A 114,112-nucleotide genomic window follows, 5' to 3' on the forward strand; every position below is an offset into this window, starting at 1 on the left:
GGCCAACGGCGCCCGGCCGATGCCGAGGCGGGCAATCGTGACCATCCTGGCGACGTTCTTCAATTTCGCCCCACCAGCGATCATGGCAAGGACCTTGGGGTCGTTCAAATTGAACGTGCGAGTCTTGCCAGCGAATTTGATCTGACGGGCGGAGGGATTCGTCGTCGAGGACATCTTAAACTGCCTTTCCAATACTACGCGACAAGTTGTGGTCTCTCCGCTCTCGGGCAATTCTGAATTTCGACGCCAGCCATCTGCAGGTGGCTGGCGACATAGCCCTTTGATTTCGTGGATATATGGTGCGCTCGGAGGGACTCGAACCCCCACCCTGTTACGGACTGCCACCTCAAGGCAGCGCGTCTACCAATTCCGCCACGAGCGCTAAAAATCGGATCGGAGCTCGCGCCCCGGCCGGATGGACGGCGCCGATGTAACAAAACAACGGTAGGGCGACAAGGCCCAGCGGGATGCTCTTCCCCGCCTGAAGAGATTCGGAAGAGCGTCGCCTTTCAAGCAGAACTATACTGGAATCATAGGCTTGGGGCGTCTTTTTGATCCAGGCCCCCATTTCGGCCGGACTTCCTGACGTCATGTCCGGCCCAAAAGGCTTATCTGCGGTCCGGCGTTCTTGGCAGCATCTGTTTGACTTCGACCGCGATGCGGTTGCGGTTGACCATCACCACCCCGCTAGCGACCGGCAGGTTGTTGGCGAGAATCTTGACCTCGTCCTGCTCGGTGGCGTCCAGCTCGATGATCGCGCCGCGGCTGAGCCGCATGACCTGATGAACGGGCATCGACGTGGTCCCCAGGACCACCATGAGATCGACTGATACTTTATCGAGCGTCGCCACGAATACGGACTCACGAACCATGCAAAATTGATACGGTCCAAGACCACCACGTTATGGTTAGACAATGGTTAATGACCGCCAGCTTCTTGATTTGACGCCGTTTGACGCCTCGTCCGGCGAGCCTGTCGACTGGGTCCTGTCCGATGCGCCGGTGCCCTATCCGGAGGCCGTTGCCGTCATGGAAACGCGGGCGGCCGCGATCGCCTCGGGCGAAGCGCCGGAACTTGTCTGGCTGCTGGAGCATCCCCCGCTCTACACCTCCGGCACCAGCGGGCGCGACGGCGATCTGCTGCAGACTCGCTTTCCGCTGTTTTCGACCGGGCGCGGCGGCCAGGTGACCTATCACGGCCCCGGCCAGCGCGTGGCCTATGTCATGCTCGACTTGAAGCGTCGTCGTCCCGATGTGCGGGCGTTCGTCGCCGGACTTGAGGAATGGATCATCCGCACGCTCGGCGCTTTCGACGTCAAGGGTGAACGGCGCCAGGACCGGGTCGGTGTCTGGGTAGCGCGCCCGGACAAGGGACCGGGCCACGAGGACAAGATCGCGGCGATCGGCGTGCGGCTGCGCCGCTGGGTATCGTTCCACGGCGTCTCGCTCAACGTCGAACCAGACCTCAGCCATTTCGACGCCATCGTGCCCTGCGGCGTCACCGATCCGCGCTACGGCGTTACCAGCCTCGCCGATCTCGGCCTTCGCGTCGGACTGGCGGATGTCGACATCGCGCTCCGGCGCGCATTCGCAGAGGTGTTCGGGCCTTCGGACCTGCGTATGCCGGGAAAGGATACCTGACCTCTCCGCTGCTCGTACGAAACCGCGCAGTTCACGGACCGCAAGCGCAGGCAAGCCTGAGGCCGGGTCGCCTACACCGTCGCAAGTTGTGAGAATCGCTCGCCGGGCCGGATCAACTTCAAGGCGTCCGCCATTACGGGCTGATCTTCGACCGCATCGACGCGCGCGAATTCCGGTCCGTTCCGGCAGCGCGCCACCATGTCGGCGACGGCTTCGGCCCGCCCCGTGAACAGGGCCTCGACGCTGCCGTCACGACGGTTGCGCACCCAGCCGGCAACGCCGAGACGAATGGCTTCGATCATCGTCCAGTAGCGGAAGCCGACGCCCTGGACGCGGCCGCGGATCACGATCTGACGAACCACATCGTCCATTAGCGTTTCATGTCCGACAACCTCACACCGCGGGCAGGCAAGGCTTCAAGGCGCTAGAGTCTATTTCAACTGCGTTGAATCAGACTCGTCGCTTATCTTTTTGTTTGAGCATGATCTTTTCCGAAAACCGGTTTCCACTTTTCGGGATCATGCTCTAGCGAACACCACCATCTCACGCAAATTCGAGAACCAGCGCATCGACCGCCAGTGTCGCTCCGGGGACCGCCGCGATCTTCTTGATGACTCCGTCCTGCTCGGCCCGCAGCACGTTCTGCATCTTCATGGCTTCGATCACCGCCAGCGTCTCGCCGGCCTTGACTTCCTGTCCCTCTGTCACGGCGATCGAGATGACGAGGCCCGGCATCGGACACAGCAGCTTCTTGCCGTTATCGGCCGCCGTCGCCGCCGGCATCAGCCGCGCCGCCGCCGCCTCGGTTTCGGTGAACACGTTGATCGCGATCTCGAAGCCCTGATGCGCGAGCCGGAATCCGTTTGCGACAGGCCTGACCTGCATCGCGACCGGACTGTCGTCGATTGTGCCTTGCCAGACCGGCTGGCCTGGCACCCAGCGCGAGAGCAGCCGATGGGCGATATCGCCGACACTGCCATCCTTGCCGACGAAGCGGATCGCGATGGCATCGCCCTCGCGGGCGACGTCGAGCAGAATTTCATCGCGGCCGAGCCAGACCGCGCGGCGGCCTTCGCGTCTGACGACGCGGCCGGGCATCTGGCCGGAAATCCGCCGCTTGCGTTCGCCGAGCACGTGATCGATGGCGGCCGCCACCGCGGCCAGCCTGAACGCTGTCTCTCCTTGCGGTGTCCGCGCCGTAAATCCGTTTGGGAATTCCTCGGCTATGAAGCCGGTCGAGAGATGGCCGGCGCGCCAGCGCGGATGGTGCATCAGGGCCGACAGAAAGGGAACGTTGTGCCGGATGCCGTCGATGTAAAATGCGTCGAGCGCATGAGCCTGCGCCTCGATGGCGGCGCGGCGCGAGGGCCCGTGGGTCACGAGCTTGGCGATCATCGGATCGTAATGGATGGAAATTTCGCCGCCCTCATACACGCCGGTATCGTTGCGCACGATGATGCCGTCATGGTTGGTTTCCGCCGGCGGCCGATATTTGACGAGGCGTCCGACCGAGGGCAGGAAACCGCGGAACGGATCTTCCGCATAGACGCGCGATTCAACCGCCCATCCCGTCAGCGTCACATCCTGCTGCGCGATCGGGAGCTTTTCTCCGGCGGCGATGCGGATCATCTGCTCGACCAGATCGATGCCGGTGATCAACTCCGTGACGGGATGCTCGACCTGCAGCCGCGTATTCATCTCGAGGAAGTAGAAGCTCTTGTCCTGGCCGGCGACGAATTCGACGGTGCCCGCCGAGTCGTAGTTCACGGCCCGAGCCAACGCGACGGCCTGTTCGCCCATCCTGCGCCGCGTGGCCTCGTCGAGCAGCGGCGACGGCGCCTCCTCGATGACCTTCTGATTTCGCCGCTGGATCGAGCACTCGCGCTCGCCGAGGTAGATCGTGCTGCCATGCTTGTCGCCGAGCACCTGGATTTCGATATGGCGGGGATCGACGATGAATTTCTCGATAAAGACCCGGTCGTCGCCGAATGACGACTTCGCCTCCGCCTTCGCGAGATTGAACCCTTCGGCGACCTCGGCGCTCGCATGCGCAATGCGCATGCCCTTCCCGCCGCCTCCCGCCGACGCCTTGATCATCACGGGATAGCCGATCTCGTCCGCGATCCTGACGGCGTGCCTGTCGTCCTCGATCACGCCGAGGAAGCCTGGAACGGTCGACACCCCGGCCTTTGCGGCGGTCTTTTTGGATTCGATCTTGTCGCCCATCGCGGCGATCGCGGCGGGATTGGGCCCGATGAAAACCAGGCCGGCATCCGCGAGCGCGCGCGCAAACGCCTCGCGCTCCGACAGGAAGCCGTAACCGGGATGCACGGCCTGCGCGCCGGTGCTGCGGCAGGCGTCCACGATCTTCTCGATGTCGAGATAGCTCTCGGCCGCCGGCGGCGGTCCGATCAGGACGGCCTCGTCGGCCATCTCGACGTGAAGCGCGTCGCGATCGGCTTCCGAATACACGGCTACGGTTTCGATGCCCATCCGGCGGGCCGACCTGATGATCCGGCAGGCGATCTCGCCGCGATTGGCGATCAGTATCCGTTTGAACATCTGCCTGTTGACCTGCAACCTTGAGGCGCGGTCCAATCTTCCGGACGGTGTGCGCGATCGGCGAACCGTTCCGTCGTACAGAAAAAAGAAAACAGGAGCAAAGGCTTTTCAGCCGGAACGGCCACGCAAAGTCTCTTCGCGCGGCCTACATGCCGAGATCGAAAATGTTTGGAAAATGCACCAGCGGCAGGGTCGCCGCCCCGATCAGGCTCACGACCAGCGCCATCAGATGCCGGTTGCTGCGGCGTTTGCCGCGCATCTGGGTTGCGATCCATTCCAGCACTTCGATATTGACGCCCACTGCCTTGGTCGGCGCCCAGCTCTCGATGGCGGTCGCCGGCGACAGCGCGATGCTGCGCGGCGGCACCGGCAGACCCGAGGCGGACGCGGCGTGGTGGACGATCGCCTTGGCAAAAAGATCGTCGAACCGCCCGTCGTCGCTGCGCTCAGTAGCGGCATCGTTGATTTCAAACAGGGCTTCGGCCTCCTCCCGGCTCACCGGCTGGTTATTCACGGCGGCCGTGGTCAAAAGGCGCTCACACCAGGATGCATCCGTGGCGTCGAGCACGCGAGAAAAGTGAATGCGGCCGAGCGCGGTCGGCCCCTCCCCCGTGATGACGCCGTCCCGGACCATGGCGAGTGCAGCGGCTATTGCCGCGCGGCTGGAAATCGTTGAAATGTCGAGCGGGCTGACGGCGGGAGACGTGTCGGAAAGCATAGCGAGAACTCTCTTCTTGTTAGATCAGCAGTTTCACGCCGGCGTGAATCGTTCGTTAAAAAACGACAATCCGTCGCCGTATCCGGGATAAATCGGACCCACGGTTTGCCGCCGCTCATGTCGATCGGAGTTCCGTTTGATCCCACGGCGTTCCGGCATGCGTGGGACGCGGACACGGCATTATCGCGGCATCTTCGATCACGTTGCCGTAGGTGTTAATTCGCCGGCGCGGCGGGGGACCGGCAGGAAGATGCTGCGCCAAGCCCGCGACAAGAAAGAAATTATCCTTTTTGATTATGCGGTTCCGTTTGGCGTAGCTGCGGCCTATATTCTCCGCATCCCGCCGTTAATTGACACGAGGACGTGACGATGACTTTATCGATTGGTTCGCCTGCGCCGGACTTCGAAGCCGAAAGCACCGAAGGCCACATCAGCTTTCACAAATGGCTCGGCAACGGCTGGGCGCTTTTCTTCTCTCATCCGAAGGATTTCACGCCGGTCTGCACCACCGAGCTCGGCGCCGTCGCACGGCTCAAGCCGGAGTTCGACAAGCGCGGCGTCAAGCTGATCGGCATCAGCGTCGACCCGACCGACAAGCATCATCTGTGGTCCAAGGACATCGAGGAGACGCAAGGCGTCGCGCCGAACTATCCGTTGATCGCCGATGTCGATTTCAACGTCGCCAAGCTCTACGGCATGCTCCCGGCCAGCACCTCCGGCGACGTCAACAAGCGGACGCCGGTGGACAACCAGACCGTGCGCAATATCTTCGTGATCGGCCCCGACAAGCAGATCAAGCTGGTCTTCGTCTATCCGATGAGCACCGGCCGCAACTGGCAGGAAGTGCTGCGCGCGATCGACTCCCTGCAACTCACCGCCAAGCACGGCGTCTCCACGCCGTCTGACTGGAAGCCGGGCGACGACGTGTTCTTCTCCGCCGCGGTGCCGGAGGAAGAGGCGCGCAAGAAATTCCCCAAGGGCTGGAAGTCGCCGAAGCCGTATTTCCGCATCGTCGAGCAGCCGAAGGACTAGGCGTTCGTCAGGTTCGGAAGTGTGCCTGAAGGGACGCTGCGGCGTCCCTTTCTTTTTGTGGATGCTCGCGGTTGCCGCCATGCGTGCGCGAACCTATGCTGGGCGGTGACAACGAGTTCGCGCGGCGACGCGCGCAACCTCTCCCACCGACAGAGAATTGGAAATCACCATGCAGGTTCGCGCCGCAGTCGCCCTTGCCGCCGGCAAGCCGCTGGACATCACGACCGTGGAACTCGATGGGCCGCGCGACGGCGAAGTCATGGTCGAGATCAAGGCCACCGGCGTGTGCCACACCGACGAGTTCACGCTATCCGGCGCCGATCCGGAAGGGTTGTTTCCGGCGATCCTGGGTCATGAAGGCGCCGGCGTGGTCGTGGATGTCGGCAAGGGCGTGACGTCGGTGAAGAAAGGCGATCACGTCATTCCGCTCTACACGCCGGAATGCCGGCAATGCCCGTCATGCCTGTCGCGCAAGACCAATCTCTGCACGGCGATCCGCGCGACCCAGGGCCAGGGGCTGATGCCCGACGGCACGTCGCGCTTCTCGCTCGATGGCAAAAAGATCCACCACTACATGGGCACGTCGACCTTCGCCAATTACACCGTGCTGCCCGAAATCGCTGTCGCGAAGATCCGCGACGACGCGCCGTTCGACAAGGTCTGCTACGTCGGCTGCGGCGTCACCACCGGTATCGGCGCGGTTATCAATACCGCCAAGGTCGAGCCCGGCGCCAAGGCGATCGTGTTCGGCCTCGGCGGCATCGGATTGAACGTGTTGCAAGGGTTGCGGCTCGCGGGCGCCGACATGATCATCGGCGTCGACATCAACGACGACCGCAAGGCGTGGGGCGAACGCTTCGGCATGACGCACTTCGTCAACCCCACGGACATGGGCAAGGATCTCGTCCCTCACCTCGTCGACATGACCAAGTCCGGCGCCGATCAGATCGGCGGCGCGGATTACACCTTCGATTGCACGGGCAACGTCAAGGTGATGCGCCAGGCGCTGGAAGCCTGTCACCGCGGCTGGGGACAGTCGATCGTGATCGGCGTAGCGGCCGCCGGCGCGGAGATCACGACGCGCCCGTTCCAGCTCGTCACCGGGCGGGTCTGGAAAGGCACCGCGTTCGGCGGCGCGCGCGGTCGTACCGATGTGCCGAAGATCGTCGACTGGTACATGCAGGGCAAGATCCAGATCGATCCAATGATCACCCACGTCATGCCGCTCGACGACATCAACCGGGCATTCGATCTGATGCACAACGGCGAGTCGATCCGCAGCGTCGTCACGTTCTGACGCGGATCGGATAAGCATGACCCCTTGATATTGCCTTGGCGATTTTTAACCATCGCACTCCGGTTGAAGAACGTCGGTCAACCAAGCTGGACCTCGCCGATCGATCCGTCAGCTTCCTGTCGAAGCAGGATGTTGCAGCGGCGCGGTGTCGCGCGGGGCAATCCGTTCGGCGAATTGACGGTAAAAACCGTGCATGTCCACGCTGGCGAGTTCGCGGCATCGCGCCAGCGCGGCGCTGGCGTCGTGAACGTGGCCGGCTTTGATCGCGGTCAGCAGCGCGCCGTGCAGACGCTTCCATTCGGCGAACTCCGGCGATGCCGCCACCGCCTCGTCTCCTGCAATCGCGTAAATTTTGGTTGGCCGCGACTTGCCTTTCAAAAGAATTTCGCCCGCCTCCAGCAATGCGATCCCCTTTGCCCGCTGCGCCACGTCCTCCGAGACCAGAAGGTCCACATTGAGCGCCTTGCTCGCCGACTCGATCCGGGCCGCCACATTCACAACGTCGCCCATGGCCGAGTAATTGAATCGCCTTTGCGATCCCATATTGCCGACGCAGGCCAGCCCGGCGTTGATGCCGATCCCGATCCTGACGCGAGGGTCCTCGAAACCGCGCGCGGAAAATCCGAAGACGTCGGCATCGTTGAGCGCATCGAGCGCCGCTCGCATCTTGAGCGCGGCGCGACACGCCCGGGTCGCGTGATCAGGGACATCCACCGGTGCGTTCCAGAACGCCATGATCGAATCGCCGATGTATTTGTCGATCGTTCCCATCTCGTCCTGGATCGCGTCCGACAGCGGCGCCAGCAGCGTATTGATGAAATCGACAAGCTCCGTCGCCGTCAGAGCTTCTGAGATCGGCGTGAAGCCACGGACGTCCATGAACATCACGGAAATATCGCGGGACTCGCCGCCGAGGCGCATCGCCTGCGGCGAATTTTCGAGCCGCGCGAGCAACTCCGGCGCGAGATACTGACCGAAGGCCTGGCGCACGAACTTCTTCTCGTGGTCGGAGGCGACGTGGAGCACACGCTCCACCGCGATATAAACCGCCAGCGCCGCAAGCGACGGGAAGATGGGATCTATCAGCAGCCGGAAATGCGAAAACGCGATCCATGATCCGGCGAGCCCGGCAAGGAACACCACGACGCCGGCATAGAATGAAAACCGGGCGCCGAACGCCAGGACCAGGCCCGCGACGAGAGCGCCGAACAAAACGGTCAGGACGATTTCGAGCCCGTTGGTCCAGTCCGGGCGCTCGATGAAGTCCTGTGCGAGGATTTGTTCGATCAGTTGCGCCTGGATGGTCACGCTTGGGACCAGTCCGCCGAGCGGCGTCGCGCGCGCATCCATGAGGCCCGCGGCCGATGCACCGACGAGGACGATCGCGCCGTCGATCAGGGGTTTGACAACCGCCTCTTTGGCGGGGTCGAGGACGTCTTTCACCGACACGTAACGTTGCGGCCGGTCGCGGCTGAAATAGACCCACGACTCTCCGTTGCTGGTCAGCGGCAGCTTGAAGGCACCGACGCGCATGTCGATCAGCGCAGCGTGACCGGTGTCGCTGTCGCCGCTCGATCCGGTCCCGCGAACGATAATGCTTTTCTGGTTCTGGGCGACACGCAGCGCTTCGACCGCGAGTCCGGGATAGATGTTTTTGCCATCGGAAAACAGCATAGGAACCCGGCGGACGATGCCGGCGCGATCGTGCGAACTCAGATTGATGCCGCCAATACCCGCTGCCGCTTCGTTGAAGATCGGCAGGTTCGACACCGTGCCGTGAAACGGCGCAAGCACCTTTGTCGGATTGACGCCGACAAAAGCCAGTCCGGCCCGGACCGGCGGGCGCTTGTCGTTGGCGGCGTTGCCAGCGGCAAAACCGAGCACGACCCCTGTCTTGCCGATGGCATCCGCGAACGCCCGATCATGATCCGGCAACTTCGCGAGCAACTTCATGGTCTGGTCCAGATCCTGGGCGCCGGAATCCTTCAAGTCATCGGCAAGCCGGCTCGGAGTGGTGCGATCCGGCTCGGAGAAAATGACATCGTAAGCGATCACGCCGGCGCCAAGCTCGGCAAGCCGGCGTGTCAACGCGGCAAGACGCGTTCGCGGCCAAGGCCATTGGCCGTATTCGGCGATCGAGGCCTCGTCGATATCGACGATGCGCACCGGCTGGTCGGTATAGGTCCGCGGCTTAAGCCGCTGATAGGTATCGAACGTTCGCTCCTTCAGCTCGGTGACGATCCGCGGATCGTAAGCGCGCAACGAAGTGAGCAACACAAGCGTCAAGACCGCCGCGCCGACGGCCCGAAGATTTTTGTTGCGCACCAACCGCCGCAGACGCGCCCACGCCAGCATGGTTCGTACGCGCAAGGTGCCACGGAGGTGCGCCGCAGCTTTCATCGTCCAAACTCGACGCAACCAGCGGACCACATCAAGGATTCAATCCGATCTTTCCGATCCGTCTCCCGACAGCCCGCCGAACGACGAAAGTCGAGAACGTTACCGGTACACTAACGACATCCGCTCAATTTGGCGCGACGAAAATGGGTGATTTTTCAGCATTGTCGGAGGTTTTGCGAGGCCCACGGGGCCAGCTTAACGACAAATCCGCTACCTGTCTCTCATGCTCGCTGCCAAAGCCGATCAGCAAAGCAGAGGCAACCCACCATGGCCCGGATGTTTTTCAACAAGCGGAGCTTCGCCGTGATGGCGGCGATGGCCCTTCCCTTTGTGGCGGCGACCTGTTTCGCGTTGTTCATCCGCGCGGGAGCGAACACGCCCTTGCAGGCCATTGCCGACGACGCCGCGCTCGCAGGCGTCAACTCGCTGGCATCGAACACTGATCAGCCTGCGGATGTGCGCTCGGCCGAAGCAATTGCAGCAGCCAGAACCATCATCGCGTCGCGATCGGGCATCGTCCAAAGACTTCAGCCTTCTATCGAAGGCCTCACGATGTCGGTTGTCATGGAGGATGCCGACAAGGGGACGCGGGTCTCCGCAATCGCGAAATACATTCCAGCAAAAGATGGCCGGCCGGTTCGGCGGATCAACCATCCGCAAGGATACACCGCCGCCGCGCTTTGACGGACGATCGCCGCAGGCATCAGGCGCAACTCAAAACCGTGCGGTCGGTCCGATCGAGACCGAAAGGTTGTCAGTCGTGTAGTTCGGCAGCGAGGAGTCGATCTTCGTATACTGGACCTGCGTCCGCACGGCGATGTTCTTGTACACCTGCGCATCGAAGATCGCGCCGTAACGTTGCTCCCTGTCGTTCCGCACAACGAAAGGGTCGACGATCGAATTGGGCGCATAGTAGTTGGCCCAACTGAAACCGATTGTCGGCGCGATCACGAACTGATGCGCGGCGCCGAACAGCGGCAGGGCAAATTCGTATGGGAAAGCCATATCGATCGAGTAACGTTTGTAGCTGTTGTAATCGAAGATCGCGCGATTCTGGTCGTACCCGGCCCGCGCCGTCCAGTGCAACGGTCCGAAACGCAAATCCGACGTCAGCGCCGCCGACAGCAGATCGCCCGTCTGCTGGCTGGCGGTCGGGAAGTTGGTTGAATCAGAGAAATCGCGGTGCCGTTGCTCGACATACGCCTCCAGAAGTCCGCGATCCCCCATCGTCGTGCGGGCGGACACGCCGCCACCGCCGGCCGAGAAGAAATTGGCATCCCCGAGCCAGACCTGATCGCCGATTCCGTAAAGCTTGAACGATGCGTTCTGGCCGATAGCGATGCGCGGCCCGACGACGAGTTCGACCAGGCCGAGATCGAACTGGCCGAGCTTGAATTGGTGCGAATTCAAGCCAAGGAAGCTCGCCTCGATGGCGTCCCCGCGCGTGCCGATCTTGTAGGCATAGTTGGCCGTGAGTGTTTGAAAGAAATTCCAGTCGGGACGCTTGCCGAATGCGCTGTCGAGAAGCGCATCCTGGCCTAAAGCGCGCACCATCAGGCTTGAGGGACCGAGGTTTGCATTGGTTTGATAACGGAACCCGGCGGTCGTGAACACGCTGAATTCGTAGCGCGCCAGGCGGCGGTCGATCTCGGTGAGATAGGCAAGGACCTGCGTCCTGATGTCATCAGGAGCGTCAGCAGCCTTGATCGCCTCCTGAAAATAACTCCGCGCGAGTTCGTACGAACCGAGTTTGAAGTACAGAACGCCCAGTTCGAGCTTCACCCTCGGCAGATTCGGATTGAAGAAAAGCATGCGTTCGAGCGCGCCGATAGCGGCTTCATAGTCGCCGCGCTTCACCGCCTGCTCGGCGAACCTGAAGCTCGCTTCGAGATTGGAGGGATTTTTATACATTTCCTGAAACAGCGCGTCGTAATCCTGCTGGACTACAGTCGCCGCCGTAACGGGCGGCGCCGGCGATTGCGCCGCAGCCGCCGAGCAGCAGGCAATCGTCGCCAGCAAAACGAATACGGCCTTCGCCGTCCGAGCACGTTTCACGCCGCCACCCAAAACTATCTTTGATGCGAAGCTCCCGTTCCATCTCCGCGGAATATCGGGGAAAACCGCAACGTAATGAGCGCCAGATTAGCGTCGGCCGACTCAATTGGAACGACAATGGCCGCCTGGCCGAGCGATTTCTGCGCGCCGTCACCTTTTTACCACACATTGAGCTAGTAAAATCAATGGCTTGGTAATGCCCTTCCAAACTGAAGCAAAAGGATGGAGCGCGTGCCCCGAGCCATCATACTGGCCGGCTCCTCTATCGCCTGCTCCGGAGCGGAGCGGCCTCGGTCTTCCAAGAGCGAGGCGGCCGGGTTCGGCAAAGCGCGTGACATCGGGACATCGCTCTTCCTATAAGGGGATGGGCGCTCGTAGCTCAGCTGGATAGAGCATCGGATTTCGATTCCGAGGGCCGGGAGTTCGAATCTCTCCGAGCGCGCCAAATATGTCAGATGCTTAGCGTCATTTCGCCGCTTGAACCTTTTTGCGCTCGGAAACTGTGGAGAGGACCTCCCGGACACCCGCGAATCTTGGTGCCGCGTTTTCTGGGCAGCGGTGCTTAGAGCCTTTCAGCTTCTGATGGAATCAGAAGCGGGGCTCTATGATTTTGATTTGACGCGTTTTCTTTACGCGAACCGGTAGCCTCTAGCAGGGATCGAGGCTGCCTCACATGATCGTGACGCGCCGAAGGATCGACAGCAAGGGAGACTGCGCTAATTTGTCACGGCAAGATCAACCCTGCCTTGGGAGGCTTGACATGTCAGATCATAGCGAAATGGTTTATTCGACGGCAGAAGGAATGGATTATCCGGCGCACGAGCAGCAGTTCAAGACTTTCATCAAGATTGGGATGACCGCCACAGCGGTCATAGCCACCATTGTCGTGTTGATGGCGATTTTCCTCGGCTAATCATCCGGTCGTCGTTCCTGATTTCAGTTCCAGTTCGCGCGCAATGTGGCCGGTGCTTCAGACGTGCGTGGTCATCAGCTTGGCCCAGCCGCCCTGAAGCGCCCCCACTGCCCGCTATGATTTGATCGTGGGCAGCACGCCTTGGCAGCCAGCGGGCCCGCAACGCTGGCGATCGTGTTCGCCCCTACCGCTGCGATGGGCCTGAGGCACAAAATAAAGACGTGGCTGTCCGCGTCCTCTTTATCTGACCGCCTCGACCTCTTCATCGACAACTTTCTTAAGCTGATATAGCGCCGTTTCCTTGTAGGATGTATCCGGACATTTCTTGATCGCCGGTACGGCAGCCGTGAAGTTCGTTGGGAAAAGCCAGACCAAATCCTCACGCGTGTCGGCTTCAAAATCTGCAGTGTATATCCGTTTTTTACCACGGTATTCGACCATGCCGGTGATCTTGCTCTCGTTACTCATGGTTGCACCTTCCGTTTCAGGCTTGTCCCGGCAATGATAACCTCCCGCGCTTGGTGATCTCAAGGGCAAGCCTGTCCCAAGGAAACAGCACATAGTCTCGCTAGCGAGCGGATACCTTTTTGCGATAAGGCGGATCGATCTTGCTCGATCGCAGGCGCGGTAAATACTGCACTGGCAGTTCAAGTGCCGTCAGGGATAGAAGCCTTGAGCCACCCCGCCCTTCATGCTACAGGCCGTCTCACGGTTCCTTAGACCGCAGTGACCGTGTCCCGGGTTACACGTTTCGCTCATCGCAGCGCCTCGCAACGTAATTTGCCTGTCCCGCAGGCGTTCCAACTTCGTTGAAGGGCTACTCCCATGAATATCGTTACCGTTCGCGCGGCTTGTCTCCGCTTTGCCCGCACGCATCATCACGACCGCCGAATCGCGCGGTTGACGCCGCGCGAAAGCGCCAATTTTCACGGAGCAAGCTTCGCTATCGTCGAGCGTAACATCGTTCGAGACACTGGTGACATAGAGGCCGTCGAGCGTTGGTGCCGGGATGCTGGCGTGCTAGCCGCCACTGAGCGTCTCGCCCCGTAGCAACCACGAAGGGCGGCACGACGATTAACCGTGCGGCCTCCCGACGTGCTTGATTCGTCGATACCATGCAAACGAGTCCGACTTCATCCAACGTCAGATGATTGTGACGACTCGGAGTCGTGGATTCGCTCGGCAAGTTCGTGCAGGCACTCTACCGCGTGGCAACGCTCTACACCTTGCAAAGCGGTCAACCAGTTTTCGACAGCACACATCACGCCAAACGAAACCTCGTCGTTCGAAAACCCCTCGAAAATTTGCAACTTGTTAAGAAACAATTTCGTTCGATCCTCGACGATCTCCGAGTTCCACATAGCATCATTCCTTCGGATCAATTCGCCAGTCGTTTCAGAACGCAAACGTGGCAGAACAATAGCGACAGGGTCGATGAATGACTCACGAAATATTACGCCGGCATTCAATTATGTACCTGAGCAATGCAACGATTCAATGACTGCACATTCGATCGGATCACCGGGAATTGCCGGTGTTCGGACGCGCAAGAAAGCTGCGTTGTACACCTTATGAATAAGCCGCGTGCATATCGCACCGTCGGCCTGGACCTTTCCGTTTTTGATGGAATCGAAAACGCGTTCGAGTTTTTGTTTCGATGCGCATTCTTCCCGCGAACCGACATCCATTCTCGGGTCAAGCCCAAGGAAACGCTTCACCCGAAAACGCTCAATGCGTCCCCTTGAGCGCTTTGCGGACGGCATCGAACGCTCTTCGTTCGTCCGGTTCTTCCTGTTCGAACCAATGGCCAGGAAGGTATTTGGCGATACGGCGGGCGAAAAACGAGGCGGGTTGCCATGTGTCGTTGTTCTTCTTTGTGAAAATAATAACGCCGTTACGAGTAAAATATGACGGGCCTGCGATCTCACAATCCACCGATAACTGTAACCGCCACAGATCGTCCTTTGATTCTTTGGGCAGGACTACGTAGTCGAGAGATACAGGATTGCCGATAGTGCAGCGCCCTTTGTTCAAAAGATCACCCAGTCGCCCCTGTGCAGTAACGACAAAGTTGTAGTTGGACGCATCGTGTAGAAAGGAAACGTTAGGCTGCGGGTATTCGTCCGCCACTTCACTGGCAATTAGAGATAGCGCAAAGGGTCGCCAGCCGAGACGCATGGTCTTCGCATAGGATGGCCCCAGTGACATGGCGCCGCTGGCCGATATAATCCAGGAGATCTTGTATTCATCGTCGGGCTTGTCGCCCTGGCTTCGGGTCCACGAGAGGAACACGGGGCCAGCGTCATGCTTTGCGCCGACCTCCCAACCTCTCGGGACAAAATGTGCGACCCTGGCCACATGGGTCAGTATATCGTCTATCGTTGCTCCATCCTGTGCTCGCCACGCTGTTTTGACCCTTTCGATCAGCGGGTCTTCTTCGGCGCGCGCGCCACCGAAAAATATGTTCGTCATGACATATGCGACAAACAGCACTTGCCAACGGCGGGTCATGGATTGGCTTCTCTACCGCAGGGAATCAGAAAGGCGATACTTACGAAACACAGGATATTCACGCGACGTATCCGTCCCAAGGTCCCGAGTTTGTCCCAAGTCCAGAGCGTCGGCTGCGGAACCGGACGGAACCTTATAGGCAGTCAGACATTGTTTTTCGAGAATTCGCAGTTTTCCGAGAATTCGCACCGGAGGTTTGAATGAGAAGGATCGCACTTGCAACGTCGCTGCTCCTGGGGATCGGGCTTCTGTCCTCCCCGACCATCGCGATGCCGGCTGGCGGACCAGCCTCGATGCCGTTGCACAATGCCATACAGCCGGTCCAATTCTTCTACGGCGGACGCAACTATTGTTGGTATGACGACGGCTGGCGCGGTCCTGGCTTCTATTGGTGCGGCTATGCGTTCCGGCGCGGCTTGGGCTGGGGCGGCGGCGCGGGCTGGCATGGTTGGCATCGAGGCGATCATCATATCGGCGGACATCACCACCATCGTGGTTCCGGTGTTTATCCCGGCGGTCCCGGCCGCTCCGGAATGCACCATGGCGGGGGTGGGCACGGAGGAGGTCGTCACGGCGGCGGCCATGGCGGTCGTCCCTAGAGCGTTTTCAAGCGGTGGCTACCGGTTCGCGTGAAGAAAACGCGTCAAATCAAAAATATAGAGCCCGCTTCTGATTCTATCAGAAGCGGAAAGGCTTCAGTGCATGATCCGGAAAGTGGGAACCGATCTTCGGATGAGATTATGCTCGATCAAAAGGATAAGGCGGGAATTTGATTCAACGAAGTTGAGTTAGATTCGAACGGTCCGCTTCAGATTCCCGGCGAGCTTTTCTGCGAACGATGGAATTGAATAAGTCGCGAAGGGAGTTTTTTGAAGTGGGCACGTTCGGCAAGGTGAGATCGCGCATGTCAAACCCTCGCTACGGGGACCGATCATCCGCGGTTGGCCTGGCACACCCTGCAATTCGGGAAAACCTGCATCACGCGAGAGCGCGGGCCGGTCCATGACGGTCGCCATGCTTCGTGCATCTTTCGTCGACCGTTCGTTCCTGCTGCGTTGTCGCATTGACGCGCTTACGCCACCTTTGACATAATGGCGCCGGGGTAAGTCAAACATGCCGGTTGCGAGCGAATCACCGTGAAAAATGGGCTGTATTCGGTTCATGTCGCCTTGCTCGACGGGCTTGTTGGAAAGGGCAGCGGCGTCGTGGTGTTCCGCGACGGCAAGATCCTCGGCGGCGACGCCTATCTGTTCTATACGGGCAGCTACTTCACAAAGAACGACGGTACGTTCAGAGGCGAGGTTCTGGTCCAACGCCACACACCAAGCCCTGACGGCAACCTTCTGTTCAGCAGTACAGAGCCCGTCGGTATCGGCGTTACCGGAACATTCACAGACACGACGGGCACGATGAACGGCACGGCGCTGGTCGGAAAGGCCAGTCAGATTTTTCAGGCGACCCTGCGCAAGCTGGCCGATACCGACTGACCGTTACGGTGCGCTTCGGCTTTGTCGAATCCATGTCCGCATGCATGCGTTTGATACGTGCTTTATCTGCTACTCCGCAGCCAGTTCCATCGGCGCAACACGCGGCAAAACAATGCGAATCCGTGTACCCTCCCCCGTTCGGGAATCGAGGTCGAGTCGCCCGCCGAGCCGGTTCGTCACGATGTTGTAGACGATGTGCAGGCCAAGGCCGGTACCGCCCTGATCGCGACGTGTCGTGAAGAAAGGATCGAACGCCTTGCGCCGCACATCCGAACTCATGCCGCAACCGTTGTCGGAAAACAGGATTTCGACATTATCCAGGTCGACCCCCCGCACATTGATGGCGACATTGCCGCCGTTGCCTTGCGGAAAGGCGTGCGCCAGCGAGTTGAGAAAAAGATTGGTAAGCACCTGGCCGTAAGGTCCGGGATAGCTGTTCATCGTGAGGTTGGGCTCGCAGTCGACCGTCAGCGTCACATTGTGCTTGCGCAAACCAGGGCGCAGACTCATGACCACCTGCTCAGTGAGTTCGCCGAGATCGAAAGTCCGTTTGTCCGAATAGTTGCGGTCGACGGCGACCTGCTTGAATGACCGGATCAATTCGGCGGCACGATTGAGATTGGCGACAAGCTGCGACGCCGCGTCGCGATTGGTCGCGACGAATTCGTTCAGGCTCGAGCGCCGCAAATTCCCCTTCGCGACCTCCTCGGCGAACACGGCGATCTTGCGCTCCAACGACGAGGCCACCGTCAAGCTGATGCCGACGGGGTTGTTGACCTCGTGAGCGACGCCCGCCACGAGGCGGCCGAGCGCCGCGAGTTTCTCTGCCTCGATCAGTGAGTTCTGGGTTTCCCGCAGGTTGCGCAACGCCGCCTCGGCCGCATCCTTGGCCTGCCGCATTCCCTGCTCGCTGCGCTTGCGGTCGCCGATGTCGAGCGCGACCGTGACGATGTTTTCGATCCGGCCATCGACGCCGCGGATCGGCAGCTTGTTGACCAGCCACTGTCGCATCACGCCGGCCGAATCTTCATACTCTTCTTCGTAGAAGCCGAGTTCCTTGCCGCTCTCGAGAACCCGCCTGTCGTTCTCGTCGGTTTTTGCGGCACCGTGGCGCGACATCAGATCGCCTGTCGTCCGACCGATCGCGGCCCCGGGTTCGATCCCCAAGATACCAGCCATGTAGCGATTCATCAGAACGTAACGCAGGTCCGCGTTCTTGACGTCGATCACCGCCGGCACGGTGTCGACTACGAGCTGCAGCACACGTCGCCCTTCCGCGATCGCCTCTTCGGCCCGCCGCTGGTCGGTGATATCGCGAACCACGCCTTCATAGCGGACGACGCGGCCATTCTCGTCGCGGACCGCTGTCGCGCTGTCGGAGACCCAGAGAAGGCCGTCGTCGCGATGGCGGACCTGATACTCGAACCCGCGGACGGTCCCGTCGCGCTCCATCCGCGACTGGTATTCGGCACGCGCATCCGGATCAACGTAGATCGTTTGCTCGATATTGCCGATGTTGCGGATCAGATCGTCGGAGGTCTCATAGCCCATTATCCGCGCCAACGCCGGGTTGGCATCGAGCAGTTGACCAGCCGGTGTCGTGACATAGATGCCATCGACCGAGCCTTCGAACAGCTTGCGGTAGCTTTCCTCGGCAAGACGCTGCTCGGTGAGCGCGCGGACAGCGGCTTCCCGCGCGGCATCAGCGTCAGCGAGCGTCCGACGAAATACTTCGGCGGCGCGTGCGATATCGCCGATCTCGTTATTGACGTCGGTTGCAGGAATCGACGTGTCCTTGTCGCCGCCAGCCAGCTTCCGGATAGCCCTCGCGATCAACTTCAAGGGCCGGACGGTCCGCCGCACCACGAACGCGGCCGCAAGGAGACCGATTACGATGCCCGCGCTGCCGAGCACGATGCTCTGCCATTTGGTTTCGGCCAACGTCCGCGCGAAATCGCGTGATAGCACTTTCTCGCGCTGCGCGCTGAGTTCTCGCAGCAATTCCGTTACCCGCCCGATCAGCCGGCCCTCTTTGACCAGCACATCCCTGTCGAGATTGGCGATCTCACGCTCCCGCAGCGATATCGCGATCACGGCATCGGCGTAGACCTCAACGGCGGCGCGTACCGCGGGCTCGCCGATAGGAACTGCGCGCATCGTTTTCGCCGCCCGCTCCGCGGTGGTAGGGTCACGACCGAGGAGCGCGGCTGCGACGTCGCTCTGAGCTCGGAATAGTATTTTTGAAGCCGACCGGTCGGCGGCCTGCTCGATCACGGTTTCGAGCTTCTCGCGCAACGGCGGCAGACTCGCGATCAGCTTCTCGCGGCTCGCGATCAGGGTCGTCACCCTCTCCATGCCGCTGCGGTATGCCTCCAGCCGGGTCGTGACGCCGTCGATCATCTCCTGCTGCTCCGGGGCCAGCTCGATACGCGTCTTCTTGAGCAGTTCGTTCAGCGACGACGCGGCTCCCCAAATCTGGCCGGACTGCGCTCCCGGATCGGTCACATAATCTCGCGCCGCAAGTCTCAATTCGTTCATGCGACGGTCGATCTCCTCGGCCAGTTCACCCACGCTGTCCAGCCGCTGCAATTCGGCGAAAGTATTGTCGAGATGACGTGTCGCGACGACGCTGGCCGCGCTGGTGATCACCATGATCGCCAGCACCAGAGAAAATCCCCCGAAGGTAATCTGGCCGATCGACAGCGAGGACGTCCGCATCCGCTGAAAATGTGCTCCGAACCCAGATGGCATGGTGTTTAAGACCGGCTCCCGACGATCCAATATAGGCCGGATCGCGGTCTCGGGAAACAAGGGTCGACGTTAACGGGAGGGTCAGGCGGCCGACGGGGCAAACGTCTTTCAGCCCCGGGAAGCTATCCGGCTATTCCGCTGCGATCTGCCGTGGCGTGGGCGGCGGGTCCGCGAGATTGCGCACCAACTCCCTGGAACGAAGTTTCGCGTCGGCCACAGCCTTCTCCTTGATTGGACCGTAGCCGCGAATGCGATCCGGCAGCGACAAGAGTTCGATCGCGCTATCGACGTTAGCCGGCGACAGTTTGTCGAGCACCAAAGCCACATCCTTTTCATAGCCTGCGATCAGGTCGCGCTCCAGCTTGCGCTCGGCGCTATAGCCGAACACGTCGAAGGCGGTGCCGCGCAAACCCTTCATCTTCGCCAGCAGGCGAAATACCGGCATCATCCGGGTCCCATCATAGGACGTCTTGGCAGGCCGACCAAGTGCATCCTTTTTGCCCGAAACCATCGGCGGCGCGAGATGGAAGCTGATCTTGTAGTCGCCCTCGAACTGTTCGCCGAGCTGTTTCTCAAACCGGCCGTCGGTGAAAAGCCGAGCCACCTCATACTCGTCTTTGTAAGCAAGCAGCTTCGCGTAATTGACAGCGACTGCCCGCGGCAACGCGTCGCCGTAGCCGTCCGCGGCCACCTTCCTGACTCGATCGACCACCGCGCGATATTTTTCGGCAAGTCTCTTATTTTGGTAGTCGGCAAGGTAGGCCGAGCGGTGCGCGACAATTTCGTCGAGCGACATTTGTTCGAGCGTCTTCACCGCTTGTGATTCAACCGTTCCCTTCATCATCATGGCGAAACGCGCCGGGTCGACCACCGCAAGCCGTCCGAGCCGGAACGCTTCGATGTTCATCCTGACGGCAACGCCGTTCACCTCGATCGCCTGCTCGATCGCCCCCGCCGCCAACGGCAGCAAGCCTTTCTGATAGGCATATCCCATCATCATCATGTTGGTGGCGATGGAGTCGCCGAGCAGCGACTCCGCCGGCGTCGTGAAGTCGAAGAAGGTCGCGTCGCCGCACAGCGCCGTTTCAAGAACGCGGCCGACCTTGCCGCTTTGAAAATTGAAATCACGGTTGAGAACGAAACCGGCCGTAGGAATGAGATGGGTGTTGATGACGCCGTGGGTGCGGCTCGGCTCGCACAGCATCCTGGTGTCCGCGGCGGCCGCCACCACCTCATCCGAGGCAATGACGAGATCGGCCGTTCCGGTGACGATCCGCGAGCAGGTCACATCGGCGGGATTTCGTGACAGCCGGACATGGCTAAGGACCGCGCCGCCCTTCTGGGCCAGACCTGACATATCGAGGATCATGCTGGCTTTGCCCTCGATATGCGCACTCATTCCGAGCAGCGCGCCGATCGTCAGCACGCCGGTGCCGCCGACGCCGCCGACCGCGATGTTGTAGGGCTGCTCCAGCGACGGCCGCGACGGCGGTTCGGGCAGTTCGCCGATCGCGCCAAGGTCCGCTGGCGCGCGCTGGCGCAGACGGCCGCCATCGACCGTGACGAACGAGGGGCAGAAGCCCTTGATGCAGGAATAATCCTTGTTGCAGGACGACTGGTTGATGGTGCGCTTGCGCCCCATCTCGGTTTCCAGCGGCTCCACCGAAATGCAGTTCGACTGCACCGAGCAATCGCCGCAGCCTTCGCAGACTGCGGGATTGATGAGCACGCGACGTTGCGGATCTTCCATCGTGCCGCGCTTGCGGCGGCGTCGCTTCTCCGCGGCGCAGGTCTGCACGAATACGATCGCCGAGACGCCCTTGGTTTCACGGCAGGTTCTCATGACCGCATCGAGGTCGTCGCGATGCGCGGTTCTGGTTCCCGGCGCGATATCGGCGGCTGGATAGGCGTCCGGATTTTCTGACACCAGATAGATGAGGGGTACGCCTTCGGCGTGAAGCTGAAAGGTGATCCGCTGCGGCGACAGTTCGCCGTCGAGATGCTGGCCGCCGGTCATGGCGACGGCATCGTTGTAGAGGATCTTGTAGGTGATGTTGGTCTTGGAGGCGACCGCCTGACGGATCGCGAGACTCCCGGAATGAAAATAGGTGCCGTCGCCGAGGTTGGCAAAGATGTGCTTCTCATCGGTGAACGGCGCGATACCCACCCATGGTGCGCCTTCGCCGCCCATGTGGGTAAAGGTTTCGGTGTTGCGATCCATCCAGATCGCCATGTAGTGGCAGCCGATGCCGGCCGTGGCGCGGCTGCCTTCCGGCACCTTGGTCGAGGTGTTGTGCGGGCAACCCGAGCAGAAATACGGCACGCGCGCGATCGGCGCTGACGCCTGCATCTGCGTCGCCTGTCGGCCGTTGAACCAGTCGGCCTTGGCGCGCAGCATCTCGGCGATTTCCGGATTGAGGTTCAGGCGCAACAACCGCTCGGTCAACGATGTCGCCAGCGATGCGACACTCAATTCCTGCGCGAACGGCAGGAACCGCTCGTCGTGATCGTCCATCTTGCCGACGATGCGCGGTCGCACGTCATCGCGCCAGTTGAAAAGCTCCTGCTTGACCTGGTTCTCCACGATCTCGCGGCGTTCCTCGATGATGAAAATCTCCTCGAGTCCGACGGCGAATTCACGGACGCCCTGCGGCTCCAGCGGCCATGGCATGCCGATCTTGTAAAGCCGCAATCCGATTTTAGCCGCCACCTGTTCGGTGATGCCAAGTTCGCGCAACGCCTGACGAATGTCTTCGTAGCTTTTGCCGGACGCCATGATGCCGTAGCGCGCGTTCGGCGAGTCCATGGTGATGCGGTTGATTTTGTTGGCGCGCGCGAACGCGACCGCGGCAAAGCCCTTGTGATCCTGCAGGCGCCGGTCCTGATCGTAGCGGTCGTCGGGCCAGCGCAGATTCAGCCCGCCGGGCGGCATCTCGAAATCTGCTGGAATAACGAACTGCTTCATCTCGTCGGTCAGATCGATCTCGGCCGTGGTTTCCACGGTTTCGGTGATGACCTTCATCCCGACCCAGCAGCCGGAATAGCGCGACATCGCGATGCCGAGCAGCCCCATTTCGATCATTTCATGGATGCTGGACGGGTAGAGATAGGGCATCAGCGCCGAGATGAAGGCGTGGTCCGACTGATGCGGCACGGTTGACGATTTGGCGCCGTGGTCATCGCCGGCCAGGCACAGCACGCCGCCGTTCCTGGCTGAGCCCGCAGCGTTGCCGTGACGAAACACGTCGCCGCAGCGATCGACACCGGGTCCCTTGCCATACCAGATTCCGACGACGCCATCGTAGCGCGCACCCGGCGAGAGATGGAGTTGTTGCGATCCCCAGGTCGCGGTCGCCGCAAGGTCCTCGTTCACGCCAGGCTGGAATTTGATGTCGTATCGCTCGAGGTGGTCGCGCGCGGCGAAAAGCTGCTGATCGTAGCCGCCGAGCGGCGAGCCGCGATAGCCGGAAATGAAGCCCGCGGTCTTGAGGCCCGCGGCGCGGTCGCGGCGGATTTGCGCCATCGGCAACCGAACAAGCGCCTGAAGGCCCGTTATGAAGACGTGGCCGGTGCCTTGGGTATACTTCTGATCGAGAGTGATCGGACCTTGGTTGATTCCCATTGCGCCCCTCTCGGCTCGTGGTGCGACGGCTTCCTCACAGGACGGCTTTTTCACAGGTAGTTATGCGTAGCGGTTAGAACCAGTCTTTGCCACGGTCCGAACCGAACGCTTCACAAAATTCCGGCGAATGGAAACGGCGCCCCGACCGCGCAATTTCGTTACGGTAAAATTGTCGAGGACAGCAGCTTGTGTCGTAGCAGGGTCTCGTCGCGCAAGGACGTGACCGCGAGTTTCCCGTCGGGACGGTGAACGCAACGCGACAAACGAGGCCCGCCTGCTCCCCATTCACGACCAATTGCGATGCGGGCCGGAACCGTGACAACCTCAATAAATTTGCCTTCTCGGACACTGAGGACAAGGCATGTCTCACGAACGTCATTCACCCGATCCGGATGAGCACGACCCTGCCCGCAATCGCTACCTCGCCGACCATGACGTGCAGCGGGACGAACGTCTCGATGACGAGAGGCAACCCGGTCCGGCGCTTGACGAACGTCCGGCGCGCGGCACCCGCATGACCGTACATGCGGCCGCTATCGTCGTCATACTCGGTACGGTGTTTTATGGTCTCAACACCTCGGCGGGCCCCACCGTGACGGCGGCGACCACCCACCGACCCGCGGTGACGAGTGCGACCACGCCCCAACCGACCGTGACCGGTGCGACCACACCCCAATCGACAGGTCCGAACCCGAACACGGCACAAAACAACGCCTCGAAGCCGGCGGTGACGCCGGGCGTTCGCGACGTGACACCCTCCAACACGCAACCGGGCGTCACGACCGGCGCCGCTTCGGCCAACTCGACGGCGCCGCCGAATCCGCAGAGCACCAATCCGTCAACTCCGGCGCCGCCAAGTCAACGCGAGTCCAGCACCGGAACAGCGAGCACCCCTAATGCCGCTCGCCCTTCCCTGGAGCACAAAAGCTTCAGACGGCGAACATCCCATTCAGTTCACCGCCGGGGTGGCCGGCGCCGAGCCCATCGAACGTACCATTCTCGGCGATTTCATTCGCCGCACGCAAAAAGCCACTCCAGGCGACACGAGCCAAGGCACCACCGACACTGATGCGGCGAACGCCGAGCTCAGCCGCCTCGGCGACGCTAAGACCGGGCCAACCGATCAGCAGGTTGAGCGGCTTTGGATGAACGGCTTTAACCGCTGCGGCAATGTCGTCCTTTGATTTCAAGCCGGGCGCATAAAGGCAGTCGGCGCCCGCCTCCGCATAGGCCTGCAACCGGTCGATAGTGAACTTGAGATCGGGCATTCCCCACAGGAAAGCCTCGCAACGGCCGACCAGCAGCACGCCGCTGCGACCGGCATCGATGGCTTCGCGGGCGGCGCGGATGCGCTCGACCGCCAGCGCTTCCTCGTAGATCGGTTTGCTCTTGTCGCCGGTGGAATCCTCGATAGACAGACCGGCAATGCCCGTTTTCGTCACGCGGGTGACGTTCGCCGCGACCCCTTCGGGCTGATCGGAAAAACCGTTTTCGAAGTCGGCATTCACAGGAACTCCAACGGACCCGCATAGCGCTGTCAAATGAGCGCAGAGTTCGTCCAGCGCAATGTGATTGTCCGGTTTGCCGATCGACCATGCAAAGCCGGCACTGGTGGAAGCGAGGGCCTTGAAGCCCATTTTCTGCAGCGCTATGGCGCTGCCCAGGTCCCACGGATTGGGAATCACAAAACAGCCGCTATCGTGCAGCTTGCGAAATGCGGCGCGTTTTTCTGCGGTCGAGGGCATGCCGGTCTCCTTCCCGTCTCGGTCATACGACTGGCATGGCGATGGAAGTGGCTCTTGGCCGAATCAAAGCGCCTTCATTGCCAGCCGACAGGAGCAATTATTCAGGTGTCCTGTACACTTATGAAAGCGTGATCAAATTGCTTCACAGTCCGAACACGTTACAGCGCGAACACGTTTGCCAGATTTTCGACAGAGTTATGGCCGAGCCTCCAGGCGTGAGTCACTGAAGATAGCCGCGCTGTCGCGGTCGAACGAGAGGACGATTTATGAAATCAATTTTCGCAGCAGCACTTTTAGCTGGATCCGTTGCGACCTTCGGTATTGCCGACGCCATGCCGTTGACGCCACCAGCGTCTGGCGCAAATGCTGACGTCATTCAGGTCGCCCAAGGCTGCGGTCGTGGCTTCCATCGCGGCCCGCGAGGCCACTGCATTGCGAACCGTGGCCCGGGGATCGTGGTTCGCCCGGAGCATCGCCGGTGCCGTTACTGGGGTCACGGTCGTCGCGTCTGCCGCACCTGGTGGTAAGGCTAAACCCGACAGAATCGTGTGTTGAATTGCGAAGAAGGGCGGGATCAATCCCGCCCTTCTTTTTTGATTTTGTCGTTTAGCTAAATCGCTCGCGCCGCAGCAGCAAACGTCTCTCCGAGCGCTGCGCGATGTCTCAATGCGCCAGAACCGCCAGCAGCAGCAACGCCACGATGTTGGTGATCTTGATCATCGGGTTGACGGCCGGACCGGCCGTGTCCTTGTAGGGATCGCCGACAGTGTCGCCCGTGACCGCCGATTTGTGCGCCTCGGACCCCTTCCCGCCATGATGGCCGTCCTCGATGTACTTCTTGGCGTTGTCCCATGCACCGCCGCCCGAGGTCATCGAGATCGCGACGAACAGGCCGGTCACGATCACGCCGAGCAGCATGGCGCCCACCGCCGAGAACGCCGCGGACTTGCCGGCGGCGCCGCCTCCGGCGATGAAGTAAATCAGGAAATAGACCACGATCGGCGACAGCACCGGCAGCAGCGAGGGGATAATCATCTCCTTGATCGCCGCCTTGGTCAGCAGGTCCACCGCCTTGCCGTAATCCGGCTTGTCGGTGCCCTGCATGATGCCCGGCTTCTCGCGGAACTGGCGACGCACTTCCTCGACGATCGCGCTGGCCGCGCGTCCGACGGCGGTCATTCCCATCGCGCCGAACAGATATGGCAGCAGGCCGCCGAACAGCAAGCCGACGACGACATAGGGATTGTTCAGTGAGAAATCGGGATTGACGCCCTGGAAATAGGCGTGATTCGCGGCGTCACCGATGAAGAACTTGAGGTCCTGGTTGTAGGCTGCGAACAGCACCAGCGCGCCAAGTCCGGCGGAACCGATCGCGTAGCCTTTGGTGACGGCCTTCGTGGTGTTGCCGACAGCGTCGAGGGCATCCGTCGACTTGCGAACCTCCTTCGGCAACCCGGCCATTTCGGCGATGCCGCCGGCATTGTCGGTCACCGGACCGAACGCGTCGAGAGCGACGACCATACCGGCCAGCGCCAGCATGGTGGTGGTCGCGATGGCGATGCCGAACAGACCGGCAAGGCTATAGGTGACCAGAATGCCGGCAATGATGACGATCGCCGGAAGCGCCGTGGCTTCCATCGAAATCGCCAGTCCCTGAATGACGTTGGTGCCGTGCCCGGTCACCGAGGCCTGGGCGATCGACTTCACCGGACGATAGTCGGTGCCGGTGTAGTATTCGGTGATCCAGATGATCAGTCCCGTGACGACGAGGCCGGCTACGCCGCACGAAAACAGTTCAAGGCCCGTATAGCTGACGCCCACCAACGGACCGAACCCGGCCAGCCAATAAATGGCACCGGCGACACCAAACAGCGACAGGATGCCGGTAGCGATCAGGCCCTTGTAGAGCGCGCCCATGATCGACTGGCTGTTGCCGAGCTTGACGAAGAACGTTCCGATGATCGAGGTGATGATGCAGATGCCGCCGATAGCGAGCGGCAGCGTCATCATCTTCATGAGCACGGCTGGCGGCGCGGAAGCGAAGAAGATCGCGGCCAGCACCATGGTAGCGACCGCGGTCACTGCGTAGGTTTCGAACAGGTCCGCGGCCATGCCGGCGCAGTCGCCGACGTTGTCTCCGACATTATCGGCAATCGTCGCCGGGTTGCGTGGATCGTCTTCGGGTATGCCGGCTTCCACCTTGCCGACGAGGTCGCCGCCGACGTCGGCGCCCTTCGTGAAGATGCCGCCGCCGAGACGAGCGAAAATCGAGATCAGCGAAGCGCCGAATCCAAGCGCGACCATCGCGTCGACAACCGTGCGACTGTTCGGAGCGTAGCCGGCGCCGTGGGTAAGATAGGTGAAATAGATGGTCACGCCGAGCAGGGCCAGACCGGCGACCAGCATGCCCGTGATCGCGCCAGCCTTGAAAGCAAGCTCAAGTCCGCCGGCCAGCGACTTTGTCGCGGCCTGGGCGGTGCGCACATTGGCGCGTACCGAAACGTTCATGCCGATGAAGCCGGCGGCGCCCGAAAGAATCGCACCGATGGCGAAACCGACCGCCACCAGCACTCCAAGAAAATAAGCGAGCAGCGCGAAGATCACGATGCCGACGATTCCGATCGTCGTGTACTGCCGCCGCAGATAGGCTTGCGCGCCCTCGCGCACCGCAGCGGCGATTTCCTGCATCCGCGGATTTCCCGCGTCGGCCCTCAATACGGACGAGGTCGCCCAGATGGCATAAACGATCGAAAGCGCTCCGCAGAGCACGATCACCAATAGTGCTGTCATTGAATTTGCCTCAGAATCCCTGAAGTTGCCCGAAAGCCGCGAACGGACGTACCGGAAAACGAAGTCCGCCTCGTTGCAAGGCGACCTCAAATCGGGCGGGACCATGCCAAAATCGAACCTCCGGCGCAACGTCGCCTTGCGGCTAAAGCGTCGAATTCCGTAAGGAATTGCAATAAAATGCCAGCACTTGCGGCAGAATTCCAAACTGGCTGGGGACCGGCCAGGTTGGCGGTTCGATCAACACCCAGCCGCTAGGTCAGCCATCGCGCAATTCGCGCCACCGCATCGCGCATCTCTGCTTCCGAGCGGGCGTAGGAAAAGCGCACGAACGAGCGGCCGCGCACCGGATCGAAGTCGACGCCGGGAGTCGCGGCGACATGCGCTTCCTCCAGCATCTTTCGGGCGAACTCGTAACTGTCGGAGGTGAATTTCGAGACATCGGCATAGAGGTAGAACGCGCCGTCCGCCGGCAGGAAGTCACTCAATCCGGCTTGCGGCAAACCCGCGATCAGAATGTGGCGGTTCGCCTCATAACCGCGCTTCACGATTTCCATCTCGTCGCGGCCCGAAAACGCCGCCTCGGCTGCGACCTGCGACAGCGTCGGCACTGAAATCGACAGGTTTTGCTGCAACCGCTCGATCGGGCGGACCAGTTGCTCCGGCACGACCATCCAGCCGACCCGCCAGCCGGTCATGCAAAAATACTTCGAGAACGAGTTGATCACCACCGCGTGACTTGACAGTTCCGCGGCGGTCACCGCGGGAAACGCATAGTCGAGACCGTGGTAGATTTCATCGGATATGAAGCGGATGCCCTCGCTTTCCGCGGCCGCTATCAGATGGGTCAGCGCGTCCCGGGACATCATCGTGCCGGTGGGATTGGCCGGACTTGCGACCAGCACGCCTTTCAACGGCGTCCTGCGGTGCGTTTCCAGCAGCGCCTCGCCGGTCAAGGCGTGACGCGTCTCCCTCGAAGTCTCGATCGGCACCGGCTCGCAGCCGAGCGCGGCCAGGATATGCCGGTACGGCGGATAGCCTGGGACCGTCACCGCGACCCGGTCGCCGGGCTCGAACATCGAAAGAAACGCGAGGATGAAGCCGCCCGACGATCCCGTGGTCACGACGATGCGTTCGGGATCGACGACGCAGCCATAGGCGTCGCGGTAGTGTCGCGCGATCCGAGCCCGCAGCGAGGGAATGCCGAGCGCGGGCGTATAGTCGATCCGGCCGCGCTCGAGCGCGGTGCGGGCCGCATCCAGCGCGGCGCGGGGCGCCGGCGCGGAGGGCTGCCCGACCTCCATGTGAATGACGTTGCCGCCGGCGGCCTCGATCCGCGCCGCCGCCGCCATCACGTCCATGACCATGAACGGCGGAACCCGGCTGCGGCCAGATGCCGCCAGCACGCCGTTGACCCGATCTCTCAATGTCGCATCGAGCATGGAAATCTGTTAACTCGCTTCAGGCGCAACAAACGCCTCAAGCCGCGCTGCCGCCGTATTCAGCGGGTTGTTAGGGCATATCTCGAATTCGAACCATGGCCAATGATTAAAGACATGCCTCAGCGGCCCGTTTCCAGCGCACGCCGTCCGTCGTCGAAGCTGATAACGCTGGTCACCGCCTGCGCCCTGGCGAGCGCCTCGCTGCCCGTCCACGCCCAACAGGCCAAGGGACCGCCGGTGCTGCGCGATACCGAGACCGAGCAACTGCTGCGCGATTATGCGCGCCCGATCCTGCGCGCGGCGGGCCTGGAGAAGCAGAATATCCAGATGGTCATCATCAACGACAAGTCGTTCAACGCCTTCGTCGCCGATGGCCGCCGCATCTTCGTGAACTACGGCGCGATCATGCAATCGACCACGCCGAACCAGTTGATCGGCGTACTCGCGCACGAAACCGGACATCTCGCCGGCGGACATTTGTCCAAATTTCGCGAGCAGCTCGCCCGAACGCAAACCCAGTTGATCATCGCCATGCTGCTCGGCGCGGGCGCGCTGGCCGCGGGAGCCGCCGGCGGCGGCGGCAGCAACGGCGCCGCCAGCAATATCGGCGCGGCCGCCATCAGCGCGCCGCAGGAGATCGCCCGCCGGAGCCTGTTGTCCTACCAGCGCCAGCAGGAGGAGAACGCCGACCGCGCGGGCGTGAAATTCCTGACCGCCACCGGACAATCCGCCAAAGGGATGTACGAAACCTTCAAGCGCTTCACCAACGAAAGCCTGTTCGCCGCGCACGGCGCCGATCCCTATGTCCAGTCGCATCCGATGCCGGCGGACCGCGTCGCCGCGCTTGCAGAGCTTGCGAAGACCAGCCCCTATTGGAACAAGAAGGACGACCCGGCGCTGCAAATGCGCCACGACATGGTGCGCGCCAAGATATCGGCGTTCATGGAACCCGAGGACACCGTATACAGGCGCTATCCGATATCCGACACCAGCCTGCCCGCGCGCTATGCGCACGCCATCAGCACGTACCTGCACGGCGATCTTCGCTCCGCGCTCGATCAAATCGACGCTCTGATCAAGATTCAACCGCAAAATCCTTATTTTTACGAGGTGCGCGGACAGGCCCTGCTCGAGGGCGGGCGACCCCAGGAGGCGATCGCGCCGCTGCAGCGGGCGGTACAGTTGTCCCATAAGGCGCCGCTCATCGAGATGCTGCTCGGGCAGGCGCTCGTCGCCTCGAATAACAAGGCTTACACGGAAGAAGCCATTGCGATGCTGCGCGCGGCGCTGGCGAAGGAGCCGGAGGCCCCTCTCGGTTATATGCAGCTTGCGATAGCCTACGGCAGCAAAGGCGATTATGCGCAGGCCGATCTGGCATCGGCGCAGGCCGCGTCTCTGCGGGGAGATAACAAAACGGCGCGCGAACTCGCGGCACGCGCAAAAACCCGTTTCGCCATCGGCACACCCGGATGGATCAAGGCGGACGATATCGTCTCGGCCAAGATGCCCGACAAGAAAGACTAAAGAGACCGGAGAGCACCCCGGTCGCGCCTCCGAACAACGAGACCCCGCTCCAAAGGATTTTGACAATGCCCTCGCATCGTTTTCTCGCCCCTGCTCTTTTTGCTCTCGCACTCGGAATAGCGCCCGTTACCGCCTCGGCGCAAAGTTTCTCCGATAGCCAGCGCGGCGAGATCGAGCAGATCGTCAAAAGCTATCTGCTCGCCCACCCCGAAATCCTCGAGGAGGTCTCCACCGAACTGAGCAAGCGCCAGGCGGCGGCCGAGGCGCTCAAGCATGAGGCCACGATTACCGAGAACGCCAACGCCATCTTCAATTCGCCGCATGGCGTCACGCTCGGCAACAAGAACGGCGACGTCACCTTCGTCGAGTTCTTCGATTACAATTGCGGCTACTGCAAGCATGCGATGAACGACATGCTCACTCTGCTGAAAACCGATCCCAAGCTCAAGGTCGTGCTGAAGGAATTTCCGGTGCTCGGGCCCGGCTCGGTGGAAGCCGCGCGGGTGGCGGTCGCCGCGCGGATGCAGGATCCCACCGGCAAGAAATACCTCGACTTCCATCAGAAACTCCTCGGCGGACGAGGTCAGGCCGACAAGGCGCGAGCCTTGGCCGTCGCCAAGGAGGTTGGCTTCGACATGGACCGGATCGAGAAGGATATGAACAGCCCGGAGGTGCGCGCCACTCTTGAAGAGAATTTCAAACTCGCCGAAGGCATGGGAATGAACGGAACCCCGAGCTACGTAATCGGCAAGCAAGTCATCGTCGGCGCCGTCGGCCTTGAAAACCTCAAGGAAAAAATCAACACCGCACGCTGCGGAAAGGCATCCTGCTGATCGCCCTGCTGTTGAACGAAAGGCCCCGCTCGCAGCGGGGCTTTTTTCGTTGGACTCCTTTGTTGGACTGCCATCGGTTCGCGTAACAACCATTAATCCCGCGTTCAGAAAACAAACTCCGGGGAACCCGGGTTGCATCGGAACATAGCTCCTCACCGGCCCGTTGTCAGGCGGGCACGGCAACAGGTGAGGAGACATCATGACCAAACACTTTCTTTTATCGACGGCGATTGCGGCGCTGATCGCCGGAACGGGTTTCGCCCATGCACAAGGAACTGGCATGGGGCGAGAGGGCGGCGGCAGCGGCGGATCGACCATGCAGCAAGGCTCGCCCTCGACGGAGCAAGGCCGCGGCTCCGCGACCGACAGCGGCATGTCGAATGAGGGTACGGGCCGCGGAAGCGCGTCCAGGCATCACGCGCAGGATGCCAGTCACGGCAAGAAGAACGAAAGATCCGCCGAAGACTACGGAAAAAGCGGCGCGGGCAACGACCACTCCAAGGGCATGCGCTCGGAACGCAACGAGTCGGGCAAATCCGAAAAGAACATGCGGGCCGAGGATCGCAACGGAAAGACCGAGGAGCGGAACCAGCGAACCGAAGAGCACAATGGAAGGACCATGGATCACAACCGGAACGCTGAAGAGCGCAACGGAATGAAGTCCGATTCCTCAAAGAGCGCGGTCGACACCAACAGGTCACCGAGGACGACCACAGGCCAGGCCGGCGCCGGCGCCAAGCTTTCGACGGAACAGCGCACCAGGATCACGACCGTGATCAGGGACCAGCATGTGCAACCGACGACGAACGTCAATTTCTCGATCGCCGTCGGCACGCGGGTGCCGCGCACGGTGAGATTCCATCCGTTGCCGACCGAGATCGTTGACATCTACCCGAGCTGGCGCGGCTATGAATTCTTCCTGGTTCGTGACGAGATTGTTGTCGTCGATCCGCGGACCCTGGAGATCGTCGCGGTTCTGGAAGCCTGATCCCGACTTTTAACGGCAGACCGCGGGGTCGATTGCGGCCCCGCGGGTGCGGCCCGCCCGGCTCGTTATCGCTTGAACGGGTTTGTCTCCCGGCCTTGGTTAACGAACAATTTCCGTATGTTCAGCATAGCTTTTCGTGAAGAAAATGAGATCCCTTGAAGCCGAATGCCGGAGCGTTCGGGCTTCCCCTTGGCTCGCTTGTTACATATAACGGCCCGAAATGCCGGCGCTTCGCGCCGAGTGCCTGTTTTCGGGATCTCAGATGGCCAGGACAATTTACGTGCTCAACGGCCCGAACCTCAACATGCTCGGGACCCGGGAGCCGGAAATCTATGGTCGCGCCACCCTTGCGGACGTCGAAAAGCTCTGCGCCGACACGGCTGCGGGCTTCGGACTGATCGCGGATTGCCGCCAGTCCAATCGCGAGGGCGAGCTGATCGACTTCATCCACGACGCCCATGCGAAGCGGGCGGCCGGCATCGTCATCAACGCCGGCGGCTACTCGCACACCTCGGTCGCGCTTCACGATGCGCTGATCGCCGCGGATATCCCCGCCGTCGAGGTTCACATCAGCAACATCCATGCGCGCGAGACCTTCCGTCACCATTCCTTCACGGCAAGCGCCGCCTTTGCGAGCCTTTGCGGCTTCGGAATCGACGGCTACCGGCTCGCAATCGACGGCCTTGCCGCCAGGATCGGCGCGGTGAAGTCCGGCGAAAAAGTCAAATCCTGACGTAGCAGCGTCATCCCACAGAGAAAGTTTCGGATCGAGAACATGGCCCCGCAGCCTGGAGACGCAGCAAAGACCAGAACCGGTGACGAACGACGCGAGGAAAGCGAGGTGATCCGCGAACTCGCCGCACTGCTGGATGAGACCAAGCTCACCGAAATCGAGATCGAACGCGACGGACTCCGGGTACGGGTCGCCCGCAATGTCAGCGTGGGCGCTGCGATGACCGCCGTCTACCAGACCCCTGTTCAGGCACCAGCGGCTACGCCGGCGTCCGGCGTCGCCGATGTCAGCAAGCATCCGGGCATGGTCCCCTCGCCCATGGTCGGCACGGCGTACTGGGCGTCGGAGCCCGGCGCCAAACCCTTCATCGAGGTCGGCTCCAAGGTCACCGCGGGCCAGACGCTGCTGATCATCGAGGCCATGAAGACCATGAACCAGATTCCGTCGCCACGGGACGGCACGGTCACGCAGGTTCTCGTCGAGGATGGCCAGCCCGTCGAGTTCGGCGAGCCGCTGGTCATTATCGAATGATGTCCGCCGTGCGCCCAGATCGATTCGCGTGCCCCGGGCGCAACGCGGCACGACGTGATGCGCCGCGGACCCGGAACCGCCACAGTTTGCGACGATCCCGGCCTGGCGTTGCCCCGCTCCGCTCCGCTGCGCGCTGCACCGCATCCGGGACACGGGTCAGAGATGTTCGATAAAATCCTGATAGCCAACCGGGGCGAGATCGCCCTGCGTATCCTGCGCGCCTGCAAGGAACTCGGTATCGCGACCGTCGCGGTGCATTCCACCGCCGACGCCGACGCCATGCATGTGCGGCTCGCGGACGAGAGCGTCTGCATCGGTCCGCCGCCGACCAAGGACAGCTATCTCAACGTTCCGGCGCTGCTGGCGGCTTGCGAGATCACGGGCGCCGATGCCGTGCACCCCGGCTACGGCTTTCTATCGGAGAACGCCCGTTTCGCCGAAATCCTCGCCGACCACCGCGTGCATTTCATCGGCCCCAAGGCCGAACACATCCGCCTGATGGGCGACAAGATCGAAGCCAAGAAAACGGCGAAGCGGCTCGGCATTCCGGTGGTCCCGGGCTCCGACGGCGGCATCGGCCCGGACGACGACGCCATGGCGATCGCCAGGACGATCGGTTTTCCCGTGCTGGTGAAGGCGGCCGCCGGCGGCGGCGGGCGCGGCATGAAAATCGCCAGGACCCCCGACGATCTCGCCATGGCGATCTCGACCGCCGGCAACGAGGCAAGGGCGGCATTCGGCGATGCGTCCGTCTATCTGGAGAAATACTTACAAAAGCCGCGCCACATCGAGATCCAGGTGCTCGGCGACGGGCGCGGCGGCGCCATCCATCTCGGAGAACGCGACTGCTCGTTGCAGCGGCGTCACCAGAAGGTCTGGGAGGAAGGCCCCTCGCCCATCCTGACGGCGGCCGCTCGCAACAAGATCGGCGAAACGGTCGCCAAGGCGATGCGCGAGATCAAGTATCTCGGCGTCGGCACGGTCGAATTCCTCTACGAGGACGGCAAATTCTATTTCATCGAAATGAACACCCGCATCCAGGTCGAGCATCCGGTCACCGAGATGATCACCGACATCGACCTGGTGCTGGAGCAGATCCGCATCGCCGCAGGCGGCGACCTTCCCGCAACCCAGAAGGAAGTCGTCGTGAGCGGCCATGCGATCGAATGCCGGATCAATGCCGAGAATCCCGTCACCTTCCGTCCCTCGCCGGGCAGGATCGTGCGGTTTCATCCGCCCGGCGGGCTCGGCGTCCGGATCGATTCCGCCGTTTATCAGGGTTACGTCATCCCGCCCTACTACGACTCCCTGGTGGGCAAGCTGATCGTCCACGGCAAGACCCGCGCTGAATGCCTGATGAGGCTTCGGCGGGCGCTCGACGAGATGGTGGTGGACGGCATCGAGACCACGCTGCCGCTGTTCCGGGCGCTGGTCCGCGAGGCCGGAATTATCGACGGCGACTACCACATCCATTGGCTGGAGCAGTACCTCGCCAGCGGCGATCTGACCGGAGCTTGAATGGCCCTTCGCTCCCCGAAGCGACAATCAGCGACGGTTCGGGAACCAAACGCCGACTAAAGCGTTAGATATCACGGTCAGGCACGGAAACCGTGCGGGGAGCAATCAGGGCCGTGCCAATCCAAACATGATCCGATGGCGTTGACCTCCGTAAAATCGTCGCGCCATGCGCTCGGCCAGATCATCCTGCTGGCCGCAGGCCTTGCGGTCCTGACGCTGATCAGCGCGCTTTCCGTCTACCTCGTCAACAAGGCGCGTGAAGACGCGAGCTGGACCTTGCACAGCATGGAGGTCGAGAATGAAATCTCGCTCGCCCAGTTGCAGATGCGTCGCGCCGAAAGCGCGCAGCGCGGTTTCCTGCTGACGCAGCGTCCCGAATTCCGGAGCGCGTTCGAGGAAGCCGCGAGCCAGATTCCGCCCAGTTTCGAACGGCTGAAGGCGCTGACGATCGACAACCCCTACCAACAACGGCGGCTCGAGCAGATGATCCCGCAGACCGACGCGCGGATCGCGCAGTTGCGGCATGGCATCGCACTCGTTCAGGCGAACCGGCTTAGCGAAGCGACCGAAACCGCCCGGCAGGAAGCCGGCCGCGACGCCATGGGTCAGATCCGCGACCTCGCCAGTGAAATGCGGGCCGAGGAAGACCGCCTGTTTGCCGCGCGAACGGCATCCGCCGACGCCAGCCAGTCGCTCTCGGCCCTCATCACCAGCATCGGCTCGGGACTGATCGTGGTGTTTGCGGGACTGTCGATCTTCCTGGTGCGGCGATCGAGCCGGGCGCGCGACGAAGCCGAAGCCCAGTTGCGCGACAACAATCTCAACCTCGAATCCACCGTGGAAGAACGCACCAGCGATCTCCGCGAAGCCAACGACGAAATCCAGCGTTTCGCCTACATCGTCAGCCACGACCTGCGGTCGCCGCTGGTCAACATCATGGGCTTCACCAGCGAACTCGAAGAATTGCGCGGCGACATCTTCAGGCGCATCGCGACCCTGAGCCGGCCGGATGACATTCCGCCTCCGGCCACGGAGGACCCGGCCGCGGTCGCCGAACCTGTTCTCGACGAAGCGGACGAACAATTGTCGCAGGACTTCACCGAAGCGCTGGGCTTCATCAAGTCGTCGATCGCCAAGATGGATCGGCTGATCAGCGCGATTCTCAACCTCACCCGCGAGGGCCGTCGCGAATTCTATCCGGCCGCGATCGCCATGCGCGACATGATGGAAAACATCGCCTCGACCATGGCTCATCAAGCCGCCGAGGCCGGCGCTGAAATCCGGATCGAGCCGCTGCCGGATATCGTCAGCGACCGCCTTGCGATCGAGCAGATTTTCTCCAATCTGATCGATAATGCGTTGAAGTATCTCAAACCCGGGGTTCCCGGCGCCATCGCCATTCGCGGCCGGCGAAAGCTCGGCTTTGCGATCTTCGAGGTTACGGATAATGGCCGGGGCATCGATCCCAAGGATTATCAGCGCATCTTCGACCTGTTCCGCCGGGCGGGCCCGCAGGATCGGCCGGGTCAGGGTATCGGACTCGCGCACGCCCGCACGCTGGTCCGGCGGCTCGGAGGGACCATGTCGGTCTCTTCAGAAATCAACCAGGGAAGCACATTTACTGTTACTCTTCCCACCTCGTGGACAGACACCAACCGGGACAAGCCATCATGAGCAAGCCAGTCACCATCATCATGATCGAGGACGATGAAGGTCACGCCCGGCTGATTGAGCGCAACATACGGCGTTCGGGTGTCAACAATGAGATCAAGCCGTTCAGCAACGGTACAGACGCCCTCGATTACCTGTTCGGCGCGGACGGCAAAGGCCCGCCGCACAAGGGAGAGACGTTGCTCATTCTGCTTGATCTTAATCTGCCCGACATGACGGGGATCGATATCCTGCGGCAGGTGAAGGAAAACAAGCACCTGAAATGCGCACCGGTGGTCGTGCTGACCACGACAGACGATTCCCAGGAGATCAAGCGGTGCTACGAACTCGGATGCAACGTCTACATCACGAAGCCGGTGAACTACGAGAGCTTCGCCAACGCGATCCGGCAACTCGGTTTGTTCTTCTCCATCATCCAGGTTCCCCAGGCCGCCTCATGATCGCCAAGCCGACCCTTCTCTACGTGGATGACGACAAGGCGCTGGCCCGGCTGGTTCAGCGCGGTCTGACGCGCAACGGATTTTGCGTGGAGCACGCTCCAGACGGCGAAACCGGACTCGCGCGCATCGCGCAGGGCGGCATAGATGTGATCGCGCTCGATCAGTACATGGCCGGCCTCGACGGTCTGGAGACGCTGGAGCGGATTCAGGCCATTCCCGGCGCTCCGCCGGTGGTGTTCGTCACCGCGTCGCAGGATTCCAAGATTGCCGTGACCGCGCTCAAAGCCGGCGCCGCCGACTATCTCGTCAAGGACGCGCTCGGCGAGTTCGTTCCCCTGTTGCAGGTCGCGGCAGAGGTCGCGATACGGCAGGCGCACATCCAGAAGGCGCGCGACGAGGCCGAGGCCGAAGTGCGCGCCTCGCGCGACCGCTATGCGGCGCTGGCTGCCGAGCGCGAGGTGCTGCTGCGCGAGGTCAATCATCGCATCGGCAACAGCTTGCAGATCATAGCATCGCTGCTGCATTTGCAGGCCAATTCCAACTCCGACGAAAACATCAAGGCTGCGCTCACCAGCGCCATGGGACGCGTGGCGGCCGTGGCGCAGGTGCATCGACGCCTCTACACCTCGCATGACGTGAAAAGCGTGCTGCTGAACCAGTATCTTGAAGCCCTGCTCGAGGATCTCCGGCGTTCCGCCGAGGGCAACCGAATGTCGCGCCTCGACCTGAAGGCCGAACCTGTCGAGATCGATCCGGATCGCGCCGTCGCGATTGGAATCATCGTCAACGAACTGGTGATGAACGCAGTCAAATACGCCTACCCTGACGGCCCCGGTCCGATCCACGTCGAACTCGCGGTCAACGGCGGCGACATCGAGCTGTCGATCGCCGACGACGGCGTCGGCCTCCATGCAAAAACCGATCCGCGTTCGACGGGAATGGGCCAGCGGATCGTTTCGGCAATGGCCCTGAAACTCGACGCTCACACCGAGCGCGATCCCGCCCATGCCGGAACGCGCATCGTGCTGCGGTTCCCCCGCGAAATTCCACCGGCCGAGAAATCCAGGCCGGCGACGGCGGCCTGAGCAAATCCGTGGCAAACGCGCCTCTCGCCGGTCCCCCTCACCTCTCCCCGCAGGAGAGAGACAAGCGGAACGCGCGGCAAGGCTATGGTTCAATCCGAAATAATTACCGACCCGACAACGCTTTAGAGCGTTTTCAAGCGAAGTGGATACCGGTTCGCGTGAAGAAAACGCGTCAAAACAAAAAGCTGGAGCCTGGCTTTGATTCCATCAAAGCCGGAATAGCTCTAACTCTGCTATAAGACCACGATGTCCCGCGAGACCGCCGCCTCCGAGATCACGCCCGAGCTGCTGCTGCGCGCCTATGCGTGCGGCATTTTTCCGATGGCGGAAAGTGTCGACGATCCGACGCTGTTCTGGGTCGAGCCGAAGTTGCGCGGCGTGATACCGCTCGACAGTTTTCGGGTTCCGTCGCGGCTCGCACGCACGGTGCGATCCGACAGTTTTACCGTCACGGTCGACACCGCCTTCCACGCGGTGATCGACGGATGCGCCGCGCCGCAGCCTGGACGTGAAAATACCTGGATCAATCGCCGGATCCGCGATCTTTATATCGCCCTGCACGAACTCGGCCATTGTCACAGTGTCGAGGTATGGCAGGAAGACAAGCTCGCGGGCGGTCTCTATGGCGTCCGGCTCGGACGGGCGTTTTTTGGCGAGAGCATGTTTCACCTCGTGCGGGACGCCTCGAAGGTCGCGCTGGTGCATCTGGTCGCTCGACTGATCGCTGGCGGCTTCGCGCTGCTCGATACGCAATTCGTGACCGACCATCTGCGGGGATTCGGCGCTATCGAAATCCCGCGCAGGCGCTACCGGACGCTTCTGGACGCTGCTCTGGAAGGCCGCGCCGATTTCGCGGCCCTGCCGCTTGACCGGCCGGTCCCCGGCGCAGACGCGCTCGGGATCATCGCCAGCCACGCGTAAGCTTCTCGAACGCGTAGAGTCTTTCCGCTTCTGATGGAATCAGAAGCGGGGCTCTATGATTTTGATTTGACGCGTTTTCTTGACGCGAACCGGTAGTGGCATTTTGACGGAAACAAGCTGATCTGTCATGGCCGGGCTTGTCCCGGCCATCCACGTCTTTCTTCGCTTAAACTTCAAAGGCGTGGATGCCCGGCATAAGCCGGGGCATGACGATTCAATCACCCTTATTCCGCTTTATCGCCCGAACGGCGGGAAAAACGGATTACCGCGTTGCTGCGACGGCGGCGGGGGCGGCGCCGGTTGCGGCGGCGCTGGCTGACGCGGCTGCCGCGTCGAGGATTGTCGAGGCGGTCGCTTGGCGGGCGGCGGCGCCGGTTTCGGCTGATCCGGCTGTGCGGTGACGACGGTCGTTTCGGGGTTCTTGCAGTCGGTGAGCCAGACATCATAGATCGGATGCTCGACGCCGTGGAGACCAGGGCTTGCCGCGAACATCCAGCCGGAGAAAATCCGCTTCACTTCGCCCTGGAGAGTGATCTCATCGACCTCCACGAAAGCATCGGTGTTCGCGGCTTCGGTCGCTGGGCGTGTGTAGCAGGCGTCGGTCTTCACCCGCAGCGCGCCGAACTGCACGGTTTCTCCGACCTCCTCGTCGAAATGGATGATACGGCCGGTGATCTTGTCGAGGCCCGAGAAGACCGCCCTCTTGTTGATGATCTTCTGGGCCGGTGGCTCGGTGACGACCTCATCGCCCGGCTGCAGCGTCGCCGGCGCCGGGGGAGCCGTCCGCGGCGGGTGCTGGAGAGGCGTCTGACGCGATGAAGGCGGCGCGGCAGCGACGCCACCGGGAGCGTTCTGCGGAGCCACCGCGGTTTCGGGAGGCGGCAACGGCTGTGTCTGAACCGGTCCCGGCGGCGCAACGCCCTGCCCCGGCGGCAGGTTCATCGGGGCCGGCAGCACACGTCCTTGCCGCGGCAGGTCCGGGACATCTTCCTCGTCGTCATCCGGCTGAGCCGCCTGCCCACGCGGAATGGCGGCCGGCGGGCGCGGCGCGGGATCCGAAAAAATATTTCCGATTTGCGCGCGCGCAGGCAAAGCCGCCACGATCAGCGCGGCAACCGCAAATGCCGCGTAACCGGCTATGGCAATGGTTCGGAACATTTTGCGCGGCTTTGTCTGGCTCGAATCAGGGCCGGAACATTGTACAGAAATTTAAAGGCTCCAAGCCGCTCGCAGGCGCTCGGTTAACACGGTGATTGCGGCGGGGAAAGGGCGACCTGCCCGCGGCGGAAGTCGTTCGCTACGGCGTTTTCGAGCGAAGCGGAATCCGGCTCGCGTGAAGAAAACGCGTCAAATAAAACTACGGAGACCCGCTTCTGATTCCATCAGAAGCGGAAAGACTCCGGCCGATCATCGTCCATGGCGATGACGGGTGCAGAAAACGCACGATCAACGAACGCCACCGCCCTCGAGACGCGCGACGCGCCTGACCCTTCGCCATCGTCGCCGTCCACAGTGCCGCTACGTTCAACCACATCTGCCCGCGTGCAGGCTTCCAGCGCGACCGTTTTGCGGCGTGGATTTAAGGCAACAGACAGCATGATTCGTACTTGGAGCGGTATTGAGGTAAGCGGGCGGGGTTGGCGCATTCGGCATAGTCAGGGCTATACTCAAGGCCATACTTGCGTTTCAGTTTTTGCGTGTCGGGGAATTGCCATGAGCCGGACGGGGGCGCTCCAGATTGCGATGACTGTCGCGGCGATGGCGCTCGGCGGCGCGATGGCGCGAGCCCAACAGGTCGGCACGGCATCGGCGGTCAACCCCGCAGCGACCGCCAACATGAGAACGATCACGATCGGCCAGTCGATCGCCCACAAGGAACGCATCCAGACCAAGTCCAGCGGCTCGGTGCAATTGCTGTTCCTCGACAAGACGTCGATGACCATCGGTCCGAACAGCGACCTGACGATCGACGAATACGTCTATGATCCCAACGCCAACACCGGCAAGCTGGCGGCGACTCTCGGCAAGGGCGCGCTGCGTTTCGTCGGCGGCCAGATCAGCCATAACGGCGATGCCGAGATCAAGACCGCGTCTGCCTTGATCGGCATCCGCGGCGGCGTGATGATGACCGACGGCAAGGGCATCTATTCCGGCTACGGCACGATGACCGTGAATTCCGGCGGGCAAACCGTAACGCTCCACGCCGGCGAATTCACCCAGACCCGGGCCGGCGGCCCGCCGACATTGCCCGGCCTGCCGCCGCCGGGATTCGTGCAGCAGTTGATCCTGGCATTCCAGAGCGCCGCCGGTCAAACGGGAGGCGCGCGCCGGGGCGCGGCATCGCCGGCTAACGTCGCATCCGCCGAGCAAAAGGCGACCGGGTCATCCGGCTTCGTGACCGGCTCGAACATGCCGACGCCGGTCAATCCGGTCGTCGGGCTTATCAACGCGATCTCGTCCACGTTCACGCAATCGGTGCAGACATCCAGTCAGGACAAGGCGCTGCAGCAGATCGCTCAGGATCAGCCGAAGGATGACAGCCACAATTCGCCGCCCGTTGATAACACTCCACGTCCAACCGTGATGCTGACCGGTTACGTTGCGGGACTAGATAACGTCGCGGGCAACCAAACCGTCAATCCGATAAGCGGAACCTCCAAAATCAATCTCGACGCCACCAATAATCGTGTTCAGGCTAATCTGGACACCTACATCTACGACTCAGGAAATCCGTTCACGCAGCTTGCCCATACGGTTCACGCGCTCTTCCAGTTCGGATCGAACGGATCGACCGGTCCGGCGAACGGTACCTACGTCGATTACAATAATTTTTATGCGAACACGCCGGACAACAACTACGTCGTCAACGGCTTACCGGCCAAGGGCGTGATCGTGTCCGCGAACGGCATCACCACCAACCAGATCGTCACCAACGCGATTCCGAACCTGACGCCGTGCCAGTGCGATTATACGCGCTGGGGCTTCTGGGCGATTGACTGGAGCAATACCAACACCGGCACGCCAATCGAGGTAGCCTTGGGCACATGGGTTGCGGGACGACCGGTTGGCAGCATCAGTGATGTGCCAACGACGGGCACCGCAACCTACACCGGCCACGTCATCGCCAACGTGCAAAGCGCGGGCTTCGTCGCCGGCGGTTTCTCCAACACTGTCAACTTCGGTGCGAGAACCGGCGCGGTGAGCGTGACCGGTCTCGACAGCACCAATTATTCCGGCACCGTGAACTTCAATACCGACCCGCGCAATTTCGGCGGCACCATTGCTGGCAACGTCGGTGGTCGCAGCATGGCCCTGCAGGGCAGCTTCTTCCAGGGGAAAAGCAGCCCGGTTGGTGAAATGGGCGGAAGCGTTGCGATTTCAGGCGCCAACAACTACCTCGGCAGCGGCATCTTCGCGGCAAGCAAGCGCTGAAAGTTGTTCAATCGCGCCGAGCCTCGGATGAGTTTGATTGAATCGACCCGCTGAGACGCGAGGTACGGCGCGTCGCCTCTATTGTCCCGGCGTCCAGGGCTGGTAATCGCCGGTCGCCTTGGGGCGGCGGCCGCTCACCAGCGTCGAGCCGGGCGGGCGATAGGCCGCCGGCGTCCCGGTCATGTTCGGCACGTGCGGCTTCTGCCATTCGCGCGGCCGGTAATTCTCCTGGGTCGGCGGAACGTCCACGATGTGATGAATCCAGCCATGCCACTCCGGCGGAATGCGGCTGGCTTCCGTATAGCCGTTGTAGATCACCCAGCGCCGTTCGAAACCGAGCGTAGGATCGATCTTTCCGCCGCGCGTCCGGTAATAACGATTGCCCTCGCCGTCCTTGCCGACCAGTTCGCCAAAGCGCCACGTCCAGAGCTGCGTGCCGAAGGTCTGGCTGTTCCACCAGGTAAAAAGTTTGAGGAAAAACTGCTTCATGACAGGCTTCCGTCGCAAAAAGTATCATTCGCGTCGCGAGACCGCAGCCGGCGGCGAATGTCAAACCATTCCACCGGTTTGATGGCATCCCGCCGGGGTCTTGTCCAGCGCAACCGCCCACCAAAAAAACGCGATCCGCGGCCCACGGGGACAGGCCGGTCCAATTAGCAGGTTGCGCCGGCGACCTTCCGCCCCTACGTCCATCCTCATCCGGTCCGGTGACATGCGCGGCGTACACGATGGCGAGTCGATATCCGCCGCGGCTGTTGACGGACCTGCTAAAACTCTGAATGGTGCCCTCCAGGCATGATAAATATAAAGGCTGCCAAATGTCCGAAGTCGTCAACAACATGCAAAAACACCGTTACGAACTCGAGGTGGACGGGCATATCGCTGCGGCCTACTACCGGTTTCTGGACGGAATCATCGTGTTCACCCACACCCAGGTTCCGCCGGAACTCAGGGACAAGGGCGTTGCATCGGAACTCGTGCAGGGCGCAATGGACCAGGTGCGCGCCGATAGATTCAGGGCCAGCGCGCAATGCCCTTTCGTGAAGGACTGGCTCGAGAAACATCCGGATTACGCCGATCTGCTGAGGCCGAATTTGTGAGGCTGCCCGCAGCGGTGTCCTGACGACGCTTGCGCGCTCTTGATGCCTGTTGCAATGCGCCGCTCTGCTCTATCGCGATCGCAGCGCCAACCATGGCCGCCGTCTACGACAACAAAGTCCTGAGCCGCTTCGAACTTGAGGCAGACGGCGGTCTTGCCTTCGCGAATTATCGCCTCGCGCCGGGCACGGTTATCATCACCCACACCGAAACGCCGCGCGAATTGCGCGGCCGGGGCATCGCCTCGAAGCTGGTGAAAGGCGCGCTGGCCTTGATCCGAGCCGAGGGACGGAAGGTGGTCGCCGGTTGCGGATTCGTGGCGAGCTATCTCGACAAGCATCCGGATGAGGCGGACCGCGCAGTTTGAGGTCCCGCTCCGGATGCTGACGCGTTCGCGACCGCATCGTTTGCGAAAGCCTGGAGCCTTTCCGCTTCTGATGGAATCAGAAGCGGGGCTCCATGGTTTTGATGTGACGCGTTTTCTTCGCGCGAGCCGGTATCCACTTCGCTTGAAAACGCTCTATCCCGATCAAAAGGGCCGCATCGGCGCGACCCGGAAAGCGCGTCCGTAGCTGCGGGATGTCACATCAGTGTTTCATGTCCGGCGGCAGCTTCCCGCCATTGGCTGCGAGTTGAGCCATCATCTGTTTGTGCAGCCAGACGTTCATTGCCGCGGAGTCGTTGGTATCGCCGGGATATTTCAGATCCTTTGCGAGTTCCTTGCGGGCGCTCAGGCTGGAATCGACGTCGAGTGCTTTCATCAGATCGACGATCGAGGTCCGCCACGCCAGCTTTTCCTTTTTTGCGGCGACGGCCTTGTCCAGAATGGCGGCGACGTCAACGCTGGCTGCGGCCGCGCCGCCCGATGAGGCCGCGGCGCCGCCGCTCGCTTCGGGCGCCGGCGTTGCCGCCTCGGCGTGCGAGCCGAAAATGGCGCCCATGATCTTTCCAAATATGCTCATTGTGCCGCTCCCAATGGCTTGAGGTTGCGCAGATCGCACCGAGCGGAACCTTGCGTCTGCTTCCGCCCGCATCGTGAAAGAGTAGCCGCCACACCGGCGCTTGCCAATGTTGGAGTGCCGGCGCCGATAGAGCGGTCCGATCTCGCTGTCTCAGGGCCATGTCATAGGGCTATGTCATAATGTCGCGTCTGCGATCCGCGCGAAAACGCGACCGCTCATAATGCGAATGTTATCGCGGCGTTGTTTTCCAGGCTCTTCCGCGCGGCGGAAAAAATTCACCGAACCGTGAGCAACCAAAATCGGAGATAGGAATTAGAATCGCCTTACAGGTCGCGGCAAGACCAGGTTCCTTGCTCTCGCGTCTGGGCTTGATCGTGATCGTTTTCCGAAGGGGCAATCTCGCGCCTCAGGCGGTCCGGAGATTAGCCCAGCGAAAGGGAGACAACGAAGATGGCCACCTCCTATCCCGTCGACATCACGTCGAATCTACAATCTGAAAAGGCCGCTGCGGACAGACCGGCGATCCGGCACATCGGCTTCTCCGACCTTCTCGATGCGTTGCGCTTAGGCTGGGAAGACTTCAAGGCGGTACCCAGCCACGCCCTTGTCCTTTGCGTGATCTATCCCGTGCTCGGAATCGTGCTGGCGCGGATGGTGCTCGGCTACTCGGTCTTGCCGCTGCTTTTCCCGCTCGCCGCCGGCTTCGCCCTGATCGGACCGTTTGCGGCACTCGGCCTCTATGAACTGAGCTATCGGCGAGAACTCGGCTTGGAGGCGTCCGCATGGCACGCGTTCGGCGTGCTGAGGGCGCCGTCGTTCGGATCGATGCTGGGATTGGGCGCGCTGCTCCTTGTCATTTTCTTCGTCTGGATAGCGACCGCCCATGCGATCTATGTTTCCACCTTCGGCAATGCGCCTGCATCGACAATGCCCGATTTCCTCGCGCGCGTTTTGACCACGCCTGAGGGCTGGCGCTTGATCGTGGTCGGCTGCGGTGTTGGATTCCTGTTTGCAGCCGTCGCCTTGTGCATCAGCATCGTGTCATTCCCGCTGATGCTCCACCAGCATGCCGACATGACCGATGCCATGCTGACATCGATGCGCGTGGCTGCGAAGAATCCCGTCGCAGTCGCGGAGTGGGGTTTGATCGTGGCCGTCCTGCTGGTGCTCGGAACGATTCCGTTCTTCCTCGGCCTCACCATCGTGATGCCGTTGCTCGGTCATGCCACGTGGCATCTCTATCGCAAGGCGGTCGAGACTCCCTTGACCTCGCCGTCGCACGAAGCTCCGCGGAAGGAGGGAGAAAAGCGCTACGCCGCGGACTTCCCGTCCGTCTTGTTCCAGCGCAAACGGCGAGCCCGCTTCTTCGATAGTTCGGATTGATGGAAAAACGCGCGGGCTCTTGCAAGGCCGCCTCGATTGGCTCGCTCGCCATCGAGGCGGCCGCCGCGCTCTGCTCGTTCGGTCCCGCCAGGCATTGCCTTCCCTCGGAGGGGCGCGGGGTTGCCGACTGAAAGTATCGGATGGAGCGATAACAATGAATAAACATTCATTGTTATCGTCGCATCTGACAATGCACCCAGGGAATAACGACCGCGAGCGCCGTCGTTCTTGCAGGCGCTGCGACCGCAAACGCGATTCCCCTTGGCCGCAAAACGCGCTACCCCTCTTGCCATGACACAGAATGAATTCCACCGCGCGGCCGTCCATATCGTCGGCGGCGGTCTTGCCGGCTCGGAAGCCGCCTGGCAGGTCGCCCAACGCGGCGTTCGCGTGGAACTGCACGAGATGCGGCCGCACCGGACGACGGCGGCGCACCGGACCGGGGGGCTGGCGGAACTTGTCTGCTCCAATTCGTTCCGCTCCGACGATGCAGCGAACAACGCGGTCGGACTGCTTCATGCCGAGATGCGCCGACTGGAATCGCTGGTCATGCGCTGCGCCGATGCCAATCAGGTCCCGGCCGGCGGCGCGCTCGCGGTAGACCGTGACGGCTTTTCGTCCGCCGTGACCAAAGCGCTCGGCGATCACCCGCTGATCGAAATCAGCCGCGCCGAGGTCGCCGGCCTGCCGCCGGCGGACTGGCGCAACGTCATCGTCGCCACCGGTCCCCTCACCTCGGCTCCCCTCGCCGATGCGATCGGCGCGCTCACCGACGAGTCCGCGCTGGCGTTCTTCGACGCGATCGCGCCGATCGTCCATCGCGACTCCATCGATATGTCGAAGGCCTGGTTCCAGTCGCGCTACGACAAGGCCGGTCCCGGCGGCAGCGGCGCCGATTACATCAATTGCCCGATGACCGAAGCGCAGTACCACGCCTTCGTGGACGCGCTGATCGAGGGCGAGAAGGTCGACTTCAAGGACTGGGAGTCTGACACGCCCTACTTCGACGGCTGCCTGCCGATCGAGGTGATGGCGGAGCGCGGCCGCGAGACACTGCGCCACGGACCGATGAAGCCGGTCGGCCTGACCAATCCGCACGATCCCACGGTGAAGCCCTACGCCGTCGTTCAGTTGCGGCAGGACAACAAGCTCGGCACGCTTTACAACATGGTCGGCTTCCAGACCAAGCTGAAGCACGGCGCGCAGACCCGCATCTTCCGCACCATTCCGGGTCTTGAAAGCGCGGAGTTCGCCCGCCTCGGCGGCTTGCATCGCAACACCTTCCTGAACTCGCCGAAACTGCTCGACCCTCAGTTGCGCTTGCGCGCCGAGCCGCGGCTGCGCTTCGCCGGACAGATGACGGGATGCGAAGGCTATGTCGAATCCGCGGCCATCGGCCTGATTGCGGGCCTGTATGCCGCCTCCGACGCGCGCGGGCGGATGCTTTCGGCTCCGCCGCCCACCACGGCGCTCGGCGCGCTGCTCGGCCACATCACCGGCGGCCACATCGAGACCATCGACGCCGGGCCTCGCTCGTTCCAGCCGATGAACATCAATTTCGGGTTGTTTCCGCCGCTCGCCCATCCGCCGACGAAGACGCCGGACGGCACACGGCTGCGCGGCAACGAAAAGACGACAGCGAAAAAACAGGCGCTCTGTGCCCGCGCGCTGTCGGACCTCGACCGCTGGATTACGGATGCGCTTCATCCGGCAGCGGCGGCATAGTGCAACGGCGTTTTTCAGGATCGTTCATGCCCCTTCCGAAACAGGACGCCACATTGCTGTCCACGACGTGGACCGAAGGAGTCCTGCTGAAACGCGACGTGTTCTCGACCGTGGAGCGCGGACGTTTCCGGACAGACTCCGGCGAGGTCGACGCCGTGCTGCGGCGGCTCGATGAGGTGCCGTGGTGGTCGTATCTTGTCGCGCGGCATCTGTTCGAGCGCGAACGCAAGGCATTGACGCTTGCACGCGATCTCGGCGTCGGACCAACGCTGTTGTGGAGCGGCCGCCGCGCGCTGGTGCGCGGCTTCATCGACGGCGTGGCGCTGCATCTCGCCAAACCCCATGGCGACCTCGCCTACTTCCGTTCCGCCAAGGTGGCGCTGCGCAAGCTGCATCGCGCCGGCATCTGCCACAACGATCTCGCCAAGGAACAGAACTGGCTGCGCGGCAGCGACGGCCGCGCCTATCTCACCGACTTCCAGTTGGCGGCCTGCTTCAAGCGACGGTCACGGCTGTTTCGTATTGCAGCTTACGAGGACCTGCGGCATCTGTTGAAGCACAAGCGCACTTATGCGCCGGACGCGCTGACGCCGCGCGAACGCAAGATGCTCGCGCACAAGTCGATTATCGCCCGCACATGGCTGATGACCGGCAAGAAGGTGTACAACGCGATTACACGCGGCCTGTTCAGTTTCACCGATCGCGAAGGCGGCGGCCGTCGTCTCGTCAACGACGCCCCGGTGCTGATCGCACGGATTCGCGAAAATAGCGACGTGCGCGACGCGGCCATCGTCGCCTTCGCCGATCGCCGCAGCGGCGTCGGGCTTTACGCCTTTGTCGAAGCCGATCTGCCCGGACTGGAAACGCAGTTGCGCTCGGCGCTCGGCTCGGCGCGCGACCCGAAACCGCCGGAGCACATCCAGATCGTTCCCCGCCTGCCGCGCGACGCGAGCGGCAAGATACGGACAGAAATCCTCCAGCTCATTGCGATGAACCAGATCGATCTGATCGAGCCGCTGATCGCGAGCCCCGCGGACCGTGAATTCTTCCGCGGCATCCTGGAGAGTCGGAAAAACCTGCGCGACCGCTTCAATTTTGCTTCGACCGACCAGGCATTGCCGTCCTGATCCATCAGGCGCGGAACGGTCTCGCGCGCGAGGCTCGCCACAACGTCCACAGAACGCGCAGCCGCGATGCAGGTCGCGGCACAAAGGGATTGTTACTTGCGCGCGCCAGATCGTTCAACGCACGGCGCACCATTGCGAGCGGGAGATAGACAGCGCGCGGTTCCGGCGGCAATTCCGGCAGCCTGGCCATCGCCTTGTCCAGATGCGATCGCGCTTCGTCCGCCAGCTCGCGGAGGGCTGCGCGAAGCGGCGGCGTGTCGTGACCCGCGAAAACCTGTTCCGGATCGACGCCATGCCGCTCCAGCGATTGCAGCGGCACAAACGACTGTCGCCGCGACGCGTCAAAGCCCAACATCGCGATCACCTGCGCGATCCCGCGCGCAAGACCGGCGTGGCGCGCCAGATGGTCCATCGCGTCGGATTCCTGCCCGACGATGCGCGCGGCGAGCGAAAACAGCGCGCACGATGTATCACCAAGATAGTGCTCCAACGCCGCCATGTCCGGCATCGGATCATTGTAGAGGTCAAACTGATGCGCCTCGATCAGCCGCGAGAGGCGTTCGACCGGCAGGCCATGGTCGCGGACCGCGAGCAACAGTTCGGCCGCGACCGGGTTGCCCTCGACGCCGCCGTGGCCCTCGCCTGAGAGCACATCCGTCCACCATTGCAGACGGACCTCACCGGCCAGCGGCTGGGTGATCTGCTGCCTGATCCTGACGATCTCGACATTGAAGGCATAGAGCGCCAGCAGCGCGCGGCGGCAACGCAGCGGCGCGAACAGCGTCGCCGCATAGTTTTCGAAATCGTGGCTGCGCACGAGTTCCGCGCAGAATGCCGCGGACGAACTCTCCGATGCGCCGCCGCTCATGGCGCGGTAATCAGTGCCGTCAGGCGCTGCCGTGACATCGCGTTCATGGGACAGCTATCAGCGCCGTCAGGCGCTGCCAATGCAGTGAGATAATCACGGCACGGCAATGAGCGCCGCCGCGACCCGGCGTCGCTCGCCCAGCATGATGTTGTAGGTCCGGATCGCCGCTCCGGTCAGCATGGTGTCCACTCCGACGTTGACGCGGCGCAAGGCGCCGCGCAGTTCGTCCGGAGCAAGCCAGATTTCTGTGCCGGTGCCGATCAGCAACGTATCGATCGCGGCCGAGCCTGCGAAGACGCGCGCCAGCGCATGGCGGTCGATGTCGTCCGGCCGGGTTATGGGCCAGGCCCAGATGCCGTCCGGCAGGCACAGCAGCGAGCCGCGATGCGACATGGTGTCGAAGCGGAAGCCGCCGCTGCCATAGGCCTCGATCGCCGCAGGCCGCGGAAGGTGCGGCACCTCCGGCAGGTCGGCGCTCACGGCTTCGATGGTTTCCGGGCTTTGGCCGGCTTTTCAGGCTTGACCGGCTTTTCTGGTTTAGCCGCCTTCCCGGACTTGGCCGTTTCCGCGGGCTTGGCCGTTTTCTCTGGCTTAACTGTCTTCTCGGGCGTGGCCGTCTCGGGCTGCTTATTAGCCGCCTTGTCGGAACTGGCCGCCTCAGTCTTGGCCGGCTTCTCCTCGGCGTCGGCGCGATGGTCGCCGACCCCGAGATAGATCAGGATCGGCGCCGCAATGAAGATCGAGGTGTAGGTGCCGACCAGCACCACGCCGAACATCATCACGGCGGTGAAGCTGTGGATGGCCGGTCCGCCGAACAGCAGCAATGCGAGCAGCGCCAGCGTCACCGTGACGTGGGTGATGATCGAGCGCGACAGCGTCGAGTTGATCGATTCGTTGAGCAGCTCAGGCATCGGCATTTTCTTGTAGCGCCGCAGCATCTCGCGGATGCGATCATAAATGACGACGGTGTCGTTCAGCGAATAGCCGAGAATGGTCAGGAGCGCGGCGATGCTGGTGAGATCGAAATCGACCTGCGAGATCGACATGAAACCGATGGTCAGCACGATGTCGTGGACGTTGGCGACCATGGCGCCGAGCGCGAACTGCCACTCGAAGCGGAACCAGAGATAGATCAGGATGCCGACGATCGCCAGGATCAGGCCGATCATGCCGTAGGCAAGCAGTTCGCCGGACACGCGCGGCCCGACCACCTCGACGCGACGATAGTTGACGGTCTCGCCCAGCGCGCCGCGCACTTTCTGCACGGCCGCCTGCTGCGCGGCGTCGCCGCCCGGCTGCTCGGCCACGCGGATCAGCACCTCGGTCGGCCCACCGAACTGCTGAAGCTGGACCTCGCCAAGGCCGAGCTTGTTCAGCGTCGTGCGCATCAAGCCAATATCCACGTCGCCGGACTTGGCCTGGACCTCAAGCAGCGTGCCGCCCTTGAAATCGATGCCGAAATTCAGGCCGTGCGTGAAGAACAGCGTGATGGCGACGATCGACAGCACGGCCGATATCGGAAAGCTGATGCGGCGGAAGCGCGTGAAGTCGAAATGGGTACCGTCGGGAACGATCCGCAGCGACGGCAGCAGGCCGAAGCAACTGACGACGGTCAGCACGACGATGAGGGCACCGAGGCCGAGCAAAATCCAGTGGGTCACAGCCGGCTCCGCGTCATCAGATCGGCACGCTTTGCGGCCGCTTCCAGCGCACCCATGTCGCGACGATCAGCCGGGTCACCTCGAACGCGGTGAACACCGTGGTGATGATGCCGATGCCGAGCGTCACGGCGAAGCCGCGCACCGGGCCGGTGCCGATATAGAACAGCACCGCTGCGGCGATGAACGTCGTGATGTTGGAATCCAGGATCGTCGCCAGCGCCCGCTTGAAGCCGGCGTCGATCGCCGAAATCGCGGTGCGGCCGCCGCGGATCTCCTCGCGGATGCGCTCATAGATCAGCACGTTGGAATCGACGGCGATGCCCACGGTCAGCACGATCCCGGCGATGCCGGGCAGCGTCAGCGTCGCGTTCAGCAACGACAGCACGCCGAAAATCATGGCGACGTTGACGGCGACGGCGATATTCGCAAACACCCCGAACAGCCGGTAGGTCGCCAGCATGAACAGGATGACCATGATCGAGCCGACATAGGCTGCGAGTTCGCCCTTCTCGATCGAATCCTGTCCGAGACCGGGACCGACGGTGCGCTCCTCGATGATCGTCAGCGGCGCCGGCAGCGCGCCGGCGCGCAGCAGGATCGCGAGGTCGTTGGCCTCCTGCACGGTGAAGTTGCCGGAGATCTGACCGGAGCCGCCGGTGATCGGTTCGCGGATGACCGGCGCCGAGATCACCTCGTTGTCGAGGATGATGGCGAACGGCTGTCCGACGTTTTCCGAGGTGGCCTGCGCGAACTTGCGCGCGCCGTTGGAGTTGAAGCGGAAGGTCACGATCGGCTCGCTGGTGCGCGAGTCGAATCCGGGCTGCGCGTCGATCAGATCGCCGCCGGAAACAAGCACCTGCTTCTTGACGACGTAGGGCGTCTTGGGCTCCTGCGCACTCATCAGCAGTTCGGAATCGGCGGGCACCTGGCCTTCCCGGGCCTGATCGGTCGACACGCTCGTATCGACCATTCGGAAGTCCATCTTGGCGGTCTTGCCCAGAAGCTCCTTCAGCCGCGTCGGGTCCTGCAATCCAGGCACCTGCACCAGAATGCGATCGGTGCCCTGTCGCTGAATCAACGGCTCGACCGTGCCGAGTTCGTTGACGCGCTTCTCGATGATCTGCATCGACTGGTCGACCGACTGGCGGATGCGGTCGGAAACCGCGGCCTGCGGAACCGTCAGGCGGATTAGTCCGCCCTCGGCGCTGCTGACCTCGAGGCTACGCTGGCCGCTGGAGCCGAGCAGACCTCCGAGCGGCTGCGACAGCTCGCGCAACTTGCCAAGCGCGGTCTGGAGTTCCTCTTCCTTGCTGATGCGAACCTCTACCGCGCCGTTCTTGACGGCCAGGCCGGTATAGGCGATCCGCGCATCGCGCAGCGTCTTGCGTGCATCGTCGCGGACCTGATCGAGTTTTTCCTTCTTGACGTAGTTGGAATCGACCTCGAGCAGCAGATAGGAGCCGCCCTGAAGATCGAGACCCAGCACGAGGTGACGCTGCGCCCATTTCGGCCAGGTCTTGACCTGCGCTTCGGGAAAGAAATTCGGCACCGCGCACAGGCAGACCAACAGGGCGGTCACGACAATCGCCAGCGCTTTCCACCGCGTAAAGTACAACATCGAGATAACCCATCAGATTCCAGGAATGACCGCCCCCGGACGCACCTAACAGTTGCCAGTGTCCTCTTGATTCCGAAGTTCGCTCCCAAGCGCTGCCGCAGAAACGCGCGCGCCTCGGATTGGGATCACTTGTTCGCGGCGGTGTCGTCCTTTGCGCCCTCGCCTTTGGCGCCTCCCTTTGCCGATTCACCCTTGGTCGGTTCACCCTTGGCCGGCTCGCCCTTGGCGCGGACGATCGAAATCATCTGACGCATCTGCCGCACCCGGACGCCGTCCGCAATCTCGAATTCGATCTGGTCGTCATCCACCACCTTGGTGACCTTCCCGACAAGACCGCTTGTCGTGATGACGGTGTCGCCGCGGCGAATATTCTTCACGAGTTCGTTATGCTCTTTCGTCTTCTTCTGCTGAGGCCGGATGATCAGGAAATACATGATGATGAAGATCAGCGCGAACGGCAGCAGCGACATCAGCAGGTTGTTGGTATCGCCGGCACCGGCAGCCTGAGCAAACGCAGGGGTCATGAACATTCGGACGAATCCTTGAAACGGAGCAACCAGGACGACGGCGGAGTCGTCCGATGGAGAGCAAATTCGCGCGGACTATAGCGGCCGCGGTCTCAATTGCAACGCTGCCAGACCCTTGAACGAGCCCCATTATTTCGGCTGCTTGCAGGAAGCGGGGCGCCCCGTTAAGGGTGCGCCGTCAGGAAAGGCCAGGATGGCAAAAAAGTCACTCAAAACCGGCGCCCGCAAAACACCGGGGGCTCGATCCGGCAAAACCGGCGGCGCGACAAAAGGTCCGGAATCGACGGTCCCCGCTGTCGCGGAACGCATCGCCGGCGCGCTTGAGGCGATCGCCGCGGCGATGTCCTCCGCGGCGGCAAAACCCGACAACAGCCGTGCGCTGGCGCTCGCCGACGCCTTCATCTGGCATCCGGACGGACGACTGGCGCCGGTGCCGCGCGTCAGCCGCGTTGACCTCGACCTGCTCAAGGGCATCGACCGGCTGCGGGACATCCTGATCGAGAACACCGAGCGCTTCGCCAAGGGTCTGCCCGCGAATAACGCCCTGCTCTGGGGCGCTCGCGGCATGGGCAAGTCGTCGCTGGTCAAGGCGGCGCATGCCAGCGTCAACGCCGAGGTCGACGGACAGCTCAAGCTGATCGAGATCCATCGCGAGGATATCGAAAGTCTGCCGAGCCTGATGGAGCAGCTTCGCTCATCGGAGTTTCGTTTCATCGTGTTCTGCGACGACCTCTCGTTCGACGGCGATGACGCCTCCTACAAATCGCTGAAGGCGGTGCTCGAGGGCGGCATCGAGGGACGCCCCGGCAATGTCATCCTGTACGCGACGTCGAACCGCCGTCACCTGCTGGCGCGCGAGATGATCGAGAACGAGCGCTCGACCGCGATCAACCCCGGAGACGCGGTCGAGGAAAAGGTCTCGCTATCCGACCGCTTCGGCCTCTGGCTCGGCTTTCATCGCTGCAGCCAGGATGAATATCTCGCAATGGTGCGCGGCTACTGCGTTCACTTCGGCATCAAGCTCGACGATTCCGAGCTTGAGCGGGAGGCGTTGGAATGGTCGGCCACGCGCGGCTCGCGCTCGGGCCGCGTCGCCTGGCAGTTCACGCAGGAACTGGCAGGCCGGCTCGGCGTGCGCCTGGCGAAGCAGACGGCTTAAGGAGAGCAACGCGCGCGCGGGCGTCGTCGCGGTCACAGCGCCGCCAGGAGTTCGGCGCAGACGGCGCAAAAGACAACGACCAGCCAGGGCGGCGTCCGCCACAACAGCAGCAGCGCAAAGGCGACCACGGCGAGTCCGAAGTCTCCCTTGGACACGATGCCCGAGGTCCAGACCGGATTGTAAAAGGCGGCCAGCAGGAGGCCGACGACCGCGGCATTGACGCCGCGCAAAGCCGCCCTCGCAGCGGCCCGCCGCCGCAATTCGTCCCAGAACGGCATCACGCCGATGAGAAGCAGGAAGGACGGCAGGAAGATCGCAACAAGACACAGCGCGGCCGTTTTCCAGCCGCCGATCACCGCCCCCAGATAGGCGGAAAACGTAAAAAGCGGCCCCGGCACGGCTTGCGCAGCGCCATAGCCTGCCAGGAAGACATCGTTATTCACCCATCCCGGCGGCACCACCTGCGCCTGGAGCAGCGGCAACACCACATGCCCGCCACCGAACACAAGCGAACCGGTGCGGAAGAACCTGTCGAACAGCCGGATATCGGTATTGTTCGAGACGGCCGACGCGATGGGCAATCCCGCAAGCAGAATGGCAAGGGTCGCCAACGCGAAAATCGCCGTTGCCCGCCCGGTCCGCGGCGATATGCCGGCGTGATCGGCCGGCACCGGTTCGCGTTTCAACACGAACATGCCCGCGGCAGCGCCGACAACGATCGCGCCGATCTGTCCCCAGACCGAATCGATCGCCAGCGCCGTGACGGCCGCCAGCGCAGCGATGCTGGCGCGCTCGCGATCCGGCGCCAGCGTTCGCGCCATGCCGAGAATCGCAAGCGCCACCACTGCGACGGCGGCCACCTTCAAGCCGTGCAGCCAGCCGCTGCCGAGCGAACCTCCGAACAGGGATACACCATAGGCGAACGCAACCAGTGCCAGCGCCGACGGCAGGGTGAAACCCGCCCAGGCCGCAATTGCGCCAGCGTAACCGGCCCGCGCCAGACCGATGGCTATGCCGACCTGGCTGGACGCGGGGCCCGGCAGGAACTGGCACAGCGCAACGAGATCCGCGAAGCTCTTTTCTTCAAGCCATTTCCGCCGATCCACGAATTCGTCGCGGAAGTAGCCGAGATGAGCGACCGGACCGCCGAACGCTGTCAGGCCCAGCTTCAAAAACGCGGCAAATACCTCGCCTGCCCGACCCGAATGCACCGGCGACGTCATGTGGCTACAGCGGCCGCACGCATTTTCGGTCCCCCGGCGAATTCCCACGCCTCGGCAAACGCCGCGCGGCTACTGTATTGGTCGACGGTAGCAGAACCAATACAATATGCGACCGGCGTTTATCCGCCCCGTCCGGCAGAGCGGATCGCTCCGAGGGCAGTCGAACGACATCGGCCGGGAAGCGGAGACTTCGCGGCCGACGTGGATCATGGACAAGGAAGGGAACCGCGGGGTCGTCGCGAGGCCGTTACGCCCCGGCGAGGAATTGAAGCGGGTCAACCGGTGACGATCCTTTCCGGATCTCGAAGTGGAGTTGCGGCGACGTCGCTTCGCCCGACTGACCCGACTTGGCAATGACCTGGCCGCGCTTGACGGTATCCCCGCGCTTCACCAGCAGTTGGCTCGCATGGGCATATGCGGTCACGTAACCGTTGGGGTGCCGAAGCAGGATCAGGTTGCCGTAACCCTTGAGTTCGTTGCCAGCATAAGCAACGACGCCGTCCTCGGCGGCCTTCACCGGCGTGCCCTCGGGCACGGCGACGTTGATGCCGTCATTCGTTTTGCCGTTGGTCCTGGCGCCGTAGCCTGCGATCACGCGGCCACGTACCGGCCAGCGGAATGTCGGCAATGCGCCGGTCGCCTCGGCGGCTTTCACGGCAGGCTTGACCGCGGCCGCTTCCGGCGTCGCTGTCGCAACCGCGAGGTTGACCTTTTGCACCGGACCCTGGGGCGCTGCCGCCGCTGCGTGCACGGCAGGCGCCGGCGCGGCGGCAGGCGTGGCCACAGCCGCAGCAGGCTGCGCGGCGGCCGCGGCAACCTTCGTCGGGACCTTTATTTTCATGCCTGTCGTCAGTTTCGCGCCGGTTTGCAGGCCATTGGCGCGAGCAAGTTCGGCGACCGAAATGTGGTTGTGGCGCGCGATCCTCATCAGCGTATCGCCGCGATTGACGTAGTGGACGTCCGCCGAAGCCGCCGCGACGTGTTTCTCGGCCGGGGCCGCATGGGTCTCCGCCAGCGCTGCGCGCTTCGGAATGATCAGTCGCTGGCCAGGCTGCAGCCGGCGCGGTCCCCGGTAGCCATTGGCCTTGAGGATTTCCGCGGCGGAAACGCCGTAGCGACGCGACAGCCCTTCCAGCGTGTCGCTGGTGCCGACGATGATCGGAGTGCCGCCGCTGTGATTCCAGCCGTCTCGCGCAGCCGGAGCCGGCTCGATCGGGCGCGCGGGCGGCTCATACGAGCGGGCGGTGCGCAAGCCACCCGATACGCTCGATGCCACCGGATAGGTTTTCGGCGTCGAGATCGGCGGCGGCAGCGGCCGGGATTGATACGATGATTGATATGGCGGCCGCGAATATTGCGGCAGTTCGCGGCGCTCGACCGGGGCCGCGGGCACCGAGCCCGTGGCTTCGCGCTGCCATCCGAAGTGATTTGACTGCTGCGGACCGCTGTCAATCTGCGCCAGGCGCGAGGACATGTCCGCACTGCATCCGGCAAAACCGATCGACACCAGCGCCAGCACCGCGACCTGCGGTACGCGACGCGAGCAAAGCACCTCGACGACACGGGACATGGTTACTCACTCGACGCAACATAACTACAAATTCGAATAAACACGCCGTGAGTAAACAAGCCTTTAACCGTGACACGCCCTCGCCTTGAAAATTAACGTCGCTGGAACAATGTGTTGCGGCGGCAACTGAACTTGCGCCCGACCGGACAAATCGGCGGGATCAGAGTTCCCGGGCGATGCCCGGCAGCGCCGGCACGAAGCGCACGTCGATCAGTTCCTTGCGAGCAAGTCCGGCGGTGGTCCGCCGGAGAAGGGTCAGCGTCTGCCGTCCGTTGTGCGGACCGACCGGGGCGATCAGAAGCCCGCCGGGCTCGATCCGGGCTGTCAGCGCGTCCGGAATCCGCTCCATCGCCGCCGTCACCAGAATGCGGTCGAACTGCCCGGCTTCGGCGGGAACGTCGAAGCCGTCACCCAGCACGACCTCCACGTTATCGCAGCCGAGTTGCTCCAGCCGGGCGCGGGCACGATCGGCCAGCACGCGAAACCGTTCGATGGTCACGACCTCGCGGCACAGGCGCGACAGGATCGCGGCCTGATAGCCCGATCCCGTACCGATCTCCAGCACCCGGTTCTCGTCGCGCAATTCCAGCCGTTCCGTCATGTAGGCCACGACAAACGGCTGGCTGATGGTCTGGCCACAGGCAATGCCGAGCGCGGTATCCCGCCACGCATCGTCGCGGTCGGCGCGCTCCACGAAGGCATCGCGCGGGACGCCGTCCAATGCGCGCAGGACTCGCTGATCGCTGATGCCGCGCCGCCGCAAATTGAGCTGGAACATCATCTTTTCGGGCGGCGGACCGTCGGCGGGAGACATGGGCGGCTCTCGATGGCGTTGACCACAGCTCATATCAATATAGGTTGAGCAATCTGCGCGGAACGCCGAGCGGGTCAATCCGGGCCGAGCAGATTTTTGCTCCGACGAAACGAAGCCGCTGGAGCCGCCGGAGCAGTCGGAGCGTCTGAAAGTGGACCTTCAAGGTCCGGCTGCAGCCGATCCGACAATACCGCGTCAGCGACGATGACGCGCATTGCGTCGGGCAGCGTAATTTGCGACCTTGTGCCCGAAATTGAGCAGGAAGAGAGCAAGGGATCGGATCTCCATCATGGCGCAAGTGAAGCCGTCCGGTGGCTCGGTGTTCCTTGTCGAGGACGAGGTCATGATCCGCATGATGGTTGCGGATATGCTGGAGGAGCTTGGCTACAGCATTGCCGCCGAAGCCGGCGAGATCGAGCAGGCGCTCGAGTTCGCGCATACCAAGAATTTCGACATCGCCATCCTCGACGTCAACGTCAACGGAAAGCTGATTTCGCCGGTGGCCGAGGTGATCGAGGCGCGCAACCGGCCCTTCATTTTCGCAACCGGCTACGGCATGCAGGGCCTGCCGCCCGGATATCGCGACCGCCCTGTGTTGCAGAAGCCGTTCCAGATGGAAAACCTCGCCGGCATGATCGAGCGCACGCTCAGTGGCAGCGCCACGGCAGAGCGCACCTGAACATTCGCGACAGCCGGTCGCTTCGCGTCCGGCGCACCGTTTTCTCTGCACGCGAGCCGAACGGGGCGCGGCTACTTCAACGTCGCGGTCAGGACCTCGACGAACGCGTCGTCGGTGCGGTCCAGCCGCAGCGGAGTCACCGAGACGCATCGCGCCGCTATCGCCGCGAGATCGGTGCCCGACGCCGGGGTTTCCGCGACGTCGGCTTTTTCGAATCCGATCCAGAAATACGGATTGCCGCGGCCGTCGCGGCGTTCGACGACCTTGAGGAAGCCGAGATTGCGCTTGCCCATGCGCGTCACCAGCACCCCCGCCACCTGCTCCGGCGCGCAAGCCGGAAAATTGACGTTGACCACGGTGTTTTTGGGAATGCCGGCGGCGATCACCTTGCGGAGAATCTGCGGAGCGAACGTGCGCGCGGTTTCCCACACCGGCCTGTCGCCGGTCTCCATGCTGAATTCCTGCGACAGCGCGAACGACGGCAATCCAAGCATCGTGCCTTCGAGCGCGCCCGCGATGGTGCCGGAATAAACCACGTCCTCGGCGACGTTGCGGCCCCGGTTGACCCCCGACAGCACGAGATCCGGCCCCTTCCTGCCGAGGATGTGCCGCGATCCCATGATCACGCAATCGGTCGGCGTGCCTTTCACCGCGAAATGGCGCGGTTCGATTTCGCGCAACCGCAGCGGATCGTTGAGCGACAGCGAATGCGAGACGCCCGACTGATCGTGCTCGGGCGCGACCACCCAGACATCGTCCGACAGCTCCCTTGCGATCTGCTCGATGATCCCGAGGCCCGGCGCGTTGATGCCGTCGTCGTTGGTACAGAGAATCCGCATTCGTGAGATTGCCTTTTCCGGCCGCTGCCAGCGCCGTTCGGATACCTCTTATCCGGCCCGGTCGAGCCTTGCAAACCTGACATTCCGCCATGGCCTGCCGACGCTTTCGACGCACGTGATGCACACGCCTCACCACAACGGCGGAACGTGTATTCCCTGAAAACCTCCGAGGGCGGCGTAACGCGCGCCGCCCGGATTATGTCTTCGCGCCTTCACCGAGCATTCCCGGTCGCGCGAACCGCTTCCGCGCCGACACGCTGCAAAAATACCTTGGCCAATGCGTGATAGACGCCTTCCTTGCAGATCTGCCGGGAACTGGCGTGGGCAATCAGCGCCGCCGCCATCAGCGGCACCACCATGGCGTGATTATCGGTCATTTCCGTCACGATCACGAATGCGGTGATCGGCGCCTGCACCACGCCGGCAAAATACGACACCATCCCGAGCAGCAGGATCGCGCCCAGCGGCGTGCCCGGAAAAAAATGAGCCACGTTGGATCCCAGGCCCGCGCCGGCCGCGAGCGACGGCGAGAAAATACCGCCGGGGATGCCGCTCACGGTCGAGAGCAGGGTTGCAAGCAGCTTCAGCAATCCGAAACTTTCGGGCAGCGGCGTCCCGCTCTCCAGCGCGTGTTTCACCTGCGCATAGCCCGTGCCGTAAATCGTGTCGCCCGACAGGTATCCGCACACGGCGACGGCGAGCCCGCACGCAAAAGCAAACGGAAGCGGATGGCGCTTGATGAGCGAGCCGAACCGCCCCGGAAGCCCGAACGCCAGCAGGATCACAAGACGGCTGAACACTCCTCCGGCAAGGCCGCCGAGGACGCCGCAGATCGGCACCGTCATCCAGTCGACGCCGGTGCCGAGCGTGGTCGCGGTGTGGCCGAAATAGGCGTAATTTCCGACCAGCGCCAATGAGGTCAGACCGGCCGCGATCACGGTGCCGATGATCAGGCCGCTGGTGCGCACCTCGAAGGCGCGGCTCATTTCCTCGATACCGAAGACGATTCCCGCAAGCGGCGTGTTGAAAGCCGCGGCGACGCCTGCGGCCGCCCCAGCAAGGATCAGTCCGGGCTGGCGGCGCGGCGACATCCGCCCGATCGCGAACATGATGGATGCGCCGACCTGCACCGTCGGACCCTCGCGCCCGACCGACGCGCCACAGAGCAACCCCAGCACCGTCAAAAGAATCTTCCCGACGCCGATGCGAAACGAGACCAGCCGGCCGCGCGCCTCATGGTCCTCGAATTGACGCGCCGCGATAGCCTGCGGAATGCCGCTGCCTTGCGAGTTCGGAAAGAAACGCAAGGTGAGAAACACGGACAGCACGAACCCGAGCGGGGTAACGACAAAGGACGCGTAGCGCCATTTTTCGAGCAGGCGCGCGAACAGGAACTGGGCGAGGTCCGAGGCCTGCGTCAACCCCACCGCGGCCGCGCCGACGGCAAGACCGCCCGCGACAAAAATGACCCGCCGCTGCCACCGGGTCGAGATGACCCGGACCGATCGCAATTGCCGTTCGGTGAGGTGCGGTCTTTGCATCATCCCTCGCGGCCGATCGCCTTGAGGCCGCCCATATAGGGCTGCAACACATCGGGCACGGCGATGGAGCCGTCGGCCTGCTGATAGGTCTCCATCACCGCGATCAGCGCGCGGCCGACCGCGGTGCCGGAGCCGTTCAGCGTATGCACGAAGCGCGGCTTGCCGTCGCTTGCGCGATAGCGCGCGTCCATGCGCCGCGCCTGGAAATCGCCGCACACCGAGCAGGACGAAATCTCGCGATAGGTTCCCCCTTCACCCTGCCCCGGCATCCAGACCTCGATGTCGTAGGTCTTTTGCGAGGCAAAGCCCATGTCGCCGGTGCACAGCGTCATCACACGGTAATGCAGGTCGAGCCGGCGCAGCACCTCCTCGGCGCAGGACAACATGCGCTCGTGCTCGTCTTTTGATGTTTCCGGCGTGGTGATCGACACCAGTTCGACCTTGCTGAACTGGCGCTGGCGGATCATGCCACGTGTGTCGCGTCCCGCAGCCCCCGCTTCGGCGCGGAAACACGGCGTCAACGCAGTGAAGCGCAGCGGCAGTTCTTTTTCGTCGAGAATGGATTCGCGAACAAGGTTTGTGAGGGGGACTTCGGCGGTGGGGATGAGGCCAAACCTATCAGGATAAGATCTCTTGAAAAGCTCGTCTCTTAAGCCGCTGTATTCTAATTGCAACTTAGTAAATTCGGGATTGCGATCATGACCATTGGATTCTTGATCGAACTGATCAGCATCCAATTTTTGAAGTTCGTGATGAGCAGCAGCCAATCTTTTTAAGAGAGGCGCTATCCCGACATTTTGTGATCGGTGAAATTTTGCGGGCAATCGAATCCAAAACTGATCCTCTTCAAACTTCGGCAACTGCGCGGTGCCGAACATCGCATCGTCGCGCACCAAGAGCGGCGGATTGACTTCGGTGTAGCCGTGCTCGCCGGTGTGTACGTCGAGAAAGAACTGACCGATGGCGCGTTCGAGCCGCGCCAGTCCTCGCTTCAGCACGACAAAGCGCGCGCCTGATAACTTGGCCGCCGCCTCGAAATCCATGTCGCCGAGCGCGCCGCCGAGATCGTCATGCGGTTTCGGCGCGAAGGCATAGTCGCGCTTTTTTCCGAAGATGTGATGCTGCACGTTGCCGTGCTCATCGGTCTCATCAGGCACCTCGTCCAGCGGCAGGTTCGGTATCTCGGCCAGCGCCTTCTTCAACTCCTCGTCCGCCGTCTTCGCCGCCGCGTCCATTTGCGGCATGGTGGTCTTGAGTTCGGCGACCTCGGCCATCAGCTTCACGGCGCGCGCCTCATCCTTCGCCTTCTTGGCCTCGCCGATTTCTTTCGAGGCCGCATTGCGCCGCGCCTGCGCCTGCTCGGACGCGAGAATGGCCGTGCGCCGCTTCTCGTCGATCGCAAGCAGCGACGATGACAGCCCCTCCAGCCCCCGCCGTTTCAGCGCGTCGTCGAATGCTTGCGGGTTGTCGCGAATCGCCTTGATGTCGTGCATGGGAGTCAGTCCAAAAGAGAAGAAGCGGCGAGAGCCGCGGCATCATGTCCGCGAAAGCGGGCATCCAGTAACCCGAATGGGCGGGATTGGAAACCTTTGGCGGACGATAACGACGGGAATCGGAGAGATGATAGCAGATTAGTCCGGCGGACCCGCCCTACTCCGCCGGGTTTCCTGCCGGCGGCGGCGTGGCCGTCGCGCCGGCCGCCTTGGCGGCTTTTTTCTCGACCATGCCGACGGCGATGATCGAGCCCTCGTAGAGCAGGAGCAGCGGCAGCGCCAGCGAGGTCTGGCTCAGCACGTCGGGCGGCGTCAGCACCGCCGCGATGACGAAGGCGGCGACGATGAAATAGCGGCGCTTGTCGCGCAGCATTTTCGAGGTGACAACACCGATCCGCCCGAGCAGCGTCAGGATCACCGGCAATTGGAAGGCGATGCCGAAGGCGAAGATCAGCGACATCGTCAGCGACAGGAATTCGCCGACCTTGGGCAGCAACTGGATCTGCGCGGTTTCGGGACCCGACATCTGCTGCATGCCGAGCGAGAACCGCACGATCATCGGCAGCACCACGAAATACACCACCAGCGCGCCAAACACGAAGAAAACCGGGGTCGCGATCAGGTACGGCAGGAACGCGTTTCGCTCATGTTTATAGAGACCCGGCGCCACGAACTTGTAGATCTGTGTCGCGACGATCGGAAACGAGATAAAGCCCGCGCCGAACAGCGCGAGCTTCAACTGGGTGATGAAGTATTCGAGCAGCGCGGTGTAGATGAATTTCGAATTCTCCGGTCCCGCGACCCAGACGAACGGCCATATCAGGACGTTGTAGATTTGTTTGGCGAAGAAGAAGCAGAAAATGAACGCGACGCCGAAGCCGACCAGCGCCTTGATCAGCCGCGAGCGCAGCTCGATCAGGTGATCCATCAGCGGGGCCTTGCTGGCCTCGATGTCCTCGGCGCTCATGACGCTTTGACGTCCTTGGCCGCTTCGTCGTTACCGACGTCGTGCGGCGTCTCATGGACGACCGGCTCTGACCTGGCAGGGGCGCTCTGAAAATTGCGCGTGATCGCCAACGGCTCGGACGGAGGCGCCGCGGCATCGGCTTTCGTGGAAGGCTCGGGCGTCGCGGCCTCCGGCACAGCCGCTCCGCTTGCGGAAACGCCGTCGACAGATGCGGCAGGCTTATCAAAATCCTCGAGCCTTGGCGGCTCGCCGAGCGATTCGGTCAGCCTGGTCATCAGCTTGCCGCTGGTCAGTCCGCTGGTCGCGTCGCGCACCTCGTCGAAGGATTTTTTCAGGTCGGCCATTTCGGCCTCGCGCATCGCTTCGTTGAACTGGCCCTGGAATTCGGCGGCCATCCTGCGCGCCTTGCCCATCCACGTCCGATCGTGCGCAGCACGCTGGGCAGCTCTTTCGGGCCGATGGCGACCAGCGCGACGACCGCGATGACGACCAGTTCACTCCACCCGATGTCGAACATGAAATTTTCCGCTCACGCGAGGGATCAACGCGCGTCGACAGCCCTGCCGTCCCGTGATCCTCGCATCACTGCCGCGGATTCGCGACCTTGCAGCCGTGCCGCGTCAGACTGTCTTGCCGACGTCGGACCGGTTCGCGCCCGAAGCCTGCGCGTTGTGATCGATCGTCTTTACGGGCTCGGGTTTTTCCGCAGCCGTCTCCTCGTCCTTCATGCCTTTCTTGAAAGCCTTGATGCCCTGCGCGACGTCGCCCATCAGGTCTGAAATCTTCCCGCGGCCGAACAGCAGCAGGACGATCGCGATCACCACGATCCAATGCCAGATGCTCAGTGAACCCATCCTGCAATCCTCCAAAATCGGCGGCCGGAGTCCGGCCGAAGCTGTACGGAAGGTAGGCTCAGGGGTCGGCGAAAACAAGGATTTAGGCCCCGGCAGGTCTAAAAGGAGCCAGGTCACCTTATGACTTTAGTCGGTCATGAACGCGGCGGAACAATGCCGCGGATTCGAACCGCCACGTTAGAAAACAAAGGCGGGCGGCCGCTCGAGACCCGGCAGAACCGGAGCCGAGGCATCGAAGAGAGGCCGGTCGCCGAAATCGGAGTGCGAATGAGTGACGAGCACCGCCCGCGGCGTGCTCATGGCGAACACCCCGACCAGGCGTCCCTCGTCGCCGAGCTGCCGGTAGAGCAACTCCGGAACGACCCCGGTCGCGCCCTCCAGGATGATCGCGTCATAGGGCGCGCCGGCGGGCGCGCCTTCGGCCGCCGGGGCATTCACGACGTTCACCCGGTCGAGGCCGAGCGTTGCGAGAATGTCGGCAGCCTTCGCCGCCAGGACCGGATCGCCTTCGGTCGCGGTCACCCTGCCGGCGAGGTGCGCTGCCAGCGCGGCGGTGTAGCCAGTAGCGCAGCCGACCACGAGGACGTTATCGGCGCTCTGGATGTCGGCGGCCTGGATCATCTTCGCGACGACCATGGGCTTGATCAGATACCGCTTCGGCGCACCCTTTTCGCTGACATCCAGATCGAGATCCAGATAGGCGAGCGCGCGGCGATCCTCGGGAACGAAGACCTCGCGCGGCAGCGTCAGCATCGCGTCGATGATCCTGTGATCGGTGACGTCGCTGGGACGCACCTGACCATCAACCATTTTCCCGCGAGCGGTCGAAAAGTCAGACATCGGCGATCCCTCGATCCGGTACGATCCGGTGCGAAAAGTTCCCGGAGGACTAAGGCAGCCCCATCGTCGATGCAAGCGTTTGCTGAAGCAGGCTCCGCCTGCCGTTGCATTATGTCGCAGCGTTTTCCATCGGTTGCGGGTAACAACACGGGATCGTTCAGCAGGCGGGAGGCGGCCCGCATTCCCTCTTGTCGAGGTACTCCGAATTGCCCATTTCCTGCTTTGCAAGCTTCGGGGGCTTTGTTATAGGCTCCCTCGGTGCGAAGGATATTTTCGCCTGTTCCCTGGTAGCTCAGCGGTAGAGCATTCGACTGTTAATCGAATGGTCGCTGGTTCGAATCCAGCCCGGGGAGCCATTAAAATCAGATCGCTATTTGCGTTTGTGTGAAGCGTCCGTGAGGCGCTTTTTTTCGTTGGGCCCTTCATTGAAGACCCATGGGAGCTATCCCGCTTTATAGCGTTTTCGAGCGAAGCATGTCCTCGGGCTTGACCCGGGGACGGACACCGGTTCGCGTGAAAAAGTTTGTGAAATCAAAATCATAGAGCAAAATCTCCGATTCCATCAGAAGCGGAGAGGCCCTGGCCGCCGGATTAGTTTCCCACACCTGTCAGCGACGTTTGTCTTTCTGACTGCAAGTCTTTCCGCAAGTCCTCATCTGCCTCGACTGAGACAGCCCTGTGGATAACCCTGTACACAGCCTGTGGAAAACTGCCAAAATTACGACCAATTTGGCGAACTAAGCTGCTGCAATTAGAGCTTTTATTTTCTTTTTGTCGTGTGGCGTTCAGTTGAGTGGTGCTCAAATGAAAAGATTTCATTTGTTTATTCTTGCGGCTTCCATGGCCGGAGTTTCGTCGCTTGCGTTCTTCGTGTCGACGATTCCTGCGCAGGCGATCCAATGCAGTTCCGAATGGCCGTCGAACGCGCGATCACATTGGTCCTATCGGCTCATAGACGGCCGGAAATGCTGGTATGAAGGCAGGCGGATGGTGTCGAGATCATTGTTGCACTGGTCATCGACTCAAACGGCACAAGCGCGCAAAGCGAAACACGATAGCGGTCCGGATACGTCCGAGGCCCGTCGTCTTAAGGTTCTGATCGACGAGAATGCCAAGTTGAAGAAACGGCTGGCCGATCTGGATGCCTACCGTAAACTAAACGGCCTTCCAGCGAATTACAGTCTCTTGGATGCGCAGGCTTCGATTCAGGACGAATCTTTCGAAACGCGTTGGCGCACGCGATTCCTGGAAGCAATCGGAAAATAGCAACCGGAAGCCGCAGCCTCGACCGTTCCACTTTGCGTCTCCACTTTAACCAACGCGCAACGTTTTTGCCGAAGGCTTCCAGGCTCGGAGGTCATGGACGTGAGCAACACGCGCGATTCCAAAGGCGGCAACCTCAGCCGGTTTTCCGCGACGCGGCGCTCCTCGCTCGGGCAAGGGTCGTCGCGCCTGGCGCATTGGCCGCCGCCGTTCCGCGGCACCGTCGCGAAACCGAAAATCGTCCGGCATAAACCCGACGAGAAGCCGCAGCGGGCGAAGCCGCGCGGCTGGCGCCTGACGCGAGCCATGTTCTCCGAATTCGAGGAAGAAGGATAGGCTCAGCCGACAACACCCGGCCCGCCCTGCCGCCAGTTCAACCCGTCTTCGGCTTTTTGGCGAGCGCCTTCATCTCGCGGAATCGCCTTGCCCAATCCTCGCGCACGGTCTGCCGGCCGCGCCCGACCACGAGCGCATCGTCCGGTACGTTTTTCGTGACGACCGAACCCGATCCCACGTAAGCGCCATTGCCGATCTTCAACGGCGCGACCAGCGACGAATTGGAGCCGACGAAGGCGCCCGCGCCGATCTCGGTGCGATACTTGTTGAAGCCGTCATAGTTGCAGGTAATGGTGCCCGCCCCGATATTGGCGTTCGCGCCGATGTGCGCGTCGCCGACATAGGTCAGGTGATTGACCTTGACGCCGGCCTCGAGAACGGCGGCCTTGGCCTCGACGAAGTTTCCGACCTTCGCGCCCTCGCCCAGCGACGTTCCCGGCCGCAGCCGCGCGTAAGGACCGACCGACGCATTCCTGCCGATCGACGCCTGCACCAGATGCGAGAACGAATGGACCACCGCGCCGTCCGCGATGGCCACACCGGGTCCAATGACCACGTATGGCTCGATGGTGACGTCCTTGCCGAACGAGGTGTCGCCGGCCAGAAAGACCGTCTCGGGCGCCACCATGGTCACGCCGGCGTCGAGCGCCGCCTTGCGCAGCCGCGTCTGCATGACCTGTTCGGCCTCGGCCAGTTGAGCCTTGGTGTTGATGCCGCGCACCTCATCCTCGCCGGTCTCGATCACGGCCGCCGTCAGGCCGGACTCCCGGACGATGCCCACCGCGTCGGTGAGATAGTATTCGCCCTTGCTGTTGGCATTGCCGATTTTTTCAATGATCCGCAGCGCGGTCTTGCCGTCGAACGCCATGACGCCGGCATTGCACAGCGTGATGCGACGCTCACTGGCGCTCGCCTCCGCCTGCTCGCGGATCGCCGTCAGCCGGCCGTTGTCCACGATCAGGCGGCCGTAGCCTGCGGGATCGGCGGCGCGGAAGCCGAGGACGGCGAGCGATGCGCCGGCCTGCAACGGCTCCCGCATTCGTGCCAGCGTGTCGGCCGAAATCAGCGGCGTGTCGCCGAACGCAATCACCACGTCGTCGGCGCCGCGGGCGATGGCCTCGCGCGCGGCCAGCACGGCGTGCGCGGTCCCGAGCCGCGCGGGCTGGACGAAAGTCATGACGTCCGGCCGAACGCGTCGCGCTTCCTCGGCCACCGTCTCATGGCCCGGCCCCACCACGACCGCCAGCGACGTTCCAGCGCCGCGCGGCGCGGCGGACAGCACATGCGCGAGCAGCGTTTGCCCCGCCACCTGATGCAGCACTTTCGGCAGCGACGAACGCATCCGCGTCCCCTCGCCCGCGGCGAGCACGATGGTCAGACAACTGCGGTCCGTCATTCAAATCCTCATTGTCCGAAAGCACGAAACGATGCCGCCGTCATAAAGCGTTTTCACCGGAAGTGAAAACTGCCGCGCTCTCCCGGAGACCCGACGGATTTCCTGTTAACATTCGACCATGATTCGACGACGCGGGACCCGGCGTCATTAAATTATGGCGATGAATCAAAAGGATTTGACCGGAAATTCACCGGCCGATGAAGGCGGCGGGCGGCGGCGACGCCTGCTGGCCGATGAGGGCGTATTCGACCGGCGTGCGCTATGGCGGCTCGGGTCCTGGGGAATCGGCTCGATCGCCGCCGTGACGATCGCAATTCTGGCGCACCAGTCGGGGAACGGAATCCGGCACGAACAAATCGCCGCGGCCGATCTGACAAGGCAGTCGCGGCAGCTTCAATCGATCACGAAAGCGAACGAAAACGAAATCAGTCGCATGGCGTCCGCCATCGACACGTTGAACGACGATCGCGACCGGCTGTTTGCCCGCGTCACCGTGCTCGAGCAGGGACTCGACTCCGTCACCGGCTCCATCAGCCGAAACACGAAGCAGAACGGACCTCCGCAGGCGCCCTCTCGGACGGAAGCCGCTTTGAACCCGCCTCCGGTTGAGCCGCCACTCCTCCCGCCGCCGGATTTTTCGCTCCCGGCGAAGCGGCTCGCCCCGTCGAGCGAATCCGTTGCGTCAACTATCCGGTCGACGGACAGCGGGTCCTCAGGGGCGCACCCGCCTGCTCCGGGCGCTGTCGCCGCAGCGGGCGCAACGCCAGAAAGTCCGTCATCCGTAAACTCCCCGGCCCCGCCTGGAACATCCGCAGCGACCGCGACAAGGGCCGCGCCGGCGGCGAATCCGGCGGCAACGAGGCTCGGCGAACCGGATGAAACAGCGACCATTGCGCCCGCAGGATCGGAACCGAAGAACGACAGGAAGTCTCAAGAGAGCAAGAAAGAGAGCAAGGATGCCAAGAGCAACGATGCGCCGGTCGCCGTCGCGTCGATTCCCGCAGCCGCAGATGCCCCACGGACGCCCCAGGCCCATGTTCCCGTGGCGCACACCGATTTCGGCGTCGATCTCGGCAGCGCCGGTTCGATCAAGGGTTTACGGTGGTTGTGGCGGAACGCCCTGAAATCGGAGGCAAAAGCACTGGCGTCGCTGCATCCGATCATCGTGGTGAAGGAGGGCAGAAACGGGATCGGCATGCAGTTGCGCCTCGTCGCCGGGCCGCTGACCGACGCGGCCGACGCGGCAAGGATTTGCGCCGTGCTGTCCGAGAAAGGCCGCGCCTGCGAAACCGCCGTCTTCGAGGGCCAGCGGCTCGCGATGAACGAACACGGCAAAGGCAAAGAGAGTGGCGGCGGCGGCGCGACAAAAAAGCCGAGCGTGTTGCACCCGCCGTCACAGCATCGGCACGGCCGGCGAGCGGCGCGGGCCGAAGAACCGGCTCCGCCCCCACCGCCACCGCCAACGCCTCCAGCACCACAGCCGTCAACGTCGGGTTCGTTCTTTTCGCATTGAAACGGCCGACGGCACCGAGACCAGGGCCTTTCGCTTCTGATGGAATCAGAAGTGGCTTTAGGATTTTGACGCGCTTTCGCGAACTGGAGCCATCCCCGGGTCAAGCCCGAGGACATGCTTCGCCCGAAACGCTGTTCCGGGTTGTCGGGCCGATCGATCCGGATCATATTGGCGCGATGAAAAAGGACCCGTTCCGGCTGACGCCCTATCAGGTGCAATGGCTGCTGATTGTCGGCTTCCTCAGTGTCGGTTACGCGCTCTATCTCCGCTATCTCGCGATCGAACTGTCCACGGTCTCGCTGGCGTGTGACGGCGGCCTGCAAACCATGCTGTGCGCAAGCCGCAGCGTTGCGACCTATCTGTTTCGAAACCACGTCTTCGGCACCGCCGCGCTGGTCATTGCGTTGCTGCATGTGATGCGACCCTCGATCGTGCTGTTGACCGCAGGGCTCGCCTCCGCCGGATTCGGAATCGTGCTTTACAACGTCGGTCTTTCCGGTCTCGCGATCGGCCTGCTTATTCTGGGATTTGCGCGGCCCGCGCCCGCCACAGCGTGATGCCGAGCATGGCGTAAACCGCGCAGGTCCAGAGCGACTGCCAGTTTTTCGGGCCTTCATTGAAGCCGACATAAATGGCCGCGATCACCAGCAGGCCGGCGAAAACCTGCTCCGCGATCGGGCGAGTGCCGGCGAGCGGGCGATTGAGCCACGCCAGCGCCCAGCACGGCGCCACCGCCATCGTCAGCGCGGCGAAGGGAAAGTCGCGATAGCGGGGATCGAAGACGAAGCCGAGCGCCGTCTCGGCTGCGATCAAGGTCGTCACCAGCAGCGTGATCCCCAGCATCACCGACAGGACCGAGCGGGTGCGGCCGGGGCGCGGCCCCATCAATTCGACGAATGTCGGCAGCGCGCGCCCGGACATCAGCGCGTTCGCGCCCAGCAGCGGCGAGAGGATTCCGGCCGCCAGCAGCAATCCCCAGCGTAGCGTGTTGCCGAAGCCGTAGCTCTCGTAACACAGCTTGTCCACGGCTACCCCGAGCAGGATTCCCGCCGCCGTCGCCGACACCGCGACCGCGATCCAGGACATCCACCGCGGTTTCCAAGGCTTCCGCCGCAACGTCAGCATGGCGACCATGAAAACAAGGACACATAAGCCCATCCCCGCGCCCATCTGGGTTTTCCAGAGCGGAAAATTGCTGACGGGCTCGCCCGGCGGATATTTCAGCTTGCGCCTTTTAGCGTCGATCAGGCCCCAGTTGCCGCCGACCGTGCCCTCGAGCTGGCGCTTCCAGGGCTGGTCGTAGGCCTCGATCAGGTTGACGCGAAATTTCTCGCGCTTCGCCATGGCGAGGATTTCCGACACCACGCGCGCCTGATTGGCGCGCGACGGCAACGCGCCCTCTCGCATCCGGCCCGCGCTCGGCCATCCGGTCTCGCCGATCAGGATTTCCTTGGCGGGAAAGGCGGCGGCGACCTGCTTGCGGATGGCGTCGACATGCGCGGCGGCGTGGCGCGCGCTGATCGGAAAGTCCTCCCAGTACGGCAGGATATGAATGGTGACGAAATCGACCGCGTCATAGACCTCGCGGTTGCGCAGCCAGTATTCCCAGACGTCCGCATAGGTCACAGGCACGCTCACCTGCGACTTCACCAGGCGGATGTTGGCTACGAGATCGGCGGCGGTCATTTCCCCGCGCAGCAGAACCTCATTGCCGACAACGAGCGCGATAATGGTGTCGGGGTTTTCCTTCGCCAGCCTGACCGCGACATTGATTTGCGCGAGGTTCTTCAGGCGGTCGTTGCCAAGCCAGATTCCCTGGATGACCTTGAGGCCGACCTTCGCTGCCAGAGCCGGCACCCGATCAAGGCCGTTGTCGATCGAGTAGGTCCTGACGCATTTCGAGATCGTGGCCAGTTGGGCAAGATCCTCGGCGATCTGCTCGGGCGGAATTTCGGTCGTCGCGACCAGCGGGGTCTGTTCGCCACGGAACGGGGCATAGGACACGCATTCCAGTTTCGCCGCCGGATCGATCGGCACGCGCGCAAGCCGGATCGGCGCGCCGAGCCACCACCACACCGCCGCAATCAGGCCGAGCGAAATGACGAGAAGCGCCAGTGGCGTACGAAAGGAAATCGGCTCCATCCTCCGCGAGAAAGCCGTCGATTAGCCGGTCGGGGCGCTTCTGCCAAGAGCAGCGGCCGGACCGCCACAACCTTTCAGGCCAAGCTTCAATCACGATCCGATCAAGTCGGCCCTCTGCTGGACAAAATCCGAAATCTCCGTCATGGGAACCGGGTGGAGCGAGTTCGACATTCGCGATCCACGTGGCCGCGCGCCAGACGCGACGAACCGTCAGGGCGTCTCGCCGCATTGGGGACCAATTTGAGCGGCATCTGACACCTGATACAAGGTGGTGGTTGCCGACAGGCGGTCGCGGCCGGCAAGAGTCGGGGGACTTTATGCGTCGAATGCTGCTCGGATTCCACAAAGCGTTTTTGCGCGGCCTCGCCGTTCCCGGTTTCGCCTTGCTGTTCGGCATCGGCGGCGCAATCGCGCAAAGCGGCGATCTTCGCGCCCAGGATAACAACAAGCCGGCCTCAGCCAACTCGACGAACGCAACCGACGCCGCCAAGGACAGCCAGCGCAAAACCGACGAGTTCGCCGAGGCCGCACGCGTCATCAACGGCCCGGCCGGAAACCCGGAATGCGTCTGGCTCGGCCGTCGCGTGGTTGTCCTGATGTGGCGCGACGACCTGGACACCGCCTTTCGTCATCTCGATCTCTACGATCGCTTCGGCTGCCCGGGCGGCCACGTTCAGGCGGCATTCCGCTGCCTGGTCCGGTTCGGGCCGATCGACCCCAAGGCGCCTGACGCCCTGAGCAGCCGCGTTCATACCTGCTGGATCAATCCGGATGCGCAGCCGCCGGAGGCCGCCTCCGATGCGGCTTCCCGGCCGGCAAACGCGGCGCCCGCCGCGGCTCCAGCCCCGGCACAGCCGGCGCCCCCTCCCGCCGCGCCGAAAAAATAACTGCCGCCAGCCAGGGAACGACTCTCGTTTTCCGAGGTTGAGGCGGCCAGGCCGCCCTCAAAACGCCACGGCTTCATACGAGTTGTTAAATCACACGGCAGAATTATCTCTGTCGATGTGTCGGACCTAGGGGACGGGTCCGCGGTCCGGTTTTGCTCGCCCCTTATGGTTTAGTCGCGATGCGCGTTGTCGTCGCCGTTCTTTTGTTTGTAACCATTGCACACGCTGCCCTCTGGGGAATTCTTCAGGACAAGCAGCAGGCTCCCGACTTCAAGGGACTTCTGAACAGCGTCTCCTACGCACCGTTCGAAGGGTCGGGGCATCCGGACGTCGACAATATCCCGACTGCCGAGAATATCCGCTCCGACATGAAAGCGCTGGCACGTTTGACCCGCGCAATTCGTCTGTACTCGTCGACCGGCGGCGTCGAACTGGTGCCTCCCATCGCCAACGAGTTCGGCCTCAAGGTCATGGTCGGCGCGTGGATCGACAAGCATGTCGAGCGCAACGAGCGCGAGATGCAGGCCGCCATCGATCTCGCCAAACACAACAGCAACGTCAACGGAATCGTCGTCGGCAACGAAACGATCTATCGCGGCGATCAAAAGGTCTCAGATCTCATCAAGCTTATCCAGCGCGTGAAAGGCTCGGTGAATGTACCTGTAACAACTGGTGAAATCTGGAATATCTGGCTCGAACATCCTGAACTCGCATCGTCGGTCGACTTCATCGCCGCGCACATCCTGCCCTATTGGGAGGGCTTTTCGAGCAAGCAGGCGGTCGATCAGGCCCTCATCATCTATCAAAAACTGCGCGACGCCTTTCCCGGCAAGCGGATCGTGATCGCCGAATTCGGCTGGCCGAGCGCCGGCTACAATCTCAGGAACGCCGATCCCGGTCCGTTCCAGCAGGCGGTCACGCTTCGCAATTTTGTCACCAAGGCCCAGTCGATCGGCATGGAATACAACATCGTCGAAGCGATCGACCAGCCATGGAAATTCTTCGAGGGCGGCGTCGGTCCCTACTGGGGCATTCTCAACGCGGATCGCGAACCCAAATTTTCCTGGACCGGCCCCGTCGTCGATCAGGCGTACTGGAAGCTCGCCGGCATCGCGCTTCTGATCGGCATCCTGCTGTCCTTGCCCATCCTGCGGCTCGTCCGCCCCACCGTGATGCAGGCCCTGCTGCTTTCGGCGGCGGCCAACGGCGTCGGCGCCTGGGTCGCCACGGTCTTCTCCTACTGGACGGTCCATTATTTCGTCTTCGGTTCGGCCTTCGCGCTGACGCTCGGTCTTATCCTGCTGGTGCCGCTGATCCTGATCGCGATGGCGCGCATCGAGGAGATCGCGGCGGTGGCGTTCGGACAGCGCCCGCAGCGGCTGATCACGAGGGAGGCAGCGGCGGCGGCGACGCAGGCGACGGCCGGCGCTCCGTTGCCCAAGGTCTCGATCCACGTGCCCGCGTATTTCGAGCCGCCGGAGATGCTCAAGCAGACGCTCGACGCGGTCTCGCGCCTCGACTATCCGAATTTCGAATGCGTGGTGATCATCAACAACACGCCCGATCCGGCGTTCTGGCAACCGATCCAGGATCACTGCCGGACCCTCGGCGAACGCTTCAAGTTCATCAACGCCGAAAAGGTCGAGGGCTTCAAGGCGGGCGCGCTGCGCATCGCCATGGAGCGCACCGCCGCCGACGCCGAGATCATCGGCGTCATCGATGCCGATTATGTCGTGCAGCCCGATTGGCTCAAGGATCTGGTGCCGGCTTTCAACGATCCGCACGTCGGCCTGGTTCAGGCGCCGCAGGATCATCGCGACGGCGACCGCTCGCTGATGCACTACGTCATGAACGGCGAATATGCCGGCTTCTTCGACATCGGCATGGTCCAGCGCAACGAAGCCAACGCCATCATCGTCCATGGCACCATGTGCCTGATCCGCCGCGCCGCGATGGATATGGCCGGGGGCTGGGCCGGCGACACCATTTGCGAGGATACCGATCTGGGCCTCGCGATGATCGAGCATGGCTGGACAACCCACTACACCAACACCCGCTACGGTCACGGCCTGCTGCCCGACACCTACGAGGCCTTCAAGAAACAGCGCCACCGCTGGGCCTATGGCGGCTTCCAGATCGTCAAGAAGCACTGGCGGCGCTTTCTGCCGGGCGCGAGCCGCCTGTCGCAGGACCAGAAGCGTGAATTCACGCTCGGCTGGCTCAACTGGCTCGGCGCCGAAAGTCTCGGGGTCGTCGTCGCGATCCTGAACCTGATCTGGGTGCCGATCGTGGCCTTCGCCGATATCGCCATCCCGGACAAGATCCTGACCCTTCCGATCATCGCCGCGTTCCTGGTGTCGCTGATCCATTTCGTGGCGCTGTACCGCCTGCGCGTGCCGGTCAAAACCGCGCAGATGCTGGGCGCCATGGTGGCCGCCATGTCGGTGCAGTGGACCGTCTCGCGGGCGGTCGCTCAAGGGCTCATCACGGAGCACCTTGCCTTCGCGCGCACCTCGAAGGGCGGCCTGTCGCGAATGTCGATCGAATTCCAGGCGTTCTGGGAAGCGGTGATCGGCATTCTCCTGCTCGTCGGAGCCGCTGTGCTGATCGCAACCAATCAGTACAAGGAAGTCCACGAGATCTACATCTTCGCGGGCGTTCTGGTGCTGGAAAGCCTGCCGTTCCTGTCGGCCGTCGCGATCGCCATCCTCGAGACCTCGCGCATCAACGAGTTTTCGTTCTGGCGGAACGCCCGCATCCGCAGCGCGGAGCTGATCGGGCTACGGCCCGCGCCGATGCCGAACGGCGTTTCGCCCCCCGGCAACTCCGAGATTCATCGCGAAACAAGCTGATCCGGCCGACCTCTTTTCATATCGCTGGATATCTTGTCTGTAAGAGACGGATTCAGATGGACTATTTGTGTTGTAGAATCCTCGGCAAACACCGGCGCTATTGACCCGGACTGACGGTCCCCCTACACAGCGCGGCATGTGAGCGCGTAGCTCAGGTGGTAGAGCACGTGACTTTTAATCATGGGGTCGAGGGTTCGAGTCCCTCCGCGCTCACCAATAATTTCAATAACTTAGGTGACAATGGAATAACTGGCTACAAAATTTATAGCCACTATATAGCCAGAGAGACAAGGAAACGCCCCGGATTCGCGCGAAAACGGGGCGTTCTTGAACCGCTACACCAGAATCGATCCCCGACAGACCTTGCCACCCGTCCTCGATGCTGGCCGCTCCTTGCGAACAGCGCCGGCACCTTCTTCGATGTCGACCTCGCCCAAGTGATTCCCATGCCAATGTGGGCTTGCCTGGTTGAGATTGTCGGTCCAGCCCAGCGAAGGCTCCGAATCTACGTCCGGCTCTGCATCCTCGCCGGGCTCTGCGCCATCGTGTTCGTCTTCTAAGTCCTGGCCGCGGTTCTCGTTCATATGCCGGCTGCAAAGTTACAGCTTTGCACCGGCCTGCCATTGTGTTATCACAACGATATGGCAAAATCAACCAGTGATAACACAACGCCGCGTTGGCGACGTTCAGCAGAAACGGGAACGCTCGTCGGTGTGCGTCTCCAACCCAACGATTTGGCTGCGGTGGACGCTTGGCGCGATAAGCAGGATGATTCGCCTACCCGCCCGCAAGCCATCCGGACACTTCTGCGACAGGCGCTAAAAAGGAAGTGATGGGAGGATTTGCAATGGTGAGCAACACCGAGACAATCAAATGTCCCGAGTGCGGCATCGAAGCTCATATTGAGGGCGGCGGATCGGAAAAATCCTTCTCGTTTTCACAAGAGGAGATGGCGCGAAGATGCAAACACAGCGGCGGCGAAATATGCCCGAACATTCGACAACTGCTGGATCGGCTTAGAAACTCCATGTTGCGTTAGGTATCTCCATTATCCCTACGCTTGGTGAAACCATCAAGATGAGCGCCTACTCGGCCGGAAGCCACCCGCCGCCTCGTCGAGATCGAGCTAAAGAAGGCGCTCGGCCACGGCAACTTCCTGCCGTGGATTGAGGCTGAGTTTGGGATGAGCGATACGACGTCTGCCAACTACATGAGGTCGCGACGGAGTTTGGTTCAAATTATTCAAACTTGAATACTTTGAGCTTCCACGCGCTGGCGACTCTCACATCGGCCCCACCTTCAGTCCGCACTGAAGTCGAAGAACTCGCGGCCAAAGGCGAGAAGGTGCGCTTCCGCGACCCTCCCACTCCCGCTTCAACCCACCATCACCAGGCTCGCCAGGTTTCGGATTCTCGCGGTTTATCGGTGCCCCTGATTCAAAGAAACTAAAAATTAGATTCAAAGAAACTAAAAATTAAGGACTCGCAATCAGGATTTCGCAAAGCTACGAGAGGTTTCGATGAGTGTTATTAGCAGCAATAGCAATGCATCGCCATCCGCCCTACAACAGGCCCTCGCTAAGCTAGCGGCAGATCAGGCTGCAAAAGCAGCAGCCGACGTGATTAAAGCGGACCAGGCTGCGGTTGATACGGCCCAATTAGAGTCTGCGACCGACGTACCCACTCAGACGACCACTTCCAACGTCGTTGATCTTACGGCCTAACCGCCTTGAATGCCACCACACTGTCTGCAACCGTCGCGCTTCGCGGAGCGAACGGCCGCCTTCACGTCCTCACCCCTCGCTACAGCTACGATGGCAGCGCCGCGCTTCGCTTCTGGAAGGCCGGAAAGCTTCTTGCCCTCAGTTAGGGATACTGTGCCCGCGCGCACCAAATCGCGCACCTCTGGCGCCGCCTTCTTAATTTCCTGTGCCAGCCTGATTTTTCGCTCTGGCGGTTAGTTTCTTTGGCGACCTCAGAGCGGCTGTTTTGGGTCCTCTCTAGTTTAGCTGAATCAGCCAAAGTAGATTTAGTTCGGACTTCCGTCGTCAACTTTGCGTTGCGCGCAATCTCTGCGGTTCTTTTTAGATGGATGACAACCCGCGCCTCTCGTCCATCATTCGCGACAACGGCGCGCTGATCGTACGGCTGGTGGGTTGATCAGACCAATCTTGGAAATGCTATCGGCAAGTTCTGCAACTGTTGCCATGTCGGGTTCGCGCAAGCACGGCCAATATGGATGGTTTCGATGTCAATCCGCCGGCGCTCCGTATCAGATCGACTCCGGAATATCTTTGCCAGAGATGATTTGATGCGCTGTCTTCTTCCGCTAGGGCGCCCCTCGCCGATCCTGCCGCGCTGAAGGCCAGGAGGTTGGTGGGTTCACAGGGCCCGTGGTCGCTTTATCAGATGGAAGGACCACCACGCAGTTGCTTGGTTCCAGCTTTTGATTTGCAGGTTGCAGACGTGACAATCTTGATAGCCCGTGTCCTTGAATGGGCTGGTATAGACCGTCACCCTGTAGATGGCGCCGCAACCGGGACAGGTATATTCACCCCCATCGCGGGCCCGTACGCCAGGTTTGGGGCTCTTCGAAGTCTTCGATACCATAGGGGGGCAAGTAGCGTCCTTTGACCCATCCCGCAAGTCGCTTTGTTCGGAAGCCGCTGCCCCGTCGCCGTGTTTTTGGACCCCGCACCGACGGCGGCTGAGAGGCTTGATCCAATATAGGCCAGCCACTTTTACCATCACACAACGCTGTGACTCGACCTGTCTGAAGTTTAATTCTCTCGACTCATCATCGTCAGAGTTTCGCAGTACGCCTGTCACGGAGCCGCGGTACAGCAGTGCCCAAAACGGAGACGAAAGATGTTTGATGTGGAGCTGGTTACGATTATGAGGGGCGCGCTTGCACAAGCCACATTAGAGGTCCACCCCGATTCATCAACGCAAGCACTAATGGCCGAAAGAATCCTTCAATCGGCTGCAAAGGGCACTCGCTCCCTGGAAGCATTTCGGATCATCGCGACCGAAGCCGCCGCAGAGAGCGAACGACTGCGACTTCTCAACCCGCCTCGCCCGCAACACGCAGAGCAGTGTCTCGCAGAACTCGTTGACCTCGAAGACGAGAAGGAGTTCTGGTGAACGCTCTCTTGAGCATCTCTACCCGCAGCCCGAGCGCGACCTCAGGGAATTCGGAGTCGCCACCAATCAACAATCGCGGCTCAGGATCCAATGGGCTTGCGCGAACTTCGATCGGCCAAGTGCGGCAGCAAAGGCGATATCGCTGTCAGGCAAGCGGAGCCTGCGTATGCTCAATATTTCAATGGTTTAGATACAGAAAAGGGCGATGCCGAATTCAGCACCGCTCCCAAGGTGCGAGCGTTGGTAACCCGTCGTTGCGTGAGGCGAACAATCTATCTCGTGCGTGCGGCGGCAATGACTTTGGGCGCAAGCCATGCCGCAAAGGCGGCGTGCCCCCGTGCATTGAAATGCTGACCGTCTGGATCCCGCGTTCCCCTTGGGGCGATCTGGCCGAGGTGACCGAGAATGATCACCTTGATATGGCGAGCGGACAGCCGCCGTCTGATCTCCGAGATATTGCCTTGACGCGCTCCGCCTTGCCCGCGCCGCGCGTCGTTGCCGCCCGGCTGAAGAATCACAATCGATGTCCCGTTTGGCACGGCGCTATCGAGCCGAGACAGCATTCCCCCAGTCGTATCGCCAGGCACTCCCGCGTTGGTGACATGCGCGTGAATGCCTCTCGCCCTGAGCAGTGCCTCAAGCTGCGCTGGATACGCTTGCGAAGAAGGTACACCTCCACTTGTGCGTCCTAGGCCTGAGCCCGAGGTGTTGCTCGCGCCAAGCGCAACAATACGGACATCGTGTGCGGCCTGCGCGCCGTATGCGAACAGTGCCACCCCCACTACGGCAGCGCCAATCCATTTTCTCATATCGTCCTCAAATTGTTTACGGCGATTTCCAATTGCCCAATCAAAGCAGATTACATCGGCGTGACCTCATCCCTCATCCCAAAGGGGTGATCAGGTCTTAAAAAGGCGAGGCCGATGCCAATCGCCCTTGTCAGCAACCTTGCCCCATTCCTTGACGATCATGTCCATGGCAGCGTTGTCGTTTTCCCCGATCCCCTAAAAACATGAAACAAAGGGATCGACGACAACGACATCGATTTACGGGCGGCAATCTCGGCCGTTAGGGAGTCAACCACCGGGCGCGTGATCGTGGCGCCGTTCTTGGTCTCTACCGGTTCGCGTCAAGAAAACGCATCAACAAAAAACATAGGGCCCCGCTTCTGATTCCATCGGAAGCGGAAAGGCTCTGGGATGACGGCGCAGCTCTCGCCAATGCGTCCAGTCGGCAGCAGCGATCCCGGAGACCTCTTGCTCTCGCGCGGCGCGCGTATTCGTGTCGGTGAATTGCTGCAAGTTCTCGGCGCTGCGCCATGTCACATCCATCGACCTTGTCTTGTAGATTCACGCGTATTTGCTCCGCTACGATTTCATTCGTGATATAACCCGCAGCAACCCGCGTCATTACTTCGTCCCTTTGGCGCGGGTGACGGCCGCCGGGGCGCTCGCCAACGCCTTGGCGGTCTTTCATATCGCCAACCGGCGTCTTGGTGCATCCGTAACGGTGGCGACTGCGCAGTCGGACAATGCGCGTCATGCTTTGCCGATTCGGCTTTCGCAGATTTACGTCAGCTTCCGCGTTCCGGATCGGACGGACAGTCCCCTCAAAACCTCATCCAGGGTATGACTTGCAAATCCGGGCTAGCCAAAAGCCTCTATCCTTGGTTAGTTTCGGGAACCCTTTAGAGCGTTTTCGAGCGACCCGGCTACCGGTTGGCGTAAAGAAAACGCGTCAAATCAAAAGGCTGGAGCCCGGCTTTGATTCCATCAAATCCGGAATCTCTGGATGGTCGTTCTATGCGGTGATGAGGAGCGTGTGATGTTGCTGTACCCATGGCCCTTGTACGCAGACCCGATTGTATTGAGCGAGGCGCTCGACATCGTGATGCGCTACCTGACATTCAGCGGACAGGCGGTTCGGCGTGCAGAGTTGCGACATGAGGCGGCACAAGCAATGCTGGCCGCTTGGCGCTCGGGCGTCAGGCACAAGATACAATTGGCCAATTGCGGCATTAAGGCAGTGGCTGCTGCCGGAGAGGAGATACCTCGCGCCGGTTGAATCGGCTTAGCGAACCCAAATGGCGCTCATGTCGTATTGCGAGCTTTATAGCGTTTTCGAGCGAAGCGTGTCCTCGGGCTTGACCAGAGGATGGCTACCGGTTCGCGTGAAGAAAACGCGTCAAATAAAGAACCTGTTCGACGAGCGTGTTCGAATTATTCGGATACGCGCCAGGCCCATGACACAGCGCAACGCCCTGCGCGCTCCCTATAGCCCGGTTTCAGGTGTCGACGCCCTGACGCTTTCCGGGGTAACCAGTTTGGATTCAGGTCGGAGGATCGATGCTCATTCTTGTCGTCGCGACTTTAGTGGCGGCGGTCTTGATATCCCGTCTGATTTGGCTGGCCGCCAGGAGGTGGCCGGACTCGATCGTAAAGGCCATGCTTGTGAATGCTTTGAGCGCCGTCATCGCCATGATCGCGGCGGCTTACATTTTCGCGAACGGGGGACCGCCGAAATTCGACATGGCGCTCTTGATATGCGGCGGCGCGCAATTGATCGTGCTGACTTTCGATCTGGTCGGACTGGTCACGCCCAAGTGGCTTCAGGACGAGTAAAATCCGGCTGAGAGAAAAAACTCGGAACCGAGGTTCTTCGCATCGTCCCGGGCGTCAACTACAAGGGCTTGAATTCCGCCGATAATATAGCATATTCAATGCGTTATATTTTTAGCAGCGCCCGCGCCTCGTCCCGCTTCAGCGGGGACGCCGAACTCCGATATTGCCCTTTCCGCCGTCCGCGCTCTAGAGTCTCCCTGTAGGGACCTGCCCTTCGTTTTGACGACAGGCGCCGTCTTTCCGTTTTGCTCTTGGAGGCACGATAACACCATGCCCCTGGTCATGTTCGGCGCAATCATTGGCTGCGGCCTGCTTTTTTATGCGAGCTATCGCTACGTGCGATCCCGTCCACCTCGCAGGGAAGAAGAAAGACCGAAAGAGATCGCTGAAGGCGATTAAGCGGTCGCGCGACGCATTCAGGGCGAAGCGTCTCCCGTATTTTGAACTCGGTGAAACGCGACAATCGTAGGAGCTGAAAAAGTTTTTCTTCCGCTCGAGCAATTCCAACCTGCCTTGCGAGTGGAGCTATCCGCGATTAGGGAACGACATTCATTCCCATCGTTTGGAATGCTCCCGACCGGGGAAACCGGACCGGCGAACGACGCCCCCAGTTAAGCCAAAAAACCGCCAATTTGCATCTGGATACATCCGTTCGGGATGCGCATGGGACACACGCGTCGGCGATCAGCGGGCTCGCGGGCCACGCCCGTCCGGAACTCGAGCGAGGGGATAAGGGTGAGTCACGGCGATTCGACCGATGAAGCTCTCGAGGCGACTGCGAACCTCGAAAAGCCGAAACCTTCCGATACGCAGCACGACAGTGACGCCGCCCCCGAGTCGGAGAGGACAGACCGACCCGCGGCTTCACCGGCCGAGGTGCCGACGAGGTCGCCGGCCGCGCCCAAGCCTTCTTCCGCTGAAGCCGACAGCTATACGAAGTTCGGGCCTGGTCCGCTCACCGCCGTACGGTTCAAGTGGGCGACACGCCGCGACGACAACGGCGATTATTTCGTTGATGAAACGATCGGCGAAAGTTCGTACCCGCTTGTCAGCGGTCCCATGACAAAAGAGGCTGCGATCAAGTTTGTCGACGACCGCGAACGCGACGCTCGCCAGCGGTTCGAAGCATTGCGAAGCGAAATGGCCGGTGGAGAAATCGGCCCGTGCGCCGAACAGTCCGCTGCTCCCAGCCACGCGCCGGATTGACGATATAACTCTCTTTCGAGCCCGAGCCGGCTGCCCTCGCCCTTGAGCGAGCGACCCGTCACGGATCGAAGCCGGGCGTTTTATCGACCTGGGCCGCAAAGTGACCCGTATCACACTCCGGGGACCCCGGTACGCATAAGGTCGGACCTGACAATCCGAACCGGACTGGAGGTCCCATGAAAAAGCTCGCCATCGCCGCCGCGTTGCTGCTCACCGCCTCGACCGCCCAGGCGGGTCAAAACTATTCATTCGAAATCGGCGGGCGCACGATACGAATTCACGCGCCACGCGGCTGCGATTCCCCCTCCTGCATCTCGCTTTCGATTCCCGGCCTGTACGACCCGGGACGCAAGGATTTCGACGACGACAGTTCCGACGCTCAGGATACGCCACAAGCTGCCGCACGGCCGGCAGCTCACGCACAAGCGACTGCGCCCGCGCCTCTTTCCGCAACCGCTGCTCCGGCCGCTCCCGCTGTCGTGACGCCGGCTCCCGTGCAACAGGCCACGACCCCGGCAGCAGTCCCGCCTCCGACGGCCGCCGCCGTTCCGGCAGTTCAACCCGGCGTGACAGCGCCGCCGGTCAGGGAGCAGACGCATACAGCCGTCGTCGCTGCCGTCGCGCCAGCCACGGAGCCGGTTCAGGCTCCCTCCCCGGCCGCCGAACCGGTCGGACCGCTCGGCGTATGGCTGACGGAGAAAAAGGAAGGGCACGTCCGGATCGAGGAGTGCGGAACAAACCTCTGCGGATATTCGGTGGATTCCCGTACCGGTCGGAACAAGGAAAAGGTTTTGATCAACATGAAGCCCGCTGGCACCAAGTGGAGTGGAAAGATCTACGATCCGAAGAGCGGCAGCACCTATAGCTCGACCATCGCGATGAAGGGCAACGATCGCTTGCGCGTACGGGGTTGCGCATTCGGCGGGATGTTCTGCGGCGGCCAGACCTGGAGCCGCCTGAATTGATCGGAGCCATGTCAGCTTTAGTGAAATCCGACGGACGAAAGTCCTGCCGCACGGCGCGCGGCAGGGCTTCGATTTGGTCAGCCGCCGACCTTGCCGGCATATTGCGCGTCGGTCACATGTTCCAGCCACGTGACGGCGCTTCCGTCGAGGGCCTCATGCACCGCGATGTGGGTCATGGCGGTGTTCGGCGCCGCGCCGTGCCAGTGTTTTTCTCCCGGTGCAAACCACACCGTGTCGCCGACATGTATCTCGCGGATCGGCCCGCCCTCGGTTTGCACCAGCCCGACGCCCGACACGACGTACAGGGTCTGGCCGAGCGGGTGCGTATGCCATGCGGTGCGCGCGCCGGGATCGAACGCGACGCTTGCGGCCATCACGCGCGAGGGCGCATTTGCTGCGGCGATGATCGGCTCGACCGTGACCGTGCCTGAAAAATACTCCTTGGGCCCAGGTTTCGCCGGCCGCGAACCTGCCTGATGGATATCCATGTTTGACCTCCTGAGTTGCCGCGCGACGACGCTCTGAATTCGTTCCGCCCCCTTGCGATACGCCCCGCGCGTTGCCACCGATTACAACATCCCGTGAGCCCGCCATCAATAATTCATTGAATTTGCGTACACTCTTCTTGAGATTTCGCTCGGCGTCAACGCGCCATCGAACCTATAGACCGGTCATGATCGCACCCTTGTCTTCGCCCCGTCTTCTGCCAAGCGGCGATGCCGCCATCACGGTGGAGTTCGGCCGCAATATCGATGAGCAGGCCAACCGTCGCGTGCTTGCGCTCGACCGCGCGCTTGCGGGCGCACCGATTGACGGCGTCACGGAGACCGTGCCGACCTACCGATCGCTGCTCGTTCACTACGATCCGGTTCGGATCGGTTTCGATGAACTCGGCGAACGGCTGACGGCGCTCGCCCGATTGCCGGCGCCGCCGACGACTGCGACCCGGCGTTGGCGTATCCCCGTCGCCTACGGTGGCGAACATGGCATCGATCTCGAGGACGTCGCCAAGACGTTGAACACCACGCCGGACGACATCGTCGCGCGTCATGTCGCCGGCGACTATCGCGTCGCCATGATCGGATTTACGCCGGGCTTCTCCTACCTCGGCGGCCTCGACCCTTCGCTTCAAATGCCGCGACGACAGAACCCGCGTTCGTTCACGCCCTCCGGGTCGATCTCGATCGGCGGTCTTCAGACCGGTGTCCAATGTCTTGCCGGACCCAGCGGCTGGCATCTGCTCGGTCGGACCGCCGTGCGCACCTACCAGCTTCATCGCGATCCGGTTTTCTTGCTTGAGCCCGGAGACGCCATCACCTTCCATGCGGTCGACGACAAACAGTTCACCGAACAGGACCGCGCGGCGGCGCGCGGCGCGTTCGTCGCGGAACTGGTGGCCTCATGAGCAAGCTCGTCGTCACCGCTGCCGGGCCCGCGACGTCGGTGCAGGACGGCGGGCGCCATGGCGCGCAACGCTATGGCCTGACGCCGAGCGGCGCGATGGATCGCCTCGCACTGGCTGCCGCCAATGGTCTCGTCGGCAATCCGCCCTTTGCGGCCGCGATCGAGGTCGGGCCGTCCGGCGCGTCCTTCTCCGCTCGCGAGGGCGACCTGCGTATTGCGCTCGCAGGCGCCGTGCGGAACGCCGACATCGCAGGCCGCCCGGTATCGTTCGACGAATCCTGCATGCTCGGTGACCGCGAAAGCCTGACGCTCGGCGTCGCGCGCCGCGGCACCTTCAGCTATCTCGCCGTCGAAGGCGGAGTGAAAGGCGAGCCGATGTTCGGCAGTCTCGCCGTCAATGCGCGCGCCGGCCTCGGCAGTCCGTTCCCGCGGCCGTTGCAGGCCGGCGACGCCCTCGAAGTCGACGCCGCAAAGGCCGCGACCGGGCGACGGATCGATCTCCCCGCTGTATCCGATGGCCCGATCCGGGTCGTGATGGGTCCGCAGGACGACGAATTCGGCGAGGCAAAGGATCTGTTCCTCCGCAGCGAATGGAGGATCTCGGCGACAAGCGACCGCATGGGCTATCGCCTCAACGGCCCGACCGTCACGCATCTGCACGGCCATAACATCGTCTCCGATGGCACCGTGAACGGCAGCATCCAGATTCCCGGCAACGGACAGCCGATCGTTCTGATGCCGGACCGCGGCACCACGGGCGGCTATCCGAAAATCGCGACAGTGATCACAGCCGACCTCGGCCGCTTCGCGCAAATGCCCGCCGGCCGCGCCTTCCACTTCCAGGCGATTACCATGGCCGAGGCCCAGGCCGAGGCCCGCGCGATGGCGGACCTGTTGCGAACCCTCCCCGACCGCATCCGTGAAATACGCAATGTCGACATCAGCGATGCGTTGCGGAACGCCAATATCGCAGGCTCCGCGGTGAATGCATTCGACAACGGAACGTGACAAATTCGGCTACCCGCGAAAGCCGCGGCAACCCGCGCTCCGCGTTGGAGTAAGACATGACGATCGACCTCAACTGCGACCTCGGCGAAGGCTTCGGCGTCTGGCCGATGGGCAACGATGCCGCGATGATCGACCTCGCGACCTCCGTCAACATCGCATGCGGCTTCCATGCCGGCGATGCCGATACCATGAAGAAGACGGTCGATCTCGCCAAGGCGCGCGGGGTCAGCATCGGCGCGCATCCCGGATATCGCGACCTGCACGGCTTCGGCCGCCGGCCGATCGCCGGCCTCACGTCGTCGGAAATCGAGAATCTCGTCGCCTACCAGATCGGCGCGTTGCAGGCGATCGCGACAATGGCCGGACATCGGGTCACGCATGTGAAGGCGCACGGCGCGCTCTCCAACGTCGCCTGCGAGGACGACATGACCGCACGCGCCATCGCCTCGGCGATCAGGGCGGTCGATCCCGATCTGGTCTTCATCGTGCCCGCGAACTCCCGTCTCGTTGCCGCCGGCGAAACCTTCGGCCTGCCGATGGTGCATGAGGTGTTCGCCGACCGCGCCTATCAGGACGACGGATCGTTGGTGTCGCGCGGCAAGCCCGGCGCCGTGCTTCACGACGCCGACGCCATCGCCCAACGCGTGGTGAAAATGATTCAGTCCGGAGAGGTGATCTCAATCACCGGCAAGCCGATCAGGACGCGGATGGACACCGTCTGCATCCATGGCGACACGCCCGGCGCGGTCGAGATCGCACGGATCTTGTGCAAGGCGCTCAGAGATAACGACATCGCGGTTGCGCCGTTCAAGACGGCAAAATAACCCCGTTCCGATCAGAACGGATGGATCGACAGCGAACCGAATACTACCGCAGCGATCAGCGCCAGCGACCCATACAACGCAAAGGTCTGGACGCGTAGCGCCATCCGCGTCAGCTCCGCGGCATGACCATCCAAGCGGGCTTCGTCTGATCGTTGAAGCATCCTCGTCCTCCAGCGCGCCATCGGCGCAGAATGAACGGTGTTTTCCATTGACGACAAGACCGGTCGGAAAATAACGATGGGTTTCTTCAAAACTTCCGATATCCGGATAGAAATTCTTCGCAATCAATGTCCGGGAAAATCCTGTTCGCGGATTGTCCGGTCGAACCGATGACGTCGCTACGGCTTGAGGATCGCGGCTCCCGTCGTCAGGCGCCCTTCCAGGTCGGCATGCGCCCTCGCTGCATCCTTTAGAGCATAGGCATGGTTAATCGGAACGTTCAGCTTTTGATTGATCACGGCGGCGAACAACGTGTCGGCGCCTTCGAGCAGGTCCTTGCGCGTCGCCACGTAGTCGTTCAGCTTCGGCCGCGTCGCGAACAGCGACCCGTGATTGTTAAGTTCGGCCAGCGCAAACGGCGGCACCGGACCGGAAGCGTTGCCGAAGCTGACGAACAGGCCGCGCGGCCGCAGGCAGGACAGCGAGCCCGGAAACGTGGTCTTGCCGACGCCGTCATAGACCACGTCGCACAATTCGTTACGGCTGATCTGCCTGACGCGCGCGACGAAGTCCTCCTCCTTGTAGAGGATGACGTGGTCGCAGCCATTGGCCAGCGCGAGATCCGCCTTGGCCTTCGATCCGACGGTGCCGATGACGTTCGCGCCGAGCGCCTTCGCCCACTGACAGGCGAGAAGCCCGATGCCGCCGGCCGCGGCATGGATCAGCACGCGATGACCATGCTCGACCTTGAAGGTCTTGTGCAAGAGGTACCACACCGTCAGGCCCTTCAGCATGAGCACCGCGCCCTGCTCGTAGGTGATGTGGTCCGGCAGCTTGACGAGCTTGTCGGCCGGAATGATGCGTTCGGTCGCATAACCGCCGAGATTGAAATAGTAGGCGACGCGGTCACCGGGATGAAAATCGGTAACGCCCGGCCCGACGGAAACGACTTCGCCGGCGGCCTCGTTGCCGATGACAAACGGCACAGCCGGCGCCTTATAGAGGCCGGTGCGATAATAGACGTCGATGAAATTCAGGCCGATGGCATGTTGCCTGATGCGGACCTCGCCCTGCCCCGGCGCCGCTACGTCCACGGCCTCATAAACAAGCGCCTCGGGACCGCCCACCCGATGAACGCGGACTGCCTTTATCATCGCTTCTTCTCCACGTCGCCAGCGTTTCGGAGAGCGAAGAGCATTGAGTCGTCGTTGTCAACTCAGGCATCGAGACTTCAAACGGTTCAGCGGGTCGCTTTGTTGCGGTTGCGCCTGGCGAGCACGTTGAACATCTCCACCGCCGCCGAGAAAGCGATCGCAAAGTAGATGTAGGCACGCGGAATATGGAAATGGAATCCGTCGGCAACGAGCGCGACCCCGATCAGAACCAGAAACGCCAGCGCCAGCATCTTGGTGGTTGGATGCTCCGCGACAAACCGCGCCACCGGTCCCGACGACACATACATGACGATACAAGCGATGATGACGGCTGCGATCATGATCTCGAGATCCTGCGCCATGCCGATCGCGGTGATGATGGAGTCCAGGGAGAACACCATGTCGATGATAATGATCTGAACGATGATCCAGAAGAACGTACCCGATTTCGAGGCTCCATGCTCCTCGGTCTCACGCGCCTCCACCTCGCCATGAATCTCGTGCGTCGCCTTGGCGATCAGGAACAGGCCGCCGCCGATCAAGATGACGTCGCGCCAGGAGAACGCGAATTCCTTCACCGTGAAAACCGGCGTTGTCAGGCCGATCAGCCAGACCAGAATGCTCAGCAGGAGAATACGGAAGATCAGCGCCAGCGCCAGGCCGATCTGGCGAGCCCGCTTCGCTTGATGCGGCGGGATCCTGGACACGATCACCGACAGAAAGATGACGTTGTCGATTCCCAGCACGATCTCGAGGACCGTCAGCGTCAACAGCGCAGCCCATGCTTCCGGACTGGTCAACAATTCCATCATCGATTTTCTGGCCTCAGGATGCGGATCACGGCATCGCCGCAGATGACATAGAGCGCAATGGCGCAGAGCACGGCGGTGACCGGCATCGTCACATTGAAATTCTTCGCGACGGTCATGATCGCCAGCACGGTCCATACGGCGATCAGCGACAGATTGAGACCACGCAACCGCTTCACCCGCACCGGATGCAGGACGTTGATGGGCACGAAGGTCAGCGCAATAAGCGCGGCGATGCCGAGCGTCGATGCCAGCGGCGAGGGATGCAGCAGGAACAGGTAAAACGCCGCCGCGTTCCAGAGCGCGGGGAAACCGCGAAAGTGATTGTCGGCCGTCTTCATCCGGCGGTCGGCGAAATAGAGCGCGCCGCTGATCGCGACGCCCACGCCCAGCAACGGCGCGGCGATCGGCAGCAGCAGGCCGCTCGCAATAATGGCATAGGCAGGAACGAAGACGTAGGTGACGAAGTCGACCACCAGGTCCAGCACCTCGCCCGACCAGTTCGGTTGTGCCGCTTCGACGTTCAGCCGCCGTGCGATCGGCCCGTCCAGGCCATCGATCACGAGCGCAAGACCAAGCCAGGCGAACATGGCCGCCCAATGCTCCCGCACGGCCTCAAGCAGTGCGAGCAGCGCGATACCGGCGCCCGTCGCCGTAAAAACATGGACGAACAACGCGGCTGCGCGCGACGTTCGGGGTCCGGGTAGCGGGTCCTGCCGGCTTGACTGGCTCATTTGCCATCTTTGCTATCAGGAATTGCGCCGGTTTGCATAACGCTCCTTTGCGGCGTTCGGCCGCGCGAACGACCGGGAACATGAGCGGCCGACGCTGACAATGTTCGCTTGCGGACTTGAAAATATCGCCGCGAATGTTGATTGTCTGTATATGAACGAGACTACGAAGCCGGATATCGTTTACGACGTTGCCGTGGTCGGCGGCGGGCCCGCCGGACTGGCGGCGGCGATCGCGCTATCCGATGCAGGCGCCCGCACGGTTCTGATCGCCCGCCGCATCGCCTACGGGGATAACCGGACCACGGCGCTGCTCGGCGGCTCTGTCGATCTGCTCCGTCGGCTTGAGGTCTGGGCCGGTTGCGAGGCCGACGCCGCAGCGCTCCGGGTCATGCGGCTCGTCGACGATACCAGACGTCTTGTCCGCGCTCCCGAGGTGCGATTTTCATCCGACGAGATCGGACTCGATGCCTTCGGCTACAACATCGAAAACCGCGTGCTGATGGCGGCCATGGAGGCACGGGCCGCGGAAGCCGCGAGGCTCACGCGGATCGATGGCGAAGCGGAACACGTGACGCCCGATGAAGCCGCGGTCACCATCACCACCCGGCAGGGAGAGACGTTGATTGCGCGTCTCGCTGTCGGTGCCGACGGACGGCAGTCGCTTTGCCGCAAGGCCGCCGGCATCGGCGTCACCCGTCGCGCGCTCGATCAGGCCGCGTTGACGTTCAACGTCGCTCATGCCCGGCCGCACAAAAATACCTCGACCGAGTTTCACACGCCGCACGGTCCCTGTGTTTTCGTGCCGCTGCCGGGAGACCGCTCCAGCGTGGTGTGGGTCGCCTCCCCGAAGGAAGCCGCGCGGCTCAAGGACCTCGGCGACGATGACCTGGCCGAGGCGGCCGAACGGCAATCGCATTCGATCCTGGGACGGTTTCATGTCGAGCCAGGGCGAAATCTGTTTCCGCTCGGAATCGAGCGACCTGCCCGCTTCGCCAACAACCGCATTGTGCTGGTTGGCGAAGCCGCCCATGTCCTACCGCCGATCGGCGCGCAGGGCCTGAACATGGGCCTGCGCGATGCTGCCGACATCGCGGACGTTGTCCGCGACGCTCTCTCATCTGGCGAGGACCCCGGCTCGCCGCGGACCCTTGCGCGATTCGAAACGGCGCGGCGCAGCGACGTACTGAGCCGTACATTCGCAATCGACATGGCCAACAGATCGCTGCTGAGCAACTTCCTGCCGGCCCAGGCCGCGCGCGCGCTCGGGCTGCATCTGATCGGCGGGATCGGCCCGCTCCGACGCCTTGCCATGCGCGAGGGTCTGGCGCCGACATGGCGAAAGTCCTCGTATAGAGAGACGCGATCCGGCCGCTTATGAATAGCCGCTCATGAATAGCCATGGGGATCGTTCGCAACGGCCTTTTCGGATTTCGCGAGCCCGGCCAGACACAAGCGTTCGGGCGAACCCAAGGAACCCGATTTTGCCTCTAGCTTCGGCCGCAATCCTGGTCTATCGACGGGACATGGCAAAAGCGCGTACCGCCAGATTTCAAATCGGCCAGATCGTTCGCCACCGGGTTTTTTCATTTCGGGGCGTGATTTTTGATATCGATCCCGTATTCAACAACACCGAGGAATGGTGGCTTTCGCTCCCGGAGAATGTCCGGCCGCATAAGGATCAGCCGTTCTATCATCTGCTCGCCGAGAACGCGGATTCCGAATACGTGGCTTACGTGTCCGAGCAGAACCTGCTGCCCGATGACTCCGGCGAGCCGATCCGGCATTCGCAGGTGCGGGAGATTTTCGTCAAGGACAAATCCGGCGGCTATCGTCCCCGCAATCCCTCGCTGAACTGAAACCGGTCCCTCGACCTTTAACCGGCTAGAGTCTGTTTCAACTGCGTTGAACCAGACTCGTCGCTTATCTTTTTGTTTGAGCATGATCTTTTCCGAAAACCGGTTTCCACTTTTTCGGATGAGATCATGCTCCAACAAAAAAGGCGCCCCGCAAGGAGCGCCGTTTTGCTTTGCTCTCCCGGAAAGAACTATTGCTTTGCGGTAGGTGCCGAACCGGCATTCTGCTGGGTGGCTTCGAGCTTCGCGCGCGCCTCGGCGGCCCGCTTTTGCAGTTCTTCCTGCAACTTCTTCTGGGTCTCTTCGAATACCTTCGGATCGGTCGGCGGGCCGTCATAGGCCTTGGCGAATTCAGCCAGCGGAAGCGGCAGCGTCAGCGGCGCGCCGTTGGAATTGATCGCCTGAACGATCAGGTTCTGGCCTTTCTTGAGGTGAGCAAGCATGTCCGGTGTCAGGTCGTAGTCCGACATGCAGCCGTTGGCGAAGCAGATCACGTAAGGACTCTGCTGCGGCGGATTGTTATCGATGATGATGCGTGTTCCGTGGACGAGTTGCATCCCGAGCGGCAGCGTCACGCGAAGAATCTTCTTCGGCTCGCCTTCCGGCTCGATGACGACCGCTGCGATCACAGGTTGACCGGATTCGATCCGGCCATCCTTGCCGGTGAAGCAAACCTGCTTGGCCTTGGCGTCCTGGCCCTTCAGGCAGAACTTGGTCCAGGGCGCATAGATCAGTTGCACCTGCTGGTCGGCAGGGGCTGCTGCGGGCGCTTGCGCGGCATTCGGCGTGGCGGCTTTCTTGCCCTTGGCCGTAGCCGGCTGGTGCTGGGCAAGAGCGGCCGACATAAATGGAGCAACCACGAGCGTCACCGCCGCCAACAGGGCAAAAGCCCGTCCACGCGGGGGGACCGACGCGGGCAAGAGACGAAAATTCATTGCGGAAAACCCTTTCTGAACAATGGCGCCCGAACGCCGCGACGCAGGCACCGACACTCCGACCGTTGGCGGCTGTCTCTTAGCGAAATGAGGCGGTTGCGTGACAGATGGCCCTATCACGTTCAATTGCCTGCATTCAATACAAAGACGTTCGAAAAGAGCAATGATAACAGATGTTTTTGATCTTCCGCACCCCGGCGACGGCTGTGGTAAGATTTGGCCGTGCGCCGGGCCGAATCAAAACGGACCTCCAGATTGCGATCGATAGCGCCCCGCCGCAGTCGGCTGGGGCCGTGTTTGGGCCTCGCGGTCGGACTGCTCGCCGGATGGTCGGAAGCGGCCCTGGCAAGTCCGGGCTATGCCATCGCGATGCACGGCAAACCGGCTTTGCCGGCCGATTTCAGTCAGATGCCCTACGCCAACCCGGATGCGCCCAAAGGTGGCCGGCTGATCCAGAGCGTTACGGGCAGCTTCGACAGCCTCAACCCCTTCATCGTCAAAGGCGTTGCGCTCCAGCAAATACGCGGATTCGTGGTCGAGAGCCTGATGGCGAGAGGCAACGACGAACCCTTCACGCTGTACGGCCTGCTGGCGGACAGCATCGACACGGACGAGGCCCGAACCTACGCCACCTTCCACCTCAACCCGCTGGCGCGTTTTTCCGACGGACGCCCCGTCCGCGCCGAAGACGTGCTGTTTTCCTGGCAACTTCTGCGCGACAAGGGACGCCCCAATCATCGCCAGTATTATTCGAAGGTCGCAAGGGCCGAGGCGCTCGACGAGCGCACGGTACGCTTCGATTTCGGCGGAACCGGAGATCGCGAACTGCCGCTGATTCTCGGCCTGATGCCGATCCTGCCGAAACACGCGATCGACGCCGCGACCTTCGAGCAGACCTCGATGACCGCGCCGCTGGGTTCCGGGCCGTATCGCGTAACCGCGGTGAAGCCCGGGGCGAGTGTCACGCTGACGCGCAATCCGGACTATTGGGGGCGTGACCTGCCGGTCAATCGCGGCCTGTGGAACTTCGAGGAGATCAGGTTCGACTTCTATCGCGAGGCCAACAGTCAGTTCGAAGCCTTCAAACGCGGATTGTACGATTTTCGCGTCGAGACCGAACCGCTGCGCTGGCATGACGGGTACGATTTTCCCGCCGCGCGCAACGGTCGGCTCATTCGCGAAGCCATCAAGACCGGCCTGCCTGCGCCATCGGAATATCTGGTCTTCAATACGCGACGGCCGATGTTCTCCGACATCCGTGTCCGCCAAGCGCTGACGCTTCTGTTCGATTTCGAGTGGATCAATCGCAACTATTTCTTCGGGCTTTACAGCCGCGCCGGCGGTTTCTTCGCGGGATCGGAACTGTCGGCCTATGCGCGCCCCGCCGACGAACGGGAACGCTCGTTGCTGAAGCCGTTCGGGTCGGCCGTGCGGCAGGACATTCTCGACGGCAGCTATCGTTTGCCGGTGACGGACGGTTCGGGTCGCGACCGCAAGGCGCTGCGCGCCGCCCTCGCCCTGCTGTCGCAAGCCGGTTACGAGCTTGACGGGACGGTTTTGCGTCACCGCTCGACGGGGGCGCCCCTCGCCTTCGAGATCCTGGTGACGACGCGCGATCAGGAACGTATCGCGCTGACCTATGCGCGCGATCTCAAGCGGGCCGGCATTGCAGTAACCGTGCGTTCGGTCGATGCCGTGCAGTTCGACCAGCGGCGGCTCGGTTTCGATTTCGACATGATCCCGAACCGCTGGGATCAATCGCTGTCGCCGGGCAACGAGCAGTCCTTTTACTGGGGCAGCGAGGCCGCAGACATCCAGGGAACGCGAAATTACATGGGCGCGAAGAATCCGGCGATCGACGCCATGATCGCCGCCCTGCTTGAGGCGAAAAGCCGGCCCCACTTCGTGGACGCGGTTCGCGCGCTCGACCGGGTCCTGATGTCCGGCTTCTACGCAATTCCGGTCTACAACATTCAAGAGCAATGGATTGCGCGCTGGAATCGGATAGAACGGCCATCAGCGACCGCGTTGACCGGATACCTCCCCGAAACATGGTGGCACAGGCCGCCGAAGCCGAGCAAGTAACGTCGTGCTCCAGAACAACACATCGCCCACGCTGGACGAACTGTTCGGCCGCATCCTCGCCCGGCAGCCGGATCAACCGGCGCTGATCGATCCGCCCGACAAGTTGCGGGTGACCGGACAGCCGCCGCGGCGCCTGACCTTCGCGCAGGCCGACCGGGCCGTCTCGGCGCTGGCGGGCCATTTTATCGAAGCCGGCCTGCCGCCCAATTCGGTGATCGCGGTTCAACTGCCTCACACCGTCGAGCTGGCGGTGACGGTGCTCGCCGCATATCGCGCCGGGCTGATCGTCGCGCTGTTGCCGCAACTTTGGCGGCACGCCGAATTGACTGTCGCGCTCAACCGGACCGGTGCGCGCGCGATCGTGGCCATGGGACGCATCGACGGCGTCGATCATGCCGAGCTTGCGATGAACGCCGCCGCCGAAGCCTTCTCCATCCGTCATGTCTGCGGCTTCGGCAGCGACTTGCCGGAAGGCATGGTCCCGCTGGATCTTGCCGTGGATAACTCGAACACCGGCAACGCGGGACTTGCGGTCCAGGATTCGCGCCGCGCGGCGCTCGTGACGTTCGAGGGTTCGGGTTCAGGCTTTCGCGCCGTGCCGCGAACCCACGTCAACCTGATCGCCGCCGGTCTTGCGATATTCCTCGAGAGCGGATTGCCTCAGGGTGCAACGATCCTGTCTGCCTTCGCGCCGTCGTCATTCGCCGGACTGACATCGTCGTTCGTGATGTGGCTGCTGAGCGGCGGCACGCTGGCGATGCATCATCCCTTCGATGAGCGTGTCATGATACGGCAGATCGAGGCGGACGGCTGCGACACGCTGGTTGCGCCGGCTCCGCTGGCATTGCGGATGGCGGAGGCCGAGGCTCTGTCCTCCGTGCGAAGCCTGCGCCATATCATCGGTCTGTGGCGGGCCCCGGAGCAGGTCGGGTCCAGCGCGCTCTGGCCCCAAACCGGGATCCGGATGACGGACGTCTATCTGTTCGGCGAAGCCGGCCTTTTCGGCGCCCGGCGCGCGGACGACGGGACGCCTTCGCCGGTCATGCCCGGTCCTTATCGGGCGCCGCCGGAGGTCCCCGCCTCGTCCACGGCGGGCGAGATCGTTTTGACTACCAAGGGAACGCTCGGTTTGCGGGGACCGATGGTTCCGGTCGCGGCTTACGCCACATCGGACGGGCCTTCCGATGCCTTCGCGTCGCTATCGCCGCCGGACTATGTCGATACAGGTTACGCCGCGCGGATCGATCGCACCTCGGGCGCTATCACCATCACGGCCCCGCCATCCGGTGTCATGGCGGTCGGCGGCTACCGGTTTCTTGCGGATGACCTTCAGGAATGGTCGCGGCGGCTCGGACAGAACGCGATGCTGACGGCGCTTCCCGACCGCCTGAGCGGCCACCGCCTCGCCGGCCGAGCGGGAGACAATGCGCGCGCCCGCGAGGCGCTTGCTGAACTGGGTCTCAACCCCTTGATGGTGGAAGCATTTCGTGACCGGACGGTGGCAACTGATTGAATCCGGCGGCATTCATTGACCCGGCATTAAGGGCGGCAAACTAGGATCGCGCGCGTTCGCACGCATCCGAGTTCCGCAAAGATGTCCCAGCAAGGTCCGCTCATCGTTGTCGCATCCCGAGAGCACCGACCGTCAACCACGCCGCTGTTCGGTCTGAATATCCTTCCCGTCATCGACATCGGTTGGGCCGAGGCACCGAAGGCGGTCGCAGAACTTCATCCGACAGCCGTGCTTGTCGCCGCGACGGAAGGCGCGGGCGCGGCATTCGAGCGTCTCGCGGACCAGGTGGCCGCAATACGGCCCTATGTCCCGTTGATCGTCGTCGATCCCGCCAATCCCTGCCCCGACAACGCGCTTCCCTATTCATCCTCGAACGGCGGCTTCGATCGGCTCGGCGCGCGTCTCAAGGCGGCGCTGCGCGTGCGGACCTTGCACGCGACCGTGCTTCGGCGGCTCGCGAGCAATCCGGCCGGTCCTGTACGCCAGCCGGACAATGACCCGCTCCAGGACGCGACCGTTCTCCTGATCGGGCGCGGCGCCGCCTATCCAGCGCTGTCAGTTGTTTTTGGCGAACGGCTCGGCGTGATCGGCGCGCTCAGCATCGAGGCGGCGGCGAAGCATCTCAACGTGCGCAGCGTGGACGGCCTCATCATCGGCGAAGGGTTCACTCCGCGCGTGGTCGATGCGCTTCTCACCGTGCTGGCGGAAGACACCCGCTTTCGTAATCTGCCGGTCGTCGTCACGACCGGCGGCCTCGCGGCGACCTACGATCTCCCCAATCTCGAAGTGACGTCAGGCGAGCCCGCGCACATCGCAAGCACATTCCTGCCCCTGGTTCGGCAACATGCCTTCGAAGCTCGTCTCTGTCGTATATTGAAATCCCTCGATGCGGGAGGCTTGCTGGATCCGCGCACCGGCCTTCTCACCGTGGATGCCTTCCATCGCGAACTCAATACGGCGATCAACCAAACCCGATCCCACGGTGGAAGGCTCTCCGTCGCGCGCTTCTCGCTCGACCAGAAGCAGGAACGCCCGGTATTCGATGCGGCGCGTATTTTGAGTCGGCTGATGCGGAGAATGGATTTCGGCACGCTCGAGAACGACGGGTCGATCATCGTGGCTTTCGTCGACGTCGATCCCCGCAATGCCCACATGATCGCACGGCGGCTTTCGAGCGTGATGAAGCACACCGCGCACAGCAACAAGCGTGCATTGAGGATCGATCCCCATGTCGCCTTGACGGTGTGTCAGCCCGACGATTCAGCGAGATCCGTTCTCGCCCGACTGAACGACGAGGCCCACCGCGCGGCGTCGTAACAGCGTTACGCCGCCTTGCGATCTTCCGCGAGATTGGCGAGCTGGCGCATGATGTCGGTGGTTCCCGTCAGGCGCTCCTCCGGCGTTTCCCAGCTCTGGAAGAACACCACCTTCATATCGGGGCGAACCCTCGCCGCCTGCCCGTGCTGGCGGATGAAATAGACCAGTCGATCGGGTTGCGCGAACTTGTTGTCACGGAAGGAAATCACGGCGCCCTTCGGCCCGGTGTCCACCTTCTCGACATTGGCGCGACGGCAATAGCCCTTGATCGCCGCGACCTTGAACAGGTAACGGACTTCATCCGGCAGCGGGCCGAACCGGTCACGCAGTTCCGCGGCGAAATTGTCGATCTCGTCATCGGTGTCGAGGTCGGCCAGCCGGCGATACAGCGACAACCTGACCGCGAGATCGGCGACGTAGTCTTCCGGAATCAGGACCGGCATGCCGATGGTGATCTGCGGCGACCACCGCTCGTCGTCGACAGATTCCGTCATGCCGGTTTTCAGGTTCTGAATCGCTTCCTCCAGCATCGACTGGTAGAGTTCAAACCCGACCTCCTTGATGTGGCCTGACTGCTCCTCGCCGAGCAGGTTTCCGGCGCCGCGAATGTCGAGGTCGTGCGATGCAAGCTGGAAGCCTGCTCCGAGCGTTTCAAGCGATTGCAGAACCTTGAGGCGGCGCTCGGCCTGCGCCGTGATCTTGTGCGTCGAGGGCAGCGTGAACAGCGCGTAAGCGCGCAGCTTCGAGCGACCCACCCGGCCGCGCAACTGATAGAGTTGCGCCAATCCGAACATGTCGGCGCGATGCACGATCAGGGTATTGGCGGACGGAATGTCGAGACCCGACTCCACGATGGTGGTGGAGAGCAGGACATCATACTTGCCGTCGTAAAAGGCCGACATGATGTCCTCGATCACCGTCGGCGGCATCTGCCCGTGGGCGACGGCGACCTTCATCTCCGGCACGTGCTTGTCGAGAAACTCCTTCACCTCGGCCAGGTCGTCGATGCGCGGCACCACATAGAAGGCCTGGCCGCCGCGATAGCGTTCGCGCAGCAACGCCTCGCGGATCATCAAGGGATCGTGCGGCGCCACGAAGGTACGCACCGCAAGCCGATCGACCGGCGGCGAGGCAATGATCGAGAGATCGCGCACACCGGTCAGCGCCAGTTGCAGGGTGCGCGGAATCGGAGTCGCGCTCAGCGTCAGCACGTGGACCTGCGCGCGCAACTGCTTCAGCCGCTCCTTGTGGCTAACGCCGAAATGCTGTTCCTCGTCCACCACGAGAAGTCCGAGATCCCTGAACTTGATCGACTTGCCGAGCAGCGCGTGGGTGCCCACCACGATATCGACCGAGCCGTCGGCAAGTCCCTTCTTGACCTGCGCCAACTCCTTCGGCGACACCAGCCGCGACGCCTGCGCGACGTTGACGGGAAAACCGCGGAACCGCTCGGTGAATGTTTTGGCATGCTGGCGCGCCAGCAACGTCGTCGGCACCACGACGGCGACCTGCTTGCCGTCGAGCGCAACGGCGAAGGCCGCCCGCAACGCCACCTCGGTCTTGCCAAAGCCGACGTCGCCGCACACCAGCCGATCCATCGGCCGGCCGCTCTCCAGGTCTTTCAGCGACGCTTCGATCGCACTGAGTTGATCCTCGGTTTCCTCATAAGGGAAGCGCGCGCAGAACTCGTCATAAAGGCCGGATTGCACCGGCAGCTTCGGCGCTTCGTGCAATTGCCGCGCCGCCGCAACCTTGATCAATTCGCCGGCGATCTCGCGAATACGATTTTTCAGCTTGGCCTTGCGCGCCTGCCAGCCACCGCCGCCGAGACGATCGAGTTCGACATTGGCCTGATCGGACCCGTAGCGCGACAACAGTTCGATGTTCTCGACCGGCAGGAACAGCTTGGTCTCGTTGGCGTAGCGCAGTTCGAGGCAATCGTGCGGCGCGCCGCTCACTTCGAGCGTCTGCAAACCGACGAAACGCCCGATGCCGTGCTCGACATGGACGACGAGATCGCCGGCCGCGAGACTGGTCGCTTCCGAGATGAAATTCTCAAGCTTGCGGCTCGCCTTGCGCGGCCGCACCAGACGATCGCCGAGAATGTCCTGTTCGCTGATGACGGCGACGGTCTCGGTCTCGAATCCCGATTCCATGCCGACGACCGCCAGCATCACCTCATTGCGCGGCGTGGCCTGAACCGTGCGCCAGACATTGACGCTCGTCAGGTTGAGCAGCTTGTGGTCCCGCAACATGCTCGCCATGCGATCGCGCGACCCCTCGCTCCACAACGCAACGACGACTTTCTTCCGTACGGCCTGTAACGCCTGAATGTGGGATACGACGGATTCGAAAACGTTGACGGTGGCGTCCGCCCGCTCGGGCGCGAAATTCCGCCCCTGCCTCGCGCCGGCATCGATGGCATCGACGGCTTCGTCCGGCACCGCGAAAGGCGTCAGCCGCACCAGCGCGGTTTCGCTGATGCGCTTCGTCCATTCGTCCGGCGTCAGATAAAGCCGGTCGGGCGGAAGCGGTTTGTAGACGGCACCGCCGCCGGAATGCTCAACGGCCTCGCGCCGCGCCTCGTAGTAGTCCGCGATCTGCTTGAAACGCTCGTTCGCTGCGTCCTCGCCCTGTGGCTCAACGGCGATGGTCGCGCCGTCGAGATAATCGAACAGCGTGTCCATGCGTTCGTGAAACAGCGGCAGCCAGTGCTCCATGCCGGGATACCGCCGCCCCTCGCTGACGGCCTCGTACAACAGGTCGTCCGGTCCGGGCGCTCCGAACGCGGCGACATATCCCATCCGGAAACGCCGGATGGTTTCGGTGACGAATTGGAATTCGGAAATCGGGACCAGATCGAGCGATCGTACGTCGAGCAGCGTGCGCTGGGTTTCCGCGTCGAACGAGCGGATCGATTCCAGGGAGTCGCCGAAGAAGTCGAACCGGACGGGCTGGTCGAGACTGGAGGGAAACAGATCGAGGATGCCGCCGCGCACGGCGTATTCGCCGGGCTCGCGAACCGTCGAGGAGCGGTTGTAGCCGTTGTGCTCCAGCCAGGCGACGATCGAGTCCATCGGCACCACGTGGCCCGGCGCGACCGACAGAGCCTGGGACGCGACGATCTCGCGCGCAGGCACGCGTTGCACAATGGCGTTGACGGTCGTGAGCAGGATCAGAGGCGCCTCGCTGCCGGCCAGACGGGACAGCCGCGCCAGCGTCGTGAGCCGCTGGGCGAGGACGCCGCCGTGCGGCGAAACCCGATCGTAGGGCTGACAGTCCCATGCCGGAAACTGCATCACCGAAATATCGGGCGCGAAAAATTCCAGCGCGCGCGCCAGTTGCTGCATGCGCGGACCATCCCGGCAGATCACTGCGAGGCTGACGGCCGAAGCCTGCCGCCCTGCCTTGGCCTTGATGGCGCGGGCAAGATCCGAAGCGACCAGCCCTTCGGCGCCCTCCGCGACGTTGGCGAGCGTCAGCGGGCGACCGGGCGACAGCGAGTCCGCGGGCGATCGTGCGGTCGTCTTCATGCGTCGGGACCTGTCGGCGAAAACGATTTGATGCGATCGAACAGAGCCGTGCGGTATTGGCGAGCCAGCGGAACACCGCCGCTCAACGCGGCATACAGGTCCGGGTCCGGGACCTCGATCAGGCTCTCGAAATCGATCAACTCCGCATCGGTGAGCGAGCCGATTTCCGCATCGGCAAACCGGCCGAGGATCAGGTCCATCTCGCGCATGCCGCGATGCCAGCAGCGGAACAAAAGCCGTTTGCGGCGGTCGTCAAGGCCGCCGCTCGATCGTGTCGATCCCGTCATCAATCCCATCCGAACGCCGAAAGCCCGGACGAGCCGGGCCGGCATCATATAGCCGTGGCGATCGGGGATGTCAGCACCTGTTCGCGCATTGCATAATCCGGAAATTGCATTCAAGGCTTCCCGGGTGAGCCCCGGTCCACCTGACTTTCGTCGAGTCGCGCGATGCGCCCTGCACTGCTCAATCCTCTCTTTGCATTGGTGACCAGCCTGCCCGGCGTCGGCCCGAAGCAGGACAAGCTGTTCCGATATCTGCTCGGCCGCGACCAGACCCCGCGCCTGATCGATCTACTGTTTCACCTGCCTGCAAGCGTCATCGACCGCAGGGCGCGACCCAAAATCCGCGATGCCGTTCCCGGCACCGTGGTGACGCTGGGGGTGACGGTCGAGCGTCATCGCCCCGCGCCGCCCGGACGCTCGCGCGCGCCGCATCTCGTCCACGCCAGCGACGAGACCGGAGACGTCGTGCTGACCTACTTCCGCGCCAAGCCGGACTACGTCGAAAAGCTGCTTCCCGTCGGAGCCAGGCGCTATGTGTCCGGCACCGCACAGATGTTCGACGGTACCTTGCAGATCGTTCATCCCGACCGCGTTGTCGACGAGGCGGGACTGGCAAAACTCTCCGGTATCGACCCGGTCTATCCTCTCACCGAGGGTCTGGCGCTGGGCACATTGCGGCGCGCGATCGCGATGGCCCTGCAAAGGCTCCCGGCGCTGCCCAAATGGATCAGCCCGGAAATCCTGCGCCGCTGCGGCTTTCCGTCGATGGCGGAAGCGCTGCATCGCGTTCACGTGCCATTGGAATTGACCGATATCCTGCCGGAAGGTCCGTTCTGGTCACGCCTGGCCTTCGACGAATTGCTCGCCGGACAACTCGCGCTGGCGCTGGTGCGCGCGCGGCTTCGCCGGCCGGCGGGTATCCGGCACGCCGGCGACGGACATCTGCGCAACAGGATCATCGACGCGCTGCCCTATGCCCTGACCGCATCTCAACAACAGGCGGTCGCCGCGATCATTGACGACCTGCGGCAACCCGTGCGGATGCTGCGGCTGCTTCAAGGCGACGTCGGCTCCGGCAAGACGGTCGTCGCGCTGCTCGCCGCCGCCGCGGCAGCCGAAGCCGGCAAGCAGACCGCGCTGATGGCGCCGACCGAGATCCTCGCACGCCAGCATATCAAGACCATCGCGCCGCTGGCCGAACAGGCGGGCTTGCGCGTCGCCATCCTGACCGGACGCGAGAAAGGCAGGGAGCGGCGCGAGATTACCGCGCGCCTCGCCGACGGCGACATCGACCTGCTCGTCGGCACCCACGCGCTGATCCAGGACGACGTCGCATTCAAGGCGCTGGCGCTGGCGGTCGTCGACGAACAACACCGTTTCGGCGTGCGCGAGCGTCTGGCCTTGACCGCCAAGGGCGAGGCCGTCGATGTGCTGGTGCTGAGCGCGACACCGATTCCGCGCACGCTGGTTCTCACCTATTTCGGCGATATGGACGTCTCCGAACTGCGCGAAAAGCCCGCCGGCCGGCAGCCGATCGATACCCGCGCCGTCTCCGACAGCCGATTGGACGAGGTGATCGATGCGGTCGGCCGTGCGGTGAAGGCCGGCAAGCTGGTCTACTGGATCTGTCCGCTGGTCGAGGAATCCGAGACCGTGAATCTCACCGATGCCGAGCAACGGTTCGACAGCCTCAAGGCGCGCTTCGGCGACAAGGTCGGTCTGGTCCACGGCAAGATGCGCGGGTCCGAAAAAGACCGCATGATGGCGCAGTTCGCGGCGGCCGAAATCAATCTGCTGGTCGCGACGACGGTTGTCGAGGTCGGCGTTGACGTTCCGGCGGCGACCATCATGGTCATCGAGAACGCCGAGCGTTTCGGCCTTGCGCAACTCCACCAGCTACGAGGACGGATCGGCCGCGGCTCCGAGCCTTCGACCTGCCTGCTGCTCTACCGCGAGCCGCTGGGCGAGATGTCCGATGCGCGGCTACGAGTGATCCGGGAAACCACCGATGGCTTCCGCATCGCCGAAGAAGATTTGAGGCTGCGCGGCGAAGGCGATATCCTCGGTACCCGCCAAAGCGGCCTGCCCGGCTACCGCATTGCCCGCTCCGATGTCCACGCGCAGCTTATCGCACAGGCCCGCGACGAAGCCTTGCGCATCATGAAGCAGAACCCGAAGCTGTCCGGCTCGCACGGCGAAGCCTTGCGATGCCTGCTCTATCTGTTCGAGCGCGACGAGGCCCTGCCCCTGATCGGCGCGGGCTGAAAATCAGTCGACCTTTGCGGTCTCGGGGGTAAAGGCGGAATCATTCGCCGCGCGAGCCGCATTGGCCATATCCGCAAGGGCCGCGAGCTTCTTCTGCGGATCGGAATTAGGCTGAACGACGCCGGCGGACATGATCAGGGTTGCCGCTTCCTCCGTGCTCATGTCGACCTCGACGACCTTGCTCTTCGGCACGTAGAAGAAAAAACCCGTTGTCGGATTGGGAGCGCAAGGCAGGAACACTGAAATGTGCTCCTCCTGACCCGGAAGCCGGGCGGCGACATTCGCGCTCGGGACCTGCGAAATGAGAACGATCGACCACATGCCGGGCGACGGAAATTCGACCAGGCCGACCTTGCGCAGGCTCGAACCGGATCCGGAAAAAAGCGTTTCGAACACCTGCTTGAGTCCGCGGTAGATCGCCCGCACCACCGGCATCCGGCCGAGGATCTTTTCGCCAAAATCGACAAGCGTCCGGCCGATCAGGTTGGCCGTGAGGAAGCCGAGCATCGTCAGCGCGAATACCGCGACGATCAAACCCGATCCCGGCACTCCGAAGGGCAGGTACGTTTCCGGCCGATACGCGATCGGGACGAACGGCCGCACCAGGTTGTCGACCCAGTTCACAAACCACCAGGTCAAATAAAGCGTTATCGCGACCGGGCCTGCGACAATCAGGCCGGTCAGAAAGTAATTCCGGAATCGCGCGATGACGCCGCGGGGCACCTCCGGGTGAGGGTCGCCTGACGCGCCGCTCGAAGAATTGTTACGGGTCATCGTGGTTCCAGATCAAGATGTCCAAATAGGCAGTATCCGCTCATATAGGCATTCCGGCAGACTTTGCATGCGGCGCGCCGGACGGCCTGCGGTGCTTCCTCTGTCTTATTCGACCGTGACGGATTTTGCCAGATTGCGCGGCTGGTCGACGTCGGTGCCCATGACGACAGCGGTATGGTAGGCCAGCAACTGCACCGGAACCGCATAGACCAGAGGCGCAAACGTCGCCGCCATGTCAGGCAGGATGATCGTCACCAGCGACCTGACGGCGGCCTCCGCCGCCCCCTTTGCGTCGGTCATGAGAATGATGTTGCCGCCCCGCGCCGCCACCTCCTGCATGTTGGACACGGTCTTTTCGAAAACCCGATCGTAGGGGGCGATCACCACCACCGGCATGTTCTCGTCGATCAGCGCGATCGGTCCGTGCTTGAGTTCGCCGGCGGCGTAACCCTCCGCATGAATGTAGGAAATTTCCTTGAGCTTGAGCGCGCCCTCCAGCGCCAGCGGGTAGCTGGTGCCCCGTCCGAGATACAGGACGTCCCTCGACTTGGCGACATCGCGCGCGAGCTTGTCGATCTGCGGTTCGGTGGCCAGCGCTTCCGACATCAGCCGCGGGACCTCGATGAGGCCGCGCACGAGCCTCGCCTCGTCTTCCCCGGATAACTGGCCCCTCGCCTTGCCCGCGGCGATCGCGAGCGCCGCAAGCACCATCAACTGGCAGGTGAAAGCCTTGGTCGATGCGACGCCGATTTCCGGCCCCGCCAGGGTCTGCAACATCGTCTCGCTCTCGCGAGCGATCGTCGACGTCGTGACGTTGACGACCGAAAGCGTATGCAATCCCTGCTCCTTGGCGTAACGAAGCGCCGCGAGCGTATCGGCGGTTTCGCCGGATTGCGAAATGAAGATGGCGAGATCGCCCTTGCCGAGCGGCGCTTCCCGGTAGCGAAACTCCGATGCGATATCGATGTCGACGGACAGCCGCGCCAGACGCTCCAGCCAGTATTTGCCGATGTAACCGGCGTAGTTCGCAGTCCCGCACGCGACGATCGAGACACGCCCGATATCGCGAAAATCGAACGGGAGATCGGCCGGAAGCGACACGCACCCGGTTATCATATCGACGTAGCGGGCAAGCGTATGTCCGACGACTTCGGGCTGTTCGTGGATTTCCTTGGCCATGAAGTGGCGAAAGTTGGCCTTGTCCACCAGGGACGTCGAGGCGCTGTGCTTGACGCGCTCGCGCTGAACGACGGCGTTGCGGTGGTCGTAGACGGTTGCGCCCCTACGTGTCAGAATCGCCCAGTCGCCGTCCTCGAGATAGCTGATCGTATCGGTGAACGGCCCGAGCGCGATGGCGTCCGATCCCAGATACATTTCGCCCTCGCCATAGCCGATCGCCAGCGGCGGTCCGTTACGCGCGCCGATCAGGATGTTATCATCGGACGCGAAGATAAAGCCGAGGGCGAAGGCGCCGCGAAGCCGCGACAGCGTGGCCTTGACCGCTTCGACAGGATCGACGCCGGCGGCGAGATAGCCGTCGACGAGATGCAGGACCGTCTCGGTATCGGTTTCGGTCTGGAAGATCGCTCCTTTTTTCTGAAGCTCGTCGCGAAGCTCGCGGAAATTCTCGATGATTCCGTTGTGGACGACGGCCACCCGCTCGGTCGCGTGCGGGTGGGCATTGTTCTCCGTCGGCTTGCCGTGCGTCGCCCAGCGCGTATGTCCGATCCCGACGTGTCCCGCCAGCGGGTCAGCCCGCAGGCGCGCTTCCAGATTCCGCAGCTTGCCCTCGGCGCGACGGCGCGCCAGATGCTTCCCTTCCAGGGTTGCGATGCCGGCGGAATCGTAACCGCGGTATTCGAGACGCTTCAACGAATCGATCAACTGATCCGCGACGGGACCGCATCCCAGAATTCCGACAATGCCGCACATGCGGATCAATTTCTCCAATCGCCCCTTGCCTCTTAACGAATACCCCGGAGCGCAGGGAAACAATAATTATTGCCGATTGCGACAGGGTTAAATCGATTCAAGCGTAAAATCGGTCGCGTCGGCGTTCAGCATTCATCCGCGCTCTTGTTCACGGCAATCGGGACACGCGCGCCGAGATGGCTGGCGATCCACTGCCGGTTAACCAACCTGCAAGCTTTGACGACCCAGCCCTGTTCGACAATCCGTAGCAAACGCCGCGCCGTCGTTCCCGATGTCCCGGTGTTGAGGGTCGCTTATATTTTACCGGCAATCGAAACAATTTTAGCAATTCCCGCAACGGGAGCCCAAGCCCTTTCTGGCACTGTGCGCACAAGAAACAAGAAAAGTGAGGCGCGCATGAGTGAAGCCGAGTTTGAACGGTTGCTGAGCGCCGTGAGCGCCGCAATCGCTCCGCGCATCGAAGAAGCCGCTCTGAAGGTTTCGTCGGATCAGGACGACCTGCATTTCGAGGGGTCTCCGCAGGCCGCCAACGACAACGAGATCGCGTGGCCGTTTTTTCATTTCCCGGATGGCTGGAACGGCGCCTGCTGATTGGATTCGTCGAGCCAACGGGCACGTCAGCACATAAGACAATTCATCAAATAATCGATATAAGATTTTGATTATATTGATGGAGGCCACGTCCGGAATTGAACCGGAGTACACGGTTTTGCAGACCGTTGCGTAACCACTCCGCCACGTGGCCCCTTGAATCGGGATCAATATAGAGCATCAGCTAGTTAGGCAACCTTGCTCAGACTGGTCCGATGTAAATTCTGAAATTGCATTTCTGAAACTGCCGGCTCAGGCTCGTTTGCGGCGCCGATAATCCCTCTTCGGTTTCGGCCGGGGCGCAAGCTCGGGCATCGTCGCCTGGACCTCGCGATATTTCGCCAGCATCCGCTCGAAACTCGCCAGCAACGTCGTCTCGATGTCCGGACGACTTTCGAGACCGGCGAGCAGCATCGCCGCGGCCTCGATCGTGGCAAGTCCGTCCCGACGAGGCTCTCTGCGAAGCTTTCCGTAACGCGATGGTCGTCGGGGTCCCAGAATGACGCGCTGGCACTTCAACATCCACGCATTGCGCCACCAAAGCGCCTTGGCCTGGCTCCAGGTGCCATCGAGCAGCACGATACCTTCAATGTCCGAGAGGATGCCGCGCTGATCGTCTTCCATCTCGCCCTTGCGGTCGATCGCCACGATGGCGCTTTCGGTGCCGAAAGAATCGGCCCTGGCCGATCCGAGATAAAGCACCGCCCAGCGCGACGGATCATGCACCGGCCGGCCGAGCGCCTTCGATAGACTGGGCCAGGACAGCCCGATTTTCAACACGGCGTCCGGAAAGTGTAACGCCGTGAGCCGGGCAGTTCCGAGCGCCCTGTCCTGCTCCTGCGGATGCTGCAGGATCAGGAGCGACGTTCTGTTCGTGATCGGCTCGACGCTGTCGCAAACGCAGAACGCCAGCGGCTTGTGGCATCGTCGACAATCCTCCGCAGCATCGGGCTTCTTATCTGCGGCGGATTCGTCGGCGTTCTTGGGCATGGCCCGCTATACGCCGCGTCCATCCTGCCGGCAAGAAAACCGATCACTTCTCCTGCCTATTCGGCCGGTGCGACCGCCGGAGCGGCCTCACCTCGCCGCCGCAGCCGGTCGATCAGAAGGTAGATCACGGGGGTCGTGTAGAGTGTCAATATCTGTGAAACCAGCAGCCCGCCGATAATCGTTATGCCCAGCGGTCGCCGCAGTTCGGTGCCCGGACCGGTCGCGAGCACCAGCGGTATCGCTGCGAAAATCGCGGCCATGGTCGTCATGAGGATGGGCCGGAAACGCACGCTGCACGCCTCGAAGATCGCATCCCCGGACGACAGGCCGCGCTGGCGTTCGGCATCCAGCGCGAAATCAACGATCATGATGCCGTTTTTCTTGACGATGCCAATGAGAAGAATGATGCCGACGAATGCAATGATTGTCAGCGGCGTATCGGTGATCTGCAAGGCCAGCAGCGCGCCGAGACCGGCGGAAGGCAAAGTCGAGATGATGGTGAGCGGATGGGCGAGGCTTTCGTAGAGAATGCCGAGCACGATATACATTGCGACGAGCGCGCCAAGGATCAGCAACGGCTGGCGTCCCGAGGTCTTGCGGAAATCGGCGGCGTTGCCCTCGAAGCTTCCGCGAATGCCCTCGGGCATATGCAATTCGTTCACTGCGCGCTGGATATTGGCGGTCGCCTCGTCAAGCTCTACGTCGGGTAACGTGTTGAAGGATATCGTCACCGATGGAAACGACTGCGAATGATAGACGGCGAGCGGCGAAAGATCGCGCCGATAGCGGACGACGGTGGACAGCGGCACCTGCACTCCGTTGGCTCCCGCAACGAAGATGCGATCAAGGTTGGAGGGGTCCTGCTGAAATTTCGGATCGATTTCGAGAATGACCTGATACTGATTGCGCTGGGTGTAGACGGTTGAAATCTGCCGTTGCGAAAATGCGTTATTGAGCGCGTTGTCGATGTCCTGAACCCTGACGCCGAGGCTGGACGCCTTCTGCCGGTCGATCGACAACGTCAGTTGCAGGCCGCCGGGGTCGCGGTCGCTGGAGACGTCCGTTATTCCCTCAACCGTCTCCATGCGCTTGGCGACGAGAGGCGCCCACTTCTGCAACAGATCGAGGTCGGTGCTGGAGAGCGTGTACTGATAGTTGGAATCGCTCTGCCGTCCGCCGCTGCGAATATCCTGCGCGGCGAACATGAACAGCCTGATGCCAGGCACAGCGCCGAGATTCCGCCGCAGCCTGTCGATGACCTGCTGGGTCGGCAGCCCGCCCCGCTCGGAAGGCGGCTTCAGCGTGATGTACATGAATCCGCGATTGGAGCCTCCGCGCGTGCTGCTGCCACCAATCGAGGAGCCGATCCCCTGCACGGCAGGATCCGCCATCACGAGATCCATGACACGCTGCTGAAGGCCGAGCATGGACTGAAAGGAGACGTCGGCCGATGCGCGCGTCGAGCCGATGATGAAGCCGCTGTCATCGATTGGGAAATAACCTTTCGGCGTCTTGACATACAGCGTCACGGTCAGGGCGATCGTTGCAAAAAACGCCAGCAACGTCAGGACGGGAAAGCCGAGCACGACGCGCAGCGTCCGCGTATAGAACGTCACAAGTCGGGACAGCAACCTTTCGACCAGCCGGTCGAACCGGGTCGCATCGGTTGACGTCGCCCGCTTGATGTAATGGGCGCAGATCATCGGCGTAACCGTCAACGACACAACGGTCGACACCACGATCGCGAATGTCAGGGTGAGCGAGAATTCTCGCAACAGCCGGCCGACGACGCCGTCCATGAAGATCAGGGGCGTGAACGCGGCGACCAGCGACAGGCTGATCGACAGCACCGTGAAGCCGATCTGCCTTGCTCCTTCGAGTGCAGCCCGATAGGGCGGCAGCCCGTGCTCGAGATTGCGGTACATGTTCTCGATCATGACGATGGCATCGTCGACCACGAAACCGACGGAAATGGCCAGCGCCATCAGGGACAGGTTGTCGATGGAGAAGCCCGCCAGCCACATTCCCGCGCATGTGCCGGCCAGCGCCAGCGGAACCGACACGCCAGCCGCGACGGTCGGCGTGAGACGGCGAAGGAACGCATAAACGACCACCATCACGAGAACGGCTGTCGCCAGCAGCGTCCACTGCATGTCGTCGACGCTCGCACGGATCGAGCCGGTACGATCGACAATGGTCGATATCTCGACGCCGGCCGGAATCCACTGCTTGAGTTCGGGAATCATCGCCTTCACCCGGTCGACGGTATCGATGACGTTGGCGTCGCCCTGCTTGGTAATCTGGATCAGCACCGCGGGCTGCTTGTTGAACCACGCGATCGAACGGCTGTTTCGCGTGGCGTCCTTGACGTCGGCCACGTCCGAGAGCCGGACGAAATTTCCTCCGGAGCTTTTGATGACGATGTCGCGAAACTCGGCCGCCGTCCGCATCTGACGGTTGGTCGACAACGTCTCGCTCTGGCGGCCGCCATTGAAGATCCCCACGGGGCCGAGCGGATTCGCATTCACGATCGCGGTCCGGACATCGTCGGTCGCGATGCCGGCGTTCGAGAGCGCCACCGGGTTGAGCGCGATCCGAACGGCCGGCTGATCGGCGCCGCTCACCGAAACCTCGCCGACACCTGGAACCTGCGAGATGCGCTGCACGATCACGGTGTCGGCGACATCGTAGATCGCGCTGGTGGACATGGTTTTTGATGTCAGTCCCAGAACAAAGACCGGCGCAGCGGCGGGATTGGCCTTGCGGAATTTCGGCAATGTCGGCAGATCGGTCGGCAGATCGGCGAGCGAGGCGTTGATCGCCGCCTGCACGTCACGGGCGGCATGGTCGATATCCCGCCCGATCGCGAACTGAAGCTGGATGCTGGTGGCGCCGAGCGTGCTCGTGGATGTGATCTGATCGACGCCGGCGATCTCGCCGAGCCGGCGCTCCAGCGGAGCGGCCACGGTTGCCGCCATCACCGATGGGTCCGCCCCCGGCCGGCTGGCCGACACCCGGATCATCGGGAAATCGACGTTCGGCACCGAGGCCACCGGGAGAAACCCGTAAGCGACCACGCCGACCAGAAACAGGCCGATCGCCAGAAGCGTGGTGCCGACCGGCCTTCGGATGAATGGCTCGGAGATCGAGACCATCTATTGCATGCCCTCGGTCGCACCCGCGATTGGCGGCCGCTCCGGCCCACCCGTCGGCACCGCCTGCTCGATGCGCTTGTTCAGCCGATCCAGCGCCAGATAGATCACGGGCGTGGTGTAAAGCGTGAGCAGTTGGCTGAGCAGCAGGCCGCCGATGATCGAGATGCCGAGGGGGAACCGCAGTTCAGCGCCTGTGCCGCTTTCAATCGCCAGCGGCAGCGCGCCGAACAGCGCAGCCAGAGTGGTCATCATGATCGGGCGGAACCGGAGCAGACATGCCTGCACGATCGCTTCGGTCGCCGACATGCCCTGATGGCGCTCGGCCTCGAGCGCGAAATCGATCATCATGATCGCGTTCTTCTTCACGATGCCCATCAGCAGAATGATGCCGATCAGGCCGATGACGGAGAGATCCTGTCCGAACAGCATCAGCGCGAGAATGGCGCCGACGCCGGCCGAAGGCAGCGTCGAAAGAATCGTGATCGGATGAATGTAGCTCTCATACAAGACGCCCAGAACGATGTAGATCGTGACCAGCGCGGCCAGGATCAGCCAGGGTTGCCCCGCAAGCGATTTCGAGAACTCGGCGGCATCGCCCGAGAATACGCCGACGATGCTTGAGGGCATACCGATGCGGCTCTCGATGGTCTTGACCCGCTCCACGGCATCGCCGAGCGCTTCGCCGGGGGCGAGATTGAAGCTGAGCGACGCCGCCGGAAATTGCGCGCGATGCGAGATCGCCAGCGGCGCCGTGGTTCGGGTCAACGTCGCAACCGCGGACAGCGGCACCTGCGCACCGGCGAGGCCCGGCAGATAAAGCTTGGAGAGAATCGAGGGATCGCGCTGATACTGCGGCAAGGCTTCCAGCACAACGCGATACTGATTGGCTTGCCCGTAAACGGTCGAGATCTGGCGTTGCGCGAACGCGTCGTTCAACGTGTCGTTGACGCCCTGCAGGCTGACGCCGAGCTGGCCCGCGCGCGACCGGTCGATGTTCAGCGCGGCTCGCAGACCTCCCTCCTGCACTTCCGAGGATACATCCTGAAACAGCGGATCGCGACGAAGCTCGGCAACCAGCTTGCGGGCCCACTCCGAAACATCCGCGGCGTCGGTCCCCGTCAGGGTGTACTGGTATTGCGAACGGCTCGACTGCGTGCTGATCTGAACATCTTGCACCGGTTGAAAATAAACCGTCATGCCGGGGATCGAGGCAACGCGCTCCTTCAGACGCGCGACCACGGCAGCGACATCGTCGCTGCGATCGCTCCTCGGTTTGAGCGTCATCACCAGTCGCCCGACGTTCGTCGTGGGATTCACGGAACCGGCGCCGATGACCGAGACGACACCCGTTACATCCGGATCCCGTTTGACGATGCCGGCCACCTCGGCTTGACGGCTTTGCATTTCGGCGAATGACACGTGCGGTCCGGCTTCCGTGACCGCCGTGATGGAAGCCGTGTCCTGCAGCGGCAAAAATCCCTTTGGCGCGACAACGTAAAGGATCAACGTCGCGGCAATGGTCGCGAAGGTCACGGCCAGCGTTGCGGACTGGTGCGCAAGCACCCACAGCAGGCTCCGGCGGTAGAACTCGACCATGCGATCGATATTGCGGCTGACCCACGCCAATCCCGGCGTCGCGCGCTTGCCTTCGGAGCGCTTCAGAAGCCGGGAGCACATCATCGGCGTCAGAGTCAGCGACACGACGGCGGACGTGACGACCGCGATGGTCAGGGTCAGGGCGAATTCGCGGAACATCCGTCCGACCAGCCCGGACATGAACAGGAGCGGAATGAACACCGCGATCAGCGAGACCGTGAGCGAAATCACCGTGAAGCCGATCTCGCTCGCACCCCGGAGCGAGGCTTCCAGGGCGCTTTCGCCGTTCTCCATGTGGCGGACGATGTTTTCGATCATCACGATGGCGTCGTCGACAACGAACCCGGTGCCGATCGTCAGCGCCATCAGCGACAGGTTGTCGAGACTGAACCCGGCGAAATACATGATGCCGAAACTGGTGATCAGCGACAACGGGAGCGCCACGCCCGCGATCAACGTCGCCCGCAGCGAGCGCAGGAAAAGCAGGACGACAAGCGTAACGAGCACGACGCTGAGGATCAGCGTGAATTGCACGTCGCGGACGGAGGCGCGGATCGTCACGGTGCGGTCGCTGACGACCGTCAGTTTGACGCCGGCCGGAACCGTGCGCTGGACCTTCGGAATCTCCTCCCGGATCTGGCGGACAACCTCGATCACATTCGCGCCGGGCTGGCGCTGGATATCGATGATGACGGCCGGCGTTCCATTATACCAACCGCCGGTGCGATCGTTTTCCAGTCCGTCCACGATCCGGGCGACGTCTCCGATCGTGACCGGAGCGCCGTTACGATAGGCGACGATGATCGGCTTGTAGGCATTCGCCGCCGCGATCTGGTCGTTGGCGGCGATGGTGTAGGCTTGCTGCGCGCCGTCCAGAGAACCCTTCGGTCCCGAAACATTGGCGCCGGCAATCGCGGTGCGCAAATCCTCCATCGAGATGCCGTAAGCGGCAAGCCGCGCAAGATCCGCCTGGACGCGCACTGCCGGCTTCAAGCCGCCAAGCACGGAAACGCGTCCGACGCCCGAAATCTGACTGAGACGCTGGGTCAGGACGGTATCGGCAAGGTCGCTCATGGCGCGCAGCGAGACGGTGTCCGATGTCAGCGCGAGCGTCATCACCGGCGCATCCGCCGGATTCACTTTGGCATAAGTCGGCGGATACGGCAGGTTCTTCGGCAATATCCCGGCGGCGGCGTTGATGGCCGCCTGCACGTCCTGCGTGGCGCCGTCGATATCGCGGTTCAAATCGAATTGCAGGGAAATCTGACTGACGCCGAACGAGCTTG

General features: G+C 62.4%; 100 protein-coding genes, 5 tRNA genes and 1 pseudogene (2 of these 106 running past the window's edge). 53 read left to right on the plus strand and 53 right to left on the minus strand.

All coding sequences use genetic code 11. The features are described from left to right. The 3 genes from ACMDCM_RS06325 to ACMDCM_RS06335 form a co-directional block, all read right to left on the minus strand. Positions 1 to 174, minus strand: the start of a protein-coding gene (locus ACMDCM_RS06325; protein ID WP_412772774.1) for a GTA-gp10 family protein. Its footprint begins 237 nt before the window's first position; the window shows 174 of its 411 coding nt (coding positions 1-174); the start codon lies at positions 172 to 174; its stop codon lies off the left edge, out of view. A gap of 123 nt (positions 175 to 297) precedes the next feature. Further along, a tRNA-Leu gene (locus ACMDCM_RS06330) sits at positions 298 to 382 on the minus strand. A gap of 226 nt (positions 383 to 608) precedes the next feature. Beyond that, positions 609 to 851: a FliM/FliN family flagellar motor switch protein gene (locus ACMDCM_RS06335; protein WP_412774683.1), complete on the minus strand. Its 243-nt coding sequence runs from the start codon at positions 849 to 851 to the stop codon at positions 609 to 611. Positions 852 to 915: 64 nt separating this feature from the next. Here ACMDCM_RS06335 and lipB point away from each other — a divergent pair, with 64 nt between their 5' ends. Continuing rightward, a complete protein-coding gene (lipB, locus tag ACMDCM_RS06340) occupies positions 916 to 1,641 on the plus strand; it encodes a lipoyl(octanoyl) transferase LipB (protein WP_412772775.1) in 726 nt (241 codons plus the stop codon). Positions 1,642 to 1,712: 71 nt separating this feature from the next. Here the strand turns inward: lipB and ACMDCM_RS06345 are convergent, their stop codons facing one another. From ACMDCM_RS06345 to ACMDCM_RS06355, 3 genes are all read right to left on the minus strand, one after another. After that, positions 1,713 to 2,012: an acylphosphatase gene (locus tag ACMDCM_RS06345; protein WP_412772776.1), complete on the minus strand. Its 300-nt coding sequence runs from the start codon at positions 2,010 to 2,012 to the stop codon at positions 1,713 to 1,715. A gap of 172 nt (positions 2,013 to 2,184) precedes the next feature. Further along, a complete protein-coding gene (locus tag ACMDCM_RS06350) occupies positions 2,185 to 4,203 on the minus strand; it encodes an acetyl-CoA carboxylase biotin carboxylase subunit (protein ID WP_412772777.1) in 2,019 nt (672 codons plus the stop codon). A gap of 145 nt (positions 4,204 to 4,348) precedes the next feature. Next, positions 4,349 to 4,921 (minus strand): hypothetical protein, encoded by a 573-nt coding sequence (locus ACMDCM_RS06355; protein WP_412772778.1) that lies wholly within the window; start codon positions 4,919 to 4,921, stop codon positions 4,349 to 4,351. Between the two features lie 369 nt (positions 4,922 to 5,290). Here ACMDCM_RS06355 and ACMDCM_RS06360 point away from each other — a divergent pair, with 369 nt between their 5' ends. Both ACMDCM_RS06360 and ACMDCM_RS06365 read left to right on the plus strand, forming a co-directional pair. Then, positions 5,291 to 5,953, plus strand: coding sequence for a peroxiredoxin (locus ACMDCM_RS06360; RefSeq protein WP_412772779.1), 663 nt, complete (start codon positions 5,291 to 5,293; stop codon positions 5,951 to 5,953). 169 nt (positions 5,954 to 6,122) lie between these two features. After that, the gene (locus ACMDCM_RS06365; protein ID WP_412772780.1) at positions 6,123 to 7,250 is read left to right on the plus strand and encodes an S-(hydroxymethyl)glutathione dehydrogenase/class III alcohol dehydrogenase; all 1,128 of its coding nucleotides are present in this window, start codon (positions 6,123 to 6,125) and stop codon (positions 7,248 to 7,250) included. Between the two features lie 108 nt (positions 7,251 to 7,358). Here the strand turns inward: ACMDCM_RS06365 and ACMDCM_RS06370 are convergent, their stop codons facing one another. Next, positions 7,359 to 9,650 carry a CHASE2 domain-containing protein gene (locus tag ACMDCM_RS06370; RefSeq protein WP_412772781.1) on the minus strand — a complete coding sequence of 764 codons (2,292 nt, stop codon included), beginning with the start codon at positions 9,648 to 9,650 and terminating at the stop codon, positions 7,359 to 7,361. Between the two features lie 147 nt (positions 9,651 to 9,797). Here ACMDCM_RS06370 and ACMDCM_RS06375 point away from each other — a divergent pair, with 147 nt between their 5' ends. Continuing rightward, complete coding sequence (locus ACMDCM_RS06375) at positions 9,798 to 10,334, plus strand: hypothetical protein (RefSeq protein WP_412772782.1); 537 nt, start codon at positions 9,798 to 9,800, stop codon at positions 10,332 to 10,334. Between the two features lie 30 nt (positions 10,335 to 10,364). Here the strand turns inward: ACMDCM_RS06375 and ACMDCM_RS06380 are convergent, their stop codons facing one another. Beyond that, positions 10,365 to 11,705 carry a tetratricopeptide repeat protein gene (locus ACMDCM_RS06380; protein WP_412772783.1) on the minus strand — a complete coding sequence of 447 codons (1,341 nt, stop codon included), beginning with the start codon at positions 11,703 to 11,705 and terminating at the stop codon, positions 10,365 to 10,367. Positions 11,706 to 12,073: 368 nt separating this feature from the next. On the opposite strand from ACMDCM_RS06380, the gene ACMDCM_RS06385 reads away from it, so the two are divergent. Beyond that, positions 12,074 to 12,150, plus strand: a tRNA-Arg gene (locus tag ACMDCM_RS06385). Between the two features lie 315 nt (positions 12,151 to 12,465). Then, positions 12,466 to 12,618, plus strand: coding sequence for an aa3-type cytochrome c oxidase subunit IV (locus ACMDCM_RS06390; protein ID WP_412772784.1), 153 nt, complete (start codon positions 12,466 to 12,468; stop codon positions 12,616 to 12,618). 240 nt (positions 12,619 to 12,858) lie between these two features. Here the strand turns inward: ACMDCM_RS06390 and ACMDCM_RS06395 are convergent, their stop codons facing one another. Continuing rightward, complete coding sequence (locus ACMDCM_RS06395; protein ID WP_412772785.1) at positions 12,859 to 13,086, minus strand: hypothetical protein; 228 nt, start codon at positions 13,084 to 13,086, stop codon at positions 12,859 to 12,861. A 701-nt stretch (positions 13,087 to 13,787) separates the two neighbouring features. Between ACMDCM_RS06395 and ACMDCM_RS06400 the strand changes: the two genes are divergently transcribed. Then, positions 13,788 to 14,060 (plus strand): hypothetical protein, encoded by a 273-nt coding sequence (locus tag ACMDCM_RS06400; protein ID WP_412772786.1) that lies wholly within the window; start codon positions 13,788 to 13,790, stop codon positions 14,058 to 14,060. A 286-nt stretch (positions 14,061 to 14,346) separates the two neighbouring features. Here ACMDCM_RS06400 and ACMDCM_RS06405 read toward each other — a convergent pair whose 3' ends face one another. Beyond that, positions 14,347 to 15,129 carry a nodulate formation efficiency C protein gene (locus ACMDCM_RS06405; protein ID WP_412772787.1) on the minus strand — a complete coding sequence of 261 codons (783 nt, stop codon included), beginning with the start codon at positions 15,127 to 15,129 and terminating at the stop codon, positions 14,347 to 14,349. Between the two features lie 200 nt (positions 15,130 to 15,329). On the opposite strand from ACMDCM_RS06405, the gene ACMDCM_RS06410 reads away from it, so the two are divergent. Together ACMDCM_RS06410 and ACMDCM_RS06415 are read left to right on the plus strand one after the other, a co-directional pair. Then, a complete protein-coding gene (locus ACMDCM_RS06410; RefSeq protein WP_412772788.1) occupies positions 15,330 to 15,728 on the plus strand; it encodes a hypothetical protein in 399 nt (132 codons plus the stop codon). 537 nt (positions 15,729 to 16,265) lie between these two features. After that, complete coding sequence (locus ACMDCM_RS06415; protein ID WP_412772789.1) at positions 16,266 to 16,616, plus strand: GrlR family regulatory protein; 351 nt, start codon at positions 16,266 to 16,268, stop codon at positions 16,614 to 16,616. Positions 16,617 to 16,685: 69 nt separating this feature from the next. Here ACMDCM_RS06415 and ACMDCM_RS06420 read toward each other — a convergent pair whose 3' ends face one another. The 5 genes from ACMDCM_RS06420 to ACMDCM_RS06440 all read right to left on the minus strand — a co-directional run bounded on the left by ACMDCM_RS06420 (position 16,686) and on the right by ACMDCM_RS06440 (position 24,734). Then, a complete protein-coding gene (locus ACMDCM_RS06420) occupies positions 16,686 to 19,367 on the minus strand; it encodes a PAS domain S-box protein (protein ID WP_412772790.1) in 2,682 nt (893 codons plus the stop codon). Between the two features lie 130 nt (positions 19,368 to 19,497). Then, on the minus strand, positions 19,498 to 22,989 hold the full coding sequence (locus tag ACMDCM_RS06425; RefSeq protein WP_412772791.1) for an indolepyruvate ferredoxin oxidoreductase family protein: 3,492 nt from the start codon (positions 22,987 to 22,989) through the stop codon (positions 19,498 to 19,500). 379 nt (positions 22,990 to 23,368) lie between these two features. Further along, the gene (locus ACMDCM_RS06430; RefSeq protein WP_412772792.1) at positions 23,369 to 23,515 is read right to left on the minus strand and encodes a hypothetical protein; all 147 of its coding nucleotides are present in this window, start codon (positions 23,513 to 23,515) and stop codon (positions 23,369 to 23,371) included. A gap of 35 nt (positions 23,516 to 23,550) precedes the next feature. Continuing rightward, positions 23,551 to 23,820 carry a hypothetical protein gene (locus ACMDCM_RS06435; protein ID WP_412772793.1) on the minus strand — a complete coding sequence of 90 codons (270 nt, stop codon included), beginning with the start codon at positions 23,818 to 23,820 and terminating at the stop codon, positions 23,551 to 23,553. Between the two features lie 98 nt (positions 23,821 to 23,918). Continuing rightward, a complete protein-coding gene (locus ACMDCM_RS06440; protein ID WP_412772794.1) occupies positions 23,919 to 24,734 on the minus strand; it encodes an isocitrate lyase/PEP mutase family protein in 816 nt (271 codons plus the stop codon). Between the two features lie 266 nt (positions 24,735 to 25,000). Here ACMDCM_RS06440 and ACMDCM_RS06445 point away from each other — a divergent pair, with 266 nt between their 5' ends. Next, on the plus strand, positions 25,001 to 25,261 hold the full coding sequence (locus ACMDCM_RS06445) for a GCG_CRPN prefix-to-repeats domain-containing protein (RefSeq protein WP_412772795.1): 261 nt from the start codon (positions 25,001 to 25,003) through the stop codon (positions 25,259 to 25,261). Positions 25,262 to 25,397: 136 nt separating this feature from the next. Here the strand turns inward: ACMDCM_RS06445 and ACMDCM_RS06450 are convergent, their stop codons facing one another. After that, entirely contained in the window at positions 25,398 to 27,524 is a 2,127-nt protein-coding gene (locus ACMDCM_RS06450; protein ID WP_412772796.1) for a sodium-translocating pyrophosphatase, read from the minus strand. Between the two features lie 251 nt (positions 27,525 to 27,775). After that, the gene (locus ACMDCM_RS06455; protein WP_412772797.1) at positions 27,776 to 28,963 is read right to left on the minus strand and encodes a pyridoxal phosphate-dependent aminotransferase; all 1,188 of its coding nucleotides are present in this window, start codon (positions 28,961 to 28,963) and stop codon (positions 27,776 to 27,778) included. A gap of 114 nt (positions 28,964 to 29,077) precedes the next feature. Between ACMDCM_RS06455 and ACMDCM_RS06460 the strand changes: the two genes are divergently transcribed. The 10 genes from ACMDCM_RS06460 to aat all read left to right on the plus strand — a co-directional run bounded on the left by ACMDCM_RS06460 (position 29,078) and on the right by aat (position 39,207). Then, positions 29,078 to 30,487: a M48 family metalloprotease gene (locus ACMDCM_RS06460; RefSeq protein ID WP_412772798.1), complete on the plus strand. Its 1,410-nt coding sequence runs from the start codon at positions 29,078 to 29,080 to the stop codon at positions 30,485 to 30,487. 65 nt (positions 30,488 to 30,552) lie between these two features. Further along, positions 30,553 to 31,320 (plus strand): DsbA family protein, encoded by a 768-nt coding sequence (locus ACMDCM_RS06465; protein ID WP_412772799.1) that lies wholly within the window; start codon positions 30,553 to 30,555, stop codon positions 31,318 to 31,320. A gap of 199 nt (positions 31,321 to 31,519) precedes the next feature. Then, positions 31,520 to 32,308 (plus strand): DUF1236 domain-containing protein, encoded by a 789-nt coding sequence (locus ACMDCM_RS06470; protein ID WP_412772800.1) that lies wholly within the window; start codon positions 31,520 to 31,522, stop codon positions 32,306 to 32,308. Between the two features lie 262 nt (positions 32,309 to 32,570). Beyond that, positions 32,571 to 33,041 (plus strand): type II 3-dehydroquinate dehydratase, encoded by a 471-nt coding sequence (aroQ, locus tag ACMDCM_RS06475; protein WP_412772801.1) that lies wholly within the window; start codon positions 32,571 to 32,573, stop codon positions 33,039 to 33,041. A 42-nt stretch (positions 33,042 to 33,083) separates the two neighbouring features. Next, positions 33,084 to 33,572, plus strand: coding sequence for an acetyl-CoA carboxylase biotin carboxyl carrier protein (gene accB, locus ACMDCM_RS06480; protein ID WP_412772802.1), 489 nt, complete (start codon positions 33,084 to 33,086; stop codon positions 33,570 to 33,572). 162 nt (positions 33,573 to 33,734) lie between these two features. Further along, positions 33,735 to 35,090, plus strand: a complete 1,356-nt coding sequence (gene accC / locus ACMDCM_RS06485) for an acetyl-CoA carboxylase biotin carboxylase subunit (RefSeq protein ID WP_412772803.1) — start codon at positions 33,735 to 33,737, stop codon at positions 35,088 to 35,090. 135 nt (positions 35,091 to 35,225) lie between these two features. Then, positions 35,226 to 36,764 (plus strand): sensor histidine kinase, encoded by a 1,539-nt coding sequence (locus tag ACMDCM_RS06490; protein ID WP_412772804.1) that lies wholly within the window; start codon positions 35,226 to 35,228, stop codon positions 36,762 to 36,764. Further along, positions 36,761 to 37,201, plus strand: a complete 441-nt coding sequence (locus tag ACMDCM_RS06495; protein ID WP_412772805.1) for a response regulator — start codon at positions 36,761 to 36,763, stop codon at positions 37,199 to 37,201. Before ACMDCM_RS06490 ends, ACMDCM_RS06495 begins: the two co-directional genes overlap by 4 nt. Next, the gene (locus tag ACMDCM_RS06500; RefSeq protein WP_412772806.1) at positions 37,198 to 38,286 is read left to right on the plus strand and encodes a sensor histidine kinase; all 1,089 of its coding nucleotides are present in this window, start codon (positions 37,198 to 37,200) and stop codon (positions 38,284 to 38,286) included. The genes ACMDCM_RS06495 and ACMDCM_RS06500 overlap by 4 nt, the downstream gene beginning before the upstream one ends. A 246-nt stretch (positions 38,287 to 38,532) precedes the next feature. After that, positions 38,533 to 39,207, plus strand: a complete 675-nt coding sequence (gene aat / locus ACMDCM_RS06505) for a leucyl/phenylalanyl-tRNA--protein transferase (RefSeq protein WP_412772807.1) — start codon at positions 38,533 to 38,535, stop codon at positions 39,205 to 39,207. A gap of 234 nt (positions 39,208 to 39,441) precedes the next feature. On the opposite strand, the gene ACMDCM_RS06510 is transcribed toward aat, so the two are convergent. After that, positions 39,442 to 40,365 (minus strand): DUF2155 domain-containing protein, encoded by a 924-nt coding sequence (locus tag ACMDCM_RS06510; protein ID WP_412772808.1) that lies wholly within the window; start codon positions 40,363 to 40,365, stop codon positions 39,442 to 39,444. A 224-nt stretch (positions 40,366 to 40,589) separates the two neighbouring features. Next, entirely contained in the window at positions 40,590 to 40,805 is a 216-nt protein-coding gene (locus ACMDCM_RS06515; protein WP_412772809.1) for a hypothetical protein, read from the minus strand. A 115-nt stretch (positions 40,806 to 40,920) separates the two neighbouring features. Between ACMDCM_RS06515 and ACMDCM_RS06520 the strand changes: the two genes are divergently transcribed. After that, the gene (locus tag ACMDCM_RS06520; RefSeq protein WP_412772810.1) at positions 40,921 to 42,639 is read left to right on the plus strand and encodes a FecR domain-containing protein; all 1,719 of its coding nucleotides are present in this window, start codon (positions 40,921 to 40,923) and stop codon (positions 42,637 to 42,639) included. 78 nt (positions 42,640 to 42,717) lie between these two features. Here the strand turns inward: ACMDCM_RS06520 and ACMDCM_RS06525 are convergent, their stop codons facing one another. Further along, a complete protein-coding gene (locus ACMDCM_RS06525; RefSeq protein WP_412772811.1) occupies positions 42,718 to 43,128 on the minus strand; it encodes an NADH:ubiquinone oxidoreductase subunit NDUFA12 in 411 nt (136 codons plus the stop codon). A gap of 329 nt (positions 43,129 to 43,457) precedes the next feature. On the opposite strand from ACMDCM_RS06525, the gene ACMDCM_RS06530 reads away from it, so the two are divergent. Beyond that, positions 43,458 to 43,739 (plus strand): GNAT family N-acetyltransferase, encoded by a 282-nt coding sequence (locus ACMDCM_RS06530; protein ID WP_412772812.1) that lies wholly within the window; start codon positions 43,458 to 43,460, stop codon positions 43,737 to 43,739. A gap of 92 nt (positions 43,740 to 43,831) precedes the next feature. Further along, positions 43,832 to 44,104, plus strand: a complete 273-nt coding sequence (locus ACMDCM_RS06535) for a GNAT family N-acetyltransferase (protein ID WP_412772813.1) — start codon at positions 43,832 to 43,834, stop codon at positions 44,102 to 44,104. A gap of 220 nt (positions 44,105 to 44,324) precedes the next feature. On the opposite strand, the gene ACMDCM_RS06540 is transcribed toward ACMDCM_RS06535, so the two are convergent. Beyond that, entirely contained in the window at positions 44,325 to 44,699 is a 375-nt protein-coding gene (locus ACMDCM_RS06540; protein WP_412772814.1) for a DUF3597 domain-containing protein, read from the minus strand. A gap of 450 nt (positions 44,700 to 45,149) precedes the next feature. Here ACMDCM_RS06540 and ACMDCM_RS06545 point away from each other — a divergent pair, with 450 nt between their 5' ends. From ACMDCM_RS06545 to ACMDCM_RS06560, 4 genes are all read left to right on the plus strand, one after another. Further along, a complete protein-coding gene (locus tag ACMDCM_RS06545) occupies positions 45,150 to 46,082 on the plus strand; it encodes a DUF2189 domain-containing protein (protein ID WP_412772815.1) in 933 nt (310 codons plus the stop codon). After that, positions 46,082 to 46,213, plus strand: coding sequence for a hypothetical protein (locus ACMDCM_RS06550; protein ID WP_412772816.1), 132 nt, complete (start codon positions 46,082 to 46,084; stop codon positions 46,211 to 46,213). The genes ACMDCM_RS06545 and ACMDCM_RS06550 overlap by 1 nt, the downstream gene beginning before the upstream one ends. A 160-nt stretch (positions 46,214 to 46,373) precedes the next feature. Beyond that, positions 46,374 to 47,807 carry a methylenetetrahydrofolate--tRNA-(uracil(54)-C(5))-methyltransferase (FADH(2)-oxidizing) TrmFO gene (gene trmFO / locus ACMDCM_RS06555; protein ID WP_412772817.1) on the plus strand — a complete coding sequence of 478 codons (1,434 nt, stop codon included), beginning with the start codon at positions 46,374 to 46,376 and terminating at the stop codon, positions 47,805 to 47,807. A 26-nt stretch (positions 47,808 to 47,833) separates the two neighbouring features. Continuing rightward, the gene (locus ACMDCM_RS06560; protein ID WP_412772818.1) at positions 47,834 to 48,934 is read left to right on the plus strand and encodes a serine/threonine protein kinase; all 1,101 of its coding nucleotides are present in this window, start codon (positions 47,834 to 47,836) and stop codon (positions 48,932 to 48,934) included. A 4-nt stretch (positions 48,935 to 48,938) separates the two neighbouring features. Here ACMDCM_RS06560 and ACMDCM_RS06565 read toward each other — a convergent pair whose 3' ends face one another. From ACMDCM_RS06565 to yajC, 5 genes are all read right to left on the minus strand, one after another. Further along, the gene (locus tag ACMDCM_RS06565; RefSeq protein WP_412772819.1) at positions 48,939 to 49,802 is read right to left on the minus strand and encodes a phytoene/squalene synthase family protein; all 864 of its coding nucleotides are present in this window, start codon (positions 49,800 to 49,802) and stop codon (positions 48,939 to 48,941) included. Between the two features lie 93 nt (positions 49,803 to 49,895). After that, positions 49,896 to 50,282, minus strand: a complete 387-nt coding sequence (locus tag ACMDCM_RS06570) for an Mth938-like domain-containing protein (RefSeq protein WP_412772820.1) — start codon at positions 50,280 to 50,282, stop codon at positions 49,896 to 49,898. Beyond that, on the minus strand, positions 50,279 to 51,463 hold the full coding sequence (secF, locus tag ACMDCM_RS06575) for a protein translocase subunit SecF (RefSeq protein WP_412772821.1): 1,185 nt from the start codon (positions 51,461 to 51,463) through the stop codon (positions 50,279 to 50,281). The genes ACMDCM_RS06570 and secF overlap by 4 nt, the downstream gene beginning before the upstream one ends. 16 nt (positions 51,464 to 51,479) lie before the next feature. Then, positions 51,480 to 53,081 carry a protein translocase subunit SecD gene (gene secD, locus ACMDCM_RS06580; protein WP_412772822.1) on the minus strand — a complete coding sequence of 534 codons (1,602 nt, stop codon included), beginning with the start codon at positions 53,079 to 53,081 and terminating at the stop codon, positions 51,480 to 51,482. A 125-nt stretch (positions 53,082 to 53,206) separates the two neighbouring features. Beyond that, complete coding sequence (yajC, locus tag ACMDCM_RS06585) at positions 53,207 to 53,611, minus strand: preprotein translocase subunit YajC (RefSeq protein WP_412772823.1); 405 nt, start codon at positions 53,609 to 53,611, stop codon at positions 53,207 to 53,209. A 190-nt stretch (positions 53,612 to 53,801) separates the two neighbouring features. Between yajC and ACMDCM_RS06590 the strand changes: the two genes are divergently transcribed. Beyond that, positions 53,802 to 54,767, plus strand: a complete 966-nt coding sequence (locus tag ACMDCM_RS06590; RefSeq protein WP_412772824.1) for an ATP-binding protein — start codon at positions 53,802 to 53,804, stop codon at positions 54,765 to 54,767. Between the two features lie 32 nt (positions 54,768 to 54,799). On the opposite strand, the gene chrA is transcribed toward ACMDCM_RS06590, so the two are convergent. From chrA to ACMDCM_RS06605, 3 genes are all read right to left on the minus strand, one after another. After that, positions 54,800 to 55,990 (minus strand): chromate efflux transporter, encoded by a 1,191-nt coding sequence (gene chrA, locus ACMDCM_RS06595; protein WP_412772825.1) that lies wholly within the window; start codon positions 55,988 to 55,990, stop codon positions 54,800 to 54,802. A gap of 247 nt (positions 55,991 to 56,237) precedes the next feature. Beyond that, positions 56,238 to 57,560 (minus strand): peptidoglycan DD-metalloendopeptidase family protein, encoded by a 1,323-nt coding sequence (locus tag ACMDCM_RS06600; RefSeq protein WP_412772826.1) that lies wholly within the window; start codon positions 57,558 to 57,560, stop codon positions 56,238 to 56,240. A 160-nt stretch (positions 57,561 to 57,720) separates the two neighbouring features. Then, the gene (locus ACMDCM_RS06605) at positions 57,721 to 58,374 is read right to left on the minus strand and encodes a protein-L-isoaspartate(D-aspartate) O-methyltransferase (protein ID WP_412772827.1); all 654 of its coding nucleotides are present in this window, start codon (positions 58,372 to 58,374) and stop codon (positions 57,721 to 57,723) included. Positions 58,375 to 58,663: 289 nt separating this feature from the next. Between ACMDCM_RS06605 and ACMDCM_RS06610 the strand changes: the two genes are divergently transcribed. Then, positions 58,664 to 59,053, plus strand: coding sequence for a response regulator (locus tag ACMDCM_RS06610; RefSeq protein ID WP_412772828.1), 390 nt, complete (start codon positions 58,664 to 58,666; stop codon positions 59,051 to 59,053). 71 nt (positions 59,054 to 59,124) lie between these two features. Here ACMDCM_RS06610 and surE read toward each other — a convergent pair whose 3' ends face one another. The 7 genes and pseudogenes from surE to ACMDCM_RS06645 form a co-directional block, all read right to left on the minus strand. Next, on the minus strand, positions 59,125 to 59,892 hold the full coding sequence (gene surE / locus ACMDCM_RS06615) for a 5'/3'-nucleotidase SurE (protein WP_412772829.1): 768 nt from the start codon (positions 59,890 to 59,892) through the stop codon (positions 59,125 to 59,127). Between the two features lie 212 nt (positions 59,893 to 60,104). Continuing rightward, positions 60,105 to 61,433, minus strand: a complete 1,329-nt coding sequence (locus ACMDCM_RS06620; protein ID WP_412772830.1) for a chloride channel protein — start codon at positions 61,431 to 61,433, stop codon at positions 60,105 to 60,107. Further along, positions 61,433 to 62,926 (minus strand): serine--tRNA ligase, encoded by a 1,494-nt coding sequence (gene serS / locus ACMDCM_RS06625; protein WP_412772831.1) that lies wholly within the window; start codon positions 62,924 to 62,926, stop codon positions 61,433 to 61,435. Before serS ends, ACMDCM_RS06620 begins: the two co-directional genes overlap by 1 nt. Positions 62,927 to 63,083: 157 nt before the next feature. Further along, on the minus strand, positions 63,084 to 63,893 hold the full coding sequence (tatC, locus tag ACMDCM_RS06630) for a twin-arginine translocase subunit TatC (RefSeq protein WP_412772832.1): 810 nt from the start codon (positions 63,891 to 63,893) through the stop codon (positions 63,084 to 63,086). Then, a pseudogene (gene tatB / locus ACMDCM_RS06635) lies at positions 63,890 to 64,410 on the minus strand (Sec-independent protein translocase protein TatB). The gene tatC and the pseudogene tatB overlap by 4 nt, the downstream one beginning before the upstream one ends. A 103-nt stretch (positions 64,411 to 64,513) precedes the next feature. Next, positions 64,514 to 64,747, minus strand: a complete 234-nt coding sequence (locus ACMDCM_RS06640; RefSeq protein ID WP_412772833.1) for a twin-arginine translocase TatA/TatE family subunit — start codon at positions 64,745 to 64,747, stop codon at positions 64,514 to 64,516. A 177-nt stretch (positions 64,748 to 64,924) separates the two neighbouring features. Beyond that, positions 64,925 to 65,587 (minus strand): protein-L-isoaspartate O-methyltransferase family protein, encoded by a 663-nt coding sequence (locus ACMDCM_RS06645; protein WP_412772834.1) that lies wholly within the window; start codon positions 65,585 to 65,587, stop codon positions 64,925 to 64,927. Positions 65,588 to 65,868: 281 nt separating this feature from the next. Here ACMDCM_RS06645 and ACMDCM_RS06650 point away from each other — a divergent pair. The 3 genes from ACMDCM_RS06650 (at position 65,869) to ACMDCM_RS06660 (ending at position 67,186) form a co-directional block, all read left to right on the plus strand. Then, positions 65,869 to 65,943, plus strand: a tRNA-Asn gene (locus ACMDCM_RS06650). A 448-nt stretch (positions 65,944 to 66,391) separates the two neighbouring features. After that, positions 66,392 to 66,853: a hypothetical protein gene (locus ACMDCM_RS06655; RefSeq protein ID WP_412772835.1), complete on the plus strand. Its 462-nt coding sequence runs from the start codon at positions 66,392 to 66,394 to the stop codon at positions 66,851 to 66,853. Between the two features lie 93 nt (positions 66,854 to 66,946). Beyond that, a complete protein-coding gene (locus tag ACMDCM_RS06660) occupies positions 66,947 to 67,186 on the plus strand; it encodes a hypothetical protein (protein ID WP_412772836.1) in 240 nt (79 codons plus the stop codon). A gap of 37 nt (positions 67,187 to 67,223) precedes the next feature. Here the strand turns inward: ACMDCM_RS06660 and glmU are convergent, their stop codons facing one another. Beyond that, entirely contained in the window at positions 67,224 to 68,582 is a 1,359-nt protein-coding gene (gene glmU / locus ACMDCM_RS06665) for a bifunctional UDP-N-acetylglucosamine diphosphorylase/glucosamine-1-phosphate N-acetyltransferase GlmU (RefSeq protein WP_412772837.1), read from the minus strand. Positions 68,583 to 68,736: 154 nt separating this feature from the next. On the opposite strand from glmU, the gene ACMDCM_RS06670 reads away from it, so the two are divergent. Together ACMDCM_RS06670 and ACMDCM_RS06675 are read left to right on the plus strand one after the other, a co-directional pair. Then, on the plus strand, positions 68,737 to 70,095 hold the full coding sequence (locus ACMDCM_RS06670; RefSeq protein WP_412772838.1) for a hypothetical protein: 1,359 nt from the start codon (positions 68,737 to 68,739) through the stop codon (positions 70,093 to 70,095). A gap of 176 nt (positions 70,096 to 70,271) precedes the next feature. Continuing rightward, positions 70,272 to 70,652, plus strand: coding sequence for a hypothetical protein (locus ACMDCM_RS06675; RefSeq protein WP_412772839.1), 381 nt, complete (start codon positions 70,272 to 70,274; stop codon positions 70,650 to 70,652). Here the strand turns inward: ACMDCM_RS06675 and ACMDCM_RS06680 are convergent. Further along, positions 70,612 to 72,237, minus strand: a complete 1,626-nt coding sequence (locus ACMDCM_RS06680; RefSeq protein WP_412772840.1) for a glycoside hydrolase family 17 protein — start codon at positions 72,235 to 72,237, stop codon at positions 70,612 to 70,614. The two genes, ACMDCM_RS06675 and ACMDCM_RS06680, sit on opposite strands and share 41 nt — an antisense overlap. 317 nt (positions 72,238 to 72,554) lie before the next feature. Between ACMDCM_RS06680 and ACMDCM_RS06685 the strand changes: the two genes are divergently transcribed. From ACMDCM_RS06685 to ACMDCM_RS06705, 5 genes are all read left to right on the plus strand, one after another. Beyond that, positions 72,555 to 73,124: a beta-1-3, beta-1-6-glucan biosynthesis protein gene (locus tag ACMDCM_RS06685; RefSeq protein WP_412772841.1), complete on the plus strand. Its 570-nt coding sequence runs from the start codon at positions 72,555 to 72,557 to the stop codon at positions 73,122 to 73,124. A gap of 179 nt (positions 73,125 to 73,303) precedes the next feature. Continuing rightward, entirely contained in the window at positions 73,304 to 75,976 is a 2,673-nt protein-coding gene (locus ACMDCM_RS06690; RefSeq protein WP_412772842.1) for a glycosyltransferase, read from the plus strand. 140 nt (positions 75,977 to 76,116) lie between these two features. Continuing rightward, positions 76,117 to 76,192, plus strand: a tRNA-Lys gene (locus tag ACMDCM_RS06695). Positions 76,193 to 76,823: 631 nt separating this feature from the next. Continuing rightward, on the plus strand, positions 76,824 to 77,015 hold the full coding sequence (locus tag ACMDCM_RS06700; RefSeq protein WP_412772843.1) for a hypothetical protein: 192 nt from the start codon (positions 76,824 to 76,826) through the stop codon (positions 77,013 to 77,015). Between the two features lie 1,828 nt (positions 77,016 to 78,843). Next, positions 78,844 to 79,119, plus strand: coding sequence for a hypothetical protein (locus tag ACMDCM_RS06705; protein ID WP_412772844.1), 276 nt, complete (start codon positions 78,844 to 78,846; stop codon positions 79,117 to 79,119). A gap of 272 nt (positions 79,120 to 79,391) precedes the next feature. On the opposite strand, the gene ACMDCM_RS06710 is transcribed toward ACMDCM_RS06705, so the two are convergent. After that, positions 79,392 to 79,928, minus strand: a complete 537-nt coding sequence (locus ACMDCM_RS06710) for a GDSL-type esterase/lipase family protein (RefSeq protein ID WP_412772845.1) — start codon at positions 79,926 to 79,928, stop codon at positions 79,392 to 79,394. 1,015 nt (positions 79,929 to 80,943) lie between these two features. Here ACMDCM_RS06710 and ACMDCM_RS06715 point away from each other — a divergent pair. The 4 genes from ACMDCM_RS06715 to ACMDCM_RS06730 all read left to right on the plus strand — a co-directional run bounded on the left by ACMDCM_RS06715 (position 80,944) and on the right by ACMDCM_RS06730 (position 83,911). Then, the gene (locus tag ACMDCM_RS06715; protein WP_412772846.1) at positions 80,944 to 81,183 is read left to right on the plus strand and encodes a hypothetical protein; all 240 of its coding nucleotides are present in this window, start codon (positions 80,944 to 80,946) and stop codon (positions 81,181 to 81,183) included. Between the two features lie 380 nt (positions 81,184 to 81,563). Continuing rightward, complete coding sequence (locus ACMDCM_RS06720; RefSeq protein WP_412772847.1) at positions 81,564 to 81,740, plus strand: hypothetical protein; 177 nt, start codon at positions 81,564 to 81,566, stop codon at positions 81,738 to 81,740. A 735-nt stretch (positions 81,741 to 82,475) separates the two neighbouring features. Beyond that, positions 82,476 to 82,946 (plus strand): hypothetical protein, encoded by a 471-nt coding sequence (locus ACMDCM_RS06725; protein WP_412772848.1) that lies wholly within the window; start codon positions 82,476 to 82,478, stop codon positions 82,944 to 82,946. Between the two features lie 176 nt (positions 82,947 to 83,122). After that, positions 83,123 to 83,911: a DUF2147 domain-containing protein gene (locus ACMDCM_RS06730; RefSeq protein WP_412772849.1), complete on the plus strand. Its 789-nt coding sequence runs from the start codon at positions 83,123 to 83,125 to the stop codon at positions 83,909 to 83,911. A 77-nt stretch (positions 83,912 to 83,988) separates the two neighbouring features. Here the strand turns inward: ACMDCM_RS06730 and ACMDCM_RS06735 are convergent, their stop codons facing one another. After that, a complete protein-coding gene (locus ACMDCM_RS06735) occupies positions 83,989 to 84,399 on the minus strand; it encodes a (R)-mandelonitrile lyase (protein WP_412772850.1) in 411 nt (136 codons plus the stop codon). 185 nt (positions 84,400 to 84,584) lie between these two features. Between ACMDCM_RS06735 and pxpB the strand changes: the two genes are divergently transcribed. The 3 genes from pxpB to ACMDCM_RS06750 are packed head-to-tail and all read left to right on the plus strand — an operon-like array spanning position 84,585 to position 87,147. Then, positions 84,585 to 85,316 carry a 5-oxoprolinase subunit PxpB gene (pxpB, locus tag ACMDCM_RS06740; RefSeq protein ID WP_412772851.1) on the plus strand — a complete coding sequence of 244 codons (732 nt, stop codon included), beginning with the start codon at positions 84,585 to 84,587 and terminating at the stop codon, positions 85,314 to 85,316. Then, positions 85,313 to 86,323 (plus strand): 5-oxoprolinase subunit C family protein, encoded by a 1,011-nt coding sequence (locus ACMDCM_RS06745; RefSeq protein ID WP_412772852.1) that lies wholly within the window; start codon positions 85,313 to 85,315, stop codon positions 86,321 to 86,323. Before pxpB ends, ACMDCM_RS06745 begins: the two co-directional genes overlap by 4 nt. A gap of 56 nt (positions 86,324 to 86,379) precedes the next feature. Next, complete coding sequence (locus tag ACMDCM_RS06750) at positions 86,380 to 87,147, plus strand: LamB/YcsF family protein (protein ID WP_412772853.1); 768 nt, start codon at positions 86,380 to 86,382, stop codon at positions 87,145 to 87,147. 11 nt (positions 87,148 to 87,158) lie between these two features. Here ACMDCM_RS06750 and ACMDCM_RS06755 read toward each other — a convergent pair whose 3' ends face one another. From ACMDCM_RS06755 to pcsA, 4 genes are all read right to left on the minus strand, one after another. Beyond that, positions 87,159 to 87,308, minus strand: coding sequence for a hypothetical protein (locus tag ACMDCM_RS06755; protein ID WP_412772854.1), 150 nt, complete (start codon positions 87,306 to 87,308; stop codon positions 87,159 to 87,161). Positions 87,309 to 87,485: 177 nt separating this feature from the next. Next, positions 87,486 to 88,460: a quinone oxidoreductase family protein gene (locus ACMDCM_RS06760; RefSeq protein WP_412772855.1), complete on the minus strand. Its 975-nt coding sequence runs from the start codon at positions 88,458 to 88,460 to the stop codon at positions 87,486 to 87,488. 86 nt (positions 88,461 to 88,546) lie between these two features. Continuing rightward, the gene (locus tag ACMDCM_RS06765) at positions 88,547 to 89,272 is read right to left on the minus strand and encodes a TerC family protein (RefSeq protein ID WP_412772856.1); all 726 of its coding nucleotides are present in this window, start codon (positions 89,270 to 89,272) and stop codon (positions 88,547 to 88,549) included. Beyond that, positions 89,269 to 90,003, minus strand: coding sequence for a phosphatidylcholine synthase (pcsA, locus tag ACMDCM_RS06770; protein ID WP_412772857.1), 735 nt, complete (start codon positions 90,001 to 90,003; stop codon positions 89,269 to 89,271). Before pcsA ends, ACMDCM_RS06765 begins: the two co-directional genes overlap by 4 nt. Before the next feature lie 151 nt (positions 90,004 to 90,154). Between pcsA and ACMDCM_RS06775 the strand changes: the two genes are divergently transcribed. Together ACMDCM_RS06775 and hspQ are read left to right on the plus strand one after the other, a co-directional pair. Then, on the plus strand, positions 90,155 to 91,381 hold the full coding sequence (locus tag ACMDCM_RS06775) for a UbiH/UbiF family hydroxylase (protein WP_412772858.1): 1,227 nt from the start codon (positions 90,155 to 90,157) through the stop codon (positions 91,379 to 91,381). 145 nt (positions 91,382 to 91,526) lie between these two features. Next, positions 91,527 to 91,859: a heat shock protein HspQ gene (hspQ, locus tag ACMDCM_RS06780; protein ID WP_412772859.1), complete on the plus strand. Its 333-nt coding sequence runs from the start codon at positions 91,527 to 91,529 to the stop codon at positions 91,857 to 91,859. Positions 91,860 to 92,047: 188 nt separating this feature from the next. Here hspQ and ACMDCM_RS06785 read toward each other — a convergent pair whose 3' ends face one another. Continuing rightward, positions 92,048 to 92,791, minus strand: coding sequence for an invasion associated locus B family protein (locus ACMDCM_RS06785; RefSeq protein ID WP_412772860.1), 744 nt, complete (start codon positions 92,789 to 92,791; stop codon positions 92,048 to 92,050). A gap of 369 nt (positions 92,792 to 93,160) precedes the next feature. Between ACMDCM_RS06785 and ACMDCM_RS06790 the strand changes: the two genes are divergently transcribed. The 3 genes from ACMDCM_RS06790 to ACMDCM_RS06800 all read left to right on the plus strand — a co-directional run bounded on the left by ACMDCM_RS06790 (position 93,161) and on the right by ACMDCM_RS06800 (position 97,706). After that, entirely contained in the window at positions 93,161 to 94,876 is a 1,716-nt protein-coding gene (locus tag ACMDCM_RS06790) for an extracellular solute-binding protein (protein WP_412774684.1), read from the plus strand. Positions 94,877 to 94,880: 4 nt separating this feature from the next. After that, positions 94,881 to 96,389 carry an AMP-binding protein gene (locus ACMDCM_RS06795; protein WP_412772861.1) on the plus strand — a complete coding sequence of 503 codons (1,509 nt, stop codon included), beginning with the start codon at positions 94,881 to 94,883 and terminating at the stop codon, positions 96,387 to 96,389. Positions 96,390 to 96,470: 81 nt separating this feature from the next. After that, complete coding sequence (locus tag ACMDCM_RS06800; protein WP_412772862.1) at positions 96,471 to 97,706, plus strand: GGDEF domain-containing protein; 1,236 nt, start codon at positions 96,471 to 96,473, stop codon at positions 97,704 to 97,706. 5 nt (positions 97,707 to 97,711) lie between these two features. Here the strand turns inward: ACMDCM_RS06800 and mfd are convergent, their stop codons facing one another. Together mfd and ACMDCM_RS06810 are read right to left on the minus strand one after the other, a co-directional pair. Continuing rightward, a complete protein-coding gene (gene mfd / locus ACMDCM_RS06805; protein ID WP_412772863.1) occupies positions 97,712 to 101,239 on the minus strand; it encodes a transcription-repair coupling factor in 3,528 nt (1,175 codons plus the stop codon). Next, positions 101,236 to 101,526, minus strand: a complete 291-nt coding sequence (locus ACMDCM_RS06810; RefSeq protein ID WP_412772864.1) for an FAD assembly factor SdhE — start codon at positions 101,524 to 101,526, stop codon at positions 101,236 to 101,238. Before ACMDCM_RS06810 ends, mfd begins: the two co-directional genes overlap by 4 nt. Before the next feature lie 162 nt (positions 101,527 to 101,688). On the opposite strand from ACMDCM_RS06810, the gene recG reads away from it, so the two are divergent. Further along, entirely contained in the window at positions 101,689 to 103,788 is a 2,100-nt protein-coding gene (gene recG / locus ACMDCM_RS06815) for an ATP-dependent DNA helicase RecG (RefSeq protein ID WP_412772865.1), read from the plus strand. Positions 103,789 to 103,791: 3 nt separating this feature from the next. Here the strand turns inward: recG and ACMDCM_RS06820 are convergent, their stop codons facing one another. Next, positions 103,792 to 104,562 carry a DUF502 domain-containing protein gene (locus ACMDCM_RS06820; RefSeq protein ID WP_412772866.1) on the minus strand — a complete coding sequence of 257 codons (771 nt, stop codon included), beginning with the start codon at positions 104,560 to 104,562 and terminating at the stop codon, positions 103,792 to 103,794. Positions 104,563 to 104,667: 105 nt separating this feature from the next. Further along, entirely contained in the window at positions 104,668 to 106,494 is a 1,827-nt protein-coding gene (gene glmS / locus ACMDCM_RS06825) for a glutamine--fructose-6-phosphate transaminase (isomerizing) (RefSeq protein WP_412772867.1), read from the minus strand. A 69-nt stretch (positions 106,495 to 106,563) separates the two neighbouring features. On the opposite strand from glmS, the gene ACMDCM_RS06830 reads away from it, so the two are divergent. Continuing rightward, positions 106,564 to 107,085, plus strand: coding sequence for a hypothetical protein (locus ACMDCM_RS06830; RefSeq protein WP_412772868.1), 522 nt, complete (start codon positions 106,564 to 106,566; stop codon positions 107,083 to 107,085). 80 nt (positions 107,086 to 107,165) lie between these two features. Here ACMDCM_RS06830 and ACMDCM_RS06835 read toward each other — a convergent pair. From ACMDCM_RS06835 to ACMDCM_RS06850, 4 genes are all read right to left on the minus strand, one after another. Beyond that, positions 107,166 to 107,239, minus strand: a tRNA-Cys gene (locus tag ACMDCM_RS06835). A 98-nt stretch (positions 107,240 to 107,337) separates the two neighbouring features. Then, complete coding sequence (locus ACMDCM_RS06840; protein WP_412772869.1) at positions 107,338 to 108,075, minus strand: tRNA-uridine aminocarboxypropyltransferase; 738 nt, start codon at positions 108,073 to 108,075, stop codon at positions 107,338 to 107,340. A gap of 56 nt (positions 108,076 to 108,131) precedes the next feature. Then, positions 108,132 to 111,230: an efflux RND transporter permease subunit gene (locus ACMDCM_RS06845; RefSeq protein ID WP_412772870.1), complete on the minus strand. Its 3,099-nt coding sequence runs from the start codon at positions 111,228 to 111,230 to the stop codon at positions 108,132 to 108,134. Continuing rightward, positions 111,231 to 114,112: the 3' portion of a multidrug efflux RND transporter permease subunit gene (locus ACMDCM_RS06850; RefSeq protein WP_412772871.1), read on the minus strand. Its footprint extends 247 nt past the window's final position; the window shows 2,882 of its 3,129 coding nt (coding positions 248-3,129); the start codon falls outside the window, past its right edge; its stop codon occupies positions 111,231 to 111,233.

The sequence above is a fragment of the Nitrobacter sp. genome, from assembly GCF_047149785.1.
Lineage (GTDB): Bacteria > Pseudomonadota > Alphaproteobacteria > Rhizobiales > Xanthobacteraceae > Nitrobacter.

Excerpts from the sequence above, each read along its gene's own strand:
- tatC (WP_412772832.1), bottom strand. The coding sequence starts at position 63,893 with ATGAGCGCCGAGGACATCGAGGCCAGCAAGGCCCCGCTGATGGATCAC.
- ACMDCM_RS06705 (WP_412772844.1), top strand. The coding sequence starts at position 78,844 with ATGTTTGATGTGGAGCTGGTTACGATTATGAGGGGCGCGCTTGCACAA.
- hspQ (WP_412772859.1), top strand. The coding sequence starts at position 91,527 with ATGGCAAAAGCGCGTACCGCCAGATTTCAAATCGGCCAGATCGTTCGC.
- ACMDCM_RS06720 (WP_412772847.1), top strand. The coding sequence starts at position 81,564 with ATGCTTGTGAATGCTTTGAGCGCCGTCATCGCCATGATCGCGGCGGCT.
- ACMDCM_RS06605 (WP_412772827.1), bottom strand. The coding sequence starts at position 58,374 with ATGTCTCCCGCCGACGGTCCGCCGCCCGAAAAGATGATGTTCCAGCTC.
- ACMDCM_RS06715 (WP_412772846.1), top strand. The coding sequence starts at position 80,944 with ATGTTGCTGTACCCATGGCCCTTGTACGCAGACCCGATTGTATTGAGC.
- ACMDCM_RS06820 (WP_412772866.1), bottom strand. The coding sequence starts at position 104,562 with ATGACCCGTAACAATTCTTCGAGCGGCGCGTCAGGCGACCCTCACCCG.
- ACMDCM_RS06765 (WP_412772856.1), bottom strand. The coding sequence starts at position 89,272 with ATGATGGAATTGTTGACCAGTCCGGAAGCATGGGCTGCGCTGTTGACG.
- ACMDCM_RS06445 (WP_412772795.1), top strand. The coding sequence starts at position 25,001 with ATGAAATCAATTTTCGCAGCAGCACTTTTAGCTGGATCCGTTGCGACC.
- ACMDCM_RS06790 (WP_412774684.1), top strand. The coding sequence starts at position 93,161 with ATGCACGGCAAACCGGCTTTGCCGGCCGATTTCAGTCAGATGCCCTAC.
- ACMDCM_RS06390 (WP_412772784.1), top strand. The coding sequence starts at position 12,466 with ATGTCAGATCATAGCGAAATGGTTTATTCGACGGCAGAAGGAATGGAT.
- glmU (WP_412772837.1), bottom strand. The coding sequence starts at position 68,582 with ATGACGGACCGCAGTTGTCTGACCATCGTGCTCGCCGCGGGCGAGGGG.
- ACMDCM_RS06640 (WP_412772833.1), bottom strand. The coding sequence starts at position 64,747 with ATGGGTTCACTGAGCATCTGGCATTGGATCGTGGTGATCGCGATCGTC.
- ACMDCM_RS06600 (WP_412772826.1), bottom strand. The coding sequence starts at position 57,560 with ATGTCCCGTGTCGTCGAGGTGCTTTGCTCGCGTCGCGTACCGCAGGTC.
- ACMDCM_RS06350 (WP_412772777.1), bottom strand. The coding sequence starts at position 4,203 with ATGTTCAAACGGATACTGATCGCCAATCGCGGCGAGATCGCCTGCCGG.
- ACMDCM_RS06560 (WP_412772818.1), top strand. The coding sequence starts at position 47,834 with ATGCCCCTTCCGAAACAGGACGCCACATTGCTGTCCACGACGTGGACC.
- ACMDCM_RS06525 (WP_412772811.1), bottom strand. The coding sequence starts at position 43,128 with ATGAAGCAGTTTTTCCTCAAACTTTTTACCTGGTGGAACAGCCAGACC.
- ACMDCM_RS06495 (WP_412772805.1), top strand. The coding sequence starts at position 36,761 with ATGAGCAAGCCAGTCACCATCATCATGATCGAGGACGATGAAGGTCAC.
- ACMDCM_RS06700 (WP_412772843.1), top strand. The coding sequence starts at position 76,824 with ATGGTGAGCAACACCGAGACAATCAAATGTCCCGAGTGCGGCATCGAA.
- accB (WP_412772802.1), top strand. The coding sequence starts at position 33,084 with ATGGCCCCGCAGCCTGGAGACGCAGCAAAGACCAGAACCGGTGACGAA.
- ACMDCM_RS06660 (WP_412772836.1), top strand. The coding sequence starts at position 66,947 with ATGGACGTGAGCAACACGCGCGATTCCAAAGGCGGCAACCTCAGCCGG.
- ACMDCM_RS06355 (WP_412772778.1), bottom strand. The coding sequence starts at position 4,921 with ATGCTTTCCGACACGTCTCCCGCCGTCAGCCCGCTCGACATTTCAACG.
- ACMDCM_RS06730 (WP_412772849.1), top strand. The coding sequence starts at position 83,123 with ATGAAAAAGCTCGCCATCGCCGCCGCGTTGCTGCTCACCGCCTCGACC.
- ACMDCM_RS06620 (WP_412772830.1), bottom strand. The coding sequence starts at position 61,433 with ATGCAAAGACCGCACCTCACCGAACGGCAATTGCGATCGGTCCGGGTC.
- ACMDCM_RS06750 (WP_412772853.1), top strand. The coding sequence starts at position 86,380 with ATGACGATCGACCTCAACTGCGACCTCGGCGAAGGCTTCGGCGTCTGG.
- recG (WP_412772865.1), top strand. The coding sequence starts at position 101,689 with ATGCGCCCTGCACTGCTCAATCCTCTCTTTGCATTGGTGACCAGCCTG.
- ACMDCM_RS06520 (WP_412772810.1), top strand. The coding sequence starts at position 40,921 with ATGAGCCGGACGGGGGCGCTCCAGATTGCGATGACTGTCGCGGCGATG.
- ACMDCM_RS06785 (WP_412772860.1), bottom strand. The coding sequence starts at position 92,791 with ATGAATTTTCGTCTCTTGCCCGCGTCGGTCCCCCCGCGTGGACGGGCT.
- ACMDCM_RS06490 (WP_412772804.1), top strand. The coding sequence starts at position 35,226 with ATGGCGTTGACCTCCGTAAAATCGTCGCGCCATGCGCTCGGCCAGATC.
- surE (WP_412772829.1), bottom strand. The coding sequence starts at position 59,892 with ATGCGGATTCTCTGTACCAACGACGACGGCATCAACGCGCCGGGCCTC.
- secD (WP_412772822.1), bottom strand. The coding sequence starts at position 53,081 with ATGTTGTACTTTACGCGGTGGAAAGCGCTGGCGATTGTCGTGACCGCC.
- ACMDCM_RS06370 (WP_412772781.1), bottom strand. The coding sequence starts at position 9,650 with ATGAAAGCTGCGGCGCACCTCCGTGGCACCTTGCGCGTACGAACCATG.
- ACMDCM_RS06460 (WP_412772798.1), top strand. The coding sequence starts at position 29,078 with ATGCCTCAGCGGCCCGTTTCCAGCGCACGCCGTCCGTCGTCGAAGCTG.
- ACMDCM_RS06680 (WP_412772840.1), bottom strand. The coding sequence starts at position 72,237 with ATGGAGCCGATTTCCTTTCGTACGCCACTGGCGCTTCTCGTCATTTCG.
- ACMDCM_RS06845 (WP_412772870.1), bottom strand. The coding sequence starts at position 111,230 with ATGGTCTCGATCTCCGAGCCATTCATCCGAAGGCCGGTCGGCACCACG.
- ACMDCM_RS06645 (WP_412772834.1), bottom strand. The coding sequence starts at position 65,587 with ATGTCTGACTTTTCGACCGCTCGCGGGAAAATGGTTGATGGTCAGGTG.
- ACMDCM_RS06410 (WP_412772788.1), top strand. The coding sequence starts at position 15,330 with ATGAGAAGGATCGCACTTGCAACGTCGCTGCTCCTGGGGATCGGGCTT.
- pcsA (WP_412772857.1), bottom strand. The coding sequence starts at position 90,003 with ATGAGCCAGTCAAGCCGGCAGGACCCGCTACCCGGACCCCGAACGTCG.
- ACMDCM_RS06735 (WP_412772850.1), bottom strand. The coding sequence starts at position 84,399 with ATGGATATCCATCAGGCAGGTTCGCGGCCGGCGAAACCTGGGCCCAAG.
- ACMDCM_RS06760 (WP_412772855.1), bottom strand. The coding sequence starts at position 88,460 with ATGATAAAGGCAGTCCGCGTTCATCGGGTGGGCGGTCCCGAGGCGCTT.
- chrA (WP_412772825.1), bottom strand. The coding sequence starts at position 55,990 with ATGACGTCGCCGGTGCATTCGGGTCGGGCAGGCGAGGTATTTGCCGCG.
- ACMDCM_RS06470 (WP_412772800.1), top strand. The coding sequence starts at position 31,520 with ATGACCAAACACTTTCTTTTATCGACGGCGATTGCGGCGCTGATCGCC.
- ACMDCM_RS06675 (WP_412772839.1), top strand. The coding sequence starts at position 70,272 with ATGAAAAAGGACCCGTTCCGGCTGACGCCCTATCAGGTGCAATGGCTG.
- ACMDCM_RS06360 (WP_412772779.1), top strand. The coding sequence starts at position 5,291 with ATGACTTTATCGATTGGTTCGCCTGCGCCGGACTTCGAAGCCGAAAGC.
- ACMDCM_RS06430 (WP_412772792.1), bottom strand. The coding sequence starts at position 23,515 with ATGTACGGTCATGCGGGTGCCGCGCGCCGGACGTTCGTCAAGCGCCGG.
- ACMDCM_RS06755 (WP_412772854.1), bottom strand. The coding sequence starts at position 87,308 with ATGCTTCAACGATCAGACGAAGCCCGCTTGGATGGTCATGCCGCGGAG.
- ACMDCM_RS06550 (WP_412772816.1), top strand. The coding sequence starts at position 46,082 with ATGGAAAAACGCGCGGGCTCTTGCAAGGCCGCCTCGATTGGCTCGCTC.
- ACMDCM_RS06775 (WP_412772858.1), top strand. The coding sequence starts at position 90,155 with ATGAACGAGACTACGAAGCCGGATATCGTTTACGACGTTGCCGTGGTC.
- glmS (WP_412772867.1), bottom strand. The coding sequence starts at position 106,494 with ATGTGCGGCATTGTCGGAATTCTGGGATGCGGTCCCGTCGCGGATCAG.
- ACMDCM_RS06800 (WP_412772862.1), top strand. The coding sequence starts at position 96,471 with ATGTCCCAGCAAGGTCCGCTCATCGTTGTCGCATCCCGAGAGCACCGA.
- ACMDCM_RS06465 (WP_412772799.1), top strand. The coding sequence starts at position 30,553 with ATGCCCTCGCATCGTTTTCTCGCCCCTGCTCTTTTTGCTCTCGCACTC.
- accC (WP_412772803.1), top strand. The coding sequence starts at position 33,735 with ATGTTCGATAAAATCCTGATAGCCAACCGGGGCGAGATCGCCCTGCGT.
- yajC (WP_412772823.1), bottom strand. The coding sequence starts at position 53,611 with ATGTTCATGACCCCTGCGTTTGCTCAGGCTGCCGGTGCCGGCGATACC.
- ACMDCM_RS06670 (WP_412772838.1), top strand. The coding sequence starts at position 68,737 with ATGGCGATGAATCAAAAGGATTTGACCGGAAATTCACCGGCCGATGAA.
- ACMDCM_RS06530 (WP_412772812.1), top strand. The coding sequence starts at position 43,458 with ATGTCCGAAGTCGTCAACAACATGCAAAAACACCGTTACGAACTCGAG.
- ACMDCM_RS06590 (WP_412772824.1), top strand. The coding sequence starts at position 53,802 with ATGGCAAAAAAGTCACTCAAAACCGGCGCCCGCAAAACACCGGGGGCT.
- ACMDCM_RS06685 (WP_412772841.1), top strand. The coding sequence starts at position 72,555 with ATGCGTCGAATGCTGCTCGGATTCCACAAAGCGTTTTTGCGCGGCCTC.
- ACMDCM_RS06405 (WP_412772787.1), bottom strand. The coding sequence starts at position 15,129 with ATGACCCGCCGTTGGCAAGTGCTGTTTGTCGCATATGTCATGACGAAC.
- ACMDCM_RS06545 (WP_412772815.1), top strand. The coding sequence starts at position 45,150 with ATGGCCACCTCCTATCCCGTCGACATCACGTCGAATCTACAATCTGAA.
- mfd (WP_412772863.1), bottom strand. The coding sequence starts at position 101,239 with ATGAAGACGACCGCACGATCGCCCGCGGACTCGCTGTCGCCCGGTCGC.
- ACMDCM_RS06420 (WP_412772790.1), bottom strand. The coding sequence starts at position 19,367 with ATGCCATCTGGGTTCGGAGCACATTTTCAGCGGATGCGGACGTCCTCG.
- pxpB (WP_412772851.1), top strand. The coding sequence starts at position 84,585 with ATGATCGCACCCTTGTCTTCGCCCCGTCTTCTGCCAAGCGGCGATGCC.
- ACMDCM_RS06450 (WP_412772796.1), bottom strand. The coding sequence starts at position 27,524 with ATGACAGCACTATTGGTGATCGTGCTCTGCGGAGCGCTTTCGATCGTT.
- ACMDCM_RS06540 (WP_412772814.1), bottom strand. The coding sequence starts at position 44,699 with ATGAGCATATTTGGAAAGATCATGGGCGCCATTTTCGGCTCGCACGCC.
- ACMDCM_RS06455 (WP_412772797.1), bottom strand. The coding sequence starts at position 28,963 with ATGCTCGATGCGACATTGAGAGATCGGGTCAACGGCGTGCTGGCGGCA.
- aat (WP_412772807.1), top strand. The coding sequence starts at position 38,533 with ATGTCCCGCGAGACCGCCGCCTCCGAGATCACGCCCGAGCTGCTGCTG.
- ACMDCM_RS06395 (WP_412772785.1), bottom strand. The coding sequence starts at position 13,086 with ATGAGTAACGAGAGCAAGATCACCGGCATGGTCGAATACCGTGGTAAA.
- ACMDCM_RS06345 (WP_412772776.1), bottom strand. The coding sequence starts at position 2,012 with ATGGACGATGTGGTTCGTCAGATCGTGATCCGCGGCCGCGTCCAGGGC.
- lipB (WP_412772775.1), top strand. The coding sequence starts at position 916 with ATGGTTAATGACCGCCAGCTTCTTGATTTGACGCCGTTTGACGCCTCG.
- ACMDCM_RS06610 (WP_412772828.1), top strand. The coding sequence starts at position 58,664 with ATGGCGCAAGTGAAGCCGTCCGGTGGCTCGGTGTTCCTTGTCGAGGAC.
- ACMDCM_RS06810 (WP_412772864.1), bottom strand. The coding sequence starts at position 101,526 with ATGACGGGATCGACACGATCGAGCGGCGGCCTTGACGACCGCCGCAAA.
- ACMDCM_RS06425 (WP_412772791.1), bottom strand. The coding sequence starts at position 22,989 with ATGGGAATCAACCAAGGTCCGATCACTCTCGATCAGAAGTATACCCAA.
- ACMDCM_RS06840 (WP_412772869.1), bottom strand. The coding sequence starts at position 108,075 with ATGCCCAAGAACGCCGACGAATCCGCCGCAGATAAGAAGCCCGATGCT.
- ACMDCM_RS06365 (WP_412772780.1), top strand. The coding sequence starts at position 6,123 with ATGCAGGTTCGCGCCGCAGTCGCCCTTGCCGCCGGCAAGCCGCTGGAC.
- trmFO (WP_412772817.1), top strand. The coding sequence starts at position 46,374 with ATGACACAGAATGAATTCCACCGCGCGGCCGTCCATATCGTCGGCGGC.
- ACMDCM_RS06510 (WP_412772808.1), bottom strand. The coding sequence starts at position 40,365 with ATGTTCCGAACCATTGCCATAGCCGGTTACGCGGCATTTGCGGTTGCC.
- aroQ (WP_412772801.1), top strand. The coding sequence starts at position 32,571 with ATGGCCAGGACAATTTACGTGCTCAACGGCCCGAACCTCAACATGCTC.
- ACMDCM_RS06690 (WP_412772842.1), top strand. The coding sequence starts at position 73,304 with ATGCGCGTTGTCGTCGCCGTTCTTTTGTTTGTAACCATTGCACACGCT.
- ACMDCM_RS06440 (WP_412772794.1), bottom strand. The coding sequence starts at position 24,734 with ATGCCCTCGACCGCAGAAAAACGCGCCGCATTTCGCAAGCTGCACGAT.
- serS (WP_412772831.1), bottom strand. The coding sequence starts at position 62,926 with ATGCACGACATCAAGGCGATTCGCGACAACCCGCAAGCATTCGACGAC.
- ACMDCM_RS06515 (WP_412772809.1), bottom strand. The coding sequence starts at position 40,805 with ATGCTGTCTGTTGCCTTAAATCCACGCCGCAAAACGGTCGCGCTGGAA.
- ACMDCM_RS06535 (WP_412772813.1), top strand. The coding sequence starts at position 43,832 with ATGGCCGCCGTCTACGACAACAAAGTCCTGAGCCGCTTCGAACTTGAG.
- ACMDCM_RS06565 (WP_412772819.1), bottom strand. The coding sequence starts at position 49,802 with ATGAGCGGCGGCGCATCGGAGAGTTCGTCCGCGGCATTCTGCGCGGAA.
- ACMDCM_RS06710 (WP_412772845.1), bottom strand. The coding sequence starts at position 79,928 with ATGAGAAAATGGATTGGCGCTGCCGTAGTGGGGGTGGCACTGTTCGCA.
- ACMDCM_RS06745 (WP_412772852.1), top strand. The coding sequence starts at position 85,313 with ATGAGCAAGCTCGTCGTCACCGCTGCCGGGCCCGCGACGTCGGTGCAG.
- ACMDCM_RS06500 (WP_412772806.1), top strand. The coding sequence starts at position 37,198 with ATGATCGCCAAGCCGACCCTTCTCTACGTGGATGACGACAAGGCGCTG.
- ACMDCM_RS06655 (WP_412772835.1), top strand. The coding sequence starts at position 66,392 with ATGAAAAGATTTCATTTGTTTATTCTTGCGGCTTCCATGGCCGGAGTT.